100 protein-coding genes and 2 tRNA genes (2 of these 102 cut by a window edge) are annotated in these 115,343 nt (G+C 34.1%); 41 read left to right on the plus strand and 61 right to left on the minus strand.

Annotation, left to right across the window (positions count from 1 at the left end):
- Nucleotides 1-569 carry the 3' portion of an RNA polymerase factor sigma-54 gene (gene rpoN, locus C8C87_RS13590; protein ID WP_099714193.1) on the plus strand. It extends 898 nt beyond the left edge of the window, so the window shows 569 of its 1,467 coding nt (coding positions 899-1,467); the start codon falls outside the window, past its left edge; the stop codon is at nt 567-569.
- 193 nt (nt 570-762) lie between these two features.
- On the opposite strand, the gene C8C87_RS13595 is transcribed toward rpoN, so the two are convergent.
- Entirely contained in the window at nt 763-1,356 is a 594-nt protein-coding gene (locus tag C8C87_RS13595; RefSeq protein ID WP_099714192.1) for a thymidine kinase, read from the minus strand.
- A gap of 244 nt (nt 1,357-1,600) precedes the next feature.
- On the opposite strand from C8C87_RS13595, the gene C8C87_RS13600 reads away from it, so the two are divergent.
- The 6 genes from C8C87_RS13600 to C8C87_RS13625 all read left to right on the plus strand — a co-directional run bounded on the left by C8C87_RS13600 (nt 1,601) and on the right by C8C87_RS13625 (nt 7,316).
- A complete protein-coding gene (locus C8C87_RS13600; RefSeq protein ID WP_099714191.1) occupies nt 1,601-2,581 on the plus strand; it encodes a hypothetical protein in 981 nt (326 codons plus the stop codon).
- Nucleotides 2,582-2,657: 76 nt separating this feature from the next.
- Nucleotides 2,658-3,371 (plus strand): 16S rRNA (cytidine(1402)-2'-O)-methyltransferase, encoded by a 714-nt coding sequence (gene rsmI / locus C8C87_RS13605; RefSeq protein WP_099714190.1) that lies wholly within the window; start codon nt 2,658-2,660, stop codon nt 3,369-3,371.
- A gap of 14 nt (nt 3,372-3,385) precedes the next feature.
- Nucleotides 3,386-3,730, plus strand: coding sequence for a HopJ type III effector protein (locus C8C87_RS13610; RefSeq protein ID WP_099714189.1), 345 nt, complete (start codon nt 3,386-3,388; stop codon nt 3,728-3,730).
- 103 nt (nt 3,731-3,833) lie between these two features.
- Complete coding sequence (gene recJ, locus C8C87_RS13615; protein WP_121342955.1) at nt 3,834-5,534, plus strand: single-stranded-DNA-specific exonuclease RecJ; 1,701 nt, start codon at nt 3,834-3,836, stop codon at nt 5,532-5,534.
- 10 nt (nt 5,535-5,544) lie between these two features.
- Nucleotides 5,545-6,813 (plus strand): MFS transporter, encoded by a 1,269-nt coding sequence (locus C8C87_RS13620; RefSeq protein ID WP_099714187.1) that lies wholly within the window; start codon nt 5,545-5,547, stop codon nt 6,811-6,813.
- Nucleotides 6,814-6,959: 146 nt separating this feature from the next.
- Nucleotides 6,960-7,316 carry a hypothetical protein gene (locus C8C87_RS13625; protein ID WP_121342956.1) on the plus strand — a complete coding sequence of 119 codons (357 nt, stop codon included), beginning with the start codon at nt 6,960-6,962 and terminating at the stop codon, nt 7,314-7,316.
- A 3-nt stretch (nt 7,317-7,319) separates the two neighbouring features.
- On the opposite strand, the gene C8C87_RS13630 is transcribed toward C8C87_RS13625, so the two are convergent.
- From C8C87_RS13630 to C8C87_RS13640, 3 genes are all read right to left on the minus strand, one after another.
- A complete protein-coding gene (locus C8C87_RS13630; protein WP_121342957.1) occupies nt 7,320-8,072 on the minus strand; it encodes a UDP-2,3-diacylglucosamine diphosphatase in 753 nt (250 codons plus the stop codon).
- Between the two features lie 4 nt (nt 8,073-8,076).
- The gene (locus tag C8C87_RS13635; RefSeq protein WP_099714184.1) at nt 8,077-8,541 is read right to left on the minus strand and encodes a 6-carboxytetrahydropterin synthase; all 465 of its coding nucleotides are present in this window, start codon (nt 8,539-8,541) and stop codon (nt 8,077-8,079) included.
- 375 nt (nt 8,542-8,916) lie between these two features.
- Nucleotides 8,917-9,684 (minus strand): enoyl-CoA hydratase/isomerase family protein, encoded by a 768-nt coding sequence (locus C8C87_RS13640; RefSeq protein ID WP_121342958.1) that lies wholly within the window; start codon nt 9,682-9,684, stop codon nt 8,917-8,919.
- A gap of 125 nt (nt 9,685-9,809) precedes the next feature.
- On the opposite strand from C8C87_RS13640, the gene C8C87_RS13645 reads away from it, so the two are divergent.
- The 3 genes from C8C87_RS13645 (at nt 9,810) to C8C87_RS13655 (ending at nt 10,547) form a co-directional block, all read left to right on the plus strand.
- Nucleotides 9,810-9,886 (plus strand) — tRNA-Ala (locus tag C8C87_RS13645).
- 48 nt (nt 9,887-9,934) lie between these two features.
- Nucleotides 9,935-10,189, plus strand: a complete 255-nt coding sequence (locus tag C8C87_RS13650) for a GIY-YIG nuclease family protein (protein WP_099714182.1) — start codon at nt 9,935-9,937, stop codon at nt 10,187-10,189.
- A gap of 103 nt (nt 10,190-10,292) precedes the next feature.
- Nucleotides 10,293-10,547, plus strand: a complete 255-nt coding sequence (locus tag C8C87_RS13655; RefSeq protein WP_099714182.1) for a GIY-YIG nuclease family protein — start codon at nt 10,293-10,295, stop codon at nt 10,545-10,547.
- Nucleotides 10,548-10,687: 140 nt separating this feature from the next.
- Here C8C87_RS13655 and mtgA read toward each other — a convergent pair whose 3' ends face one another.
- Nucleotides 10,688-11,434: a monofunctional biosynthetic peptidoglycan transglycosylase gene (mtgA, locus tag C8C87_RS13660; RefSeq protein WP_121342959.1), complete on the minus strand. Its 747-nt coding sequence runs from the start codon at nt 11,432-11,434 to the stop codon at nt 10,688-10,690.
- Nucleotides 11,434-12,546 (minus strand): FAD-binding oxidoreductase, encoded by a 1,113-nt coding sequence (locus tag C8C87_RS13665; RefSeq protein ID WP_121342960.1) that lies wholly within the window; start codon nt 12,544-12,546, stop codon nt 11,434-11,436. Before C8C87_RS13665 ends, mtgA begins: the two co-directional genes overlap by 1 nt.
- Nucleotides 12,547-12,802: 256 nt before the next feature.
- Between C8C87_RS13665 and C8C87_RS13670 the strand changes: the two genes are divergently transcribed.
- Nucleotides 12,803-14,716, plus strand: coding sequence for a S9 family peptidase (locus tag C8C87_RS13670; protein ID WP_121342961.1), 1,914 nt, complete (start codon nt 12,803-12,805; stop codon nt 14,714-14,716).
- Between the two features lie 69 nt (nt 14,717-14,785).
- On the opposite strand, the gene accC is transcribed toward C8C87_RS13670, so the two are convergent.
- The 6 genes from accC to pdxA all read right to left on the minus strand — a co-directional run bounded on the left by accC (nt 14,786) and on the right by pdxA (nt 19,787).
- Nucleotides 14,786-16,132: an acetyl-CoA carboxylase biotin carboxylase subunit gene (gene accC, locus C8C87_RS13675; RefSeq protein WP_099714178.1), complete on the minus strand. Its 1,347-nt coding sequence runs from the start codon at nt 16,130-16,132 to the stop codon at nt 14,786-14,788.
- A 98-nt stretch (nt 16,133-16,230) separates the two neighbouring features.
- Nucleotides 16,231-16,710: an acetyl-CoA carboxylase biotin carboxyl carrier protein gene (accB, locus tag C8C87_RS13680; protein ID WP_099714177.1), complete on the minus strand. Its 480-nt coding sequence runs from the start codon at nt 16,708-16,710 to the stop codon at nt 16,231-16,233.
- Between the two features lie 23 nt (nt 16,711-16,733).
- Nucleotides 16,734-17,732, minus strand: coding sequence for a beta-ketoacyl-ACP synthase III (locus tag C8C87_RS13685; RefSeq protein WP_099714176.1), 999 nt, complete (start codon nt 17,730-17,732; stop codon nt 16,734-16,736).
- 173 nt (nt 17,733-17,905) lie between these two features.
- On the minus strand, nt 17,906-18,100 hold the full coding sequence (gene rpmF, locus C8C87_RS13690) for a 50S ribosomal protein L32 (RefSeq protein WP_007137315.1): 195 nt from the start codon (nt 18,098-18,100) through the stop codon (nt 17,906-17,908).
- Nucleotides 18,101-18,109: 9 nt separating this feature from the next.
- Nucleotides 18,110-18,652, minus strand: a complete 543-nt coding sequence (locus C8C87_RS13695) for a DUF177 domain-containing protein (RefSeq protein WP_099714175.1) — start codon at nt 18,650-18,652, stop codon at nt 18,110-18,112.
- An 85-nt stretch (nt 18,653-18,737) separates the two neighbouring features.
- Entirely contained in the window at nt 18,738-19,787 is a 1,050-nt protein-coding gene (pdxA, locus tag C8C87_RS13700) for a 4-hydroxythreonine-4-phosphate dehydrogenase PdxA (protein WP_099714174.1), read from the minus strand.
- Nucleotides 19,788-19,845: 58 nt separating this feature from the next.
- Here pdxA and C8C87_RS13705 point away from each other — a divergent pair, with 58 nt between their 5' ends.
- From C8C87_RS13705 to C8C87_RS13730, 6 genes are all read left to right on the plus strand, one after another.
- Nucleotides 19,846-20,433, plus strand: coding sequence for a riboflavin synthase (locus C8C87_RS13705; RefSeq protein WP_121342962.1), 588 nt, complete (start codon nt 19,846-19,848; stop codon nt 20,431-20,433).
- A 109-nt stretch (nt 20,434-20,542) separates the two neighbouring features.
- On the plus strand, nt 20,543-20,674 hold the full coding sequence (locus C8C87_RS15960) for a hypothetical protein (protein WP_255415485.1): 132 nt from the start codon (nt 20,543-20,545) through the stop codon (nt 20,672-20,674).
- A gap of 486 nt (nt 20,675-21,160) precedes the next feature.
- Entirely contained in the window at nt 21,161-22,264 is a 1,104-nt protein-coding gene (locus tag C8C87_RS13715; protein WP_121342964.1) for an AAA family ATPase, read from the plus strand.
- A 179-nt stretch (nt 22,265-22,443) separates the two neighbouring features.
- The gene (locus C8C87_RS13720) at nt 22,444-25,146 is read left to right on the plus strand and encodes a DEAD/DEAH box helicase family protein (protein WP_121342965.1); all 2,703 of its coding nucleotides are present in this window, start codon (nt 22,444-22,446) and stop codon (nt 25,144-25,146) included.
- A 51-nt stretch (nt 25,147-25,197) separates the two neighbouring features.
- Nucleotides 25,198-27,102: a site-specific DNA-methyltransferase gene (locus C8C87_RS13725; protein ID WP_121342966.1), complete on the plus strand. Its 1,905-nt coding sequence runs from the start codon at nt 25,198-25,200 to the stop codon at nt 27,100-27,102.
- 79 nt (nt 27,103-27,181) lie between these two features.
- The gene (locus tag C8C87_RS13730; RefSeq protein ID WP_121342967.1) at nt 27,182-30,241 is read left to right on the plus strand and encodes a metallophosphoesterase; all 3,060 of its coding nucleotides are present in this window, start codon (nt 27,182-27,184) and stop codon (nt 30,239-30,241) included.
- 112 nt (nt 30,242-30,353) lie between these two features.
- Here the strand turns inward: C8C87_RS13730 and C8C87_RS13735 are convergent, their stop codons facing one another.
- The 10 genes from C8C87_RS13735 to C8C87_RS13780 all read right to left on the minus strand — a co-directional run bounded on the left by C8C87_RS13735 (nt 30,354) and on the right by C8C87_RS13780 (nt 37,894).
- A complete protein-coding gene (locus C8C87_RS13735; protein ID WP_233550038.1) occupies nt 30,354-31,013 on the minus strand; it encodes a GIY-YIG nuclease family protein in 660 nt (219 codons plus the stop codon).
- A gap of 66 nt (nt 31,014-31,079) precedes the next feature.
- Entirely contained in the window at nt 31,080-32,600 is a 1,521-nt protein-coding gene (locus C8C87_RS13740) for a hypothetical protein (protein ID WP_121342968.1), read from the minus strand.
- Nucleotides 32,601-33,052: 452 nt separating this feature from the next.
- Nucleotides 33,053-33,301, minus strand: a complete 249-nt coding sequence (locus C8C87_RS13745; RefSeq protein WP_121342969.1) for a hypothetical protein — start codon at nt 33,299-33,301, stop codon at nt 33,053-33,055.
- Nucleotides 33,302-33,373: 72 nt separating this feature from the next.
- On the minus strand, nt 33,374-34,351 hold the full coding sequence (locus tag C8C87_RS13750) for a DUF3871 family protein (RefSeq protein WP_121342970.1): 978 nt from the start codon (nt 34,349-34,351) through the stop codon (nt 33,374-33,376).
- Nucleotides 34,332-35,225 carry an AAA family ATPase gene (locus C8C87_RS13755; protein WP_121342971.1) on the minus strand — a complete coding sequence of 298 codons (894 nt, stop codon included), beginning with the start codon at nt 35,223-35,225 and terminating at the stop codon, nt 34,332-34,334. The genes C8C87_RS13750 and C8C87_RS13755 overlap by 20 nt, the downstream gene beginning before the upstream one ends.
- A gap of 108 nt (nt 35,226-35,333) precedes the next feature.
- A complete protein-coding gene (locus C8C87_RS13760; RefSeq protein WP_121342972.1) occupies nt 35,334-35,678 on the minus strand; it encodes a hypothetical protein in 345 nt (114 codons plus the stop codon).
- Between the two features lie 267 nt (nt 35,679-35,945).
- Nucleotides 35,946-36,263, minus strand: coding sequence for a hypothetical protein (locus C8C87_RS13765; RefSeq protein ID WP_121342973.1), 318 nt, complete (start codon nt 36,261-36,263; stop codon nt 35,946-35,948).
- A gap of 12 nt (nt 36,264-36,275) precedes the next feature.
- A complete protein-coding gene (locus tag C8C87_RS13770) occupies nt 36,276-36,488 on the minus strand; it encodes a hypothetical protein (protein ID WP_121342974.1) in 213 nt (70 codons plus the stop codon).
- 6 nt (nt 36,489-36,494) lie between these two features.
- A complete protein-coding gene (locus C8C87_RS13775) occupies nt 36,495-37,094 on the minus strand; it encodes a hypothetical protein (protein ID WP_121342975.1) in 600 nt (199 codons plus the stop codon).
- An 89-nt stretch (nt 37,095-37,183) separates the two neighbouring features.
- On the minus strand, nt 37,184-37,894 hold the full coding sequence (locus C8C87_RS13780; protein ID WP_147402381.1) for a hypothetical protein: 711 nt from the start codon (nt 37,892-37,894) through the stop codon (nt 37,184-37,186).
- Between the two features lie 157 nt (nt 37,895-38,051).
- Here C8C87_RS13780 and C8C87_RS13785 point away from each other — a divergent pair, with 157 nt between their 5' ends.
- Together C8C87_RS13785 and C8C87_RS13790 are read left to right on the plus strand one after the other, a co-directional pair.
- The gene (locus C8C87_RS13785) at nt 38,052-38,285 is read left to right on the plus strand and encodes a helix-turn-helix domain-containing protein (RefSeq protein ID WP_158589748.1); all 234 of its coding nucleotides are present in this window, start codon (nt 38,052-38,054) and stop codon (nt 38,283-38,285) included.
- Nucleotides 38,286-38,526: 241 nt separating this feature from the next.
- Nucleotides 38,527-38,736: a helix-turn-helix domain-containing protein gene (locus C8C87_RS13790; protein WP_121342978.1), complete on the plus strand. Its 210-nt coding sequence runs from the start codon at nt 38,527-38,529 to the stop codon at nt 38,734-38,736.
- A gap of 66 nt (nt 38,737-38,802) precedes the next feature.
- On the opposite strand, the gene C8C87_RS13795 is transcribed toward C8C87_RS13790, so the two are convergent.
- The 3 genes from C8C87_RS13795 to mce all read right to left on the minus strand — a co-directional run bounded on the left by C8C87_RS13795 (nt 38,803) and on the right by mce (nt 40,840).
- Complete coding sequence (locus tag C8C87_RS13795; protein ID WP_121342979.1) at nt 38,803-40,008, minus strand: site-specific integrase; 1,206 nt, start codon at nt 40,006-40,008, stop codon at nt 38,803-38,805.
- A 214-nt stretch (nt 40,009-40,222) separates the two neighbouring features.
- Nucleotides 40,223-40,296 (minus strand) — tRNA-Ile (locus tag C8C87_RS13800).
- Nucleotides 40,297-40,438: 142 nt separating this feature from the next.
- On the minus strand, nt 40,439-40,840 hold the full coding sequence (gene mce / locus C8C87_RS13805; protein WP_121342980.1) for a methylmalonyl-CoA epimerase: 402 nt from the start codon (nt 40,838-40,840) through the stop codon (nt 40,439-40,441).
- 210 nt (nt 40,841-41,050) lie between these two features.
- Between mce and C8C87_RS13810 the strand changes: the two genes are divergently transcribed.
- Nucleotides 41,051-42,715, plus strand: coding sequence for an Ig-like domain-containing protein (locus C8C87_RS13810; RefSeq protein ID WP_121342981.1), 1,665 nt, complete (start codon nt 41,051-41,053; stop codon nt 42,713-42,715).
- 2 nt (nt 42,716-42,717) lie between these two features.
- Here the strand turns inward: C8C87_RS13810 and C8C87_RS13815 are convergent, their stop codons facing one another.
- Nucleotides 42,718-43,488 carry a nitrilase family protein gene (locus tag C8C87_RS13815; RefSeq protein ID WP_121342982.1) on the minus strand — a complete coding sequence of 257 codons (771 nt, stop codon included), beginning with the start codon at nt 43,486-43,488 and terminating at the stop codon, nt 42,718-42,720.
- 71 nt (nt 43,489-43,559) lie between these two features.
- Between C8C87_RS13815 and C8C87_RS13820 the strand changes: the two genes are divergently transcribed.
- Nucleotides 43,560-44,123, plus strand: coding sequence for a hypothetical protein (locus tag C8C87_RS13820; RefSeq protein WP_121342983.1), 564 nt, complete (start codon nt 43,560-43,562; stop codon nt 44,121-44,123).
- Nucleotides 44,124-44,215: 92 nt separating this feature from the next.
- Here the strand turns inward: C8C87_RS13820 and C8C87_RS13825 are convergent, their stop codons facing one another.
- The 3 genes from C8C87_RS13825 to C8C87_RS13835 all read right to left on the minus strand — a co-directional run bounded on the left by C8C87_RS13825 (nt 44,216) and on the right by C8C87_RS13835 (nt 47,727).
- Nucleotides 44,216-44,962 (minus strand): succinate dehydrogenase/fumarate reductase iron-sulfur subunit, encoded by a 747-nt coding sequence (locus C8C87_RS13825; RefSeq protein WP_099714167.1) that lies wholly within the window; start codon nt 44,960-44,962, stop codon nt 44,216-44,218.
- Between the two features lie 86 nt (nt 44,963-45,048).
- The gene (locus C8C87_RS13830) at nt 45,049-47,049 is read right to left on the minus strand and encodes a fumarate reductase/succinate dehydrogenase flavoprotein subunit (protein ID WP_099714166.1); all 2,001 of its coding nucleotides are present in this window, start codon (nt 47,047-47,049) and stop codon (nt 45,049-45,051) included.
- Between the two features lie 12 nt (nt 47,050-47,061).
- Nucleotides 47,062-47,727 carry a succinate dehydrogenase cytochrome b subunit gene (locus tag C8C87_RS13835; RefSeq protein WP_099714165.1) on the minus strand — a complete coding sequence of 222 codons (666 nt, stop codon included), beginning with the start codon at nt 47,725-47,727 and terminating at the stop codon, nt 47,062-47,064.
- A 369-nt stretch (nt 47,728-48,096) separates the two neighbouring features.
- Here C8C87_RS13835 and C8C87_RS13840 point away from each other — a divergent pair, with 369 nt between their 5' ends.
- Nucleotides 48,097-49,458 (plus strand): hydroxymethylglutaryl-CoA synthase family protein, encoded by a 1,362-nt coding sequence (locus C8C87_RS13840; RefSeq protein WP_121342984.1) that lies wholly within the window; start codon nt 48,097-48,099, stop codon nt 49,456-49,458.
- Between the two features lie 76 nt (nt 49,459-49,534).
- On the opposite strand, the gene C8C87_RS13845 is transcribed toward C8C87_RS13840, so the two are convergent.
- The gene (locus tag C8C87_RS13845; protein WP_121342985.1) at nt 49,535-51,016 is read right to left on the minus strand and encodes a helix-turn-helix domain-containing protein; all 1,482 of its coding nucleotides are present in this window, start codon (nt 51,014-51,016) and stop codon (nt 49,535-49,537) included.
- Between the two features lie 118 nt (nt 51,017-51,134).
- Here C8C87_RS13845 and aceB point away from each other — a divergent pair, with 118 nt between their 5' ends.
- Together aceB and aceA are read left to right on the plus strand one after the other, a co-directional pair.
- Nucleotides 51,135-52,736 (plus strand): malate synthase A, encoded by a 1,602-nt coding sequence (gene aceB / locus C8C87_RS13850; protein ID WP_121342986.1) that lies wholly within the window; start codon nt 51,135-51,137, stop codon nt 52,734-52,736.
- A gap of 47 nt (nt 52,737-52,783) precedes the next feature.
- Entirely contained in the window at nt 52,784-54,064 is a 1,281-nt protein-coding gene (aceA, locus tag C8C87_RS13855; RefSeq protein WP_121342987.1) for an isocitrate lyase, read from the plus strand.
- 72 nt (nt 54,065-54,136) lie between these two features.
- On the opposite strand, the gene C8C87_RS13860 is transcribed toward aceA, so the two are convergent.
- Nucleotides 54,137-56,974 (minus strand): sialidase family protein, encoded by a 2,838-nt coding sequence (locus C8C87_RS13860; protein WP_121342988.1) that lies wholly within the window; start codon nt 56,972-56,974, stop codon nt 54,137-54,139.
- A gap of 217 nt (nt 56,975-57,191) precedes the next feature.
- Here C8C87_RS13860 and C8C87_RS13865 point away from each other — a divergent pair, with 217 nt between their 5' ends.
- From C8C87_RS13865 to C8C87_RS13875, 3 genes are all read left to right on the plus strand, one after another.
- Nucleotides 57,192-58,484, plus strand: coding sequence for an aminopeptidase P family protein (locus C8C87_RS13865; RefSeq protein WP_121342989.1), 1,293 nt, complete (start codon nt 57,192-57,194; stop codon nt 58,482-58,484).
- 386 nt (nt 58,485-58,870) lie between these two features.
- Nucleotides 58,871-59,671 (plus strand): TIGR00266 family protein, encoded by an 801-nt coding sequence (locus C8C87_RS13870; protein WP_113664899.1) that lies wholly within the window; start codon nt 58,871-58,873, stop codon nt 59,669-59,671.
- 135 nt (nt 59,672-59,806) lie between these two features.
- Nucleotides 59,807-60,589: an alpha/beta fold hydrolase gene (locus tag C8C87_RS13875; protein ID WP_121342990.1), complete on the plus strand. Its 783-nt coding sequence runs from the start codon at nt 59,807-59,809 to the stop codon at nt 60,587-60,589.
- Here C8C87_RS13875 and C8C87_RS13880 read toward each other — a convergent pair.
- The 6 genes from C8C87_RS13880 to C8C87_RS13905 all read right to left on the minus strand — a co-directional run bounded on the left by C8C87_RS13880 (nt 60,586) and on the right by C8C87_RS13905 (nt 70,360).
- Nucleotides 60,586-61,257: an ATP-binding cassette domain-containing protein gene (locus C8C87_RS13880; RefSeq protein ID WP_121342991.1), complete on the minus strand. Its 672-nt coding sequence runs from the start codon at nt 61,255-61,257 to the stop codon at nt 60,586-60,588. The genes C8C87_RS13875 and C8C87_RS13880 overlap by 4 nt on opposite strands.
- Nucleotides 61,254-61,493: a hypothetical protein gene (locus C8C87_RS13885; RefSeq protein ID WP_121342992.1), complete on the minus strand. Its 240-nt coding sequence runs from the start codon at nt 61,491-61,493 to the stop codon at nt 61,254-61,256. Before C8C87_RS13885 ends, C8C87_RS13880 begins: the two co-directional genes overlap by 4 nt.
- A 66-nt stretch (nt 61,494-61,559) precedes the next feature.
- Nucleotides 61,560-64,337, minus strand: a complete 2,778-nt coding sequence (locus C8C87_RS13890; protein ID WP_121342993.1) for a PD-(D/E)XK nuclease family protein — start codon at nt 64,335-64,337, stop codon at nt 61,560-61,562.
- A gap of 64 nt (nt 64,338-64,401) precedes the next feature.
- Nucleotides 64,402-65,835 (minus strand): OmpA family protein, encoded by a 1,434-nt coding sequence (locus tag C8C87_RS13895; RefSeq protein ID WP_121342994.1) that lies wholly within the window; start codon nt 65,833-65,835, stop codon nt 64,402-64,404.
- 127 nt (nt 65,836-65,962) lie between these two features.
- Complete coding sequence (gene kbl, locus C8C87_RS13900; protein ID WP_121342995.1) at nt 65,963-67,162, minus strand: glycine C-acetyltransferase; 1,200 nt, start codon at nt 67,160-67,162, stop codon at nt 65,963-65,965.
- Nucleotides 67,163-67,207: 45 nt separating this feature from the next.
- The gene (locus C8C87_RS13905) at nt 67,208-70,360 is read right to left on the minus strand and encodes an exodeoxyribonuclease V subunit beta (protein ID WP_121342996.1); all 3,153 of its coding nucleotides are present in this window, start codon (nt 70,358-70,360) and stop codon (nt 67,208-67,210) included.
- 241 nt (nt 70,361-70,601) lie between these two features.
- Here C8C87_RS13905 and rbfA point away from each other — a divergent pair, with 241 nt between their 5' ends.
- From rbfA to C8C87_RS13920, 3 genes are all read left to right on the plus strand, one after another.
- Entirely contained in the window at nt 70,602-70,994 is a 393-nt protein-coding gene (rbfA, locus tag C8C87_RS13910) for a 30S ribosome-binding factor RbfA (RefSeq protein WP_099714149.1), read from the plus strand.
- 3 nt (nt 70,995-70,997) lie between these two features.
- Nucleotides 70,998-72,197, plus strand: a complete 1,200-nt coding sequence (locus C8C87_RS13915) for an FtsX-like permease family protein (RefSeq protein ID WP_121342997.1) — start codon at nt 70,998-71,000, stop codon at nt 72,195-72,197.
- Between the two features lie 166 nt (nt 72,198-72,363).
- Nucleotides 72,364-73,791, plus strand: a complete 1,428-nt coding sequence (locus C8C87_RS13920) for an MATE family efflux transporter (protein WP_121342998.1) — start codon at nt 72,364-72,366, stop codon at nt 73,789-73,791.
- A gap of 36 nt (nt 73,792-73,827) precedes the next feature.
- On the opposite strand, the gene dusB is transcribed toward C8C87_RS13920, so the two are convergent.
- Complete coding sequence (gene dusB / locus C8C87_RS13925) at nt 73,828-74,820, minus strand: tRNA dihydrouridine synthase DusB (RefSeq protein WP_121342999.1); 993 nt, start codon at nt 74,818-74,820, stop codon at nt 73,828-73,830.
- 296 nt (nt 74,821-75,116) lie between these two features.
- Here dusB and lepA point away from each other — a divergent pair, with 296 nt between their 5' ends.
- Complete coding sequence (lepA, locus tag C8C87_RS13930; protein ID WP_099714145.1) at nt 75,117-76,913, plus strand: translation elongation factor 4; 1,797 nt, start codon at nt 75,117-75,119, stop codon at nt 76,911-76,913.
- Nucleotides 76,914-76,991: 78 nt separating this feature from the next.
- Here the strand turns inward: lepA and C8C87_RS13935 are convergent, their stop codons facing one another.
- Nucleotides 76,992-77,924: a 1-phosphofructokinase family hexose kinase gene (locus tag C8C87_RS13935; protein ID WP_121343000.1), complete on the minus strand. Its 933-nt coding sequence runs from the start codon at nt 77,922-77,924 to the stop codon at nt 76,992-76,994.
- Between the two features lie 108 nt (nt 77,925-78,032).
- Here C8C87_RS13935 and thiL point away from each other — a divergent pair, with 108 nt between their 5' ends.
- On the plus strand, nt 78,033-79,079 hold the full coding sequence (thiL, locus tag C8C87_RS13940) for a thiamine-phosphate kinase (protein WP_099714143.1): 1,047 nt from the start codon (nt 78,033-78,035) through the stop codon (nt 79,077-79,079).
- A 60-nt stretch (nt 79,080-79,139) separates the two neighbouring features.
- Here the strand turns inward: thiL and C8C87_RS13945 are convergent, their stop codons facing one another.
- The 5 genes from C8C87_RS13945 to C8C87_RS13965 all read right to left on the minus strand — a co-directional run bounded on the left by C8C87_RS13945 (nt 79,140) and on the right by C8C87_RS13965 (nt 85,164).
- Complete coding sequence (locus tag C8C87_RS13945; protein ID WP_121343001.1) at nt 79,140-79,826, minus strand: response regulator; 687 nt, start codon at nt 79,824-79,826, stop codon at nt 79,140-79,142.
- Between the two features lie 19 nt (nt 79,827-79,845).
- A complete protein-coding gene (locus C8C87_RS13950) occupies nt 79,846-81,870 on the minus strand; it encodes an ATP-binding protein (protein WP_233550039.1) in 2,025 nt (674 codons plus the stop codon).
- A 116-nt stretch (nt 81,871-81,986) separates the two neighbouring features.
- A complete protein-coding gene (locus C8C87_RS13955; protein WP_121343386.1) occupies nt 81,987-82,271 on the minus strand; it encodes a 3-oxoacyl-ACP reductase in 285 nt (94 codons plus the stop codon).
- A gap of 176 nt (nt 82,272-82,447) precedes the next feature.
- Nucleotides 82,448-83,260 (minus strand): LytTR family DNA-binding domain-containing protein, encoded by an 813-nt coding sequence (locus C8C87_RS13960; protein WP_121343002.1) that lies wholly within the window; start codon nt 83,258-83,260, stop codon nt 82,448-82,450.
- Nucleotides 83,261-83,622: 362 nt separating this feature from the next.
- On the minus strand, nt 83,623-85,164 hold the full coding sequence (locus tag C8C87_RS13965) for a glycine--tRNA ligase (protein ID WP_121343003.1): 1,542 nt from the start codon (nt 85,162-85,164) through the stop codon (nt 83,623-83,625).
- Between the two features lie 97 nt (nt 85,165-85,261).
- Here C8C87_RS13965 and C8C87_RS13970 point away from each other — a divergent pair, with 97 nt between their 5' ends.
- Both C8C87_RS13970 and C8C87_RS13975 read left to right on the plus strand, forming a co-directional pair.
- Entirely contained in the window at nt 85,262-85,945 is a 684-nt protein-coding gene (locus C8C87_RS13970) for a ComF family protein (protein ID WP_121343004.1), read from the plus strand.
- Nucleotides 85,946-86,230: 285 nt separating this feature from the next.
- Nucleotides 86,231-86,839 (plus strand): superoxide dismutase, encoded by a 609-nt coding sequence (locus tag C8C87_RS13975; protein ID WP_099714136.1) that lies wholly within the window; start codon nt 86,231-86,233, stop codon nt 86,837-86,839.
- Nucleotides 86,840-87,141: 302 nt separating this feature from the next.
- On the opposite strand, the gene C8C87_RS13980 is transcribed toward C8C87_RS13975, so the two are convergent.
- From C8C87_RS13980 to C8C87_RS13995, 4 genes are all read right to left on the minus strand, one after another.
- The gene (locus C8C87_RS13980; protein WP_121343005.1) at nt 87,142-89,040 is read right to left on the minus strand and encodes an amidophosphoribosyltransferase; all 1,899 of its coding nucleotides are present in this window, start codon (nt 89,038-89,040) and stop codon (nt 87,142-87,144) included.
- A gap of 130 nt (nt 89,041-89,170) precedes the next feature.
- Nucleotides 89,171-90,094, minus strand: a complete 924-nt coding sequence (locus C8C87_RS13985) for a PfkB family carbohydrate kinase (RefSeq protein WP_099714134.1) — start codon at nt 90,092-90,094, stop codon at nt 89,171-89,173.
- 105 nt (nt 90,095-90,199) lie between these two features.
- Nucleotides 90,200-90,679 carry a ribonuclease HI gene (gene rnhA, locus C8C87_RS13990; protein WP_099714133.1) on the minus strand — a complete coding sequence of 160 codons (480 nt, stop codon included), beginning with the start codon at nt 90,677-90,679 and terminating at the stop codon, nt 90,200-90,202.
- A gap of 120 nt (nt 90,680-90,799) precedes the next feature.
- A complete protein-coding gene (locus C8C87_RS13995) occupies nt 90,800-91,372 on the minus strand; it encodes a phosphoribosylglycinamide formyltransferase (RefSeq protein ID WP_121343006.1) in 573 nt (190 codons plus the stop codon).
- A 176-nt stretch (nt 91,373-91,548) separates the two neighbouring features.
- On the opposite strand from C8C87_RS13995, the gene C8C87_RS14000 reads away from it, so the two are divergent.
- From C8C87_RS14000 to C8C87_RS14025, 6 genes are all read left to right on the plus strand, one after another.
- Nucleotides 91,549-91,785 carry an acyl carrier protein gene (locus C8C87_RS14000; protein WP_007137004.1) on the plus strand — a complete coding sequence of 79 codons (237 nt, stop codon included), beginning with the start codon at nt 91,549-91,551 and terminating at the stop codon, nt 91,783-91,785.
- 181 nt (nt 91,786-91,966) lie between these two features.
- Nucleotides 91,967-93,220 carry a beta-ketoacyl-ACP synthase II gene (gene fabF / locus C8C87_RS14005; protein ID WP_099714131.1) on the plus strand — a complete coding sequence of 418 codons (1,254 nt, stop codon included), beginning with the start codon at nt 91,967-91,969 and terminating at the stop codon, nt 93,218-93,220.
- Nucleotides 93,221-93,229: 9 nt separating this feature from the next.
- On the plus strand, nt 93,230-93,970 hold the full coding sequence (locus C8C87_RS14010; protein ID WP_099714130.1) for a ribonuclease III family protein: 741 nt from the start codon (nt 93,230-93,232) through the stop codon (nt 93,968-93,970).
- A gap of 114 nt (nt 93,971-94,084) precedes the next feature.
- Entirely contained in the window at nt 94,085-94,573 is a 489-nt protein-coding gene (locus tag C8C87_RS14015) for an IPExxxVDY family protein (protein ID WP_121343007.1), read from the plus strand.
- Nucleotides 94,574-94,578: 5 nt separating this feature from the next.
- Complete coding sequence (gene pyk / locus C8C87_RS14020) at nt 94,579-96,009, plus strand: pyruvate kinase (protein ID WP_121343008.1); 1,431 nt, start codon at nt 94,579-94,581, stop codon at nt 96,007-96,009.
- Nucleotides 96,010-96,184: 175 nt separating this feature from the next.
- Nucleotides 96,185-96,955 carry a Bax inhibitor-1/YccA family protein gene (locus C8C87_RS14025; RefSeq protein ID WP_121343009.1) on the plus strand — a complete coding sequence of 257 codons (771 nt, stop codon included), beginning with the start codon at nt 96,185-96,187 and terminating at the stop codon, nt 96,953-96,955.
- A gap of 58 nt (nt 96,956-97,013) precedes the next feature.
- Here C8C87_RS14025 and C8C87_RS14030 read toward each other — a convergent pair whose 3' ends face one another.
- From C8C87_RS14030 to C8C87_RS14040, 3 genes are all read right to left on the minus strand, one after another.
- Nucleotides 97,014-97,529 carry a PAS domain-containing protein gene (locus C8C87_RS14030; RefSeq protein WP_121343010.1) on the minus strand — a complete coding sequence of 172 codons (516 nt, stop codon included), beginning with the start codon at nt 97,527-97,529 and terminating at the stop codon, nt 97,014-97,016.
- A gap of 95 nt (nt 97,530-97,624) precedes the next feature.
- Nucleotides 97,625-98,707, minus strand: coding sequence for a DNA polymerase IV (gene dinB, locus C8C87_RS14035; RefSeq protein WP_099714125.1), 1,083 nt, complete (start codon nt 98,705-98,707; stop codon nt 97,625-97,627).
- A gap of 53 nt (nt 98,708-98,760) precedes the next feature.
- Nucleotides 98,761-100,851 carry a site-specific recombinase gene (locus C8C87_RS14040; RefSeq protein ID WP_233550040.1) on the minus strand — a complete coding sequence of 697 codons (2,091 nt, stop codon included), beginning with the start codon at nt 100,849-100,851 and terminating at the stop codon, nt 98,761-98,763.
- A gap of 389 nt (nt 100,852-101,240) precedes the next feature.
- Between C8C87_RS14040 and C8C87_RS14045 the strand changes: the two genes are divergently transcribed.
- Nucleotides 101,241-101,708, plus strand: a complete 468-nt coding sequence (locus C8C87_RS14045; RefSeq protein ID WP_121343011.1) for a CYTH domain-containing protein — start codon at nt 101,241-101,243, stop codon at nt 101,706-101,708.
- Nucleotide 101,709: 1 nt separating this feature from the next.
- On the opposite strand, the gene C8C87_RS14050 is transcribed toward C8C87_RS14045, so the two are convergent.
- The 10 genes from C8C87_RS14050 to C8C87_RS14095 all read right to left on the minus strand — a co-directional run.
- Nucleotides 101,710-102,192, minus strand: coding sequence for a septal ring lytic transglycosylase RlpA family protein (locus C8C87_RS14050; protein WP_121343012.1), 483 nt, complete (start codon nt 102,190-102,192; stop codon nt 101,710-101,712).
- An 81-nt stretch (nt 102,193-102,273) separates the two neighbouring features.
- A complete protein-coding gene (locus C8C87_RS14055; RefSeq protein ID WP_121343013.1) occupies nt 102,274-102,708 on the minus strand; it encodes a hypothetical protein in 435 nt (144 codons plus the stop codon).
- Between the two features lie 92 nt (nt 102,709-102,800).
- The gene (locus C8C87_RS14060; RefSeq protein WP_121343014.1) at nt 102,801-106,043 is read right to left on the minus strand and encodes a carboxypeptidase regulatory-like domain-containing protein; all 3,243 of its coding nucleotides are present in this window, start codon (nt 106,041-106,043) and stop codon (nt 102,801-102,803) included.
- A 375-nt stretch (nt 106,044-106,418) separates the two neighbouring features.
- Nucleotides 106,419-108,062, minus strand: coding sequence for a glucose-6-phosphate isomerase (gene pgi / locus C8C87_RS14065; RefSeq protein WP_121343015.1), 1,644 nt, complete (start codon nt 108,060-108,062; stop codon nt 106,419-106,421).
- Between the two features lie 183 nt (nt 108,063-108,245).
- Nucleotides 108,246-109,466: a peptidoglycan DD-metalloendopeptidase family protein gene (locus C8C87_RS14070; protein WP_121343016.1), complete on the minus strand. Its 1,221-nt coding sequence runs from the start codon at nt 109,464-109,466 to the stop codon at nt 108,246-108,248.
- Nucleotides 109,467-109,486: 20 nt separating this feature from the next.
- Nucleotides 109,487-110,422: a tryptophan 2,3-dioxygenase family protein gene (locus tag C8C87_RS14075; RefSeq protein ID WP_121343017.1), complete on the minus strand. Its 936-nt coding sequence runs from the start codon at nt 110,420-110,422 to the stop codon at nt 109,487-109,489.
- Nucleotides 110,422-111,192, minus strand: a complete 771-nt coding sequence (locus C8C87_RS14080) for a DUF3108 domain-containing protein (protein WP_099716243.1) — start codon at nt 111,190-111,192, stop codon at nt 110,422-110,424. Before C8C87_RS14080 ends, C8C87_RS14075 begins: the two co-directional genes overlap by 1 nt.
- A gap of 295 nt (nt 111,193-111,487) precedes the next feature.
- The gene (gene hppD, locus C8C87_RS14085; protein ID WP_099714116.1) at nt 111,488-112,648 is read right to left on the minus strand and encodes a 4-hydroxyphenylpyruvate dioxygenase; all 1,161 of its coding nucleotides are present in this window, start codon (nt 112,646-112,648) and stop codon (nt 111,488-111,490) included.
- A 204-nt stretch (nt 112,649-112,852) separates the two neighbouring features.
- Nucleotides 112,853-114,010: a homogentisate 1,2-dioxygenase gene (locus C8C87_RS14090; RefSeq protein ID WP_121343018.1), complete on the minus strand. Its 1,158-nt coding sequence runs from the start codon at nt 114,008-114,010 to the stop codon at nt 112,853-112,855.
- A gap of 188 nt (nt 114,011-114,198) precedes the next feature.
- Nucleotides 114,199-115,343 carry the 3' portion of a patatin-like phospholipase family protein gene (locus C8C87_RS14095; protein ID WP_121343019.1) on the minus strand. It continues 1,054 nt past the right edge of the window, so the window shows 1,145 of its 2,199 coding nt (coding positions 1,055-2,199); its start codon lies beyond the right edge, outside the window; its stop codon occupies nt 114,199-114,201.

Consider the following 115,343-nt stretch of genomic DNA (forward strand, 5'->3'; position numbering starts at 1 on the left):
TGCACGTTTCCAAAGATTATCAGGAAATGATGCAAACCTACAAGGATTCCAGAGATAAATCGGCGCAGCAAAAAGATGCAGTGCAGTTTATCAAACAAAAACTGGATTCGGCTAAATGGTTTATCGATGCAATACGCCAACGTCAAGAAACGCTTTATGTAACCATGAATGCGATTATGCATTATCAGGAAGAATATTTTCTGGACGGTGATGAAACCAAGTTGAAACCGATGATTCTGAAAGACATTGCCGATATGGTAGGTCTTGATATTTCGACGATTTCACGTGTGGCGAACAGCAAATATGTAGAAACGCCTTATGGCACGAAACTGATTAAAGAATTCTTCTCGGAAGCGATGAAAAATGATCAAGGTGAAGATGTTTCGACATTAGAAATCAAAAAAATTCTTCAGAATACCATTGAGGAAGAAGATAAGAAAAAACCACTTCCAGACGATCAATTAGCGGAAATTCTAAAAGAAAAAGGCTATCCAATCGCGAGAAGAACGATCGCAAAATATAGGGAACAACTCGACATTCCGGTAGCGAGAATGAGGAAGAAAATGTAAGAATGTTGATTTTAGAATGCTGATTAACGATTTAAGATTTAGTGTTGCTAAAAAATGATTTTATAAAAAGACAAACCCTTTCGGAGTTCTAAACTCTGAAAGGGTTTTTAATTTTCAAAACTTTAATATTTCAATCCTGTCTCAGCTCCCTTTCCTTCGGAGAGTCCCGAAGCGTCGGGAGAGGAGAGGATTTCTATTTTTTCTCCTGATCCTTCTTCATCGCATGATAATAAGCGGCACGGCTTAACGGCTCGTATTCTTCGGTTTCGCCTAACATGACCAGTTTATCATTGTCAGTTTTTCGGAAACTGTAATTCGCCAAATTTCCGGTGCGGGTACACACGGCATGTACTTTGGTAACATATTCGGCAGTTGCCATTAATGCGGGCATCGGACCAAAAGGATTTCCTTTGAAATCCATATCTAATCCGGCAACAATTACTCGTATTCCCTGATTGGCCAAATCATTACAAATTTTGACAATTTCGTCATCAAAAAATTGTGCTTCGTCAATTCCTACGACATCACAACCTTGCGCCAAAATAGCAATATTTGCGGCAGCAGGAACGGGCGTAGAACGGATTTCATTGGCATCGTGCGATACGACCATTTCATCATCATAGCGCGTATCGATTGCCGGTTTGAAAATTTCTACTTTTTGCTTGGCAAACTGCGCTCTTTTCAAACGACGGATCAATTCCTCGGTTTTACCCGAAAACATGGAGCCACAAATGACTTCGATCCAACCAAATTGTTCTTTATGATTTACTGTATTTTCGAGAAACATTTTGTATTTTTCTGACTTAAAAAATGAATAGTTTTTATTACTTTGTAATGGATAAAACCGACTTAAAAATTTTATACTTTTACGTCGTTTCAAAAGTATAACATTTTTATTGAATCGGAGATTCGCGAGCTCTTATTTAAAAAATAAAATCATGCGAGCAAAGGTTCCTTCTTCCTTATGCTAAATAAAAATAGGAAGATATTTATTAAAAAGACCCGCCTAACACACTATAATTTCAAAAGTTATGAAAAAAAAATTGGAAGCCGATTTAATCAGCATTGCACACAGAATATTACAATTAAAAAATAAATCTGACATCAATCAATTATATCTGGAAACGCAGAAATTATATGAAAAACTTTCTGTCTTACGATTTGTAGACGAGCACTTTAGTGAGGCGAAACCAACTATTGGCGCTGCTGAAATAGAGCAGAAAATTGAATCCATTTTTGATAAAACAGAATCGGTTCAACCGGAAGCTAAAGCAGTAATCGAAGAAACTGTTGTCGAAGAAATTGCTGAAACGCCTTTGGAACAAGCAACAACAACTGCTGATGAATCTGAATCTGAAACAAATATTGTGGAAGAAGAAACTGTTGAAGTTCCTTTGGAAGAGACAATTTCTAATGAAGAAGTAACTCCGGAAGAAGAAAAAGAAGAAGCCATTATTGAGGAAGAAATAGTTGTGGAGGAAAAAGAAACTTCAGCACCTGAAACGACAGCGTTCACTCCGGCTTTTGAATTATCTCAAGAGGAGGAAGTAGAAACGGAAGTGGAAGCTCCAAAGAAAATGGAACCGGTACAAATTTCTTTCGAAGATTTATTGGGCGGAAATTACCATGACACCCAGTTTGTAAAAGTGCAACAAATTGAAAATATTCCCACTGCAGTAGTAATCGAAACTCCAAAAGAAATCGTTGCGGAGGAAGAAAAAGTATTACCTGTCAAAGAAGAAGCTGTTGAACCAAAAACAGTTTCGCTGAACGAAAAATTAGCCAAAGGAATCAACATCGATTTGAATGATCGCATTGCTTTTATAAAACACCTTTTTGGAAACAGCAGCGAAGATTACAACCGCGTTTTAAATCAATTAATCACGTTTGATACGTTCTACGAAACCAGAGATTTTATTCAGGAAATGGTAAAACCGGACTACAATAACTGGGAAGGAAAACAAGAATATGAGGAACGTTTTATGGATATTATAGAGAAGAAATTCTTGTAAACTTCCTTAAACTTTCTGAATATACATTTGAACAAATACAGATTTTCTATAGAATTTGTATTTAATTATTTTATCTATGTCAAAATTATACATCGTTCCTACGCCTATCGGCAATCTCGAAGATATGACTTTTCGAGCGATTCGGATTCTTAAGGAAGTCGATTTGATTCTCGCCGAAGACACGCGTACGAGCGGAAAATTGTTGAAGCATTTCGAGATTGGCACACACATGTACAGCCATCACATGCACAACGAACACAAAACCATCGAGAATTTAATTTCGAGATTGAAAGCCGGAGAAAATATCGCCTTGATATCCGATGCGGGAACGCCTGCCATTTCGGATCCGGGTTTTTTATTGACTCGCGCTTGCGTTGAAAACGGAATTGACGTAGAATGTTTGCCTGGTGCAACAGCATTTGTTCCGGCATTAGTCAACAGCGGCTTACCTAATGACAAATTTGTTTTCGAAGGATTTTTGCCTGACAAAAAAGGACGTCAAACCCGATATTTAGCATTAGCGGAAGAAACAAGAACGATGATTTTATATGTTTCTCCCCATAAATTAGTGAAAACTTTAGCGGAATTCATCACCTATTTTGGCGAAGACCGTCAAATATCGGTTTCCAGAGAATTATCCAAACTGCACGAAGAAAATGTTCGCGGAACAGTTAAAGAAGTGGTCGCTCATTTTGATAAAATAGCGCCAAGAGGAGAAATTGTAGTCGTGGTCAGCGGAAAAACAATCACTAAAGAACCTAAAAAAAGTAAATTTTCGGAAGAAGAATAACCTATAAAAACACCATGAATTTAGAATCCTTTTTAGAAAAATTAAAGCAGACACCAGAATCCATCGCTTTTGCAGAAACCATTGCAACAATTGAAGAAAACTACGACTTTACTCCAACGGCATTTGAGAACGGTTTGCAACACAATGCAGCTGGAGAAAATTCAGGTTCCTGTAAATTATTTGCTTTCGCCGAAATTCAAAACCTATCAGAAGCAGAAACATTAGCTTGTTTTGGAGCATATTATTACGAAGATGTTTTAAAAAATCCAAACGGAACTGATCATCAAAACATTCGCAATTTCATGAAAACCGGTTGGGATGGAATCGCATTTTACGGTAGTGCTTTAGTATTGAAATAAAAAAGTTAAAACGTTAATTCGTAAATTAAATCGACAGACATAATTAACGGAATTAGCGGTAGTTACTTTTTCGAATTCCTAATTTTTATAATCCCAAACCAATATGCGTTGGACCCTTAAATCAAAACCTTCCGAAGATACCGTGAAAAATTTGGCGAAAGCTTTGAATGTGGAGGATTTTGTGGCCACTTTATTAGTGCAACGCGGCATCGAAACTTTTGAAGATGCCAAACGGTTTTTTCGCCCAAGTTTAGAGGATTTGCACGATCCCTATTTGATGAAAGATATGGAAAAAGCAGTCGCCCGAATCGAAAAAGCGATTGAAAACGAGGAAAATATCCTTGTTTTTGGCGATTATGATGTAGATGGAACCACCGCAGTTTCACTCGTTTCTTCCTATTTAAAAACCTATTATCCAAACGTGGCGACCTACATTCCCGATCGTTATGACGAGGGTTATGGAATATCTTTTAAGGGAATTGACTTTGCTGATGACAATCGATTTTCACTCATCATTGCTTTGGATTGCGGTATAAAATCCATCGATCATGTGGCTTACGCCAAAGCACGAAACATCGATTTTATCATTTGTGACCACCACAGACCGGGAGATTTTTTACCCGAAGCCATAGCGGTTCTCGACCCAAAACGAGACGATTGCACTTATCCTTATGATGAATTATGCGGTTGCGGAATAGGTTTCAAATTGATTCAGGCATTGGGAAAAAACAGAAACCAGACAATCGATGATTTGATTCCGTATCTGGATTTAGTTTCGGCTGCGATTGCTGCTGATATCGTCCCGATGACCGGAGAGAATCGAGTGTTGGCTTATTTTGGATTGCAAGTCATCAATTCTGACCCAAGACCAGGAATCAAAGCCATCATTCACCAAATAAAAAAACAAACCTTAGATATTACCGATGTTGTTTTCATCATCGCACCCAGAATCAACGCTGCCGGACGCATCAAACACGGCAACCATGCAGTGGAATTATTAACCGAATTTGATTTTGAGCAAGCCCAACAATTTGCTTCCGAAATTGAGGCCTATAATTCCGAGCGAAAGGATTTGGACAAATTAATCACCAAAGAAGCATTAAAACAAATTGAGGAAAACAATGAAAAAGAACGTTTTACCTCCGTAGTTTTTCAAGAAGATTGGCACAAAGGTGTGATTGGAATTGTCGCTTCCCGATTGATAGAAACCTATTATCGTCCTACGCTTGTTTTTACCAAAAGTGGCGATAAATATGCGGCTTCGGCACGTTCCGTAAAAGGATTTGACGTGTATAATGCACTCGAAGCGTGTACCGAACATTTGGAACAATTTGGCGGTCACATGTATGCTGCTGGAATGACTTTAAAGGAAGAAAACTACCAAATCTTCAAAGATGCTTTCGAAAAAGAAGTCGAAAGAACCATTCATCCGGATATGTTGACCCCTGAAATTGCAGTTGATGCCGAGATTGATTTTGCGGATATTACCCCAAAATTAATTAGAATCCTGAAACAATTTGAACCGTACGGCCCACAAAATATGACTCCAATTTTCCTGACCAAAAACATCAAAGATACCGGTTATGGAAAACCGCTTGGACAAGAAGACGAACATTTAAAACTTTTTGTGAAACAATCCCGAAGCCTCGGGACCGATGGCATCGCTGCAATTGGTTTTAATTTGGGAAACAAAATCGAACTGACTACCCATCAAAAACCTTTTCAAGCCGTGTATTGCATTGATGAAAACGAATGGAAAGGTAAATTAAGTTTGCAATTGCGATTGCGAGATATTAAACAATGATTCTGTTGCTATGAAAAAAAATGACCCATACTCAGCCCTGCGCTATAAAGAATTCAATATTTTTTTGTTATTGCGTTTTGCCATGGTTTTTGGTTGGTCGATGCAGTTTATCGTGATTGAATGGGAAGTATACAGTTTGACCAAAAATCCGTTATCGTTAGGAATCATTGGATTAATGGAAGTCATTCCAGCTATTTCGATGGCATTATTTGCCGGACACATTGTTGATCAAAAGGAGAAAAAAGGATTGCTTTTCAAATGCATTTTAGGGTTTTCAATCATTAGTTTGGGCTTGTTTTTATTTACGTGGCCACCGTTTATCAAAGATTTTTCTACCCAAACTATTTTATACTCCATTTACTTTTTCGTGTTTCTAGGAGGATTGGTCCGTGCTTTTCTTGGCCCGACGATATTTTCTCTTTTGGCATTGATTGTTCCTAAAAAAATATATCCCAATGCTGCCACATGGAGCAGTTCCGTATGGCAAATAAGTTCGGTTTTAGGACCTGCAGTAGCCGGTTTTTCCATCAATTGGATTGGCGTTCACTGGTCAATGTCGATCGTTTTGGGATGTTCACTTTTTGCTTTAATCGCTTTAACCCAAATTGCAACGAAGCCTATTTTGAATCCAAAAATTGGGGAACCCATTATGGAAAGTTTGAAAGAAGGCGTAAAATTTGTTTTCAACAATAAGACGATTTTAGGCGCTTTATCATTGGATATGATTGCCGTTCTTTTTGGTGGAGCCGTTGCTTTGTTACCCATTTTTGCACAAGATATTTTAAAAGTGGGACCGCAGGGATTTGGTGTTTTGAGAGCCGCTCCTGCTGTTGGCGCTTTTTTGATGCTGATAATCTCCGCTTATATTCCTTTTACTAAAAATGCGGGTATGAAACTGCTGTCGGCAATTTTTGCGTTTGGGATTTGTATTATCGTTTTTGGACTTTCGTCGATTTTTTGGTTATCAGTTATTGCTTTATTTTTAAGCGGTGTTTTCGACGGAATTTCGGTGGTGATACGCCAAACTATTTTGCAATTGAAAACTCCCGATCACATGCGAGGCCGAGTTGCAGCTGTGAATTCTATTTTTGTGGGTTCCTCTAATGAATTAGGTGCTTTTGAAAGCGGCTTAACTGCAAAGCTGATGGGAACTGTTAGCGCAGTGGTCTTTGGCGGAAGCATGACATTGATTACCGTATTTCTTACCGGAGCCGTATCGCCTACTTTTAGAAAACTGGACTTACAAAAAGATATTGAAGAACACGAAAAGAGCGAGTAATAAATAGTTTTTTAGAAAAAAAACTTCCTATAACTGGTCGGTAAAATAATCTCAAGATTACTTACCGACTTTTTTATGTCTTTTTTATGTTTTATTATTTAGAATAAATATAAATAATACTTATATTTGTTTCAAACTGATGACAGATGCAAGAAATAAAACAAATATATCATAACAATTTAGGTACTTCTTTTTACTGGAGAAAGGATAATGGCATTGTACTGGACAAAGTCCAACTGGTTTTTAGAGAAATGGGTTTTTATTTTACCCAACAGGAACTGCAACTATTTAAGCGCTGTATTGAGGACAGCTATTTCCAAAATAAATGCTGCGACGATTGTGAATTGAAAAACAAATGCCACAAATTTTTACTAAAAACGCCTTGTTCCCAAATTGACTTGGCCGTTTCCATGGAAGAATTAGATGCCGTAAAAGATTTGGTGGAAGGGACTTTGTTTAAAATAAATCTGGATGAATATTTGTATGGAGAGGGAATGAATTAGAGCTTAATACTTTTTAATCTCAAAATTCTCACCATCAAAAACGCCATAGGTAAAATACGTAATCCAGTCACCTAGATTGACGTATTCAGAATTTTCACCTACGGTTACTTTCATAGGCAAATGGCGGTGGCCAAAAATAAGGTAATTGTAGTGTTTGGTTTCCAGTTTCCTTTTGGAATAGAGAATCAGCCATTCGTTGTCTTCGCCAAGAAAAGTCACATCTTCATCACCAGAAATCAGTTTGTTTTTTACCGAAAGGTATTGCGCCAGTTTCACGCCAATATCCGGATGAAGCCATCTAAAAAGCCATTTGAAAAACGGATTTGTAAATATCTTTTTCATGCGTTTGTATCCTAAATCTCCAGGACCTTTTCCGTCACCGTGGCCAATAAGGAATGTTTTATCTCCAAAAATGTATTCTTGATTGTCATGAAACACGGGAATATTCAGTTCTTTCTGGAAATAATCTTCCATCCATAAATCATGGTTTCCCACGAAAAAATAAATAGGGATTCCACTGTCTCGGATTTCGGCGAGTTTGCCTAAAACACGAATAAATCCTTTTGGGACTACAGTTTTGTATTCGAACCAAAAATCAAATAAATCGCCCAATAGAAAAATAGCTTCGGCATCGCCTTTTACCTCATCGAGCCAAGCCACAAATTTTTGTTCTCTCGGAAAACTCAATTCAGGTGTTGGTGCGCCAAAATGCTGGTCGGAGGCGAAATATATTTTTTTGTTATTGGGTAATTGCATGAAGTTACAGTATGGATTTCATATTATCACTAGCAAACCATTCTGCAAAAGAAGATTCGGTTTCTTGTAATTTCAAAGAGAAAAGAGTGATTCCTTCCGGTAATCGGCTGATGATTCTTTGAGAAAAATCGACTACCATATTTTCGCTTGTTGGTTGGTAATCTACCAAAATAACATGGTGTCCTCGGCTCATTAATTCATTTGCCAATTCGATATGAGGAGTCGTTCCGTTGAAAACAGTTGCATGGTCAAATTGATCTACAATTTCTTCTTTTACAATTTTCTTTAAATCCGTAAAGTCAATCACCATTCCAAATTTCACATTGGAACGATCTGTAATTGGAGTTCCAATTACCGTTACTGACAATTTATAACTATGTCCGTGAACATTTTTACATTTCCCGTCATAACCGTATAAAGCGTGTCCGGTTTCGAAACTAAATTGTTTTGTAATTCTGATATTGCTCATCGGAGTTTAATTTTGATGCAAATTTAGCAAATTGATATGAGAAATGGGATGTAAATGTAGGGCAAACGATTTTAAGGAATTATTACACGAAGTTTTACAAAGAAGCATAAAAAATATAATAATTAAACCATTAAGAAATTAAGAAAAATTAAGTTAAGATCTTGATGAAACTTAATTTCTTAATGGTAAACAAAACGAAAATTAGTCAAAAAAATATTCGGATTCCACTGAGACCTAGCCCTGATAGGAGTGAAAATCCTTTTGTTACCCTGTCAGGGTTTCGAACCTGACAGGGTAATAAAAGATTGTAACGGATAGCAGGAAATAGCTCCTGAAATATCCCGAAGCGTCGGGACAGAATAAATCCTGAAAAAATTACTTTTTGAATTGGGACAACGCTTTTCTGGTAAAATCAGACAGCACCAATTTACCCGAAATCGCGGCGCGTTCCAGCAACAATGTATCCCAATGTTGCGTTCCTTCCCACAACACTTTTTTCATTTCCAGTAAAGCTTCGGGATTATAACTGGATAATTTAGCGCTGAAATCAGCTATTGCGGCATCCAATTCTTCGACGGTTTCAAAAGTATTGGCGTACAATCCTTTGGCTGCAGCCCATTCAGCAGTTTTCCATTCATGGGCTGCAAGAGTCATTTCGGCCATTGCCGTCTTTCCGATTTTCTTGGAAACTACAGGTTCTATTACAAAGGGACCAATTCCGATTGCCAATTCTGATAGTTTTATTGATGCATTTTTTGTGGCCAAAGTATAATCACAAGCTGACGCAATTCCTACGCCGCCACCAACTGCTTTTCCGTGAACGCGACCCACAATAAGCTTGGAACACGAACGCATCGCATTGATTAAATGCGCAAATCCAGAGAAAAATTGGGTTCCTGCTGCTTCATCAGAAACAGCCAAAAGTTCATCAAAAGAAGCGCCTGCACAAAAAGCTCCCGAGCCTTCACTTTCTATAACAATCACCGAAACGGCTGGATTTGTGCTTAAAATAGCGAACTCATTTGTTAAACGATTCAATAATTCTCTTGGAAAAGAATTGCTCGAAGGATGACCAAATGAAACGGTTGCGATTTTATTTTCGATTGTTGTGAAGAGCGAACCTGTTGGGTTTTCTGATACCATAGCGGGGATTTTGATGTAAAGTTAAAAAAAGTAAAGGAGGATTTGGCTTTTTTTCAAATAGAATGGATTTGTATTTTGAAATTTGCTTTTTGGAAAATTTATATGTTATATTTGCGAACACGTTTGGGGGATTAGCTCATTTGGCTAGAGTGCTTGCCTGGCAGGCAAGAGGTGACCGGTTCGAATCCGGTATTCTCCACCAGTAAAATCAAGCCTTACAGAGATGTGAGGCTTTTTTATTTTAAATCCTATGTTTTATACTTATATCATTTTCTCTAAAACTTTAGACAAATATTACACTGGTTCCTGTGAAAATATTGAAAATAGACTTAATGACCATTTAAATAGCAGAAGTACTTACACAAAAGTGGCTAAAGATTGGATAATGGTTTATTTTGAAAGTTTTGATTCACGCTCATTGGCTGTACAAAGAGAAATGGAAATCAAAAAGAAGAAAAGTAGAAAATATATTGAATTTTTAATATCAAAAGAATCATCTGAATAGAGTGTCCCGAAAGCATTCGGGAAGGTGACCGGTTCGAATCCGGTATTCTCCACCAGTAAAATCAAGCCTTACAGAGATGTGAGGCTTTTTTATTTTAAATCCTATGTTTTATACTTATATCATTTTCTCTAAAACTTTAGACAAATATTACACTGGTTCCTGTGAAAATATTGAAAATAGACTTAATGACCATTTAAATAGCAGAAGTACTTACACAAAAGTGGCTAAAGATTGGATAATGGTTTATTTTGAAAGTTTTGATTCACGCTCATTGGCTGTACAAAGAGAAATGGAAATCAAAAAGAAGAAAAGTAGAAAATATATTGAATTTTTAATATCAAAAGAATCATCTGAATAGAGTGTCCCGAAAGCATTCGGGAAGGTGATCGGTTCGAATCCGATATTCTCCACAAAATAAAACCGTAAAATCTTTTAATTAAGAGTTTACGGTTTTTTATTTTTAGAAATTGTTTGATTACTTTTTAAGACTGCTACAAACTATTTTGAATAATCTATTTTCCCCACTTGTCGCATCACACGAACGATTTTAGCTTTTCGTCTGTTGATATAAGAAGAAGAACTGGTTGCCGAATACTTTCTTGGATTGGGTAAAATTGCGGCTATTCCTGCTGCCTGCAACGGTGTAAGACTACTAGCTCCTTTTCTGTACCAATGTTCTGCAGCTGCTTGTGCTCCATAAACACCATTTCCCATTTCGATACTATTCAGATACACTTCCATAATGCGTTCTTTTCCCCAAATGATTTCGATTAAAACTGTGAAATACGCTTCAAGTCCTTTTCTCAAATAACTTCGCCCTTGCCAAAGAAATACATTTTTGGCGGTTTGTTGCGATATGGTGCTTCCTCCTTTTATTCTTCGACCTCTTTCATTGCTTTTATATGCTTTTTGCATCGCGACAAAATCAAAACCATTGTGTTTCAGGAACGTTCCATCTTCACTGGCGATTACGGCTTTTTGAAGATTCATGGAGATATTTTCAATTGGTTCCCAGTCGTGACTGAAAAAAACTTCTTTTCCAGCTGTTTTGTTTTCAATCGCGCGAATCACCATTAAAGGCGTAAACGGAACCGGAACAAATTTAAATAGTACCACAAAAAACAAAGAGAGTCCAAAGAACCATAGCAATGCTTTGAATAAAAAACGAGTTATTTTGCTCATAAGAGAGGTAGGTTCTTTTTTAACGGGTTGTCTTGATTTTCTTGGTGTTATTTTCGTTGCCATTATATTAAATCTGCTAATTCTGTTCCAATTAAACTTCCTATTGCTACTCCCATTCCGCCCAATCGTACACCACAATAGACATTATCGGACAATTGTGAAACAATGGGACTTTTGCTGTTACCAATACCCATGATGCCGCTCCAACGGTGTGCAATTTGGAAATCCTGATGAGGCAAAATTACTTCTTTTAATAATTGTTCCAATTTTTTTTGGACGATTTCTGTTTGTCCAAATTCGGTTGTGTTCTCCGTCTCAAAATCCAGGTTTCTTCCACCACCCAATAATATTCTGTCGCCAATATTCCTGAAATAATAATACCCTCTATCCAAGTGAAAAGTTCCTTTTATATCTAAGTTTTTAATAGGTTCAGTGATTAAAACTTGCGCTCTGGCGGGCTTAACAGCTCCAGTTGTCAATGTATTAGCAAAGCCATTCGTAGCAAACAATATTTTTTTAGTACTAAAACTGAAATCACCAAGTGCCACTTCCACTCCATTTCCCTTATCGAAATAAGAAGTAACGGTTTGTTGGTTTAGAATTAAAATATTTTTAGAAACTGCTTCTTTCAACAACGCCTGCATCATATTCCCGGTATCTATTTGTGCTTCAAAAGGATTGAAAACCAAATATTCCTGTATCCCGTTGAACCCAAAACGGTCTACTTCCTTGGCAAAAACATCCGCTTTAAAAAGTGGTCTTAAAATTTCATTGATGAAGGGCAATTTCCCAACACACTCACTGTAACAACTTTCGTCGTCTTTTAAAAACAACTCATAACCACCATATGGTTTGAAATCTATGGTGTCGTCACCGAGTCTTTTTCGCAGCAATTGCAAACCTTTCCAACGTTTTTGGATTAGATGAATCACTTCTTCCTCTGAATGGGATTTTAAATCATCTATAATTTCTGAAAGGCTTCCAAAACAGGCAAAGCCAGCATTTTTCGTACTCGCTCCCTGCGGTAACATTCCTTTTTCCAACACTAGAATTTTGCTTTCGGGGAATCTTTCGCGCAAGCGTAATGCAGCATGTAAACCTACAATACCGCTTCCTACGATGGTATAATCTACATCAGTAAACCAGTTTTTTAATTCCCAATAGCTCAAATCCATGTTCAATTTTTTTCATAAAAATAATAATTTTTTGGATTTATTCTGAATTTATTTCAGGAGCTAATCCCGCTATCCGTTGCAAATAAATTCACTGAACTCCAATTAAAATAAAAGTAGTGTGAAGTAATCTTTTATTTTTTTAAAGAAAAAAATAAAAGGATTTCCACTAGTATCAGGGCTAAAAAGCAAGTGTTAAAAACGAAAAAACATCAAATTAAATTGGCTAATTTTATAGCTTGAAAAATCAATTATTAAAATGAAAAAAATACTGCTTATACCCTTATTAATGATGAGTTTAAATGCTATAGCACAAAATGTAATGACTCCAGAACTACTTTGGAAACTAGGAAGAGTAACTCCTTTAGGTATTTCCAAAGATGGAAAAAATATAGTTTATAAAGTCGCAACTCCTTCTGTTCAAGAAAACAAATCGGAAACAAAATTCTACATTTTACCCGTAAATGGTGGAAATCCAACCGAAGTAAAAGAGACTAAAGATCTATTAAAAGACAAGAACATTTCTCCAGACGGGAAATATATCGTTTACAATGAAGAAGTAAAAATCGAAAAAGTCCACGGAAAAGATTTTTATCCTGAACTGGAAAAATCAGATGTTCAAATCTATGACGGCTTGAATTATCGCCATTGGGACACTTGGAACGAAGGCAAATACAACCATGTTTTTTACAAAGAAAACAAAGAAGGCGCAACGGGAATTGACATTCTGAAAGGCGAAAATTTCGACAGCCCACAAAAACCTTTTGGTGGAGATGAAGATTACATTTGGTCACCAGACAGCAAAAGCATTCTTTACGTAAGTAAGAAAAAAGCAGGAACGGATTATGCTGTTTCTACCAACACCAATATTTTCGAATACAATCTGGAAACTGGAAAAACTAGCAATAGAACCGAAGAAAATCTAGGATATGATACAGCTCCACAATTTTCTCCTACAGGAAATTTGACTTGGTTACAAATGAAACGAGACGGTTATGAAGCCGATAAAAACGACCTCATTGTTAGTTTCAAAGGAATGAAAATGAACTTAACGGCAAATTGGGACGGTACTGTCGATCATTTTATCTGGAGTAGTGACGGAAAAAAAGTCTTTTTTGTTGCGCCAATAGACGGAACAAAACAGTTATTTGAAGTTAATTTTCCGGCTCTGACCAATCCCGAAGCTTCGGGAGCAATCAACGTTCGTCAAATCACTACTGGAGAATTTGATGTCAATGATTTAGTTGGTTTTTCTGGTGACAACATTATTGTAACGAGAACTGATATGAATCATGCGGCGGAAATTTTTTCCTATAATTTAAAGAAAAGCACTTGGAAACAATTGTCCAATGTCAATACAGCAACGTATAATTCTTTGGCGTTAAGCAAAACAGAAAGAAGATATGTAACTACTACGGATGGCAAAAAAATGTTAGTTTGGGTGGTACTTCCGCCTAATTTTGACGCCACAAAAAAATATCCAACACTTTTGTATTGTCAAGGCGGACCACAATCTCCATTGACACAATTTTATTCTTACCGATGGAATTTACAGTTGATGGCTGCCAATGGGTATATTGTTGTTGCTCCAAACCGACGCGGTATGCAAGGTCATGGCGTAGAATGGAATGAGCAAATCAGTAAAGATTGGGGCGGACAAGTAATTGATGATTACCTATCTGCAATTGATGATGTGGCGAAGGAAAAATATGTTGATGCAACACGTTTAGGATGTGTTGGCGCTAGTTACGGCGGGTATTCTGTTTTCTATTTAGCCGGAATCCACAACAACCGATTCAAAACTTTTATTGCTCATGACGGTATTTTTAACACTCAAAGTATGTATGGAACTACCGAAGAAGTTTTCTTTACCAATTGGGATTTTGGCAGTGCTTATTGGGAAAAAGACAATGCTGTTGCACAAAAAGCTTACACAACATTCAATCCAATGACGCTGGTAGAAAAATGGAATACCCCTATTTTAATTATTCAAGGCGGAAAAGATTTTCGTGTACCAACTGGACAAGGACAAGAAGCTTTTCAAGCGGCACAACTACGAGGAGTAAAAAGTAGATTCTTGTATTTCCCAGAAGAAAATCATTGGGTATTAAAACCTCAGAATGCTCAGGTTTGGCAAAGTGAATTTTTCAAATGGTTGAAAGAAACTTTGTAGATTTATATATCGATGAAAAACAAAAAACCTCACTTTTCAGTGAGGTTTTTTTATATTTTGAATATTTTACTATTCTGGATCGTTCATTTTGAAAGTATCCATAAATGCAGTTGTGTACTCTCCTGCTATGTAACGAGGATCGTCCATCAATTGTCTATGAAACGGAATTGTCGTTTTTATTCCTTCGATTACAAATTCATCCAAGGCTCTTCTCATTTTACTAATAGCTTCCTCACGAGATTGAGCAGTAGTAATAAGTTTTGCAATCATTGAATCGTAATTTGGTGGAATAGTATAGCCTGAATACACGTGAGTATCTAAACGAACTCCATGCCCACCTGGCATATGTAATGTTGTGATTTTCCCCGGAGACGGACGGAAATCATTATAAGGATCTTCTGCATTAATTCTGCATTCGATCGCGTGTAATTGTGGCAAGTAATTTTTACCCGAAATAGGTATTCCAGCAGCAACCATAATTTGCTCACGAATCAAGTCATAATCAATAACCTGCTCCGTAATTGGGTGCTCTACTTGAATACGGGTATTCATTTCCATAAAGTAGAAATTACGGTGTTTATCTACCAAAAATTCTACTGTTCCAGCACCTTCGTATTTAATGTATTCAGCTGCTTTTACAGCTGCTTCACCCATTTTTGCACGCAACTCATCTGTCATAAATGGAGATGGAGTCTCTTCGGTTAATTTTTGATGACGTCTTTGAACGGAACAATCTCTTTCAGAAAGATGACAGGCTTTTCCGTAAGAATCACCTACTACTTGAATTTCAATGTGGCGTGGCTCTTCGATTAATTTCTCAAGATACATTCCGTCATTTCCAAAAGCTGCCGCAGATTCCTGACGTGCACCTTCCCAAGCTTTCAACAATTCATCTTCTTTCCAAACGGCTCTCATTCCTTTTCCACCACCACCAGCAGTTGCTTTAAGCATTACTGGGTAGCCAAAATCTCTTGATAATTGTAAGGCTTGCTCATACGATTCTAAAATTCCTACTGAACCTGGAACACAAGGAACACCTGCTTCAATCATCGTAGCTTTTGCGGAAGCTTTATCTCCCATTCTATCAATCATTTCTGGAGAAGCTCCAATGAATTTGATACCATGCTCTTGACAAATTTTAGAAAATTTAGAATTTTCAGAAAGGAATCCGTATCCTGGGTGTATTGCATCTGCATTTGTAATTTCGGCAGCGGCAATAATATTTGACATTTTTAAATAGGACAAGTTGCTTGGAGGCGGTCCAATACAAACCGCTTCATCAGCAAACTTTACATGTAGACTTTCGGCATCTGCAGTAGAATAAACGGCTACTGTTTTTATACCCATTTCCTTGCATGTTCTAATTACGCGTAACGCAATTTCCCCTCTATTGGCAATCAATATTTTTTTAAACATCTTTATTTGAAATTTTAAATGTTGAATTTTAAATTTTAAATTACTTCAAATAACGAAAACTCATCATTCAAAATTTATAATTTATAATTTATAATTTCTTATGATGGATCTACTAAGAATAACGGTTGGTCAAATTCTACTGGAGACATATCGTCAACCAATATTTTTACAATTTTACCAGAAACTTCAGATTCAATTTCATTAAATAATTTCATGGCTTCAATTACACAAAGTACGTCACCTTTAGAAATTGTTTTACCTACTTCAACAAACATTGGTTTATCTGGAGATGGTTTTCTGTAAAAAGTTCCAATAATTGGAGATTTTATGGTGATATAGTGCGCATTTTCTACTACTGGAACTTCTGGAGCTGCTGCAACCGGAGCAATTTGTTGCGGTGCTGCTGCTTGTGGAAGTGTAGCTTGAGCTGGCATTTGTTGAACATACGTGGTCTCAGTTACATTCCCTTCTAAAGTTGTTCTGATGGTAATTTTTACATCATCCATCTCTAATTTAACTTCTGCAACTCCTGAATTTGCTACAAACTTGATTAGATTTTGAATTTCTTTTAAATCCATAATTATTTGTTTTTAGTTTAAATTTATTTTTTATCGTATGCCCATTTTAGATATATAGATCCCCAAGTGAATCCACCTCCAAAAGCAGCCAAAATTATCGTATCTCCTTTTTTGAATAAATGTTCAAAATCATTAAGGACTAATGGTAAAGTCGCAGAAGTTGTGTTTCCGTATTTCTCAATATTCATCAGCACTTTAGAATCTTCTAAATTCATTCTATTTGCTGTTGCATCGATAATACGTTTATTGGCTTGATGAGGAACTAACCAATCAACATTTTCATTGGTTAAATTATTTCTTTTCAGAATTAATTCACTTGAATCAGCCATGTTAGTTACAGCATATTTAAATACTGTTTTTCCGTCTTGAATAATATTGTGTTTATTATCTCTTACCGTTTCGTAAGAGGCAGGAAGTAGAGAACCACCGGCATCAATTTTCAAAAAATCTCTTCCGATTCCATCACTGCGTAAGTATTCGTCTTGCAATCCTAATCCTTCATAATTAGGTTCAAACAATACTGCTCCAGCTCCGTCTCCAAAAATGATACAAGTTGATCTATCTGTATAATCTACGATAGAAGACATTTTATCAGCACCAATTAATAGCACTTTCTTGTATCTTCCGGACTGTATGTAGGCTGCTGCAGTTGACATCCCAAATAAGAAACTGGAACATGCAGCTTGCAAATCATATGCAAAAGCATTTAAAGCTCCTATTTCGGTTGCTACATATACACCTGTTGAAGCAACTGGCATATCTGGCGTTGCAGTTGCCATTATCAATAAGTCTATTTCTAGAGGGTCGATATTGGCTTTAGCTAATAAATCTTGTGCAGCTTTTATTGCTAAAAAAGAAGTTCCTTTACCCTCTTCTTTGAGGATTCTTCTTTCCTTTATTCCTGTACGAGAGGTTATCCACTCGTCATTGGTGTCAACCATGGTCTCAAGAGCTTTGTTAGTTAAAACAAAGTCTGGAACATAGGCTCCAACAGCGGTTATTGCGGCTGTAATTGTATTCATTGTATGCGATTATTTTTTGTCAAATGTTGCCATTTGAAAAATTTTTAAAAGACTTGAAAATTACAAAAAAAATTCCATTCTCATTTGATTTGGAACTTCTTATTTAATGAAAATTATAAACAACAAAAAAACTCTCACGATGTGAGAGTTCGAATATCATTTACAAAAATGTATTAAGCAACAGCTACAGATTTATCTATAACAACTTGCCCTCTGTAATACATTTTACCTTCGTGCCAGTAAGCTCTATGATATAAATGCGCTTCTCCTGTAATAGGACAAGTAGCAATCTGTGCTACAGTAGCTTTGTAATGTGTTCTTCTTTTATCTCTTCTTGTTTTGGAGATTTTTCTCTTAGGATGCGCCATTTTACTATATTATTTATCCGTTAATAGTTGCTTTAATTTGTCCCAACGCGGGTCAATATTTTCTTCTTGTTTATTCTCTTTTTTTTCTTCTTTTACTATCAGTTCATTAAGTTTAGTCAAAGCTTCGGTTTTTAAACTTCCATCTTTAACTCCTGGATGAACTCGTCTTAGAGGCACTGACAACACTATCATTTCATAGATATATTGTGCAATATCTACTTCAAACTCTCCATGAGGCAAAATCAACAATTCTTCATTGTCATTATTATATTCCTCGCCAAAACGAACTATTAATTTCATTTTGCCTTTAACCGGTAAGTCAAAATCTTCGCTTGTCAAATCACAAGGTACATTTACGACTCCTTTATGCTTAAAACTTAACTCTAACAGCGTACTTTTTTTCTCTAAAACTACATTTACTTTGATATTTGAATCTTGATATTCATTATAATCAAAGATTTCAAAGAACGAATTATTTATTTGATACTCAAAATGATGTTTTCCTAGCTTTAATCCTATAAAAGGTATTAAAAAATCTTTTGTCTTCTTCATTTCAACAACAATTTGACCCTAAACTTCGGGAGTGCAAAGATATAAAATTATTGCAAATCTAATAATGTTATTCACTTTTTTTTGTTCACAACTGTTTTTCTTTTGTTTTCAATGGCTTCACACTGATTTCGGCATATTGATTTCTCGAATGATAAATATCAATCGCAAGATATACGGCCTCTTTGAATGAGTTAAAATCAGCCACTCCTTTTCCAGCAATATCGTATGCAGTACCATGATCCGGCGAGGTTCTTATTTTATTCAAACCCGCAGTATAATTCACGCCATTACCAAAAGATAATGTTTTAAAAGGAATTAATCCTTGATCGTGATAGGCCGCTATAATAGCATCATACTTCTCATATTGACTACTTCCAAAAAAACCATCAGCAGCAAAAGGTCCAAAGACTAAGGTTCCTTTGTCAAATATTTTTTTCAATGTTGGCTTTATAACCAAATCATCTTCGGTACCAATAACACCTCCATCGCCACAATGCGGATTCAACCCTAAAACAGCTATCTTAGGCTTATTAATACTAAAATCCTGTATCAATGATTGCTTTACCGTTTCGATTTTTCTTTTAATCAATTCTTCCGTAAGATGAGAAGCCACTTCACTTAACGGAATATGATCCGTCAAGAGCCCTACTCTTAAATTATCCTGAACCATCAACATAAGCGCATTTCCTTCAAGCTCTTGGTCTAAATAATCCGTATGTCCAGGGAATTTAAAATCCTCTGACTGGATATTATATTTATTTATAGGTGCAGTAACCAATACATCTACAAGACCATCTTTCAAAGCTTTGGTAGCCGCAACAAATGATTTTATAGCATATTCACCTGCCTTAGGATCATTTACTCCAAGATTCAAATCAACTCCTTCTCTCCAAACATTTAAAACATTAATCTTTCCCGGAACAATTTGATCCAGTTTATCAATTCCATGCAATAAAGAAGCAGATTGAAAACTTTTCTTTACAAAAGACAACAACTTAACATTAGCAAAGATAACAGGAGTACACAACTCTAACATACGAGAATCCTCGAATGTTTTTAAAACAACTTCGCTTCCAATACCGTTTAAATCTCCTATAGAAATCCCAACGATTATATTTTCTGCTTTTTTCATCATGACCTAACGTTATTTATTGCTAATTTTGAAGTGCAAATTTAGTAAAATAAAACAAGAAATGTTTACAGGAATCATAGAAACCCTTGGCACCATCCAAGAAATAAAAAAAGAGAACAGTAATGTTCACATAACGATGAATTCATCAATTACCGGCGAACTACAAATTGACCAAAGCGTTGCTCATAACGGAATTTGCCTTACTGTTGTTGCTATCAATGATACTTTCTATACCGTGACTGCTATAGACGAAACGATAAAAAAAACAAATTTAGCGGATTGGAAAGTTGGAGACAGCGTTAACTTAGAAAGAGCAATGAAACTTGGCGACAGACTTGACGGACACATCGTTCAAGGACACGTAGACCAAACGGGAACCTGCATTACTGCAGAACAAACCGATGGAAGTTGGCTTTACACCTTTGAATACGACGAAAAATTAAACAACATTACCATCGAAAAAGGTTCAATTACCGTAAATGGTGTAAGCTTAACCGTGGTGAATTCTAAAAAAAATGAATTTAGCGTAGCCATAATCCCTTACACGTACGAGCACACTAATTTCAAAACCTTTGAAGTTGGCACAAAAATAAATCTTGAATTCGATGTAATTGGCAAATACGTTTCCAGACTATACGCTAACAAATAACTCGCAACCATACTAAAAACAAAAAACCCCAATTTAAATTGGGGTTTTTGTTTTTAATATATTGGTGTAAATGATATAAATTCCAAATAATAATGAAATTGCAACTATTATGACACTATTTTCATCAATAGACAATCCAGGTGGTGGTGGCGGTTTTTTAGCCGTCGGCGCAGGAGGACCAGAACCTCCAGGACCAGCAAAAACATCCATAATCCCAAAAAGGAAAATGATTAAAAAATAAAATTTATTTGACTCAATTTTCATCGGCTTCAAAAATAGTAAATTTACTGAAATAAAAAAATCTATAAAATCACAAATAAGAAAGTCTTATCCCTAACATCATAACAAAGATACGTGTTTTAGTCCAACTTGGTTTTTAGTAAAAAAAGAAAACCCTTTAAAACAAATGTTTTAAAGGGTTTTGTGGTCCCACCTGGGCTCGAACCAGTCCACTTATAAAGCTAAAATTCAAGTCCTTATGTATGCTATTATTTATTAGGCATCCGAATAGTATGCCTATTGTATTAATTTAATGTTTGTTTGTATACAAAGATAATAATGTTCTTCCTTGATAATTTATTATTCATTCATTATTTTTTATGTAGATTATAATTTAGTAGTCGATTACCCATTAATAATATATTTATTATAGTTGCAATTTGGAAAGAATGAATATTTTTGTCCTGTCCGTATATATATCTAATAAAATGGACAATATTTTTTTATTATGAGTGATGATTTAGATTTCAAAGAAACTGGTAGTGGTTTAAGTCAAGATGAAGTAACTGAGTTGTTTAATTTGCATGACGTGCATGACTTTAATGAGTATGATGATACATCAATTACAACAACTGAATACATATCACCTGAGCCTAAATTAGAACTAAAAAAAATAGATACAACTTTTTCAAACGCATTTGAATTATATGACCAGAAAGTTGAAGTTATCCCAAAGTTATTACATCCATTTTTGCAAAAAGTAGGATTAGCATCTTTAGTAGGAACTTCTGATTCAGGTAAATCAACATTTCTAAGACAATTAAGCTTGTCTATTGCTTTAAATCTTAAAACTTTTTTAGGGTTCAGTCTAGAGAGTAAAAGCAATAAAGTTATTTATGTGAGTACGGAAGATGATTCGAATGCAATAAGCTTTTCTATTAGAAAACAGGTGGATTATTTACTAAAAGAAAACAAATCAATCGATTTGAATTTATTGAATAATCTTCAATTTATTTTTGAAACTGACAACCTCTTAGAGAAGTTAAGTAAAGAATTAGAAAATGAATCTGTTGACTTGATAGTTATAGACGCATTTACGGACGTTTTTAGCAAAGAATTAAATGCTAATATACAAGTTAGGCAGTTTTTGAATGAATACGATAAGTTGGCAAAGAAACACGATTGTTTGATACTATTTCTTCACCACATAGGCAAAAATACTTTACGGTCAGCTCCAAGCAAAGATAGTATTATAGGAAGCCAAGCATTCGAAGCAAAGATGAGGGTCGTACTTGAGTTAAGACCCAATCGATTTAAACCTAATCATAAAGATTTATGGGTGTTAAAAGCTAATTTTTTAGATGCTACTCAAAAAACGAAAAGCCATGTTGTAGAAATGAATGAAAATCTTATTTTCAAAGCAACTGGACAAAGAAGTGAAAAGACTCAGACTTCTAAATCAGCTAACCCACTATTAAAAGATAAAGTATTAGAATTAAAAAGTCAAGGCTTATCTTATAGGAAAATTGAAGATGTTCTTAAAGAAACAGATCTTAAAATTGGGAAATCAGCTATTGCAGAAATTATAAATAAAGCCTCAAAAACTAAATAAAGGGGCCTCTGATAAAATATATCTTTAGATTTATTATGGGTTGTGATTTTTAATATATCCCCAAACCTTTTGGGCTGTTACTTTTTAGGAATCATAATTGAATTTAAGTTTTTTACAATTTAATATTTGGATAAACTGTATATTTGATTTAATTATAATAAAATAATATTTTTCTGTCAATGGAGTTACAATTAGAAAGCCTTAAATACCAAGACTTAGCCGTTCAATCCGTAGTAAAACTTTTTGAGGGAACAGAAAAAAACACATTTGATAATGCTTGTTTTGAAGGTATTCGTTCTAATTTTAGCAAACTTACTCGAGATGAAATTGAAACGAACATTAAAAACATATTGACTGAAAATGGTATAAATGAAGTTGTAGCCAAACTTTCAAATGATAAAGATATTTGTGTGGAAATGGAAACTGGAACAGGTAAAACGCTTGTTTACGTTAAAACCATTTATGAATTATTCAAACATCACGGCTTTACCAAGTTTATAATTTTAGTGCCGTCGGTAGCCATTCGTCAAAACATTATTGGAACCTTCAAATCATTTGATAAACAATTAGAGAGTATCTATGGTTTTAAGCCAAATGCTTTTGAATATGATAGTAAAAAACTTCAGAAAGTAACGCAATTTATAGAAGACCAGCATCCACAAGTGATGATAATGACTTTGGCTTCATTCAATTCAGAAGATAAAATCCTTAATCAAGCACAGAGAGAGGATTTATTCAACAATATTCCTTTTATAGAGGCAATCGGTAAATGCAATCCAATTATTATAATGGATGAGCCACAGGAAGGAATGGATACTGAAAATTCTATCAAACAGATTGCTAAGCTTAATCCCTTGTTTAAAATCAGGTATTCTGCAACTCACAAAGTAGTAAAGAACTTGCTGTATCGCTTAACACCATACGACAGCTATAAAGATGGTTTAGTAAAGAAAATAGAAGTATTGACTGTTACTGAAAAGAATGACGAAGCAACCCTTAAAATTGAGTTGTCAGACATTCAATTTGGTAAGGGAGATCCTAAAGTGAAATTGAAAGCGTGGCATTTAAATAATTCTACTAACAAAATTGAATTTAAAGTTACCGGTTGGTTGAATCAGAATGATAATTTAGGGATAAAAACAAACAATCCCAGTTATTTGAATTATACTATTTCCAACATTAACAAGAGTTTAAAAACGGGTAAGTGGACTGTGAAATTTTCAAATGGAACTGAAATACTTGAAAAACAAATTGCAGGAAGTTTAGAAAACATTTGGGCATTACAAATAGAATGGTTGATTCACAGGCATTTTACTAAATCTCAAAAATTAGAATCTAAAGGAATCAAATGTTTGTCTCTCGTTTTTATTGACCGAGTGTCTAATTATATGGGTGAAACTCCTATTATAAAAAACCTATTCGTTGACAAATACAAAGCCATTTATCCTGATTACAATGAAGGCAGATTACCCACTAATGAACATATTCAAAGTATTCAAGGATATTATTTTGCACAAAAAGCAAGTGGTGAATTTGCAGACAATGAGGGTGGTGTAAAGGAACAGAGCAAAATTTACGAATTGATATTAAAAGGAAAAGAAGAACTGCTTACGTTATCAAATCCAGTACAATTTGTATTCTCTCATTCCGCTCTAGGTGTAGGTTGGGATAATCCAAATGTGTTTAATATCGCCACTTTGAACAATTCCTATTCAGAGATTAAGAAGCGTCAGGAAATAGGTCGTGGTTTGCGTATATGCGTCAATCAAGAAGGGAAGAGGGTTTATGATGCTCTAGATGTTTCAGATGAAGAACGTATTAACCAGTTAACCGTTATTCCCAATGAAACTTATGAAACATTTGTGACACAATATCAGGAAGAAATAAAATCAGTTTATGGTACTGAGAATGCAGGTGCAGGAATGACTCATACTCATAAAGGTGTTCCGGCTGATGAAGTTAAATTTAAAAGAAACCCTTCAGTTGAAATGGACAAAGCTTTCCGTAAATATTGGATGGCATTAGCAAGGAAAACAGAATACACCATTTCTTTTAATGAAGATGATTTAATTACTCAAGCATCTGAATTAATTTCAAAAATTACAATCCCTGATTTTGTAATTGAAGCTTCTAGTTTCTTGATTAATGCGATAACAGAAGACGGAAAAGAAGATTCTTTTCAAGGCTCAGAAAATATAAAACAAAAATCCTTTTTTACCCCTTTGGATTTAATTGAAGAGTTAAGCGAGAATACAGGAGTGAGTTACACCACATTGTTTAAAATAATGCAACGTTTAACGAACCTGAATGAAATGGTGAAAAACCCACCTCGTTTTGTTCACGAAGCATCCGCTATAATTCGCAATGTGGAACTAGATGAAATGATTCGTGGTTTAGATTATCAAATTACGGGTGAAAGTTATCCATTCAATTTTGAAGATTTTGTAAAGAATGTTTCTAGTAAAGGATATGTTGAAACCCCAAACAAAGGAGTCTTTGACAAAATGCTTGTTGATAGTGATGTAGAACGTAATTTTTCTTTAGATGCTGATACAGATGCAGAAGTAGTTTGCTTTTTAAAACTGCCCAACTTCTATAAAATAAGTACTCCAATAGGAAATTACGAACCTGATTTTGGATTGATAATGAAACGCAAGAATCTGAGGGATGGAAATGAAAATGAATTCTATTTTGTGATAGAGACCAAAGGTACTAACGATATCAACGATAAAAAAGCATTAACGGAAAGTGAAGTTTACAAAATTCGTTGTGCTATGAAACATTTTGAAAAATTAGGATTAGAAGTACAATATAAAGCTCCTGTTAAAGAATACAAATATTTCAAAACGGAAGCTGACAAAACGATCAATACATTTATATAATAGGTCATCGTCATCCTGACATCAGGAGAACGATAAAACATAAGAATAAATATGGAAACCATCAATGATTATATGCCATTAAGCAACGACTGGAACGATGAACGTTTGCAGACTTTAAAACAATTTTACCCTGATTGGTTTACCAGTGAGGGAAGCCTTAATATTGATGAAGTAAAGAAAGCTGTAAGTCCAGATAGCGTTAATGAAACAGAACGCTATGAGTTCCGATGGTTTGGTAAAAGCCAAGCTAAACGTAATGCCTTTACACCAAGCAATGCTACACTAGTATATGACGAAGCTAGAAGCGTAAATCCTGATTCAAGCGACAACCTCATTATTGAAGGGGAAAACCTCGAAGTTTTAAAATTATTGAGTGGTAGTTATCGTGAAAAAATAAAATGTATTTATATAGATCCTCCATACAACAAGGATAAAGATTTTGTATATAAAGATACGTGGAAGCAAGAAACTAAAGCATATTGGGAAGATGCAGAAGTTTTAGAAAACGGTGTAAAAATAGATACTAATACTGAAACGGATGGGCGTTATCATAGCAACTGGCTTAATATGATGTACAGTCGATTATTAATTTCAAGGCAACTCTTACGTGAAGACGGTGTAATTTTCATATCTATTTCTGACGAAGAAGTTCATCATTTACGTAAATTATGTGATGAAGTCTTTGGACAAGAGAATTTTGTAAGTGAAATTATTTGGCACAGTAAATACACTACTGCAAATGATTCAAAATACGTATCTCGTCAACATGAATATATTCTTTTATACGCAAAAAATAAAGAAAACTTTAAAATTGGATTGCTTGATAGAACTTCTAAAATGGACGAAGCTTATACAAATCCTGATAATGACCCAAGAGGAGAATGGAAATCAACTCCACTTCATGCTAAAAGTGGTAGTACAACTTATAAAATTACATTTCCAAATGGTGTTATCTGGGAATCTCCCAAAGGCAGATACCCTTTATATTCAGAGAAAGATTTATTGAAACTCTACCATGATAATAGATTGTATTTTGGTAAAAGTGGCATTGGATTACCAAATCAAAAATCATTTTTAACAGAAGTTAAACAAGGGAAGACAGTAGGGTCTTTATGGTCATATTCTACAGTAGGTAGTTCGCATCAAGCAAATGAAGAAATTGCTTCAGTAGTCGGTAAAGGGATTTTTGACAATCCGAAAACTTCACAATTGATCAAAACTATTATTAAAACAGCTAACTGTAAAAATTCCATTATACTTGATTTTTTTGGTGGTTCTGGAACTACAGGTCATGCAGTAATGGAATTGAACAAAGAAGACGGTGGCAATAGAAAATTTATTTTAGTACAAATTCCAGAAGCTACTGATGAAAAAAGTGAAGCGAATAAAGCAGGCTATAAAAAGATAAGTGATATTACCATAGAACGTAACAAAAGAGTTGTTGCCAAAATAGAAAAAGAGATAGCTGAAAATGAGAAGAAAAAAGAAGGTGAATTGACATTAGAAAAAATTGTAGAACCATCTACTACCAATCTAGGTTTTAAAGTTTTCAAACTACAAAAATCTAATTTTCCTAGAGTTGATTTTTCACCAAACCCAGAATTTAACGAAACGGAAAATCTTGGATTACTTAAAAAATACATTGCTGATAAAGAAAGCCAGTTAGTAAATGCCTTCAACAAAGAAGAGCTGTTAACGGAGATTTTATTGAAAAACAACTTTACTCTCAGTTACACAACAATACCACAAGAGCAGTTTACAAAAAATGAAATTCTATTTGCTACAGATGGAGAAAAGGAAACATTAATTTGCCTTGATGTGAGCATTGCACCCGAGACTGTGAGTCATTTTAAAGCCCATACAGACACTAAGTTTATCTGTTTGGAAAGAGCGCTGAACACGACTATAAAATACAATTTGAAGCACTATTTGGGAGATAAATTTAATGCGTTTTAAGTACAAATAAGAAATTATTTTTTATAACATATTGTAAGAATATATGTTAATTTAGTCATGAATTTTAAAATAGGTACAAATGAAGATTTTACACATTACAGATTTACATTTTAAAGATAATACGAATAGCATATATAGCATTAATAAGATAATTGATAAAATATATGAGGAAAATAAAGATAAAGATATAAATTATATTTTTTTTACAGGGGATTTGGTGTTTTCTGGAAAATCGATTGATGATTTTAGAAAAGCAAATGAAATTCTTTTAAGAACTCTTGCCTCAAAACTTAAAATTGAAAAGAAAAATGTATTCATATGTGGTGGAAACCACGATGTACATAGAGATCAAGAAATGTCTGTAATTAAAGATAAGTTGCTCGAAATCAAAAGCGAAGAAGCACTTAATACTTTTTTAGAGGATCATAAACAGTATGAAGCAAGTTTGATGAATATTAGAAATTATTTGTTATTTCAAGATGAATTCTATAATGAAAATGTATTATTGAAAGATGAAACGGATGAGATTAAAGATTTATATACAGTTCATAAAAGAATTTCTGGGGAGAAAATAATCCACGTAATTACCATTAATACTTCATGGAGAGCTAATGATTCAAATACTGATGAAGGCAAATTATTATTTCCTTCTAAAATGCTAAAGGAAGTTATTTTAAAATTACCTAAAAATGATTTTAAGATTTTGCTTTTGCATCACCCGATAACAGATTTGAAACATTGGAACAGGGTTTTACTCGAAGATATTATTTATGACAATTTTCATGTTATGATGCATGGGCATATTCATAGAGCAATGAATTCATCAATCATTAAAAACTCGGATGGAATTGTAAATATTAGTACTGATGCATCATTATCTAAAATTAATGATTATGAACATATAGGATATACAATAGTTGAATTAGATATTAATGATATGAATGTTAAATTGAGTAAGTTTAGGATCGACAGCGATTATATGTCTTATCCTAATGGGACCCAATTAAATTTAAATATTCCAATTGATGAAAATAAAAGAGAGCTACTAGATTTTAGAAAAAAAGTTTCTAGACTTTATGAGAGTGAATTAGGTAAAGCTAGAGAAATCTTTGTTTCAAACTCAGATGCATCATCATCCTTAGGTGATTTATTTTCAGAACCAATATTAAAAACTAGTTCGTCAACATCAATCAATAGTATTGCCAAAAAAAATGATTCAAGTAAGATTATTAGTGTTGAACATATAGAAAACGATTTTACTAATAATTATTTTATTTACGGAAAAGATAAATTCGGAAAAACATCCATATTATATTATTTATATGTTAGTTATTTAAAAAACGTTTCAAAACATAAAGTTTTACCAATTTATATTGATTGCAACATTAAGTCAAACAACATTGGGATAGAAGATTTTTTTATTAAAACCTATCAAATTAATAAAACATTTTTTAGTCAATTATTGGGAGAATATCAAATTAGATTGTTGTTAGATAATTATAACAAGATTGATACATCATTAAAACAAAAGGTAGAAGAGTTTATAGAAAACAATAAAAATGTATCATATGTCACATCGCTTGATGAAAACATTTTGAGTGATTTTGTAGATATTAAAATAGATTCAACAACACATATAAAACTTTATATACACGACTTAACAACTACACAAGTAAGAAGCATTACAAAAAGAACTTTGAATTGCGATGCTGAAAAAACCGAAGATATTATTGTAAAAATAAAATCCATTTTTAAACAATTAAATCTTCCAATGAATTATTGGACAGTTTCATTGTTTTTATGGATTTTCAACAATTCTAGTGAGCAAAATTTTCATAATAACTTTGAACTAATAGAACTTTATATTGATAATTTATTAGATCGTAAAAATATTGTTGTAGACAGAGAAATCAAAATTGAATATGATGCTTTAAAAATATTTTTAAGTGAATTAGCGATTAATTTGGTTAAAAATTATCACGAAAATAATTACTCCATCAAGTATGCGGATTTAGTCCGTTTTACTGAAGAGTATAAAACCAAAAACAAGAGGTTTGTAATTTCAACAGAAACTGTTATTAAATTAATAACAGAGAAGGGTATTATTAAACAAATCAATGAAGATTATTATACATTTAGGCTTAAAGGAGTCTTTGAATATTTTATTGCATTTTATTTAAAAGACCATCCAGAAACTCGAGATGAAATTATCAATGACGACAAAGTATATTTGTCTTTTGGCAATGAACTTGAATTGGTGTCAGGATTCAATAAAAGAGATTCGGATTTCTTATCAAAGATTTTTAATAAATCATATGTACTTTTCCAACCTATTAACGATGGTTACAAAAGCATAGGAAACACAGATGAAGTACTAATTAATAGATCAACAAATTTAACGCTTAAATTAAATGATTATAAAAGTGGATTACAGTCTTTAATTAAAAAAGATGATGATATTTTAAACGAGGAATTTTTTCCTATTGCAAATGGCACAAGTAGTGGAGTTTCAGCCAAAAGGATTTACGAAAAAATAGCCTTAGTTTCTGAAAACTTAGAAAAAGTACTATTTATTTTATCAAGAGTTTATAGAAACTCATCCGTTGACAATGAAGAATTGAACAACAAAGTTTTAGATTTTATTTTAGAATCTGCCTGTAATTTATGTTTTTTAATTATTGATGAAAAAAATTCTAAAGATGAATTAGATGAAGGTTTCTCCAAAGTATTCACAAACTTTGTGCCTTTGGTTATTCAGAATTTTTTATTTGATGCACTTGCTCAAAACAATCTTGAAGTTATATTTTTAGACAAGATTAAAGAACTTAAAGAGACTCAGGGTAATGAATTAAAAATATTCATTCTTTATTATATGATTATAGATTTAGACTTGAAAAACAATAAAAAATATATTGAAGAGGTTCTAAATTATATAAAAATTAACGTACTGAGACACGCATCATTATTCAAATTGTTTTCTTTATTACTGTTTAAAAAATACAATTCGGAACACAATAAAAAATTCATTGAAGATGCTGCTGTTAAACAAGCAAAAACTATTGATAATTCAAGGGCAAATATTGAAAGCACTGAAAAAACGATTAGAAACATAGGTTTTCAAAGCCATTTAAAAAAATGATGAGCGGATATATCTTTTTAATCAACTTGAAAACCAAGTATTAATTCTTCGAGGATTTTAGTTCTTCTTTTTTAATTAACCAAAATAGGCGGTTTAAAATCCGCCTATAATTTTAGTAATATTTCCATATAAAACCACAACCATTTTTCCGTTCTTCTCTACAGCATCTAGAGATGCAAGTTTTAGAAACTCCAGTACTTCTTGATGCTTCTGCAACTGAAAGAAATTGAGATATAACAGTACCATTTAATAAAGATTGGATTACTTCCTTTTTTCTATTGTCATGTTCTGGAAAGAATGCTTCCTTGTTCTCGTAACTCCAAAGATATCCGCCTAATGTTTGATTTACGTTCCAACAGGCTCTAGATATATCTTGTTTTCTGACACCTATTGTTTCTGAAGCGAGGGTCAAGTTTTCAAATGTTGCATTGAATGAGCCATCTAAATTATATTTATAAACGGTTTTCTTGAACCCACCGCCTTTATCACTACAGTATCCATTTTCTAGAGCATCGTACTCTGAAATATACATTATCTCTTTAGATGCTAACTCGTCATTGCTTGAAGCCGTATCAATTTGTTCCCAAGTGAAAGCATCAGGACCATAAGTCCCGATTGCTTCTTGAAAATAACTGCCAACTTTTTTATTGGCTTTTTGTAGGTGGTCTGCTCTTCTCTCATCAAGAGATTTTGTAGTTGCGCCGATGTATGTTTCACTTGTAAAAGTGTTTTGCGCTTTGTATATAATGTAAGTATTTATAGTGTTTTCCATATTTGATAAATAATTAATTTTGAAATTGATAAAAGGCAGTTGTTTTAATAAAGTATAGGTCTATTTCTAGCCTATTTTTGCGGTTGTATAAACGTTAAACTCTAAAACAACTGTATTCATTATTTCTTCTACTAATTGTGCATCACTGTCTTTGCAAAACAAAGCGTCGTAGATATATCCCACGTAAATCCCTTTGTAATTAAGCTGTTTAATGCATTCTGTCATTATTTCAACTTCTTCAACAAACATCCTCATAGAGGTGATTCTATGCCCTTTTAAGCTCGTTTGTTTCTCCATAATGATTGCTTCATTCATCGCTGTTTCTGATTCACTATAGTAGCTATAAAGGGGGCTACGCTTCATGCCAGGTACTCTCTCATTGAAATAAGATAGGTGTTGAATTTTAACTTCATTTATGTTTAAATTACTTTCTTTTGCAACTTGAAGATGAGTCAAATATTTTCTTGAACCTCCGTAAAGTGACATTGCGATATTTGGATGCAAAGCACTGTAATCAACTTCAACAATAGACTTTCCATCAATTTTAACTAGCCTTCTAATCCAACTAGGCATTAGAGTAAAGCTGTCTACCACTCTTCCGCCAGATTTTTCTGTACCTATGATTGGAATCATAAATCCTCGCTTGGTTAAATAATCAAATAACTTTATGTTTTGTTCAACAAAACTTCTTGCACCGGCATCTTTATAATAGGACTTTGAATGTTTATTTAAAAAAGTTAGAACCTTACCCTTTTTATTTCTATGGTTTATTTTTGTTAATCTTTTCGCCTCTAATATGATCTCAGCATGACTTGGAAGTTCAATATTAGAATATAAACTTATTAAGTTATTTGCTATGGGATTCTCATGAGCCTTTTTTAACTGACTGTAAAAGAACTTATTTCTTTTTTGAAGAATTCCTTTGTCTTTAATGACATACTCGACTAAATCGCCCTTAAAATAGGCGTCAGTGAAGCCGTATTCTTTGCATACAACGCCTTCTTGGTAGGTTTCGTTTCCAAATTTATTTTTTTTAACCATAATTATTGCTTCTGTAGTATTCGTTGAATACGTAAGCGCTTTAATAATATGGTTATAGACAAATGTATTGTCTCTCCCTCTTTTACTTTGTTCGTCCAGGTGTGTTGAGGACAAACTCTTAAATCTATCATCAGCATAGTATGTCGAAGACAGGTTTGAAACAAAGGCGAGGCATTTTTCAATGGCAATATTTTTATCCCTGTCAATATTTTTCAAATACTGGTTTGGCACAAATCTTTCTAAATGAGTTTTGACCTTTTTAGGAATAAATATTGTAGCTATATTGCTTTGAAAAAATAGCGGAAAACCTGTATGATTTTCACCTGTTATTTCGATGTCATAGCATTCCTTAACCCTTGATTTTACTGGCTTTTCAAGAGGTTTATCCTCTGTTCTATCATCAGTAACATATATGAAGGGAGAGATAGATGAGGAGTAAGAAGGATAGGAAGTTGAAGTAGTTGATTGATTGATTAATTTGTCTTTGCAATTTACCATTGCCATTTGCCCAGTGTTGTTCTGGAACTCATTGTGTTTTAAAACCATTTCTTAAAAAATTTATTGAATATTAAATTTGAAATGCATTTACTCTAAATACTTTATTGCTTTTGACTGATTCTTTTCAGGTAAAAAGTGTACTTAAATATTATGCAAAATGGAATTAGCTTAATGATAGCTGAAGTGAAAAATTTATAATTTTTTTGTAGTTTTTTTTAATTTGCAGTGTGAAATCACGAACCTGTAGTAAGCCAATTACTATAAAAACAAAGATAAACAATATTAATGACAATTCCTAATTATTTAGCTATTATTATTCATTTATTAGTTAAATAATTGAATATATCATAAAATAAGAAGCAAAACTACACTTAAAAATGTATTAAATGTAGTTTGTGCAACTTATAAAAATAGCTATTTACGTTTTCAATTGCTTTTTGATATAGGAGAGGCAGTTTCAAAAGATTGGATAACAAAAAAGTATAACTCCTTTGCCTATTTTACATCATAATATGAAAATTATGGTAGTAGTAGGCGTCATTATCGATGATATACACCGTTTTTAACGTGTACGTGACTTTTATTTCTTGCACTAAAACAATTTGTCCTCTCTTTAGTCTTCCAATTTCTTGCAAAACAGTCACGCGGAAAGGACAAAAGACTCGTTTCAGTACATTATAATGCGAAATTACATAGATTTCTCGTGGAGAACTGTATTTCAATAGCTCTGCCAACTCTTTTTTTGTCATTTTTATAGAATATATTATTGTTTTTAGCGGGTAAACTTATCACCTATTTATCGATAAAAATGCTATATAATATTAATGGATGAAATAGTTTGATTCCTCCTTTTCAATGGCATTTAACAGGTAATTAACGTAAGCATACGCATTCACATTTTTTTCTAAGTTATTATCAATGTAAGTGCTCTTGTTTGCTTCAGTGAACAGGTTGTACAGGTTCCAAAAGCTAATCGTGTTATTCTCTGATTTAGAAAAGTGAGCGTCCGTATGATAATCCCTGACGACAATATTTAATTGCGTGTCATTCATAGCCAGAGGAAAAAGTATTTGTTTCTCTTCTTTGCTCAAATAGGGGAATAGTTTCATCTTTCCAATCAAGTGAGCAAACTGAATTTCAGTTAAGGAGTGCCTGAACATACGCTCCATATTGATCAAATGCTCTTTCTTTTTGTAGTTGTTGATTAACTCGTAAACCTTAGCTTTTAATTCTAAAACTGAGCTGATTCTCAAATCTTCTTGTAGTCCATCGGTTGAAATACACAGGTTAGTGCAAACAGTATTCTGAAACCCTACAAAAACCTTAAATTTCTCCATAGATTTTTTACTGAAAAGGTTTTCTTGGTTGTACGAGCGGACACCACCTATTGTTAAATTAAGCTTATTTCCATTAATAATTTCACTAATTTCAGGCACTTCAATAACGAATGCCATTCGCTCGTAATAAATAGTCTTTTCATGTTCTAGGAGCTCTTTTGCAGGCTTTCCAATAGCAGTTGGAACTCTGCCTTTGATTACGTGAGATACTCGAATATCAGGCTTTAAAACACCTTTGTAGTTTAATATATCTTCAACCACTTCTTTAGTGCTGTTGATAAATTCATAATGGCTAATCGTGCACTCATTATCTTTTGCAAAAACAGGAATTGTACATTCATTTTTTAAATGGTTTAATGACACTTCGGAGGTGTTTGCTTCAATAAAATTCCGTTTAGGAAATACAATTACTTCTGTTTCATCAATAATTTGATGTTCCTGATTATTTAATACTAAGTTCATTTTCTTGAGGATTTAAGTTTTGAATAATTTCTTCGTCGTGGATTAATTGTGCTGAAAGATTATCAAGCACTTCTTTTCTAGCCATCACTACAGGATATAGTTCGGTACTCAAATTTGGATATTTTCCATAAACTTGTTTAAGGGCATCAGGTGTTGAACAGGCATTGATTTCTTCAGTAATTTTATCAATCGATATACCTTGATTACACCAATTGATAAGTTTTTTACCAGTTGTTGAATTAATAATAAATTCAGGTATTCCAGTAAAGAGGCCTGTTCTGTCTTTAGAAGCATTAACTAGATGCTTATCATTTAAAAATTCGAAGCTTACGGTCAATTCATATTCAAAACCTTCTCTGGTAATTTCTTTTGTACCCAATTTCATTACTTTGGTTTTACCATTGGAATCTTTATCAAGGCTATAATCTACTTTTCTACGTGATGTTGTAATAATATGGCACTTTGATTTAATGATAGCATCTATAAAAGCATTGTGTCTTGGAGTTACTCGTGCCCAATCTTGAAATCTTCCTCCAAGCTGTTCGTGAATCTCCAAACAACCAGATTTTCCTTGCCATTCGTGGCTGATACTGTCAATAATAATAATTTCTATATCTGATTCCTCACATAACTTAATCGCTTTAATATAGCGTTCTGGACTGAATGGTTCTTCTAGTGATAGCACATTAAAATCTCCTAAGTGTGAGTACAAACTTGCTGATTTATTTTCAGTATCAATCAAAGCGATTTTGCTCCAATCGTTTGTTATACCGTAGGCTAATAATAATGCGGAATAGGTTTTCCCAAACCCACTAGGTCCTGAAAGTCCGATGCGTAATTTTACTTGATGGCGTTCTGCCTTTTGTAACTTCATAATTTTAAAATTTAAATGTTTTTAATAGGTAATCTTGTGAATCCAGATTGTGTTAAACAAAAAAAGTCTCCTTGTAGGGAGACCTTTATCTGTGTTTTTCAATAATGTTTAAGCGACAAACTCTTCTTCGATAACTTGATCTTTGATTATTTCGTCAGTATCTATTACGTATTCATAACGATAATCTAGTTTAACAATCTCGCCAGTTTCCTTAATCGTATATTGATAAGGTTCACTTTTAACTTTTCTAATAATTCCTTCAAATTGAGAACCAATTAAACTTTGACAAGTTATTTCATCAAATGTTGCTGGAACATTAGCAGTTCTAGCGGTAAAATAAATCTTTCCAGTTGCTTGGCTTTTAACAGGCTCAACTCCTCCTTGTAATACCAATACTAAGAAGCTTTCTCCGTCTTCTTTTTCAATAGACTTGTAATCTGAAATTGTAACCATAGTTTTAATAATTTATAAGATTAGACAATAACGGGAAACCCGCAAAGTTTGAACAAGGTGGAGTGATGAATCTAATTCCAACGTGTTTTAGGGCGCGTATATTCCCAAAGCATAATGGAAGTCGGGGTATGACTCTTACTTAAGCTACACATGCTTTGAAAAAAAATTTAAAAAAAAAATTTTGTGAAGATTTTGAGTTTACTAAAGCAAAAGAGCAACTGTTATAGTTGCTCTGAATTAATTTAATGGTAATTTAGTATTTACTGGCTAACAGAACATTCTAATTGCAAAGTCAAAAGAATACTGATTGCAATTTGGGCATAAATTATTGGTTTGATTTAGTTCTAAATTAAAATTTAGGTAGATACTATTGTTGCCATTATCACCCTTTAATTGCTTATCAGTATAAAATAGATAGAGTGGATTGTTTTTTTCTGTAATGTAGTTCACGGTTTCAAATTGCCCAGTTTCTTTGTTTATAGCCGGAACAGGGCAGTTTTCATGATAATTAAATCGTCCTCCACCGTAGTTAAAATCAATTTCGAAATTGCAAATTCTACAATTAGCATTTAATATTTGTCCCATAAATATGGATCATTAATTGTTGTTAAAGAATGCAGCTGCAATTCCAATTAAAATAAATTGAATAATTGTTGTTAATATTCCCCAAAGAATTAAGAAGGTTAGAAAACCAAAAAAACTTTCTGGTTCAATAATTCCCCAAGATTTATATCCAGCATAAATTGGCAGTCCAATTCTTAATATAATCACCCCAAAAAAGAGACACCCCTCGTTATTACTTTCTGCCATAATTTGTTAATTTAATAGTTTATTAATTGATTTTTCTGAAAACTTATAACTTAGAATTTCCTTAGTCATTTCTATATCTTTAATCATAAATTTCCAATTTTCCCCTCCATCGAAAGAGATTGCTACATACTCATCGCCATTTTTTCTCTCTTCTAATTTATGCTTAATAGTAATTGAACTTACTATTAAATATATCATTGCAATTCCATCGTCTGAATGTAACCGTTTAGTAATTTCACCTATCTCGTATTCAACTGAAGTTTCTTTGTCTTTTTCAAGCTCGCTTAATTTTTTCATTGGTTCTAAAAATACTTTCTTAAAATCCTCTTTATTTTTAACCATATCTGGATATTTATCCTCCGCCCACAAAATGATATCAGGGTAACAATAATCATAAACTAAGTCTAAATTTCTTCCAAGAATTGCTTTCATATAATCATCCACTTGGGATTTTAAAAATTTGTCTTTAGATAAGTCATTGCTTTCAGTTAAATTAATTTTTGAATCATTTTTTAAAACTTCTTCCTTTAATTCTACATTGCTTACTGTTGTCTGCTTACAGCCAATGTTGAGTATAATTAATAAAAGAATAATACTTTTTCTCATAATAGTAATATTTAATGTTAGTTGTGAATATTCATTATTTTAAAATGACTTTATATTTTATAATAGAATTATTTAAATCAGATGAATTTTTAATAAAAATATTGAGTAAGCTCATCTGAGCTTCTATCAACATCGGAACGTTTTTTCTCAGTTGGAAAGCCATTATCGTTGTATTTTAAGACATAATTAAATGTAGGAGACCCTCCGCCATCTTGAATCATGTTATTTGGAGAAAACATCTCTTCATCAGTTTCAAGTAACAAATTAAACCCTAAGACGTTTTTAAAAGGATTGTTTTTGGTGTCATATCCATAAGTATATGTATTTAGGAGGGTGCCGTTATTAAATACTTCGTTTTTAACTATATTCCCATTTGCAATAGTCAATACGCCTGTATTCGTTCCAGTAGGCTGAGTCCTTTTGTAAGAAACGGTGCCATTGGAATTGTATGAATATGCGTAAGAAGTTGTACCTCCATAATTTCGTTTCCAAACTTTTGTAGCAACCTTCCCATCAACATAAGTAAATTCTCGTGAGCTTTGAAACTGATTATTTACTCTTTCTTCAATTTTTGTAATCATATTCCCTGTATATGTATAGTTAGCGACAAAACCTCCATCATTACTTTCTAGTACTATTTTATTGCCGTTGTACACATAGGTAGACGTGACAATATCATTGGCGCTGTAAGTGCGTATTATTTTTTTTACGAAAACCGTAGTAACTGTTTCGGTACCATTTGTATCAGTAACTGGTTCTGAAACACTTTCATCTTTAGAGCAAGATGTTAGAGCTAGCAAAGTAGCACTAAGTAAATAAAGGAATTTTTTCATTTTTGATTTCATAATATTTTTTGTTATAATTGTTCTTTTTATTTAATGATTTTATCTTGTGAATTTTGTAAATGTAGGCAAATATGCCTACATTAAAATTAATTTATTCGTCGAATTTTATCTCGTGGATAATCAAGATAAGAAAAGCGTACTAGTCAACTTTGGCGGGAATCTTCGACAACTTCGTTTAGCAAAAGGATTCAGCCAAGAACAACTTGCAAATGAACTTGGTGTTGAAATTTCCCAAATTAGCAGAATTGAAAGAGGTATTATTAATACTTCTGTTACTACTTTATATGCTATTTCTAAGGCTCTAAAAATTGATGTTTCAGAACTGTTTGTTTTTGACACTCCTTAAGTTTTTAATTCAAAACAAACCTATACTACTTTTGCTAGTTTCTTTTACTACAAGGGAACATGTATTATTTTCTTTCCAAAATACCTACTTTTAGTGATATGTTAACAAAGTAATTTGTTTTCAAAATCATTCCATTACGGTTTTCCACATTCTGTAAAAATAAAATACAGTTATCTTTTAAGATAACCAGATTAAACAAATATAGAACAAATTTTGACTTATCATAAATGATAATTTAGATTTGGAAAATTCTTTACAAATAAAGGTTGGTAAACGTATTCAGGAAATCAGGATTGAGAAAAATTTATCTCAACAAGATTTGGCAGCAAAATGCAACTTTGAGAAGAGTAATATGTCAAGATTAGAAGCGGGAAGAGCTAATGCAACGCTTTCCACTTTAGAAACAGTTTCCAAAGCATTAGAAGTTGATGTAATAGAACTTTTTAAATAAGTGAGTTTGAATTTTAATAAAAGTATCCTGACCAACAAAAAATTCATGTTAAATCAGGATATAATTTTATTTTAATTTCACAGAAAGACTTATCATTGCTTCACTCACTTTCTTCTGTACAACCTTACCGTAACTTTCTTGGGTAATAACCATGTTTGAATGTCCTAGAAGTTCTGATACTATTTCCATTGGAACATCATTGTATAGGAGGACAGTTGAAGCGAATGTTTTCCTAGCAATGTGGTGCGTAAGACGTTTTTCAATTCCAGTTACATCTGCAATCTCTTTTAAATATGAATTGAATTTTTGATTGCTTATTGATGGGAATATGCGGTTACTATCAGTTGAGTATTTCTTAATAATTTCTTGAGCTTTAGGAAGTATTGGAATGGAGATTTGACGTTGTGTCTTCTCTCTCTTCATTTGAATCCAGTTAACATCGTCAAAACCTATTTGGATATTCTGTTTAGAAAGATGTGCCATCTCAACATACGCTAACCCTGTATAACAACAGAAAACAAATAAATCTTTTACTAAAGCAAGTCTTGGCTGTGATATTTGTGTTCTTTCGACCGTTTCTAATTCCTCATGAGTTAGAAATATAACTTCCTTTTTTACTTTCTTTGCTTTGTACAGTATAAAAGGATCTTTTTCTAAAAACCCTTCAGCTATTCCAATTGTAATAAGCCTTCTGAATCGTTGTATCGCCTTGTTAATAGTAGACTGGCATTGATTTTGTTCTGTTTTAAGATAGTATTCAAATTCTGTTAGAAACTGCAAATTGATTTTATCTAACGAGATGTCATTCTTTTTATATTTGAATTTAATGAAACCAACAATCTGAATACAGGCATAATTATATTTCTTCCATGTTGCTAATTTTAAGTCTTTGCCAATTAATTTAAAGATTTTGTCTAGATATTTTTGGAAGTATCTAACCACAAATTCACTTTCTTTTAAAGGTTTTCCAAGGTATTTATGGTAAATATCATCTGCTTCAAAATCATCTGTTTCCAATAGAATAGACAAATAGGCGTTTTTAATTTTCTGCCTTATTAATTCTAACTGAATATTAGTACTTATAGCATCTAATGCTTTTGAAGTCGTTAATTGACGTTTAGCATCCCAAAACTTTGGATCTACAAAGTAACCTGTTGCATTTTCTTTTCTGACACCTTGATAGGTAATCCTTACATTGACTGGACATAGCCCCTTACTGTTGAGTTTGTTGAGTTTGACAACAAACAAGATTGTGAAATTCTCTTTTTTCATAGCTAATTGATTTAGTGTTCATTAGCATACTTTTAGAACTTAAAAATGTATCCCTCATAAAATTGAATGGGTATCCGAATAGCACCCCTTTTTTTAGTTAAAAAGTTGACAAGTTGGCTATTTCAGAAATTCTATGAAATCATAGAACCCCTCGTTTTTACTGGGTTTATTGCATAAAAAAAGCCCTTCAATTGCTTGAAAGGCTTGTAATAAGTGGTCCCACCTGGGCTCGAACCAGGGACCACCTGATTATGAGTCAGGTGCTCTAACCAGCTGAGCTATAGGACCGGTTAAGAGTCTGCAATATTACTACTATTTTTCATTTGCTCCAAATATTTTTGACTTAGATTTTAATATAGTTCAATTATTAACTTATTTCAAACAGAAACCAACTGAATATTAGAATACTACTCATTTATATGTACTTAAATTATTTTATTTCCTGACACAATTCAATCAAAACACCATTAGTGCTTTTTGGGTGCAAAAATGCAACTAGCTTATTATCAGCTCCTTTTTTTGGAGTTTCATTCAAGACTACAAACCCTTCCTTTTTCAAACGCGCTATTTCTGTAACAATATCTTCAACATCAAAAGCAATATGATGAATCCCTTCTCCCCTTTTTTCTATAAACTTGGCAATGGGACTTTCTGGATTGGTTGCGGCAAGAAGTTCAATTTTGTTGGGTCCGTTCATAAAAAAAGAAGTTGTCACCCCTTCGGTTTCTACATCTTCAAATTTATAAGCCGGAGCACCAAAGAGTTTTTCGAAAACTAAATTTGATACTTCTAAATCTTTAACAGCAATCCCTATATGTTCTATTTTTCTCATTATTTATACTATCAATTCAACGTTGGTTTTAAATTTAAGCAGTAAGCCAGCCGTAACAAAACTTATTTGATGTAAAATTAAACATTAAAAACAAAAAAAGGGAAGCATTGTAAAAAGTAAGAGGAATTAAATCGCTCATAATAATTCTATAAAAAATTTCGATTGCATGAATTATAATTGTTATTTTGTAGATTCTAATTATGATTTGATATGTTGAAAAACAATTTAAAATACTCCTTCTTTCTATTGCTTTTAATTATTGTTGGATGCGCAAAAAGAGGCTCCATCACTGGCGGTTTGAAAGATACCATTGCCCCTGTTTTAAAAGTAAGTTTTCCTGAAAATTTCAACAAAAATTTCAAAGGAAACGAAATCAAACTAGTTTTTGACGAGAACATTAAACTCAAAAATCTTAACAAGCAATTGATTATTTCACCACCAATGAAATACGAACCGTCAATTCTGCCTACCACTCCAAGCAAAACGATTACTATAAAAATCAAAGATACATTACAGCCTAATACCACTTACAGCTTTAATTTCGGCCAAAGTATCGCTGACAATAACGAAGGAAATCCGTTAAATCAATTCAAATATGTGTTTTCAACTGGCGATTATATTGACTCTTTAAGCCTTGGCGGAACTGTAAAAAGCGCTTATGATAAAGAAGTAGAATCATTCGTTTCGGTTATGCTTTATGACGTGAATGATACTTTTAAAGATTCAGTAGTCTATAATGAGAACCCAAGATATGTGACCAATACTTTAGACAGCTTGAAGACCTTTCGTTTTGAGAATCTAAAAGCCGGAAAGTATCTTCTTGTGGCTATGAAAGACTACAACAGCAACAACAAATACAATCCAAAAACGGATAAAATTGGATTCAGCAAAGCGTTTATCACTATTCCAAACGACACCCTTTACGAGTTGGAATTATTCAAGGAAACATTGCCTTTCAAAACGTTCAAACCAACTCAAGCATCTGGAAACAGATTGTTTTTAGGATATGAAGGCGTTGTAAATTCTGCTGCTGCCCGACCAAAATTAATCTTGAAAAACAACACGGAAGTCCTTTCCAATATCATTACTAAATTACCAAAAAAGGATTCCCTTCAAGTTTGGTACAAACCCATCAAAGTAGATTCGCTAAATTTGGCTGTAGCCAAAGACAAATACGAAGCCAATTTCACCTTTAAAATAAAAGACCAGAAAAAAGACACTTTGAGTATTTCTGCCTTACAAATCGGGAACTTAAAATCCCGAGAGCGTTTTACTTTAGAAAGCTCAACTCCATTAATTCGCATTGAGAATTCTAAAATAAATTTAATCAACAATGCAAAAACCGCAGTGCCTTTTACCACTGAATATGACGAATTTAATCAAAAATTGTATTTTGACTTTAAAAAGGAACCCTCAGAAAATTACACTTTTGAAATTTTGCCTGGAGCGTTAACTGATTTTTTCGAAAAATCGAATGATACGTTGACCTATAAACTAAATACGAGAAACAACTCCGATTATGGAAATCTAACAGTGGTATTGGAAAATGTAAAACAATTTCCTGTCATTGTAGAACTGACGAATCTAAAAGGCGATGTTTTAGCGACTGAATACAGCGAAAAAAACACCACATTAGAATTTAATTTAATCGAACCTGCGCTTTATACATTACGTGCTATTTATGACACCAATAAAAATAAGGAATGGGATTCCGGTAATTTTTTAGAAAAACGCCAAGCCGAAGAAGTGATTTATTTTTCCAAGGAAATTGATGTTCGTGCTAATTGGGATGTAAATCAAGTTTTTGATTTGAGCATTCCTTACATTCCTGAACCTAAAAAGAAAACAGACAAGAAAACCGATAAGCGAAACTAAAATTATCTGTTTTTTATTTCAAAAGCATCTCTGTCGTTCAAAAAACCTAATTTTTGTCTGGTTTCCAGCATTTTTTCTTTGTCTAAAACCACTGAAAATAAACCTTCCGATTCTTCTGGTGCCAAGACATAGTTTCCAAGAAAATCGACTGCTTGCGAGTGACCAATATATTCATAATTATTCGCATCAGTTCCTATTCTATTCACACCAATCGCATAACTCATGTTCTCTATCGCTCGGGCTTTCAATAAAGCATCCCAAGCATTTGTTCTGATTTTTGGCCAACTTGCCACATAAATCAACACGTCATAATCCTCTGAATTTCTGGAAAAAGCAGGAAATCGTAAATCATAACAAATCAACGGACAGATTTTCCAACCCAAATAATCCACAACTGTTTTTTGGTCCCCACTTGTATAGACTTTGTCTTCGCCAGCCAAAGTAAACAAATGCCTTTTATCATAAAATTGCATTTCTCCGGAAGGAAATACAAACACTAATCGATTGTAGAAATTTCCGTTTTCCACTATAACTAAGCTTCCTGTAATGGCACAGTTTCTGGCTTTCGCCAATCCTTTAAGCCAAGTTATTGTTTCGCCTTGCATTGTTTCAGCAACATTTTCCGGACTCATTGTAAAACCGCTCGTAAACATTTCCGGCAATACAATTAAATCAACTGCCGAAACAATTTCATTTATTTTGGTCTCAAAATAATCGCGATTTAACTTTGGATTCTCCCAAATTAAAGGAGCTTGGATAAGGATGACTTGCATTGTTTTATTTTTTATAAAAATAAGAAATATCACAATACCATAAGTTCATTATATTAGCAAAAAACAACTTTATGAAAAAGATACTTCTAGTCTGCTCACTGTTATGTTCTATTCTGATTTTTGGACAAGAAAAATCAGGAGCTAAACAATTTTGGGAAAATTTACAAAAACAATGCGGCAAATCATTTGAAGGCGAAGTAAAAGAAGGCGCTGCCAATGACACTTTTCGAGATAAAAAACTAGTAATGCACATTCGAAATTGTGACGAAAACACGATTCGGATTCCGTTTTTTGTAGGAGAGGATAAATCCAGAACTTGGGTATTAACATACAAAAATGACCGTATTCAATTGAAACACGACCACCGCCACGAAGATGGTTCCGAGGACAAAGTGACACAATACGGCGGAACAACTTCTAATTCTGGTTCATCTACACTTCAGTTTTTTCCGGCAGATCAACAAACTTGTGATTTAATCCCAAATGCCGCTGCAAATGTCTGGTGGATTACTTTAGACGAAACTTCTTTTACTTATAATCTAAGACGCATTGGTTCAGACCGATTGTTTACCGTAAAATTTGACATTACAAAAGCAGTTCCAACACCTTCCGCACCTTGGGGATGGAAAGACTAAACAAATGCTGAAACCTAACATTTAGTCATAAAAAAAACGCATTCAACTTAATGAATGCGTTTTCTTTAACTTTATATTCTTAAAGAATACTATTATCCTTTCAAACTCGCTGACATATACTCTCTGTTCATACGAGCAATATTTTCAAGAGAAATTCCTTTTGGACATTCTACTTCACAAGCTCCAGTATTAGTACAGTTACCAAAACCTTCGGCATCCATTTGGCTCACCATGTTTAAAACCCTGTCAGTAGCTTCAATTCGTCCTTGTGGTAACAAAGCATATTGAGATACTTTAGCAGCAACAAATAACATTGCCGATGAGTTTTTACAACTCGCTACACAAGCTCCACAACCGATACAAGCAGCTGAATCAAAAGCAGTATCAGCATCTTTCTTGTTAATTGGAATTGTATTTGCGTCAATTGTATTTCCAGATGTATTTACAGATATAAATCCTCCAGCATGTTGAATTCTGTCAAAAGAACTTCTGTCAACAACTAAATCTTTAATTACAGGAAAAGCTTTAGCTCTGAATGGCTCGATAAAAATAGTATCACCATCCTTGAACATTCTCATGTGCAATTGACACGTTGTAACACCTCTGTCCGGTCCGTGAGCTTCACCATTGATGTACAAAGAACACATTCCGCAAATTCCTTCGCGACAATCGTGATCAAATGCAACTGGCTCATCCCCTTTCATGATTAGTTCGTCATTTAAAATGTCAAGCATTTCAAGAAACGACATGTCTGGTTCAATATGATCTATCGGATATTCAACTATTTTTCCTTCTGCAGCGGCATTTTTCTGACGCCATATTTTTAATGTAAGTTTCATATTTTTAGTTTGAAAATCATAAAGTCGAAAGTCGAAAGTCGATTGACATTGAGCCATTTGACTTTTAGACGTTAGACAATAGACTATTATTTATAACTTCTTTGAACTAATTTCACGTTATCAAATACCAACGGCTCTTTATGCAAAACAGCTTCACTTGGTTTTCCAGTGTATTCCCATGCTGCCACGTAAGCGAAATTTTCATCGTCACGTTGCGCTTCACCTTCTTCGGTTTGGTATTCTTCACGGAAATGTCCTCCACAAGATTCATTACGATGTAAGGCATCTTTAGCGAACAATTCACCCAATTCAAGGAAATCGGCAACACGAGTCGCTTTTTCTAATTCTTGATTGAAACCTTTATCCGTTCCAGGAACTTTAACATCTTTGTAAAACTCTTCACGTAAAGCAGCAATTTCTACAATTGCTTCATTAAGTCCTTTTTCATTACGAGCCATTCCTACTTTGTCCCACATAATTTTTCCTAATTTCTTATGAAAATAGTCAACTGAATGTGTTCCGTTATTGTTCATGAATTTATCAATCTGGTCTTTAACCGCTTTCTCAGCAGCTACGAACTCAGGTAAATCTGTAGAAATTGTTCCCATTTTAATATCTGGAGCTAAATAATCACCTATTGTATAAGGCAATACAAAATAGCCATCAGCTAAACCTTGCATCAAAGCCGAAGCTCCAAGTCTGTTAGCTCCGTGATCTGAGAAGTTTGATTCCCCAATAGAGAAACAACCCGGAATTGTAGTTTGTAAGTTATAATCAACCCAAGTACCACCCATTGTATAATGTACCGCAGGGTAAATCATCATTGGAGAAGTATAAGGATCCTCATCTACAATTTTATAATACATTTGGAACAAGTTCCCGTATTTACTTTTTACAAGTTCAGTACCTAATTTAGTAACTAATTTAGTGTCCTTAGTATCCAATCCTTTTACATAAGCTTGCTCATTTCCGTAACGTTGAATAGCTGCGGCAAAATCCAAATAAACTGCTTCTCCTGTTTTATTTACTCCAAAACCAGCATCACATCTTTCTTTGGCAGCACGAGAAGCTACATCACGAGGTACTAAGTTACCAAAAGCAGGATACCTTCTTTCTAAGAAATAATCTCTTTCCGCTTCTGATAAATCGGTTGCTTTTTTCTTTCCTTCACGAATAGCTTGCGCATCTTCTAATTTTGCAGGAACCCAGATACGCCCATCATTACGCAATGATTCTGACATTAATGTCAATTTCGATTGGTGTTCTCCAGAAACTGGAATACAAGTTGGGTGAATTTGTGTGTAGCAAGGATTTGCGAAGAAAGCCCCTTTTTTGTGAATTTTCCAAGCTGCAGTAGCATTAGATCCCATTGCATTGGTTGACAAGAAGAAAACGTTTCCGTATCCTCCAGAAGCAATAACAACAGCATGAGCAGAGTGTCTTTCTATTTCTCCGGTAACTAAGTTACGAGCGATAATTCCTCTTGCTTTTCCGTTTACGACTACTAAATCCAACATTTCGTGACGGTTGTACATTTTTACTTTTCCACGACCTATTTGACGGTTCATTGCTGAGTAAGCACCCAAAAGCAATTGTTGGCCTGTTTGTCCCTGTGCATAAAAAGTACGAGAAACCAAAGTTCCTCCAAAAGAACGATTGTCTAACAATCCTCCATATTCACGAGCCAATGGAACACCTTGTGCCACACATTGGTCAATAATATTAGACGAAACTTCAGCCAAACGGTGTACGTTAGCCTCACGAGCACGGTAATCTCCACCTTTTACAGTATCATAAAACAATCTGTGAACAGAGTCTCCGTCTCCTTTATAATTTTTTGCAGCGTTAATTCCCCCTTGTGCAGCAATTGAGTGTGCACGACGTGGTGAATCTTGAAAGCAAAAAGCTTTTACGTTATATCCTAATTCTGCTAAAGTTGCAGCAGCAGAACCTCCAGCAAGACCTGTACCAACTATAATTACATCTAAATTACGTTTGTTAGCAGGGTTTACTAAATTAATATGATCTTTATAATTTGTCCATTTGTCCGCAATTGGACCATTCGGAATTTTTGAATCTAATGCCATTATAATTGAATATTAATGATTGAAATGATGAAAAAGCGCAATAAAAATAAATCCGAAAGGAACCACATAAGCAAATCCTAATCCGAAATTTTTCAATCCTTTAGAATATTTATTATTAAATCCTACTGATTGAAAAGAAGAACTAAATCCATGGTTTAAGTGTACCGCTAACAATACAAAAGACAAGATATACAATCCTGTACGAACTGGACTTTCAAATTTCGCCACTAGCTCATGAAAATACCTAGTTTCATCCAATGGACTAACATCTACATATTTGTACACCATTTCAGGAACCCAAAAATCGTAAAAATGCAATGCCAAAAACGCTAAAATAACTGAACCGGAAATAATCATGTTTCTTGATGCCCAAGAAGAATTTGCCGCTCCGTTGTTCTTTGCATATGCAATTGGTCTGGCACTTCTGTTTTTGAAATCCAAAACAAAACCCATGATAAAGTGAAAAACCACTCCTACAATCAAAATAGGTTGTATTACGAATTGAACTAATGGATTATTTCCCATAAAATGAGAAATCGAATTAAAAGTATCGGAACTAAAAACCGATGTCATATTGATAAAAAAATGCTGTGCTAGAAACAACATCAAAAAAAGTCCTGAAAGTGCCATAGCTACTTTTTTTGCTATTGACGATTTCAATAATGCAGATTTTGCCATAAGATTTATATAATTTGTTTTAAAAAATTCTACAAAAATAAAGCAATTAGACAGTAACTACAACCTTTTCGCTGTTATTTATAATGATTTTAAAGTGTTTTACACAAAATATCAAGAAATCCTTAAATATCAAACATAAATCCAAAAACAGCCCGAAAAACAGTTAAACAAAAAAGAAAAAAATCTTAAATAATACGCCACGAAATTGACCGAAAACCAGTCCTCAAACATCCTGAAATTACTAATTCAATAATTTTTATTGTTCTTTATTTCCAAATCAATAAAAACACCCGGCGCGATGATTTTATGTCCCTAAAATAATTGTATCGAGACAATGCGTTTTTAACTTTACACGTTAAAAATTGAAGAATGAAAACAGGAATTGACGCCATCTCTTTTGATGTTGCAAAAATACATTTACCTATAAACACTTTGGCAAAAGCCAGAAATATCGAACCCGAAAAACTAGAAAAAGGACTGGGTTTAATCAAAATGACATTGCCGGACACACATCAAGATACAGTTGTTTTTGGCGCCAATGCATTAACAAAATTAATCTCAGACAACAACATCAACCTCAATGAAATCGCCCGAATTTATGTGGGAACCGAAAGCGCCATTGACAGCTCAAAACCAATAAGCTCATTTTTGATTGCATTGATGGAACAAAAATTTGGAGAAAATACTTTGTCAGAATGCGATGTGGTTGATTTTACATTTGCCTGTATTGGCGGAGTTGATGCCATGCAAAACTGTATTGATTTTGTAACATTGAATCCAACAAAAAAAGCAATTGTTGTCACAACTGATTTTGCAAAATACGATTTAAACTCTACCGGAGAATACACGCAAGGCGCCGGAGCTTTGGCAATGTTGATTACTGCAAATCCAAGAATCATTGCTTTCGAAAACAATTGGGCAACCAGCACAAAAGGAGTTTTTGACTTTTTCAAACCATACCGAACGATTTCGAAAACAGCAATTACAGGAAATTCAACTAACGAACCTTGGTTTGAAAATTTAGAAAGTGAAGTTGAAATTCACAAAGACCAACCTGTTTTTGACGGACAATATTCGAATCAATGTTACATGGACAGAACCAGAGATGCGTATTTTTCATTCAAAAAATTAAAAAACACCACCGAAACTGTTTACGATTCCTGGAAAAGCATCGTCATGCATTTGCCTTATGCTTTTCAGGGACGCCGAATGTTATCTGAAATATATGCTTTGGACGCTTCCAAAACAATTATTTCCGGTGATGAAGACGCATCAGAATACCAAAATAAACTAAAAGAAATCAGTAAATCAGAAGCCTACAAGGAATTTGTAAACGAAAAATTAATGCCCGCAGAAATTGCTTCTTCATTAATTGGAAATCTATACACAGGTTCTATTTTCATGGGATTACTATCAACTTTGGCTCATTTTTACGATACTGAAAAAGAAATAAGCGGCAGCACATTTGGTTTTCTGGCGTATGGAAGCGGTTCAAAATCGAAAGTTTTTGAAGGAACTATTCAACCGGACTGGAAATTAGCAATTGCTGGTGTCAATCTTTTTGAAACAATAGAAAAAAGCTTCGAAATTGATTTTGACACCTACAACAAACTACATAAAAAGGAGCAAAAAAACAGCATTCAAACGCCTAAAAACGAATGGACTTTGGACCGAATTGAAAATGAAATCCCAAATTTAATTGGCGCTCGTTATTACAAATGGGTGGATTAATTTTTACTTAAACAAAAAAGCACCGACAATTCATAGCTGAACTTTCGGTGCTTTTTCATTTAAATACAGAATATGTTTAACTGAATTTTGTCATGTATTGCTGCACAATTAAATCTGTGTTTTCATTGCGCATTTTTTGCTCTAAATGAATTGGAGGCGAAGCTCTTTCCAAACAATTTTTAACAGCACAAGTTTCGCAGGTAACCCCAACAACCTGTCTCTTGATCGAATCATTTTCGATAAACTTGATTTTTTTCTTCATTCCAGGTGTAATCAATATCCCTACCGAAATACTACGAATACAATCTACCTTAAACGGATCCGGCGTTGCCGATGAAAAAACAAGATATTCATTTTTACTATTTTCATAACTGGAAATTTGCGCATCAAAAAAGTGATTTTTCTTTTGCCTCAAAGATTCCTCAATCGTGCGTATAGAAACCCATCTTCGGCAGTAATGTTCATTCATTTCATTCGCATGCGGTTCCTGCTGATTGGTAATGTGTAATTCCTTTTTTATCTGATACGTGTCCGTTCCTATCTGATGAGACAATCGTAGGAAAAAGAGGTTTTTTAACTGAAAGTCTTTTGGCAAAATATTAGTCAGCCTTTGATAGAACGATTCTGGCGAAACATTAAATCCGCTCATCAAAGCAATCATTTCTTGAGGCTTCGGGTCAGTTTTTGACAAAAATAAATTCAGTTCATCTATCAATTTTTGCCTTGGAATAAGCAACGCTCCGGCAAAATAGGAAGCATAAAAATTATTCAGGACTTGGTCAAAATTATCAAATTTAATCCAGCTGAACGTATATAACCTTTCGGTGATTTCAAGGTAATTATACGCAATTTCTTTGGCTAGAATAAATGCCTTTTGAGGCTCGTCAATATCTAATGAAAGCAATAGCGTCTTGCTTTTTGGCACAAATATCGATCTCAAATCTCCCAATTGTTCTTGCTCAGAAAAAACGAGTTCTTTTATCGTATACCCGTATTCCTCAATTAATATTGCCGTTAATTCTTCAATCGAAATCTTGGTGTCAATATTTACATGAAACGCTTTGGAAAACTGCAACACTCTCTGCTCTAAATCTTCAAAATAGTTTGTATGCGCTTCTTGATACGAACGCAACGAAGCCAAAAAGAAACTCTCTCTTGTCAAATTATAATGTTGCGCAATCTCAATAATCGTACTGATAAACGCATTGACTTTTGCAGGAGCATTGGCAATAATATCGATAAGATCATTTTCCTGAATCCCGAAAATCTCCAGAGGAATCTCTTTTAGAATCCCAGATTTCAGGATTTCTCCAATAGGTGCCAAATTATTATCCAGTTTCAACGAAACCATATTGTCATAAGAAACATCCAGTTTTTCAGACAACAGAATGATTTTATCCGTTTTAGGATATTTTTTTCCTTTTTCAATTTCGTTCAAATACGATTTTGAAAGGTCCGTGATTTTTGCCAAACCAAATAATGACAGATTCTTATTGGTGCGAGCCTGCTTCAGTTTTAATCCAAAAATTAACTTGATATAATCCTTTTCTATGTTCATATCTCAAAGATATACTAAAAAAATATTTTCGCCAAAAAAAATATTTTTCATTTTTAGCGTACGTTCGCTTGTTTTGTAAAAAACTTTTTGTAACATTGTCGTGTAAAACATTTTAACCATGAAAGATATTATTGAAACAACCGAAAAATCGTTACAGTTTTCACCTGAAACGAAAGAGCATTATCCAGCAATTTTGACGGATGACGCTATTGATTTAATAACGGAATTGCATCACAGATTCAATGACAAAAGACTTTTGCTATTAGCCGAAAGAAAAAATCAACAGCATTTATTTGATGTAGGCGCGTTACCAACATTTCCTTCTGAAACAAAAAGCATCAGAGAAAGTAATTGGGAAGCTGCAAAAACTCCAGAGGATTTATTAGACCGAAGAGTCGAAATAACCGGACCGGTCGATAGAAAAATGGTCATCAATGCATTGAATTCAGGAGCAAAAACTTTCATGGCTGATTTTGAAGACAGCACTTCTCCTACTTGGAGCAACTTAATGACAGGACAGCAAAACCTGAAAGATGCGGTGAATAAAACCATCACTCTTGAGGACACTGTGAAAAATAAAAAATACAGTCTAAACAACGAAACTGCCGTACTGATTGTTCGACCAAGAGGTTTGCATTTACCTGAGAAAAATATTTTGATTGATGGAGAACAAACCTCAGGTTCCTTAATTGACTTTGGTTTGTATGCTTTTCACAATCACAAACAACTTATTGAGGATGGAACGGCACCGTATTTTTACATTCCAAAACTGGAACATTATCTGGAAGCAAGATGGTGGAATGAAGTTTTCGAATTCACGCAGGAATATTTAGGCGTGAAAAACGGAACATTCAAAGCCACGGTTTTAATCGAAACCATAACTGCCAGTTTTCAATTGGACGAAATCATTTTTGAATTGAAAGATCATATTGTTGGTCTTAATTGCGGACGATGGGATTACATCTTTTCATACATCAAGAAACTAAGAAAAAATCCGGCTTTCCTAGTTCCAAACAGAGATCAAGTGACGATGACTTCTCCATTTATGAGTGCGTATTCCCAATTGGTTATTCAAAGATGTCACAAACGAAATATTCATGCAATTGGGGGAATGGCAGCACAAATTCCGATAAAAAACAATGAAGAAGCTAACAAAATAGCTTTCGACAAAGTAATTGCCGATAAAGAACGGGAGGTTAAAAATGGTCATGACGGCACTTGGGTCGCACATCCGGATTTGGTTTCGCTCGCCATGACGGTATTCGATAAAAATATGTCTACCAAAAATCAGATTCATGTAAAAAGAGAAGACGTACACGTTACCGAAAGCGATTTACTGGAAACTCCAAAAGGGACCATTACCGAAGAAGGTGTTCGAAAAAACATCAGTATTTCCGTTTTATATATCGCTTCATGGCTCAACGGACAAGGTGCCGCAGCCTTACACAATTTAATGGAAGATGCCGCTACTGCTGAAATTTCGAGATCACAATTGTGGCAATGGCTACAAAACGAAGTGGTTTTAGACAATCAAAAAGTACTGAATGAAAAATATTATCACCGACTAGCGATGGAAGAATTTGAGAAAATCAGAAAGCTTGTTGGAAACGAAAATCATGAAAAACATAAATACAGACTGGCCGAACAATTATTAGACATTTTGGTCGTGAACGACAATTTTATCGAATTTTTGACAATTCCAGGATACAAATACATTTAAAAAATCAATTGCAATACCTATTAACAAACAACCAAAAAAAAAGAAAAATGAAAACTACAGAAACAAGAATTCAAGAATTAGTTACCGACTGGATTACGAACCCAAGATGGAATGGCATTGAGCGACCTTACACTGCTGAAGAAGTGGTGAAACTGCAAGGTTCTTATCAAATAGAGCACAGTGTAGCCAGAATTGGAGCCAATAATTTATGGAACAAACTAAATTCTCAGGATTTTGTAGCCGGACTTGGCGCACTTACCGGAAACCAAGCGATTCAAGAAGTAGAAGCAGGATTAGACGCTATTTATTTGAGCGGTTGGCAAGTTGCCGCTGACGCAAATGTAGCCGGCGAAATGTATCCTGATCAATCTTTATATCCTGCTAACAGTGTTCCATTGGTAGTAAAACGAATCAATAATGCGCTTTTGAGAGCAGACCAAATACAAGTAGTAAACGGAACAACCGATAAAAAACAATACTTAGTTCCTATTGTTGCTGATGCCGAAGCCGGTTTTGGAGGAAACCTTAATGCTTTCGAATTAATGAAATCGATGATTGAAGCGGGAGCTGCCGGAGTTCACTTTGAAGACCAATTGAGTTCTGCTAAAAAATGTGGACACTTAGGCGGGAAAGTTTTGGTTCCTACACAAGAAGCCATCAACAAATTGATTGCAGCACGTTTAGCAGCTGACGTAATGGGAACGCCAACGTTGATTGTTGCTCGTACAGATGCTGATGCGGCTAACTTATTAACTAGCGATATTGACCCTAGAGATGCTAAATTCATCACGGGTGAAAAAACTGGAGAAGGTTTTTTCTATGTAAATTGTGGTGTGGAGCAAGGAATTGACAGAGGATTGAGTTATGCGCCTTATGCTGATTTAATTTGGATGGAAACCAGCAATCCGGATCTTGATTACGCAAGAAAATTTGCTGAAGGAATTCACGCAAAATTCCCAGGAAAAATGTTGGCTTACAACTGTTCGCCATCTTTCAACTGGGCTGCAAAATTATCAGTTGCTGAAATGGAAACGTTCCGAGAAGATCTTGCCTCAATGGGATACAAATTCCAATTCATCACTTTAGCAGGATTCCATGCGTTGAACACTAGCATGTTCGAATTGTCTAAAGCATACAAAGAAAGAGGAATGGCAGGTTATTCTGAATTGCAGGAAAGAGAATTTGCTTTACAAAAACACGGTTTTAAAGCCGTAAAACACCAAGGTTTCGTAGGGACATCCTATTTTGATGCAGTACAAAATACCGTAACAATAGGAAAATCTTCTACTACTGCGATGAAAGATTCTACAGAAGTAGCACAGTTTTAGAAAAATAGCAACCATAAAAAAACACGATTTCAGATGAAATCGTGTTTTTTGTTTTTAAAATAAAAGGACCGTTTATTTTGATTCTATAATTTCAAGATCAGTAACCACTTTCTCTTTTCCTTTTTGAATACTTATTTTATTGATTGAAATTGGAAGGTAATATTTACCGCTTTTGGCTGCTTCTAATTTTAGTTTTTTGTCTTTATTTTTCCAATTATCTGCTGTCGTTTTAATCATTGAAAGATCATAAATGTGTTTATTCAATCCTTTTACAGCTTTTACCTTCTGAGAATAAACGACTTCTTTCAAGCTGTTTTCAATTTGCAAAAGCACTTCTGCATTTTCATTCGAATAAAACCAAACCTCTGCTTTTGGTTCTGAAGCCTTAGCCCAAGAACTCCAACTGTTGCCCCATTCTCTTGATTTTTTTATCTTTTTAAGCTCAAAAACATGAAGATTTTCAGCTATGACTTTATCATTCAATTGTTGCACTTGCTCTAAATTAACTTTATACACTGAACGACCGTGAGTTCCCACCACTAAATCTTTTGCTTTCTTTTGAATCACTACATCATGAACGGCAACGTTTGGAATTCCGCTAGAAAAATCATCCCAGCTTGTTCCCTTATTTAACGAAACATACAATCCGTTGTCCGTTCCCACGTACAAAACATTCTCGTTGACATTATCTTCCACAATTACATTCACTGGACTTGCAGGCAAATTATTGGCGATGTTTTTCCAGGTTTGCCCAAAATCATCCGACACATACACATAACTGGTGAAATCATCATTTCGATATCCGTTTAAAGTTGCATACACTCTTTCTTTCTTGTGTGCCGAAGCCACGACTCTGGAAACCCAACGATTTTGAGGTAAATTTCCCGAAATTTTGTTCCAAGTCGCACCGCCGTCTTTCGAAACATGAATCAATCCATCATCACTTCCCGTGTACAGCAAACCAAACTGCAATTGACTTTCGCTGATGGCGGCGATGGTCCCAAAAGCTACATTTCCTTCTTTAGCTCCTTGCGTCAAATCAGGCGAAATAGCAGTCCAAGTTTGTCCTTGATTCATCGAACGGTGCAAGAAATTAGATCCCATGTATAAAATATCTTGGTTGTGCGAAGACAATAAAATAGGTGTTTGCCAATTGAATCGAAATGGCTTTTCGTCCTTTTTTGGCTTTGGAGAAATATAATCACGCTTGTTTTTTGCACGATCAATTCTGTAATAATTTCCAAATTGGAAACCTGTGTAAACAATACTTGGATTTCTTTTGTCAATTTGAGTTTGCATTCCGTCTCCACCCATCAAATTTTCGTATGGATATTTTCCGGTTTGGTACCATTCTGATGAATATTTATAAGTACTTGGCCCAACCCAAACGCCATTATCCTGCATCCCACCATAGATATTATACGGTTCTTGCTCATCCACATTCACTGCATAAAACTGACTTACGGAATGTGAATTACTTTTCACCCAATGCGCTCCATCATCATACGAAATGTTCAAACCGCCGTCATTTCCATTAATTAAATGCCCTGATTTATTTGGGTTCACCCAAACTACGTGATGATCTGCGTGAACATTCTCTTCGCTTATGGAGGTGAATGTTTTCCCGCCATCATTTGATTTTATAATAGGCACACCCGACAAATAAATTTTATTCACATCGTTTGGATCAACAGAAATAACACTGAAATAATACCCGTACGAATAAAAGAAATCATCGATAAAATCTTGATGCGTCTTCGTCCAATTTTTCCCTCCGTTACTTGATTTGTATACTTCGGCTCCAATAACTTCTGTTTCGGCCAAACTATTTATCGCATCCAGAACTACTTTTGCAGCTTCATTAGGTTGCAAATACCCGTTTTCAACCCAATGCTTGATGTTTTCGGCTCTGTATTTTTCGGTTAAACCGTAATTCTTTAAAATAGAATTCAGACTTTTATTTGGCAATTTCAAGAATTCGTCTCCCGGCATTGAAAACGCAATCGGTAACGAATTGCTTTTTTTGGATTGCAACGGTCTTTTGAATTGGTTATCTAAAATGGCATATACATTTGCATCATCATACACCGCTAAACCAATACGGCCAACGCCTTCGCCAACAGGAAATCCACTTTCAGCATTCGTGAAAAGTTTCCAAGTCAATCCCGCATCCTCACTTTTATAAATTCCTGAAGTGGCGCCGCTTCCAATAAAATCCCACGCTTTTCTATCTTTGCTCCAAGAAGCCGCAAATTGAACTTTGAAGTTTTTTGGCGAAACAGCCACATCAATAATCCCGGTTTCATCGTCTATATAAAGGGTTTTACTCCACGTTTTTCCGCCATTTGTTGTTTTATAAATTCCTCTTTCTTCATTTTTAGAATACAAATGACCCACTGCGCCTAAAACAACTTCATCAGGATTTGATGGATTTATCAGGATTCTGCTGATGTGATGACTGTCTTGCAATCCCATATTTTGCCAAGTCTTTCCTTTATCTTCGGATTTCAAAACTCCAATTCCTGCATAAGATGATCGGGACGAATTTACTTCCCCAGTTCCTACCCAAATCGTTCCTCGTTTCCAATCTATCGCGATATCACCTACATTTTGCGTTGGTGCCGCATCCATAACCGGCGAAAAACTCATTCCGTTATTATTCGTGTACCAAAGTCCACCCGAAGCATATCCTACATAAAACTCGGTTGGATTTTCCGGATTTACATCCACATCCACCACTCTTCCGCTCATCACCGTTGGACCTACATTTTCGAAAGCAACATTCTGAAAAAGCGATTGATTTTCCATTATTTTTTTGGCTTCCAATGATTGCTGAATCGCTTCGGTAGAAACCTGTCCCCAAGAAACACTTTGTACGATAAGGGCTGAGAAGAGTACTATTTTTTTCATAAAAACTGATTTGAATTGGAAAATTAATCATAAAAATAGTTATCTGAAAATTTTATAGTGTAATTAACATCCGTTTCTCTCAAAGTTAGTATTTTTGAATATTCAATGTATAAAAACGAATTGTTATGAAATGAGCACAGAAAAAAATGGTATAAAAAACCAATTTTAGCTTTATGCGAATTCCATTTGACAAATAAAAAACAATAAAAATCAACAAATGAAATATCATCAAATTGACCGAGATTTATTTATAAAAAATAGAGAAAAATTCATGGCTCAGATGAAGCCAAAAAGCGTTGCCATCTTCAATTCTAATGATATTTATCCCGTTTCTGCCGATAGTACTTTGCCATTTGCACAACACCGCGATATCTTTTATTTAAGCGGAGTAGATCAAGAAGAAAGTATTTTATTGCTTTTCCCGGATGCGCCATACGAGCACCAAAGAGAAATGGTTTTCTTGAAAGAAACCAGCGAACACATTGCAATTTGGGAAGGTGAAAAACTGACTAAAGAGCGTGCTTTTGAAGTAACAGGAATCAGAACCGTACATTGGTTACAGGATTTCGAAAAAGTTTTATTCGAAATGATGACGCACGCTGAAACAATTTACATCAATACAAACGAGCATTACCGTGCCACTGTAGAAACTGAAACGCGTGAAGCCCGTTTTGTGAAATGGTGGAAAGAGAAATATCCGGCACATACTGTCGCAAAAAGTAATCCGATATTGCAACGTCTTCGCTCCGTAAAAGAAACCGAAGAATTGGACTTAATCCAAAAAGCCTGTAATATTACGGAGCTTGGTTTTAGAAGATTATTGCCTTTCGTGAAACCAAACGTGACCGAATACGAAATCGAAGCCGAGCTGATTCACGAATTCATTCGCAACCGTTCCAGAGGTTTTGCTTACACGCCAATTATCGCTTCCGGAAACAATGCCAATGTGTTGCACTACATCGAAAACAACCAACAATGCAAAGCCGGTGATTTGATTTTACTGGATGTTGCGGCTGAATATGCCAATTATTCCAGTGACATGACGCGTACCATTCCAGTTTCAGGAAAATATACCAAAAGACAAAAAGAAGTGTACAATGCCGTTTTAAATGTAAAAAACGAAGCGACCAAAATGCTGACAACAGGCACACTTTGGAAACAATACCATATCGAAGTTGGAAAATTAATGACTTCCGAATTGCTAGGTTTAGGTCTTATTGACAAAGCCGATGTGCAAAACGAAAACCCGGAATGGCCCGCTTATAAAAAATATTTCATGCACGGAACTTCCCACCACATGGGATTGGACACGCACGATTACGGAATCCTGACCGAACCCATGCAAGCCAATATGGTGTTCACCGTAGAACCTGGAATTTACATTCCTGCAGAAGGTTTCGGAATCCGTCTGGAGGATAACATCATCGTTCAGGAAAGCGGCGAACCTTTCAATATGATGCGCAACATCCCAATTGAAGTGGACGAAATCGAAGAATTAATGAACAGTTAATTCCTTAAAACATACAACCAAATCGGTTTACAGCAATGTGAACCGATTTTTTTTTGGGGCGCAACCCAGCTTCCGTAAACTCCAGCTGCGTCGGGCTATCCGCTATAAGTCCTCGCACCGCAAAAATGCGGCATTGTGGGCTTTCCGCTATTATCCCTTGCGCGCTACAACGAGAAAATCTATAATTCCAAAACACGAATTCCAAAATTCATGGTAAAACTGTAACTTTATAATCACCCTTCCGACTTATTTAAAACAATAACTATTTTTTAAAACATATTCAATATGTGATTTGAACCATTAAGAAAAATTAAGCTCTGATTCATAATGAAACTTAAATTCTTAATGGTAAAAACTTTTAAATAAAAACTTAAAACACAGAAATCATGCAAGCACACGAAATAGACTACCACATTTACGGCGAGGAAATGCAATATGTGGAAATAGAATTGGACCCACAGGAAATTGTAATTGCCGAAGCGGGAAGTTTTATGATGATGGACAATAATATCCAAATGGAAACCATTTTTGGAGACGGTTCCGGACAGGAAAACGGATTGTTCGGTAAACTTTTAAGCGCCGGAAAAAGAGTTTTAACAGGCGAAAGTCTTTTTATGACAGCATTTATCAATCAAAACAATACCAAAAGCAAAGTTTCATTTGCATCACCTTATCCTGGGAAAATAATCCCAATTGACTTGACACAATTTAACGGAAAATTCATTTGCCAGAAAGATGCTTTCCTTTGCGCTGCCAAAGGTGTTTCTGTTGGAATCGAATTCTCTAAAAAACTCGGTCGTGGATTGTTTGGTGGCGAAGGTTTCATCATGCAAAAAATAGAAGGCGACGGAATGGCGTTTGTACATACCGGCGGAACATTAGCCAAAAAAGAATTAGCCGCTGGCGAAATCTTAAAAGTAGATACTGGTTGTATCGTAGGTTTTACCAAAGATGTTGATTATGATATTGAGTTTATTGGTGGCATCAAGAATTCTATTTTTGGAGGCGAAGGTTTGTTTTACGCCACACTTCGCGGTCCGGGAACAGTTTACGTGCAATCCTTGCCTTTCAGCCGACTCGCTGACAGAATCATCGCATCTGCTCCGAGAGCTGGCGGAAACAGTCGTGACGAAGGAAGTTTATTAGGCGGATTAGGAAGTTTGCTCGATGGCGACAGACGATTTTAAATTTCATAAACGGCTTTCAGAAATGGGAGCCTTTTTTTTAACCATATAAGGCATTTAAGCAAATGAAAGTAATGCTTACATGAACTTAAATGGTTAAAAAAATAAAATGTTACTTTTGTAGACTAAATTTTCATTTTGAAACAAATTCTCTTTAAAAACACTAACATCTCCTATTCCGATACCGGGAAAGGAACCGCTATTGTCTTACTTCATGGTTTCTTGGAAAACAAAGGCATGTGGGATTTTTATATTCCGGAGTTTGCTAAAAAAAACCGCGTCATTACTATAGATTTATTGGGACATGGCGAAACGGAATGTTTGAGTTACGTGCAAACGATGGAAGATAATGCCGATGCGGTTCACGCTGTTTTATCGGAATTACGCATCCGGAAAGCCATTTTTGTCGGGCATTCCATGGGCGGTTATGTCGCCTTAGCTTTCGCCGAATTATATCCTGACACTATAAAAGGATTGGTTTTATTAAACTCGACCGCAAGAGCCGACAGTGAGGAACGAAAAACAAATCGGGATCGAGCTATTAAAGCGGTAAAACAATCTTTTATGAATTTTGTTTCACTTTCTATTGCAAACTTATTCAGCGAAGCCAACAGAGAACGACTTTCATCCGAAATTGAAAGCGTAAAAAAAGAAGCTTTAAAGACACCGCTTCAAGGAATCGTTGCGTCACTGGAAGGAATGAAAATACGACAAGATCGGGAAGTGTTATTACATCTTACACCTTATCCAAAATTATTAATTCTTGGCGAAAAAGATCCTGTTTTAAATTACGAAGAAACCAAAGAACAGATAGAAAACACTGCAGTAAAACTGGTGACTTTTCCGGACGGACACATGAGTCATATTGAGAATCAAGACGAGTTATTAAACGTATTGTTCGCTTTTTTCAAAAGCATCTAAATCATTCCTGATTTCAAATATCCTTTTTCCACCAATTCACTTTTGTCTTTCAAGTGGTGCATTTTTCCTTCTTTCATCAACGCTAGTTTTGTGGAAACCTTAATCACATTTTCATAATTATGATCCGTGATAATAATACCTTTTACACTGGACATTACAGTGATTAATTCATTTATTTTTTCAATCATTATGGGCGACAAACCATTGTAAGGCTCATCTAACAGAACAAATTTTGCCGCATTATTCAGGATTAATTTAATCTCTAAATACCGTAATTCTCCGCCGGATAAATGCTTTATTTTTTTGCTCAACATCGATTGAATCATTTCATCATCATAAAAATCCTGTAATTTCTCTTTGGCTATAGACAATTGAATGGTCTTTTTTATCGAGAATGAATTTGGAATAAAATTATCTTGAGGCAAATAACTAATTTCATTTAGCAACTCGCTGGTTTTTGATTTCACGATACCATCCACCCGAACAAATTTAAAATCGGCAGTTACAATTCCGAAAATGATTTTCAACAAGGTCGATTTTCCGGAACCATTTCTTCCTAAAACACCAATGATATCTGTGGTTTCACATTTCAAATACACATCGGAAACTATGATTTTTCCATCATATTGTTTTTGAACACTGTCTACTTCTAAAATATTTTTAGTCATACGAGTTTCAGTACTACATTAATGACTAAAATCAGCACCATCGAAAAAACAAAATTCATCAGAAAACCATACACAAACAAATGCATTTTTGAGATTCCGTTGTTGTAATAAAACAGGTATTCATTTTTGGCATTTACTTCTTTTATCAAAATACTGATGAAGAAACCAAAAATAATAAGCACGTATTTGAAGGTTTCAAACCCTCCAAAAACCCATGCCAAAACACTTATTGACATGTTTATCGTCAATGTACTTTTGTAAAACTCAAAGATGTTGGCTAATTTTCTAATTGTGAATTCTATTTAAATTATTTTCTCTTCAAAAGGAATACTCTCGTCTAAAATTTCGCTCAATAAAAGAACCATTTGTTCTAAATAATTACTCAAAATTTCTTCATTTATAATTGAATTTGTTTCTTTGTCTTCTTTAAAATTAAACGGAAGAAAACCTGCCTTTAAATTCTTAAAAGAAATAATTCCTGCTTCAATTGGCTTTCCTTTTGCCTCATGTTCATACATATAAGCATACGCGAGCACCTGAATGATTTTATCGCTTTTAATGTCTTCAGTTAATCCTTTCCAAGATTTCAAAGTGACGCTTGCTTTTTCTACTTTTCCGGTTTTATAATCGATGATTCGAATAATTCCGTTGCGCTCTTCAATTCGGTCCACATTTCCTTTTATCAATACCAGAAAAGGCAAATTAGGATGATGTAATGGTCGCTCGAAAGTTTGTTCTAACGCTAAAATTTTTATTGCGTCGCCGTTCTTAATACTTTCCAATTCCACTTTCAGGAAATTCGAAACATTTCGTTTAGCTACTTCAAACGCTAATAAATTTCTTCCTTTTTTGATTTCGCCTTCTTTGTAAACCAATTTGAACTGTTTCAAAACCTCAGCGTCAATTTGTTTGAAACAATTTAAAATATCACTTTCTGAAATAAATTTGCAAATGAAAGGTTCATATAAAACTTTCAAAGTTTCGTGGATAATGGTTCCCAACGTATTCAAGGCAATATTTTCCTCGACTTCTTCGACTTCGCTGATGCGTAAAATCTTCTGGAAATAAAACTGAATCGGATTTCGGATATAACTCGTCAATGCCGATGGAGAAAACCCTTTTTCTGCAATTTCTTTCAATCGCAACATCACACTTTCCGATTTTGGAATCACCATCGGTTGATATGCTGTTTCGGGTAAAACAGCATTATAAATTTCGTGTGTCAATGTATGATTTTTTTGCTTTTCGACTTCGAGTTGGGTTATGAATCGACTTTTTTCACCCGCATCTAAACCTTCACTTTCAGTATTATACAGTAAATAAATATTTTTGGCACGTTGCAACAAATGATAAAAATGATAGGTATAAATGGCATCTTTTTCTTTGAATGTAGGTAAACCCAATTCGCGTTTCACATCATACGGAATAAACGAATTTTGTGATTTCCCCGCAGGAAATTTTCCTTCATTCATCGAAGTGACAATAACGGTGTCAAAATCCAAAACACGACTTTCCAGTACTCCCATAATCTGTAAGCCGTTCAACGGTTCTCCTTCAAAAGAAACTTCAGCCAAATCAATTACTTGTTTGTAAATGGCATAAAGCGTTTCTATTTTATCGATATGTTCGTGCTTGGAATAGTAATTAATCAGTTTATTGATGACTTTGAAAATAGCAAAAACAAAAGCCTTAGTGATTTTTTCTTCTTCGTTGTCGTTACTTAAATTTTCTTTTATGGTTTGCAATAATTTAGAAATAGTCTCTAATACCGGAATCGAACCATTTTCCCATTTTTGGAATAACAAGAGAAACAACTCGCTTGGAATTACATTCAATTCCATCAATTTATGATGCGTAATAAAAGTATAATTATTTTGATTGATGGTATGGACAAGCGCACTGGTTTTCGCATACGGTTCCACCAATGGGTGTGTCAAAATACCCAATACATCTTTGTAATACAAGACATAGCTTTTAGCATTTCTGGACAACGCATTCGTGTGCATTTTGAATAATTTGGCTATCAAAATCTGGGCTGGATTGTTCTTGCTTGAATACCCCATCGTGATATTCAAAGCTCCAACGCTTGACGGTAACGAATATAAAAGCGGCACCAGAAGATTTTCCTCGCCTAAAACCACAGCCACTTTATCCAACTTCCCGTCAGTCCCGAGGCTTCGGGATTTATTAATGACATTCTCAATAATACTTCCGGCTATTTTGGCCTGACCAATTGTTTTTGGCGTTCCAATAACCTGAATATTTTTAGTCTGCGAAAAATCATTTACAATCCATTCAAACGGATGTAATTTATAATGTTTCCAACTTTCTTTGAAACGTCGCACAAACAGACCTGCATCGTGATACGGATCATTGAGAAATGTTTGGTCTACGTCCCAATATATTTTGGCCTGATCAGAAGCGATAAGGTGCTGGATTATTTTTTCTTCGGCTGCATTTAATGCATTAAAACCGGCAAACAGGAATTGTTTACTTTGTACAGAATTCGAAAAATGGTTTAAATTGTTTACCGCTTCACGATAAATTAATCCCTGATATCCGATTCCTTTATTCAGTAAATGAGTATAAAGGGATTGATAGTAATTGGGTAGTAATTTCCAAAAATCGATATATTTCTCTAATAATACCGTTTTATTTTCGACTTCAATTCCCCATTTTTTAATATCCTCGATATCTTTCAAATACGAAAGAACATGTGATGGTTCTAATAAATAGCGGTCAATTTCATTAAAATCTTGTAGCAGTGTTTTCGCCCAATTGGCAAACAATTCAAACGTTTGTTGGTTTGCTTTATCGGTAATGGATAAATAGACTTCGTAGAATTCAAATAATAGTTCAATGGGATCTATGGTGCGAATACCTGCAATATTTTGAACAAAATCTTCAATACTTATAATTTCAGGAGAAAGTATATTTGTGGTAACCTGATTTTTTAGCGCTTCAATCAGGAATATTTTAGCTCGTTTGTTTGGCAAAACAACAATCGTATTGGAAAGATTGCCTGAGTAATTTTCAATTAAAACTGCGGCTATTTTATCTAAAAAAGAAGTATTTGTCATTCTATAAAAATAAAAAAAACGCCTCGATAAATCGAGGCGTTTTCTATAAATATTTTAGAAGAAATTATTCTTTAATCAAAGATATTTCAACTCTTCTGTTCATTGCTTTTCCTTTTGCAGTTTTGTTAGTTGCAATTGGTTTAGTTTCTCCGAAACCTGTAGATCTAAGTCTATCAGCAGCAATTCCGTTTTCAATTAAATAATTTTTAACTGCAGCAGCTCTGTTCTCAGATAAAGTTTGGTTAAGTTCATTACTACCATCACTATCACAGTGACCTTCGATCATGAATCTTGAATAAGGATATTCTTTTAAGATTGAAGTGATTGATTGTAAAACTGTGTAAGTTCCTTTTTGGAAAGTAGCTTTACCAGAATCAAACAAGATAATTTTACCATAGTTATTTAAAGTTTTCATAACTTCTTCAGAAACTTCTGGACAACCTTGATTAGCAACAGTACCTCTTACGTCTGGACATTTATCATCTTTGTCTAAAACACCATCTCCATCAGTATCTGGCCAAGGACAACCTGCGTTTTCTTTTGGACCTGCAACAGTTGGACATTTGTCATCTTTATCAGCTACTCCGTCTCCGTCAGTATCAGGACAACCTTTCAATGCAGCTAAACCAGCAACTTCTGGACAAGCATCATCTTTATCAGCAATTCCATCTCCATCTGTATCAGGACATCCGTTCAATGCAGCTAAACCAGCAACTTCTGGACAAGCATCAGCACTATCTTGAATTCCATCTCCATCAGTATCAGGACATCCGTTGAATTCTTTTAAACCAGCAACTTCTGGACAAGCATCATCTTTGTCATAAATTCCATCACCATCTGTATCTTTACCTCCGAATTTGAAGATAAGTCCAGCTGAATGTTGAAAATGTGATGGAGCATCTGGAACACCAGCTGCATCTTGTCTATCTCCAAAAGATTTTTTATATTTTGTAGCAAGTTCTAAACCAACATTTTCAGTAAACCAAAAAGTTAAACCAGCACCTGGGTTTAAAGTTCCGAAACTACTATCACCAAAGAAAGTATAACCTCCACCAACAGATAGAGACGGATCAATAACTTTAGAACTAATCAAATTCATGAAACTATATTTAATAGTTGCATCAACACCATAGTACATTAAGTCTCCAGGATTAGTCACTACATATCCACGTGAATCATGACCAGCTGCAGTTGGAGCAAACGTCACATATTTATCAATTTTGTTCACAGAACCAGAAAGTCCAAATGAGAAATTATCTCCTACGTATCTAGACACACTTAAATAAGACACAGAAGGAAGAATATTCCAATTGTCTTTAATTGCGAATGGTTGAGAAAAATGTTGATCTAGCCAATTATGTCCTCCACCAGCACTAGCTTTAGTGTCAACGGCATTAACTCCAAAAGAGATTGCCCATGGATTGTTACTGTCTTGTGCTTGAGAACTTAATCCCATCACCATCATTACAGCAACTAAAAGTTTGTTAAGATGTTTCATACTTAATTTTTTTAATTACAATTTAGTTAATTATAAACAAAAGTAATGCGTAAATTTTTAACTACAAAACTAAATGTTAAAAAAAACCCATAAAAACTGTCAAAAGTGGAAATTATATAACTTCAAATCAAAATTCTATAACATTTAGCATTCTCCCAACTTCAACAAAAGCACTGATAGCCTTGTCTAAATGTTCTTTTGTATGTGCAGCAGATAACTGTACTCTAATTCTTGCTTTATCTTTAGGAACTACCGGAAAAAAGAAACCTATAACATAAATCCCTTTTTTCAAAAGCTCATCTGCCATTTTTTGTGACAATTTTGCGTCATATAACATAACCGGAACTATAGCAGAATCCCCATCAATGATATCAAAACCGGCTTTTTTCATTCCTTCTTTGAAATAATTAGTATTCCATTCCAACTTATCACGTAAAACCGTGTCTCTCTCTAATATTTCAAAAACTTTAATAGAAGCTCCAACTATTGCTGGTGCCAAAGAATTAGAAAACAAATAAGGTCTGGAACGTTGACGCAATATTTCGATAATTTCTTTTTTGGCAGTCGTATAACCACCCATAGCGCCACCAAGTGCTTTGCCTAATGTTCCGGTAATAATATCTACTCTACCCATTACACCTTTTGCCTCGAGCGTTCCTTTTCCGGTTGCACCAATGAATCCGGCAGCATGACATTCATCTACCATAACCATCGCATCGTATTTATCTGCTAAATCACAGATTTTATCCAAAGGAGCCACAACGCCATCCATAGAGAAAACACCATCTGTAACAATTAATTTGAAACGAGTTCCAGCCTCTGAAGCCTTTATTAATTGTTGCTCCAAATCTTCCATATTGCTATTTTCATAACGATAACGAGCTGCTTTACACAAACGAACACCATCTATGATAGAAGCATGATTCAAACTATCTGAAATTATCGCATCGTTTTCCCCTAATAAAGGTTCGAAAACTCCGCCGTTAGCATCAAAAGCTGCCGCGTAAAGAATAGTATCTTCAGTACCATAAAATTCAGAAATCTTTCTTTCCAATGTTTTGTGAATATCCTGAGTTCCGCATATAAAACGCACCGATGACATTCCGAAACCATGTGTATCCAAAGCATCTTTTGCAGCCTGAATCACTTCTGGATGCGATGACAATCCAAGATAATTATTGGCACAAAAATTCAGAACAGTTTCTCCTGTAGAAATAGTGATTTCTGCTCCTTGAGGCGAAGTGATAATTCTTTCTTTTTTGAAAATTCCATTATCTTCAATAGTCTGTAATTCTGCTTGAAGATGTTCTTTTATTTTTCCGTACATTAGTTAGTGTTTATTAATTCGTTTTATGTTTATAAATATCTCAAGCTACAAATTTACTACATCGATTTCTTTTCCTATATATATAAGTGCTTTTTTTATCACTTTATAACCCATTAACTCAATTGCCGTTTGATAATTTTCCAATTGCTGTTGGTATTTCACATTATGTGTTCCCGTTTTATAATCTATCAACAAAACTTCTTTGTTTTTAGTTAAAACCATTCGGTCTGGTTTAATGGTTTTACCTTCTTTTTGAATAATAGTTTGTTCATTCAAAACTTCATTTCCTTCGGCAAAACAAATTCCTAATTCACTGTGATTGACAATTTCTTGAATCGTATTAAAAACTATTTCTTTTTGATCAAAAGTTATCAATCCGTTTTCAATAGACTTTGTAATTGCCAAATCAACATCGTTTTTAGTTTTCACAAAAGACAGAATTTCATGAATTACATTTCCATATTCTATAGCTTCCTGCTGATGTGTTCCCCACATTAATGCTTCTCGCTGTGCAATTTTTATATTCTTCGGATTTAGAATTTCAGAAACCAAAGGAATCGTTTTTGAAGTGTCGATGTGTTGTTTTGCTGAAGATAATTTCGCTGGATTTCCAAATTCATATTCTAATTTATCTTCGGCAAATTCGCCTTTATTACCCAAATAATTAATGAAAAACGAACACATATTATTTTTTGGAAATTCGCCTTTACTGGATAAATTCATATTCGAAATCACATATAATTGCTCCTCAGCTCTTGTCAAAGCAACGTATAAAACATTGATGTTATCTAATAATTCTTCCTGCTTTTTTTGATTATAAACCTCCGCAGCTTCGACTCCAAACCCTTCTACCGCTTTACTATTGTCAATCAACACTTTTGGCAAACCAAAATCTTGTTCCTCCGCGTTGAGCCATAATTTATCTTTTGGCTTTAGACTATAATCTTCTTCTGCAAAAGGAAAAATCACAACCGGAAACTCCAATCCTTTCGATTTATGAATCGTCATAATACGAACTGCATTAGTCCCTTCCGGAGATGGAATACTAAATTTCTCCGCATTTTTATCCCAGAAATTTAAGAAGTCCGAAATCCCTGCTTGGTTGCGAATGTCTCGTTCCAGAACAATGTCCAAGAAATATTGAACGTAGGCATTACTAACTTTTGGGTTCAGGAACTTTGCTATTATTGTCTCCACCGCTTCATACAATGATTTTTTTCTAATGTTTTGAAACGAAAGCGAAACATCGAAACTCATCAACCAATTTTCAAAATCAGTTTCCTGAAACAACGCCATTCCTCGAGCAATAAAATCGTGAATCGGTAATTTATCCTGACTGTTTTGCGCTAAATATTGAAGAAAATTTGCTTTGGATTCTAAATCAGAACTGTTTTTCAAATATTTCAATAAATGAATAATTAATCGAACTTCGGTAGCATTTTGAATCATCAAAGTTTCCGAAGACAAAAGTGGAATCCGTTGCTCGGTCAAATAATTCGCAATCGCAATTCCTTGACTTCGTTTCCGAGTAAGAATCACAATATCTTTGTATTGAAAGCCTTGTTGCAGTACTTTTTGAATCGTATTTAATGTCGCTAAAACATACAAATCGGTTTTATCCAAAGTTTCTTCGTCATCTTCCGAAGTTTCTACTTTTGGAATAAAAGAAATATTTACGTAGCCACCGGTTTTATCATTCGTTTTTTGATGACTGTGATTTTCATACAAATCCTTATAATCCAAATGTTCGAATTCGTTCGAAATCAATTTGAAAAAATCATTGTTGAATTCGATTATTTGCGAATAAGAGCGGTAATTTTTATCTAAATGTTCGAGTCTTTTGTCTGGGTTATTGAACGGATTTTGGTCTTTACTCAACTCGATAAACTGCTCTGCTTTCCCGCCACGCCATCTGTAAATGGATTGTTTTGGGTCGCCCACAATCATCAAAGTCCCTTTTACTCCAAAATCATCCTGACCCGAAAGCGCATTATCTATTAGCGGAATCAGGTTTTGCCATTGCATTTCGGAAGTATCCTGAAATTCATCAATAAAAAAATGACGGTAGCGCTCGCCCAATCGTTCGTATATAAAAGGAGCCGGCTGATTTTGAATCTCACGATGAATAATCGCATTGAATTCCGAGATAGAAAGTACATTTTGTTCTTCCTGAATTTTGGCTAATTCATTACTCACTGTATTCAGCAATGACAAAGGCGTAATGTTTTTCAGGAACGCTTTATAGAAATTTATTTTTTCAAAAGCAGTATAAACTTTAGTAAGAATTAGCAAAAATTCAGGAATAAGGTTTTCAATAATCGCTCGATCTTTTGCCGTTTTATTGATTGCAATATCATCAAACTCATGAAAAGTTTTATTCTTGGGATTGAATTTCCCTTGTTGAATACTAGTAATATGATTTGGAAAAGTTCCTCTGGAAAAAGATTTTACATCAATTCCGTTTTTATCAATTAACGTTAGCGCTTCTTCTGCAAAAATAATAGTTTGCTTTTCTAAGTCTTTGCAGGCTTCGGAAAGTTTGTTTTTTATTTCGACAAATTCAGTGATGGATTTATCTTGAAAATGGGTGATTTCATTTCGGTTATTTTCGTTTAAAACCAACCGACCGGTTTCGAGAATTTCACGAGAAATATCCCAAGACTTATCATCATCGGTTTTTTCCATCGTGAAATCAATTAACAGCTTGGTTAATGTTTCATCTTCTCCAGCTTGAGCAATAATAGCATCGACGGCTTCTATTAATAAATTTTCAGTATCTAATGTGACTTCAAAAGTCATAGGCAAATTCAAATCATGCGCAAAAGCCCGAATCACTTTATGCGTAAACTTATCAATGGTCGAAATATCAAAAGCGGCATAATTATGAATAATATGCTTGATGATTTGCTGTGATTTGGTTTTGATTTGAATAATGGATAATTCTGTATCTATGGCCAAATCCTGCATTAAATCCTGCGCTTTCTCGCTGGGTTCGTCTTTGGCAAATTCAGAAAGACTGCCTACGATTCTACTTTTCATTTCGTGAACCGCTTTGTTGGTAAACGTAATGGCGAGAATGTTGCGATAAGCATCATTTTTTGGCGCAACAAGGATAATTTTTAGGTATTCTTTGACAAGCGCATAGGTTTTTCCGGAGCCTGCCGATGCGTCGTATATGGAGAATGAAGGTCTTTGCATTAAGATTTTAGATTTCTGATTAACGATTTTAGATTTCTGATTTAGAATTAGCGTCCTAATTTCTCATATCTCCTAGCCCTGATGGAAACGGCATCCTTTTTATAAGGTGATTTTTCTTCAACTTATAAAAAGATATAGTGAACAGCAGGAAATAGCTTCTAAAAACACACGTATTAATAGGTTACTTTTAAAATTTGTCCCGAAACTTCGGGATAAAACTTAAAAGTAGTATTTTTGCAGCATGGAAACAAATAGACAGAAAAAAATAGGTGGGGTTATCCAAAAAGATTTGGTTGATATTCTGCAAGGTGAAGTGAGAAAAAACGGATTGGCTAATTTAATCATTTCGGTATCCAAGGTTACTGTGACTACAGATTTATCAGTAGCGACAGTGCATTTAAGCGTTTTCCCTCAGGACAAAGCAAAAGAGATTTTAGAGGCGGTGAAGTCCAATGCTAAAAACATTAAGCATGATTTATCGCAACGCGTTCGTTTGCAATTAAGAAAAGTTCCAAATTTGGTTTTCTTTATTGATGACTCTTTAGATTATATAGAAAAAATTGACAATGCTTTAGCAAATAGAGATAATCCTATAGAAAACAGAGATCTTTTGGACAAACGCAGATTTCAATAAAATTTGAATTTTCCCCTTTACATAGCCAAACGCTACATTCGTAGCAATAGTAAAAATAATGCTATCAATATAATCAATCGCATTGCCAGCATGGGAATTATTGTTGGCGCAATGGCTTTGTTTGTGGTTTTATCTGTTTTTAGCGGGTTGAAAGTTTTTAGTCTTTCGTTTACGAATGAGATTGATCCCGACCTAAAAATAAGCAGCACTCTGGGAAAATCCTTTTTGATTTCTCCAAATCAAGAAAGCCAAATCAAGAAAATTGATGGCTTAGTTTCGTATACTAAAATTATTGAAGAGCGTGTTTTATTCACTTTTGACGGAAAACAGGAAGTTACCTACTTGAAAGGTGTTGATTCTAATTTCAGTAAAGTAAATGCCATAGAAACAAAACTTTTCAATGGACAATGGTTGAAACCAAATACGTATCAAGTGGTTGTGGGCTACGGAATTTCCCAAAAATTCTCCATGGGATTGCTTGATTTTAATCGTCAATTAGAAGTTTTGGTTCCAAAACCAGGAAAAGGCGCTATCGAAAATCCGGAAGAAGCTTTTAACAAAACGGATCTAATTCCGGTTGGGATTTATGCAATCAGTGAAGATTTGGATTCCAAATATGTTTTTGCTGATTTAGGTTTAGCGCAGGAATTATTGGAATACAAAACCAATCAGGTTTCCGGGATTGAAATCAAGACAAAAACCGATGCTGACGAAAGTGCAATTACAGAAAAACTTCAAACTATTTTTAACAATAAAATCACCGTAAAAAACAGGGCACAACTCAACGAATCGCTTTATAAAATGTTGAATACCGAGAATATAGCCGTGTATTTAATCTTTACTTTGGTGATTGTTGTGGCGCTTTTTAACTTGATTGGCGCGTTAATTATGATGATTTTAGACAAAAAAGGAAACCTAAAAACCCTTTTTAATCTTGGAACCGAAATCAAGGATTTACGAAAAATATTCCTGCTTCAAGGCACTTTATTGAGTGTTTTCGGCGGAATTATTGGTTTGGTTTTAGGAATTATTATTGTGTTGTTACAAGAATATTTTCAGTTGGTCATGATTACTCCTACACTGGCGTATCCTGTGATTTTTTCTCTCGAAAACGTACTAATCGTCATGGGAACTATCGTTGCACTAGGCTTTATTGCTTCCTTAATTGCGAGTAGTCGCGTGAGCAAGAAGTTATTGGATTAATTTTTTTAATTAAAAAGAATATTTACATTTACCTTTCTTAAAATCTAAACGCTATGATAGTTTCTGTCTAGTCCTTCTTTATTTCTAAAATAATTAGGGTCACTTTATTTACTTTTAAGTTCAGCTAATACGTCTGAACTATCCATCTTATTAATCCTAATTTATCATGACAGAAACAACAATAGAAAAAAACTTATTTTCTCGAATTTTTACAACATTAAAACAAGCTATCAAAGGAGATGAATCTTTTGATTACACGTCTGGAAGCATCAAAAAAGGAGTAATTCTCCTAGCGATTCCGATGGTATTGGAAATGCTTATGGAATCCGTTTTTGCTTTAGTCGATTTATATTTTGTCGGTCATTTAGAGCAAAGCAGTTATGCTATTCAAGCGGTTGGTTTAACCGAATCAGTAATCACGATTGTTTATTCTATTGCTATCGGAATTAGCATGGCCGCTACTGCGGTTGTTGCTCGGCGAATTGGCGAAAAAGATCCTGTTGCTGCTGCAAAAGCCGGAATGCAAGCCATCATTATTGCATTTGTTATCAACACAATAATCAGCATTTTTGGTTTTATTTATGCCAAAGATATTTTGTTATTTATGGGAGCCTCTATTGAAGCTGCTGAATATGGGCTAAACTTCACTCGAATTATGATGGGCGGAAGTTTATGCATCATGCTTTTATTTCTTATTAATGGAATATTCCGTGGTGCAGGAAATGCTGCCATTGCCATGAAAAGTCTTTGGTTGGCTAATATTTGCAACATTATTTTATGTCCCATATTAATCAATGGATTTGGACCTATTCCTGCTTTTGGATTAATGGGTGCCGCAATGGCAACAACTATAGGTAGAAGTATTGGTGTTTTGTACCAATTGTATCATTTATTTAATGGCAGGGGAATATTGAAAATTATACCTTCTTATTTCATTCCAGATTTGGAACAAATAAAAGCATTGGTAAAAATCGCTGCTCCTGGAGTATTACAATTTGTAATTGCTTCCTGCAGTTGGATATTTTTGGCTCAATTAGTCGCTACAACGGGTGGAGATCATGGTTCGGCGGGATATCAAACGGCATTACGCATCATGATGTTTTTTATTCTTCCTGCTTGGGGATTAAGTAATGCTGCTGCAACTTTGGTGGGTCAAAACTTAGGTGCCAAAAAAGTTGAACGTGCCGAAAAATCCGTTTTTACGACCGCAAAATACAATGTAATTTTTATGGCAATTATTACAGTTATCACATTGTTTTTTGCCAGTTCCCTGATTTCATTTTTTACAAATGATCTTATTATTCAAAAGATTGCCGTTGAAGCATTACAAACCATGTGTTTGGGATATGTTTTTTATGGAATAGGAATGGTGTTAATTAATACATTCAATGGAGCCGGTGATACCTGGACTCCAACAATGATTAATTTTTTCGGATTCTGGTTGTTCCAAATTCCATTGGCTTATTTATTATCCAAATATTATAAAATGGGGCCAACAGGTGTTTTTATAGCGATTCCTATTGCCGAAACCGCAATTACTTTGGCAAGTATCTTTCTCTACAAAAGAGGAAAGTGGAAACGCATCAAAGTATAATAAAAAAGGCTTAACAATTGTTAGGCCTTTTTTATTTTAAACAACTTCATATCCTGCATACGCTTCTTCAATCTCATCCAAAGCAGCAAATAATTCTTCAGGACGATCCAGCGTTACTAATTTTTGTTTGTAAGGTTTAAAAGAATGAATTCCTTTAAAATAATTGGTGTAATGAGGACGCGTTTCAACAATTCCTAGTCTTTCGCCTTTCCATTCCATTGCCCATGTGAGGTGATTTCTGACAGCTTCCACTCTATCAATAACTGTAGGTTTTGGCAAATGTTCTCCAGTTTTGAAGTAATGTTTGATTTCATTAAAAATCCAAGGATAACCAATAGCAGCACGACCAATCATGATTCCGTCGATGCCATATTCATTTTTGTATTGTAATGCTTTTTCCGGAGAATCAATATCGCCGTTTCCAAAAATTGGCATTGTGATTCTTGGGTTATTTTTTACTCGGGCAATGTGCGACCAGTCGGAATGACCTTTATACATTTGGGCACGAGTTCTGGCGTGGATGCTTAAAGCGGCTACGCCAATGTCTTGCAAACGCTCCGCAACCTCATCAATATTAATGGAATTATCGTCCCAACCCAAACGCGTTTTTACGGTTACCGGCAAGTGGGTACTATCTATAACAGCCTGAGTCAAGCGAATCATTAAATCTACATCTTTCAAAACACCGGCACCGGCACCTTTGCAAACGACTTTCTTAACGGGACAACCAAAATTAATATCTATTAAATCTGGGTTTACTGCGGAAACAATTTTGGAGGACATGGCCATTGCTTCTTCGTCACCACCAAAAATTTGGATTCCAACTGGTCGTTCGTAATCGAAGATGTCTAATTTCATTCGGCTTTTGATAGCGTCACGAATTAATCCTTCGGAAGAAATAAATTCCGAATACATCAAATCGGCACCATGAGCTTTACACAATCTGCGGAAAGGCGGATCGCTCACATCTTCCATAGGTGCGAGAAGTAAAGGGAATTCGGGTAATATTATGTTGCCAATCTTGACCATCTTCATTTATTTTGGTGCAAAATTACGTTTTTTAGATGAAAGGATAAAAGAAGAAAGAAGAAAGACTTAGTATTAAACCGATTAGTTTGCCAATTCGGGACTTTGAAACTGTTGAATTTAGCTTATATTTGCAGATTAATTGTCGCTGTTTGGCGATTGCGTGAGGGATAGCAGTGAAAATCCTTTTCCTTTTTTCTTTAAAAAGGAAAAGATTGTAGCGAAAAGCCCGACCCTTGTGGTCACGCCCTGAAATAAATTCAGGGTAAACCCAAATAAATTTGATATTATATTAGAACATGAAACATATTAGGAATTTTTGCATTATTGCACATATTGATCACGGAAAAAGTACGCTTGCTGACCGATTACTTGGCGCAACACAAACTGTTACCGCTCGTGAAGAAAAGGCGCAATTGCTTGACAACATGGACTTGGAACGTGAACGTGGGATTACGATTAAGAGTCACGCGATTCAGATGGAATACACATATAAAGGACAAGAATACATCCTGAATTTGATTGATACTCCGGGACACGTGGATTTTTCGTATGAAGTTTCTCGTTCGATTGCAGCTTGTGAAGGCGCACTTTTGATTGTAGATGCAGCGCAAAGTATCCAGGCACAAACGATCTCGAATTTATATTTGGCTCTTGAAAATGACTTGGAAATTATTCCAGTTTTGAATAAAGTAGATTTACCAAGTGCCAATCCTGAAGAAGTAAGCGATGATATAGTGGACTTATTGGGATGCAAATTAGAGGAAATTATTCATGCATCAGGTAAAACTGGTTTGGGTGTAGAAAATATTTTGGCAGCCATTATTGAAAGAATTCCTCCTCCATCAGGAAATGTTGATGAACCGTTACAAGCCTTAATTTTTGACTCGCATTACAATCCGTTTCGAGGAATCGAAGTTATTTTTCGTGTGAAAAATGGACAGATTAAAAAAGGTCAGAAGATAAAATTCATGGCTACCGGAAACGAATATTTTGCAGACGAAATTGGTACTTTGAAACTAAATCAAGTTCCGAAACAAGTAATTTCAGCTGGTGATGTTGGGTATTTAATTTCTGGAATTAAAGAAGCGAAAGAAGTAAAAGTAGGTGATACGCTAACAGACGCGAAAAACCCGACTACAAATATAATTACTGGTTTTGAAGATGTGAAACCGATGGTTTTTGCGGGAATTTATCCTGTGGATACTGAAGATTACGAAGAGTTGAGAAACTCTATGGAAAAACTGCAGTTGAATGATGCATCATTAGTGTTTTTACCGGAAAGTTCAGCAGCTTTGGGATTTGGTTTCCGTTGCGGATTTTTAGGAATGTTACACATGGAAATCATTCAGGAACGTCTTGAAAGAGAATTCAACATGACTGTAATCACTACAGTTCCAAACGTTTCTTATTTGGCTTACACCAAAAAAGATCCTACAACACCACTTATCGTAAACAATCCTTCGGACTTGCCGGAGCCATCTCGTTTAGACCATGTTGAAGAACCTTTTATTAAAGCAACTATTATTACAAAATCTGATTATGTTGGAAATGTAATGAGCTTGTGTATAGAAAAACGTGGGTTGATTACGAATCAAACATATTTGACTACGGAACGCGTAGAGTTGACTTTTGATATGCCGTTGGCAGAGATTGTATTTGATTTTTACGACCGTTTGAAAACAGTTTCTAAAGGATATGCTTCCTTTGACTACACGCCTATTGGGATGCGAACTTCTAATTTGGTTAAAGTTGATATCTTATTGAACGCAACGATTGTTGATGCTTTATCATCCTTGATGCATGCAGATAATGCGTATTCTATTGGTAAAAAAATGTGTGAGAAGCTGAAAGAATTAATTCCGCGCCAGCAATTTGACATTCCTGTTCAAGCAGCTATCGGAGTAAAAGTAATTTCACGTGAAACGATAAAAGCGTTACGTAAAGATGTTACCGCCAAATGTTATGGTGGAGATATTTCCCGTAAACGTAAATTATTGGAAAAACAGAAAAAAGGTAAAAAACGTATGAGACTGGTTGGAAATGTTGAAATTCCACAAGAAGCGTTTATGGCTGTTTTGAAGTTGAATGATTAATTTTTTTAGAGAATAGAAGAAAGAACAAAGAATAAAGAGAAAACCTGACGATGTAAAAATTGTCAGGTTTTTTTGTTTTTATTTATTCTTCAACCATTCGAACAATCGTTCTGCATCTTCGGACTTAAACAATTGGGTTCCCTCATTTATTGTTGCTGCCGATCCACAGGCAACGCCCCAACGAATAACTTCTTTCAGGCTTTTATTTTGCGAAAGCGCCCAAACCATCCCACCAACCATACTGTCACCGGCACCTACTGTGCTTTTTTTGGCAACGTTGGGAGCTGGTACAAAATCATAGGAATCTTTTGTAACCAATACTGCACCTTGCGGACCAAGTGAAACAACTACGATTTCGGCTCCGCCTTTTGCAATGATTTGTTTTGCAGCTTCGTTTACTTCTTCCAGTTCCAACCGCTCAACGCCTATTAATTTTGCAAGTTCTCCAACATTGGGTTTGATCATATAAACACCAATTTCTAATGCTTTTTTTAAGGATTCACCAGAGGTGTCCACAATTAACTTGGCATCTGATTTTTTTGCGATTTCAGCAATTTTTTGATAAAAATCTATTGACAAACCTTCATTCAAACTTCCACTGGCTACTAGAAATTTTAGATCAAAATTAGCTATGGTTTCTAATATTCTTTTGCTTTCTTCTTCTGAAATTTTTCCGCCTGTAAATCCAAATCGGTATTGTGAATTCGTATTATCATCTACCGCAACGAAACTTTCTCTTGTCCAAGTTTGGACTTCAATTGCTTTAAATTCAACAGATTCTTTACTAACCAATTCCTCAAGCATTTTACCCATTGGTCCACCTGAAGTAAATACCGCTAAAGATGACCCTCCTAGACGGGAGATTGCCTTAGAAACATTGATTCCTCCTCCTCCCGCATCATAACGTGGTTCATCACATCGTATTTTTTGTTCCGGGACTAAGCCTTTAAAATGCGTGCTTTTATCTAAAGCCGGATTAACTGTAAGCGTAACTATATCAAATGATTTCATCTTTCACAAATTTTACTACTCTAAAGGTCGGATAAAATTCATAAAAATTGGTACAAATCAAGGCGAATATTTCTTCGTATATTTGCAACCTCAAAAACAATTAAAATAATGATTGAAGATAAAAACCCACAACGAACAAGTATTGCTCAATTAGGAGAATTTGGATTGATAGACCATTTGACAAAAAACTTTGAAATCAACCAACCTTCTACTTTAAAGGGAATTGGAGATGATGCTGCCGTTTTGGATTTCAAAGATAAAAAAGTAGTCGTTTCAACTGATTTGTTGATTGAAGGCGTACATTTTGATTTGGCTTACATGCCCTTAAAACATTTAGGCTATAAAGCAGTCGTAGTCAATGTTTCTGACATTTGTGCCATGAATGCCAAACCAACGCAAATCACGGTTTCTGTTGCTGTATCAAATCGTTTTCCTTTGGAAGCATTAGATGAATTATTTGCAGGAATTACGCATGCAGCGCGTGAATATAATGTAGATGTTATAGGTGGCGATACTACCTCATCGCAAAAAGGATTAATAATCAGTATTACTGCTATTGGAGAAGCTGATGAAGAGGAAATCGTGTATAGAAATGGCGCTAAACAAACTGATTTATTAGTGGTTACTGGCGATATCGGAGCTGCTTATATGGGATTGCAAGTTTTAGAAAGAGAAAAGCAAGTTTTTCAGGTGAACCCAAATTCACAACCAGATTTAGACGCGTATACCTATTTAATTGAACGTCAATTGAAGCCGGAGGCACGCAAAGATGTCCGCACTTTATTACACGCTTTAGAAATAAAACCAACCTCTATGATTGATATTTCAGATGGATTGTCATCGGAAATTATGCATTTATGCAAGCAGTCTAAAGTGGGTTGTAATTTATATGAGGACAAATTACCAATCGATCCAACATTTATTAATGTTTGTGAAGAATTTAATATTGACAGTACAACGGTGGCAATAAATGGAGGAGAAGATTACGAATTGCTTTTTACCATTGCCATGGAAGATTTCGAAAAAATCAAAGCAAATCCAAATTTCACTATTATTGGTCACATGACACAAGAAAGTGAAGGCATTCATTTAGTAACTCGCGCCAATACAAAAATTGCCTTAAAAGCCCGTGGCTGGGATGCTTTGACACAATAAAATTTCTTTAAACAAAACAAAAAACGACACCAATTAAGTGTCGTTTTTTTGTTTAAGAAATTAAAAAAGTAATCCTTTACTTTTAGCTTCTCGGACTAAGTCGATATCGCTACCTTCTTCTATCTTTAATAGTTCTTTTAATTTTATTTTTCGTCTCTCAATTGCCCCTAATGAAATTGGAATATATTGCGGGATATCACTCAGCTTAGTTCCTTTAGAAATATGAAATAAAATTTCTTTATCAAATTGATCAATTTCTATACTATCTTCTTCCGATTGAGATAACATTTTTAGAACAGACTGACTATAATATTTTTCATTTTTTATAACTTTATCAAAAGCGAAAAGTAATTCATCAAATGTTAAATCATTTTTTATGACCAATCCATTAGGATTTATAGTTTTGATAATGGTTTTTATTTTTAATAATTCTGTATACATTGTAAGCAAAATTATTTTACAGTTTGGCATAAATTCCGATATTAATCTTGCCAAATCCTCCCCTGAATAAATATTTTTTTCTTCATAAGGCGGCATACTAATATCTAAAAAGGCAATGTCAAACAACAAAGCATCCGGATTTGTAATAATTCCATAAGCCGATTCACAGTCTTTAGCTTGTGTGATAAAAAACTCAAACTCATTAGGATTATATCTAGTAATTGCATTTTTGTATCCTTCTATAATAAAAGGGTGGTCATCAACGATTAATATATTATTTTTTTTTGTTGATTGGTCAATTATCATTTCTGTATAAGTTTTTTTATTATTCTATTGGGACTGTAATTGTTATAATTGTGCCTTCTCCTTTTTTTGATTTTATATCAACAACTCCATCACATTCATTGGTTCGAAAAAGTATATTTTGCAAGCCAATTCCTTTTTTAGCTGTCTTAACATTAAAGCCGACTCCATCATCACTCATCATTAAAATCAGATGATCTTCTTCTTTTTTAAGTTCAATTTTAATATTATCTGCTATAGCGTATTTATTAACATTTTGAAGTACTTCCTGAAGAATTCGATATAAATTAATTTTGACTGAATTACTTACTAATTCCCATTTTATACCTGAATCAATAATTGAAACTAATTTTGATTTAAATGTCTTTTTTTGATCCTCAAACAGATTGTCAACAATAGCAACGAAGTTATTAATTAATTCTGATTTTTCTCTATTTAAATCATGAGAAATTTCACGAATATCCTGCTCAATACTTTTCAACTCTGTTAAGTAGTTATTTCTTTTTTCAACAGCTGTTCCATCATCAATTTTATTTAAGCTGTCTAAGTTAATTCGAACACCAAACATCCTTCCTAAAACTCCATCGTGTAATTCACGAGCGACTCTTTTTTTCTCCTTAATTCTAATCCCTTCAATAGTATTCTGTTGTGAGATCATTAAATTATAGATTTCCTCATTTGCTTTTTGTTGCTGTTGTTTGAATAACAACTCTCTATTTTTTGCTTTTTGCGTTTTAATTACAAAAGTAAACAACCCTAACATTGCCAATCCACTGAAAATAAAAACTAAATTCCTATTTTGCTCAACTAAATCCGAGTTTTTATCTTTTATTTGATCCGTCTCATATGCTATTCGGGTGAATTTTTCCCCCATATTTCGTTCCGCTTTTTGGAGACTGTCGTTAATATGAATGTATTGTTTGGTATAGCTAGCTGCTTTTTTGGGTTCTATAACAGCTAATTGCTTAAGCGAAGCTAAGACATTTCGGGAATTTTTGGAACTCCGGGCTGCTGCAAGTGCTTCTTTGGAATATTTCACTGCTCTTATAGTATCCTTTTTAGACGCAAAATATTCAGACAAATGAATTTTATTTGTGATAATCCCAGCTGTCAATTGCAGACTATCTCTCAGCTTAAGGGATTGATAAAACAGTTTGGGTAGCTCCTCAGATTCTTTGATTTTAAATTTTGAATAAGCCAAATTATCCAATAACATCGCATATAATGATGGCTTATCAATTAATAAGTTTTCTTGATCCAGTCCTTGTTGAAAATAAGATATTGCCTGTTTGTGATTATTCATGTTTTGGTAAACATACCCAATATTATTCAAAGAAACAGCTTTAGATTGAAATACAGATGGTAACACTGTCTCATCAATATTGACCAAAGCTTTCATATGAAAATCTACTGCTCTATCGTATTCTTCTCGTTCATTATAAACTATTCCTAAAAGATTATAGGAATCATATAATATATCATTTGCCTTTTTTCCTTTTATAGCTCGTAAGGCATTAAATACAGCTATTTCACTACCCGAAAAATCACCTTCACTATATTGCAGCAATGCTTTATTTAATCGTGTTTTAGCCAAACTATGATTATCATTAAGATTATCATATATTTTATCAGCCAAAGAATAGTAAATAAAAGCACTGTCTGAAATGGCTTGAGCGCCATAATAATCTCCTAAATATGTATTGGCTTTTGCCATATTCACGGAGTCATTATTACTTTTCGAATTTTCTAAAACAAGGCGCACAGTTTCTTTGTACCCTTTCCAATCATTCATATTATAATATCGGTTAGCAACTCTGAACAGATTTACCTTATTCATCGAATCATTAGGCTGATTGCTGATAATAGCTAATGCTTTTTGATTGTACTGCTGTTTTTTGATAAGCGGTAGACTATCTTCGTTAGCCAGCGAAAGATAGGAAGATAAACTATCCCTTGAAGATACTTCGGCTGAATTTACTTTTGTTTTCTTGGTACAACCAAGAAACACAAACAGTACAATAAAAAATATGTAGTAAATCTTTTTCAATAGGTATTCTTGAATTTTACCAAAAATAGTGAAATAAACCTATTGACATAAAAAAAGGCTATCAAATTTTGATAGCCTAATAATTTTTATGAAATTATACTAAAATATTAATCTATTTAGTCAAGTTTTTTATTTCCTCCTGCTGATTGATTGCCAGTTAAATCTAATTTCTTATTTCCTCCTGCTGATTGATTGCCAGTTAAATCTAATTTCTTATTTCCTCCTGCTGATTGATTACCAGTTAAATCTAATTTCTTATTTCCTCCTGCTGATTGATTACCAGTCAATTCAACTGTTGCGTTATTCTCTATTTTAGACACATTAGAAGTCTCAGGTGTAGTAAACGATGTTAATATCATTACTAAAGAGAATAATCCGATTGTTAAGATTGCTTTTTTCATAATTTGGGTTTTTATGTTGTTGTTTTGTTTTGTCTTATTTTGGAACCACATTTACATAGGATTCTTTTGTAAAACTACAGAGACAACTTCAAAAATTCCTACAAAAAAAGGCGTTTATGGTAGAATGTAGCCGTTTGATAGTGAATGACTGTCAAATTAAAGTGAATGACTTTTTTTTAAATTTCCAGATAATTTCCATTGGAAAATTCAGAAATAATTAGGTCGATATTTACCTTATATGATTTAGAGAAAGGAAGTTTTACAGCACTGTTCTTAATATAACACACTGAATTCCCACTATGAATCCTAGAAATATAATTACGATTGACTATATAACTGTTATGAATTCTAATAAAAGGAAACGATAAGACGCCTTCAAAATGCTTCAATGTTTTGAAAGCAGTTATCATCTCACCATTATTTAGATATATATCCGTAGAATTATTATCGGCTTGGAAATAACAAATATCTTTAGCATCAATATATCTGTAATCACCATAGGATTTGATACACAGAATTAGAGGCTGATCTTGATTTTGGATTTCTTGTCTGACTAAAACTGTCGGTTCTTTATCAGCAACTGATGAGTGTTCTAAAAAAATTTCTTTCGGAACAATTGATTTATTTAATTTTAAAACTGATTTTACAACATCGATTCGTGTCAGTGGTTTTATTAAATAATCGAAAACCTCATATTTTATAGCATCAAAAGCTAAATCTTTCCTAGCCGTTGTGATGATAATTTTAGGAATTACGGTCAAATACCTGTATAACTCATTAATTAGAGTCAACGACAAATTACTAGCCGGATTAACTGGGTCTATTTCAAGAAAAACTATTTGTGGAGTATGTTCTAATATTAGATTTAAACCCTCTTCATAATTATTAGCCGATGCTACAAAATCAAGTTCTGAAAAACTATCAGCTATGGCTTTAGTTTTCAAAACACTTTCTTGATCGTCGTCAATAATAATGTACGAATAATTCATCAATAGTTTTTCGTGGAATTGTTAGGCATTACATTATACGTCCAAAGTAAAACATACTTCAAATTATTAAGTAACAATGGTAGTTTTGGGAAACTAATTAAACAAAAAATGCTTATTTAACATTCTAAAAATAAGCATTTAACCTTTTTTCCATATATGTTGTTAATATGTTCTTAACAAATGTTGACATGTTAAGATGAAGTGCAAATAAATCCGATAAAGAGCGTAAATCTATCGCGCAAAAGAAACTAATAACTCCGTTTATTCTAATTAATTGCGTATCAAAAAAAATCATTTGATACTATCCTAAAAACAAAAAGCCTTCCTATTCGGAAAGCTTTTCTTGTATAAAAAATTTTTAATTACATTTTCATCAACCAATTTTTCATCGAAACTTCATTCTCTATTATTGATTTCAAATCACTAATATTTACACGATCTTGTTTCATCGTATCTCTATGACGAATTGTTACCGTTTGATCTTCTATTGTTTGATGGTCGACTGTAATACAAAACGGAGTTCCTAGCGCATCTTGCCTTCTATAACGTCTTCCTACCGCATCTTTTTCGTCATAGGCAACATTGAAATCCCAACGCAAATCATCAATGATTTTATGTGCTATTTCTGGCAATCCATCTTTTTTTACCAATGGTAAAATTGCTGCTTTTGTTGGCGCTAAAACTGCTGGTAATTTCAGCACTGTTCTTGTAGATCCATCTTCTAAAGTTTCTTCTTTTAATGAAGTAGCTAAAACAGCTAAAAACATTCTATCCAATCCTACTGAAGTTTCCACTACATAAGGAACGTAATTCTGATTCAATTCGGCATCAAAATACTGTAATTTTCTACCTGAAAATTGTTCATGTGCTTTCAAATCAAAATCAGTTCTTGAGTGAATTCCTTCCAATTCTTTGAACCCAAAAGGGAAATTAAACTCAATATCAGCAGCTGCATTCGCATAATGTGCTAATTTTTCGTGATCGTGAAAACGGTAATTTTCTTTTCCTAAACCAAGTGACAAGTGCCAATTAAGTCTAGCTGTTTTCCAATGCTCGTACCATCTCATTTCATCGCCTGGACGTACAAAAAATTGCATTTCCATTTGTTCAAACTCACGCATACGGAAAATAAATTGTCTCGCAACAATCTCATTTCTGAAGGCTTTTCCAGTTTGCGCAATTCCAAAAGGAACTTTCATTCTTCCTGATTTTTGAACATTCAAGAAGTTAACAAAAATACCTTGAGCTGTTTCCGGACGCAAATATAAATCCATTGCAGAATCCGCTGAAGCTCCAAGTTTTGTTCCAAACATCAAGTTGAATTGACGTACTTCGGTCCAGTTTCTTGAACCTGATTCCGGGCAAGCAATTTCTAATTCTTCGATTAATGCTTTTACATCTTCTAAATCTTCGTTACCAAGAGAACGAGCCATTCTTTCGAGAATTTCTCTTTCTTTGGCTTTGTACTCCATCACACGGGAATTTGTTGTTACAAATTCCTGTTCGTTGAATGCATCTCCAAAACGAGCTTTGGCTTTTTCGATTTCTTTGATTGCTTTCTGATTTAGCTTTTCGGCATAATCTTCAATCAAAACATCCGCTCTATATCTTCTTTTTGAATCTTTGTTATCAATCAATGGATCATTGAAGGCATCTACGTGACCCGATGCTTTCCAAGTCGTTGGATGCATCAATATTGCCGCGTCAAGACCAACAATGTTATCGTTCATTTGAACCATTGCTTTCCACCAATATTCGCGTATGTTCTTTTTTAATTCTACTCCGTTTTGTGCATAATCATAGACTGCACTTAAACCATCGTATATTTCGCTTGACGGAAAAATAAATCCGTATTCTTTTGCGTGCGAAACTACATTCTTAAATAAATCTTCTTGTTTTGCCATAATGATGCAAAAATATAAAAAGTGAACTTAAAAAAAAGAAAATTGTTAAAGATTGAAGCATTGATTTGTCTATTTTTATAAATAAATCCCTGATTACATGTTTGAAAGCATTATTAATCTCTTTTTTCCAAAAGTCTGTTCCGGTTGCAGCTCGTTTTTATTGTCTAATGAAAATGTAATTTGTACGGTTTGCAGACACGATATTCCATTGACGAATCATCATTTGAATCCAGAGAATGATGCTTTCAAAAAGTTTTATGGGCGAATTCCCGTACTTCATACATCGGCATTATTTTATTTTCATAAAAAAGGAATTGTACAGGAGCTCATTCATAATTTAAAATACAAAGGGCATGAAGAAATAGGTGCAATTCTTGGCGAATGGTACGCAGAAGATTTAAAAACCATCGAATTATTACAATCTGCAGATGAAATTATTCCGGTTCCATTGCATCGAAGAAAACTAAAAGAAAGAGGATACAATCAAGTTACCGCTTTTGGAACAGCACTTTCATCGAGTTTGAATATCGATTATAATGATTCGCTTTTGATTCGGAATGTGTATTCAAAAACGCAATCCAAGAAAAACTTATTAGGAAGAACAGAAGGAATTGAAAGCACTTTTGATGTTTCCTTTACTGAAAAAGACCACAACAAACATTTCCTTTTAATAGATGATGTTATCACAACAGGATCAACACTGGAAGCTTGTTCCAGAGCTTTACTAAAAATTCCCGGTTCAAAAATTAGTATTGTTTGTATGGCAATGGCGCAATCATAATTTGGATATTTTGGCTACAAAACTGGTAATTAAAACAGAATGGTAATTTAAAGCACAGCCGTTTTTTAGCCCTGATTGAAGTGGAAATCCTTTTTATACGCCTTTTCGGCGTATAAAAAGATTATAACGGAAAGCAGGAAACAGCTCCTGAAAATAAGTCTGTTACAATGCCAAAGAGCGCACTATCAATTAATTTAATGAAATTATAACGAAATAGAATTTCCGTTTCCAAAGTTTAATGTTTAAATTTGAATAAATATTTATAAATCATTAAACAATCATATTATGGCTTTTGAATTACCACAATTACCTTATGCGTACGACGCATTAGAACCTTATATTGATGCGCGCACGATGGAAATTCATCACACGAAACATCACAACGCTTACATTACCAACGTTAATGCTGCTATTGCAGGGACGGATATGGAAGGTAAGACGATTGAAAATATTTTGATTAATCTTGATATGAAAAACATGCCAGTTCGTAACAACGGTGGTGGTTTTTACAATCATAACTTGTACTGGACTGTAATGACACCAAACGGTGGCGGACTTCCAACTGGAGATTTATTGGCTGCGATTGAAGCTGCTTTTGGAACTTTTGAAGAGTTTAAAGCTAGTTTCAGCAAAGCTGGAGCAACACAATTTGGTTCTGGATGGGCTTGGCTTTGTGTGCATAAAGGAGGAAAAGTAGATGTTTGTGGAACTCCAAACCAAGACAATCCATTAATGCCAGGTGTAGGTTGTGGCGGAACTCCAATTTTAGGAATGGATGTTTGGGAACATGCTTATTATTTAAATTATCAAAACAGAAGACCAGATTATATTGAAGCTTTTTTCAATGTAATTAACTGGACTGAAGTGGCAAGAAGATACGCTTTAGAGAAATAAAAAGAGAGTCAGATGAAAGAATAAAGACTTCAATAATTACTGTTGTCTTTATTCTTATTTCTTTTATCTTAAAACAAAAAGCGCCGATTTCTACATTTAGAAATCGGCGCTTTTTTTATGTCATTTTTTCACTTTATTCCAATAAAAAAGGTGGAATCTCTTCCACCCTTTTTGCCCCAAATCTACCATAAACTTAACCTACTAATGTTATGGTGATTCAAATTTATGCTAGTTCTTCGTTGCCACCAAATAAATTAGATGAACAACTTAGAAAACCGATTAAAAACCCATAGGCTCAATTATTAGTATGCCCTAGCATCTTTTCCTTCATAGAAATTCATGAATGCTCGGTTTACTACTCGGTTACCTCCAGGTGTTGGATAGTCTCCGGTAAAATACCAATCTCCTAGATTTTTAGGACAAGCAATATGCAAATCTTCTACCGTTTGAAAAATAATTTTCACTTCGGCTTTTATCTCCGGAGAACTCAACATTTGTGCTATTTTATCTGAAATCTCTTGTGGTTGAAAAGGTGCATATATTGCCGTTACGTAATTTACAACTTCGATGTCTTTGAAGTTTTCCTGTGCTTTACATTTCAGATATACTTCATCAACAATATGATATAAATTCCTTTCTTTAAGCAATTCTAATGCCGCTTTAAAAGCCACTAAACCTTCCAGTTTAGCCATGTCAATTCCGTAACAATCCGGGTAGCGTATTTGCGGTGCTGATGAAACAACAACTATTCGCTTTGGATTCAAACGATCCATCATTTTGATAATACTCATTTTCAAGGTAGTACCTCTAACAATACTATCATCTATAATAACTAAATTATCCGTTGGCTTTATAACACCATACGTCACATCGTATACGTGAGCCACTAAATCATCACGGCTACTATCTTCTGTAATAAAGGTTCTTAATTTAGCATCTTTGATAGCTACTTTTTCGGTACGTATTTTCACCGAAAGCAATTCTTGCAATGATTCCTTTGTTAAGGTATTTCTATTCTGAAGAATGTAATTATTCTTTCTTTGATTCAAGAAATCTTGTGCCGCTTCAACCAATCCGTAAAATGAAGTTTCAGCTGTATTTGGAATATAAGAGAAAACGGTATTGTCTGTATCTTCGTCTATTGACTCTAAAACGGCAGGCAAAATAAGTTTTCCTAAATTTTTTCTTTCTTGATATATTTCGGCATCACTTCCTCTGGAGAAATAAATTCGTTCAAAAGAACATGCTTTTTTAACCGTTGGCGGAAGAATTTCCTGCATAGAAACCGTTCCGTTTTTCTTGATGATTAATGCATTTCCAGGTTCAATTTCTTGAACTTTTTCGAAAGGAACATTAAAAACAGTTTGGATTACCGGTCTTTCTGAAGCCACTACCACTATTTCATCATCTTGATAAAAATAAGCGGGACGAATTCCTGCCGGATCTCTAAATACAAATGAATCACCATGACCAAGAAGTCCTGCCATAGCATAACCTCCATCTAAATTTTTAGACGCACGAGTCAAAATCTTAGCAACATCTAGCTTTTCAGCAATTACAGGCGAAGCTTCTCTTTTTGTCAATCCATTTACTTTACACTCTTGGTACAAATCAGTAACTGCACCATCCAGAAAATGACCAATTTTTTCCATTACGGTAACTGTATCCGCCATTTCTTTTGGATGCTGACCTAGTTCCACTAAACTTTGAAAAAGTTCTTTAACATTCGTCATGTTAAAGTTTCCTGCCAAAATCAAGTTTCTGTGCATCCAGTTATTCTGACGTAAAAAAGGATGAACACTTTCAATGCTGTTTTTACCAAAAGTTCCATAACGAACGTGTCCTAAAAACAATTCTCCTAAATAAGGAATCTTCTGTTTTTGTAAAGCAACATTGTCAGCATATTCTGGATGAGAAGCCATTTCCTCATTTATTCTGTCGTTTATTTGGGCAAAAACATCTTGAATGGGTTGTGCATGATTCGAACGCACTCTACTGATGTAACGTTCTCCTGGCTCTACATCTAATTTTATGCTTGCAAAACCTGCTCCGTCCTGCCCGCGATTGTGCTGCTTTTCCATAAGAAGATACATTTTTTGTATTCCGTAGAAAGCAGTTCCGTATTTCTCTTTATAAAATTCAAGCGGTTTGAGTAGTCTAATTAAGGCTATACCACACTCGTGTTTTAAAGCATCGCTCATTGTAAGGTTGTTTGTGTTGTTGTGTTATTCTAAAAATAAATTGAACTGATTTAAAAAAATCGATAAATCAGGTGTAATTCCCTGCTAATTTTATTTAACAAAAAAACCTCGTTTCCGAGGTTTCAGTGCATTATAATTCTATGTCGAATTGTGTCAGTGATTTGAATTGTTGTAATCTGGACACAACTTCCTCTTTATCTAAATTAACCATCCTTTCTGTTCCAAATTTCTCCACACTGAATGAAGCTAAATTAGAACCGTATATAACGGCATTTTTCATGTTCTCAAAAGAGATGTTTTCACTCTGGGTTATAAATCCGGCAAATCCGCCTGCAAAAGTATCTCCAGCTCCTGTTGGATCAAAAACTTCTTCTAATGGTAATGCTGGTGCAAAAAACACTTCTTTTTTATGAAACAAAAGTGCACCGTGCTCTCCTTTTTTTATCACTACATATTCTGGTCCCATTTCATGAATTTTAGCAGCTGCTTTTACTAAAGAATACTCTCCAGAAAGCTGTCTTGCTTCTTCATCATTAATCGTGATTACATCAATACGTTTCATTACATCAAGTAATTCCGGTAAAGCGCAATCCATCCAAAAATTCATAGTGTCTAAAACTACTAATTTTGGTTTGCTTTCCATTTGATCCAAAACACTGCTTTGTACCAATGGATGCAAGTTTCCTAACATCACTACATCAGCATTTTTAAAATTTTGAGGAACTTTTGGTTGAAAATCACCCAAAACATTAAGTTCTGTAGCCAATGTATCTCTTGAATTCAAATCATTATGGTAAAGACCGCTCCAGAAAAACGTTTTCCCACCTTTAACAACTTCAAGTCCTGAAATGTCTATATTTCTTGCTGTTAATAAATCTAAATATTCTTGTGGAAAATCATCGCCAACTACAGAAACTATGGCAGATTGTAAATTAAAAAAAGAAGCCGAAAGTCCTATATAAGGTGCAGCTCCACCTAAAATTTTATCAGTTTTGCCAAAAGGCGTTTCTATGGCATCAAAAGCAACGCTTCCAACAATCAATAATTTATTCATTTTCTGAGTTTCGAATTAAGGCGCAAAGATAGTTTATAACTTGTAAAGTTGCAAAGGGTCTTTATTGTAAAGTTTTGCCAATTTATTTCACTGAATTACATCGTTTTACAACAACTTTTCTTCTTCTTTTTCGTAAAAAGCATCAACTGAAAGTTGCTTTTGCATCGAAGCCATAACGGCTAATTCATCACATCTTTCATTTTGGACATGATTGTTATGTCCTTTTATCCATTTGAAATTAACTTTATGTTTTCTATACACCACTAAAAAACGTTTCCACAAGTCGGAATTTTTCCTATCAACAAATCCTTTTTTCTCCCAACCTAAAACCCATTTTTTCTCTACTGAATCTACCACATATTTGGAATCCGAAACAACCAGAACTCTAGTGTTTGGATTTTTTAATTTTTCGAGACCTACAATAACCGCCAACAGTTCCATTCTATTATTAGTCGTACGACGAAACCCCTCATAAAATTCTTTCTTATACGGTTTTCCTACCCATTCCATAACAACGCCATAACCACCGTTCCCAGGATTCCCCTTAGCAGCACCATCAGTATATATATGTACGTCGTGTTCCATTTTAGATTTCTTAGATTTTTGGATATTTTAGACTGGTTAGAGAGATAAACTATAATTGATTTAGGCTTTTCTAAAATTTTAAGTATTGAACATGTTTTATTTTATTTACAACAGAAAAATCTAACTCATCTTACCTTCTAATAATCTCTCAATTACTTCCGGGAAATATTTTTGTTCTAATTCATGTATTTTACCTGCAACTTCTTCTGGAGTTTCATCACCCGATAAGGCTACCTTTTTTTGAAAAATAATATTCCCTTCATCATAATTTTCATTAACGAAATGAATGGTAATTCCAGTTTCTACTTCTTTATTCCCAACAATTGCTCTATGAATATACATACCATACATTCCTTTTCCACCGTATTTTGGCAGTAATGCCGGATGAATATTTATGATCTTATGAGGGTAGACTGTAATGATATTTTCAGGAAATTTTAATAAAAATCCTGCCAAAACAATCATATCAGGTTGGATTTCATTTATTTTTTGTAATACAATTCCCTCAATTAATTCTTCTTTTGAGAAAATAACCGATGGAACTCCATAGTTTTTTGCTCTTTCAATCACTTGAGCACTTTGGTTATTTGTAAACACCGCTTCGACAGTTCCGATTTCTGTTTTTGTAAAATACTTTATGATATTTTCAGCATTAGTCCCCGATCCAGAAGCAAAAACCACAATTTTTTTCATAACCTATCCTATTTTAATTGCACAAAAAAAGGCATAAAAATTGAAAATAAATAACATTGCGACAGCTTTGTTAAAATAAATTTCATAAATTAGATGTCACATTTATTAACTTATTCGTTGTTTTAAAATAAAGTTTTTTATTTTTGCCAACAAATTAAATTCTAAAATTAAAGATTATGTCAGACATTGCATCAAGAGTAAAAGCGATTATCGTAGACAAATTAGGTGTTGACGAAAACGAAGTTGTAACAGAAGCAAGCTTCACTAATGATTTAGGAGCTGACTCATTAGACACTGTTGAGCTTATTATGGAATTCGAAAAAGAATTTGACATTCAAATTCCAGACGATCAAGCAGAAAACATCGCTACTGTAGGTCAAGCAATCTCTTACATCGAGGAAGCTAAAAAATAATAAATTACACACCCGTTTGCAATCTTGCTCACGGGTGTTATTATTTTTTTTAAAATTAAATTCGAGATTGAATTTCAATCAAAACTATATTTATTGTAATACCCATGGCTCTTTCGTAATAGTAATACAGTAAAGAAAGCATGGGTTTTATTTGTTTAAAGATAACAAAAATAAAGAATTTATGGTATTAAGACGAGTTGTTGTAACAGGTTTAGGCGCTCTTACACCCATTGGAAATAACATTGAAGAGTATTGGAACGGACTTATTAACGGCGTTAGTGGAGCTGCTCCAATCACTTATTTTGACGCTTCAAAATTTAAAACTCAATTTGCATGCGAATTGAAAAATTTTAATGCTGAAGATTTCTTAGACAGAAAAGAGGCTAGAAAAATGGACCGCTATGCACAATACGCAATGGTATCATCAGACGAAGCTGTAAATGATGCCGGTTTCAATTTTGAAAAACTAGATAAAGACAGAGTTGGTGTAATATGGGGATCTGGAATTGGAGGATTAGAAACTTTTCAAATAGAGGTTCTTAATTTTGCTGCTGGTGACGGTACCCCAAAATTTAATCCTTTCTTCATTCCTAAAATGATTGCCGATATAGCTGGTGGTCATATTTCAATAAAATATGGCTTTAGAGGACCAAATTTTACAACTGTTTCAGCTTGTGCTTCTTCTACAAATGCTATTATTGATGCTTTCAATTATATCCGATTAGGTCATGCAGATGCTATGGTAACTGGAGGATCTGAAGCCGCTGTAACTATAGCAGGCATGGGTGGATTTAATGCCATGCATGCTTTATCAACAAGAAATGACGACCCAAAAACAGCTTCCAGACCTATGGACAAAGACCGTGATGGATTTGTTTTAGGAGAAGGTGCTGGTGCTCTTGTTCTTGAAGAATACGAACATGCAATTGCTCGTGGCGCAAAAATATATTGCGAAATTGGTGGTGGTGGTATGTCAGCAGATGCTCATCATATAACCGCTCCACATCCTGATGGATTGGGTGCTAAAAACGTAATGTTGAACTGTTTAAGAGACGCTGGTTTAAAACCAACTGATGTAGACGGGGTAAATATGCACGGAACTTCAACACCACTTGGTGATATGGCAGAATCTAAAGCAATACTTCATGTTTTTGGCGAACATGCTTATACAATGAATCTAAATTCAACTAAATCAATGACGGGTCATTTACTTGGCGCAGCAGGTGCTGTTGAAACAATTTCTTCTATTCTTTCCATGAAACATGGAATTGTACCACCTACAATAAATCATTTTACAAATGATGAAAGCATTGATGCTAAATTAAATTTTACTTTCAACAAAGCTCAAAAAAGAGAAATGAATGTTGTTATGAGTAATACTTTTGGTTTTGGCGGTCACAATGCTTGTGTATTGGTAAAAAAATTAGAAATCTAATACTTATATATGCGTATAATCAGAAAAATATTTTCAAAATCCCGTTCTCCAGAAGACGGGATTTTTTTTGATTCTATTCAGAAAATATTGGGTTTTAACCCAATAAACTTAGATTATTACAAGAAAGCCTTCACACATCGCTCCTCAAATCGCTTGGATGTTTTAGGAAATCCAATTAATTACGAACGATTAGAGTTTTTAGGTGACGCCATGCTAAGCTCCGTAATTGCAGCACATTTATTTAGCAAAGCGCCCGCTGGAGACGAAGGTTATCTTACTAAAATGCGTTCAAAAATTGTAAGCAGAGAACATTTGAACGAATTAGGGAAAGACCTAAATTTAGTACAATATATTGAAAGCAAAGTGCCGATACAGCATTTTGGAGAAAACATACATGGTAATATCTTTGAATCACTCGTAGGAGCAATTTACCTGGATAGAGGCTATATCTATTGTGAAAAATTTATTCAAAAAAGAGTTATAGTTCCTTACGTAGATATCGCAAGACTCGAAGGAAAAGTAATAAGTTATAAAAGTTTGGTAATAGAATGGTGCCAAAAAGAAAAGAAAATATTTCATTATGATATTTTCGAAGACAACGCAATTGACGGGCAACGTTTGTTTGGCGTAAAACTAAGTATTGATGACAAAGTGATTGCAAGAGCAAGAGCAACCTCAAAGAAGAAGGCGGAAGAAAAAGCGTCCCAACGCGCTTATTTTGCATTTCAAGAAAAAATGGACCGAAAATAATATCAATTTTCATAAAACTATAACGTTTTCGTTCATAAATTAACAAAAACATCTTATTTTGAGAGGTCTACGCTTCAATAGAAATACTATATTTACATCTTATTTTTTCATGAAATGGCAATTCATAAATTGGATCTTGGCGAATTTGACGAAATAGATTACTATCTCATCGCAATTCATACTTCATTAGAAGACTATAGATTGGCTTATTTTATTAATCAAAAGCTGCCTATAAATTTGAGTAAAAGCAAAAATGAAATTCAAATTAATATAAAAGAAGGAGAAACAAATTTTTCGAGATTCTATTATAATGACGCCGAAAAAGAGATCTCTTGGAATTTGATTCAAAATAAAAATGAAGTAATTCAATATAAAAAAGGAAGTACTCAAAATTTATTTTCAAATGTAACGATGGAAGTTTCAACAAAAGTTTTTTTGCTTCCAGAATTTAAAAAAGTAGATTACTTTTTAAAAATAGAAAATAATGAGGATACTATGAATGTATCAAAAATACAGATACTATTAAATACCATAGATAACGTATCAACAGTTTATACAGTAGATACAAATCAAATAAAATCAAAAAACAATTTAATTTTTTAATACAAATGCTTACAAACAAAAAAACAAAAATTGTAGCCACACTTGGGCCCGCATGTAGTACAAGAGAAATCATAAAAGACATGATTGATGCCGGTGTAAATGTATTTAGAGTGAATTTTTCACATGCTGACTACAATGATGTAAAAGAAAAAATTAATATCATACGAGGTCTTAATGAAGAATTTGGCTATACAACTGCAATCCTAGGTGATTTACAAGGACCTAAACTTCGTGTAGGAGTTATGGAAGAAGGCGTAGTTGTACATGACGGTGATTTAATTACATTTACGACTGCCGAAGACATTCTTGGGACAGCAAAGAAAGTATTCATGAAATACCAAAACTTTCCAAATGATGTAAATCCTGGAGAAAGAATTTTGCTTGATGATGGAAAACTTATCTTTGAAATCGTTGAAACTGATAAAAAATCAGAAGTTATAGCAAGAGTAATTCAAGGTGGTGAATTGAAATCTAAAAAAGGAGTAAATTTACCTAATACAAAAATTTCTCTTCCTGCAATGACTGAGAAAGATATAGCAGATGCTATTTTTGCCATTGGACAAAACGTTGATTGGATTGCATTATCTTTTGTGAAAACACCAAGAGACTTACAAGATTTACAGGAATTAATTGCACAACATTCTGAATATAAAATTCCAATTGTTGCCAAAATAGAGATGCCGGAAGCATTAGAAAATATTGACAAAATTGTTGCGTATTGTGATGCGTTAATGGTTGCTCGTGGAGATTTAGGAGTTGAACTTCCTGCACACGAAGTACCTTTAGTTCAAAAAGAATTGATTCGTAGAGCTAAAACAGCTCGTATTCCTGTTATCGTTGCTACGCAAATGATGGAAACAATGATCACAAGCTTGACGCCAACTCGTGCAGAGGTAAATGATGTTGCGAACTCAGTTATGGATGGTGCAGATGCTGTAATGCTTTCTGGAGAAACTGCTACTGGAAATTATCCTGTTCAAGTTATCCAAAAAATGACTCAAATCATTGAAGCAGTAGAAGATTCTCCGCTAATTCAAGTACCCCAAAACACACCACAAATTAAAACAAAACGTTTTATCACTAAAACAATTTGTCACCATGCGGCAACTATGGCTAACGTTATCAAAGCAAAAGCTATCTGTACATTGACAAATAGTGGTTATACTGCTTTCCAAATTTCGGCTTGGAGACCTAATGCACATATTTTAGTTTTTACCTCTAATAAAAGAATCCTTACACAACTTAATTTATTATGGGGTGTAAAATCTTTCATGTACTCCAAAGATGTAAGCACGGATGATACCGTAACTGACATAAACGAAATTGTAAAACAAAAAGGTTTTGTACAAAAAGGAGATTTCCTTATCAATTTAGCAGCAATGCCTATTAAAGATAAAGGAATGGTTAACACCTTGAGAGTATCCGAAATAGAATAGTTTAAAACTACCTAAAATACTTATCCGTCTTGTCTCGTTTTAAAACGAAATAAGGCGGATTTTTTTATGCATCAATCAATGTAATAGGATTTTCCTTTGAAAAAATTTTAAGACTATTTAAACAATCATCTGCAAAATAAAATTTATATTTGAACAACAAATAACCCTACAAATTATGAGTTTCAATTCTAAAAATCCATTTTTAAACAACAAAACTTTTTCAACTGCAGTTTCAAAAAATGAAGAAGCACATCAAGCTACTATCATTGACTATAACGATGAAATGACTTTGTCTGGCACCATCAATAAAAGTTTAATCTTGTTTTTATTGCTTACCGCTTCTGCAACAGTAATCTGGTGGTTGGCTTTCAACGGAATGAATCCGATGGTTCCTGCAATTGGCGGTGCTATTGTTGGATTAGTTTTAGTGCTTATTTCTGCTTTCAAACCACAATACTCTCCATATTTAGCTCCGGGATATGCTTTGTTCGAAGGACTATTTATTGGTGGAATTTCAGCAATATTTGAAGCAATGTATCCTGGAATCGTAATTCAGGCAGTAGCTGCAACTTTTGTTACTTTTATGGTTTGCTTGGGATTGTATAAATATAAAATTGTAAAAGTAACAGAGCAATTCAAATCGGTTATTGTGGCAGCGACACTTGCTATAGCAACATATTATCTTATATCTTGGGTATTTTCTATGTTTACGAGCTTTGTTCCCGTGCATTATGGAAATTCAATGATGAGCATTGGAATCAGTATTTTTGTTATTGTGGTTGCCGCTTTAAATTTGTTTTTAGATTTTGACCGAATAGAAAAAGGAGCCGAACAGAAAATGCCAAAATACATGGAATGGTATGGCGCAATGGGATTAATGATTACACTAGTTTGGTTGTATATCGAGTTTTTAAGATTGCTGTCTAAATTGAACAGTAAAAATTAAAACCATCATAAGTTTTTATAAAAGAGAAAACCTTTCCAAATTGGAAAGGTTTTCTCTTTTATGCCGCTTTCTCAAAAGCTATGTAGTGGCTTAATTGCCCTTTTGTATTGAAGACTGGAAATCCTTTGATCAAACAGGCATAAACATCTCCATTTTTTTTATAATTCATCACCGTTTTTTCAAAAGGTTGTTGAAGCGATATAGCAGTACGTATTTCGCTCGAAACTGTTAAATCGGTTGCATCACCTTGAAAAATCTTTGGTTTTTTACCTAAAACTTCTGCTTCAACATAACCATTCATCTTTATCATATTATGCGATGCAAAAATAATATTCAATTTAGTATCTGTCAAAATTATTACCTCTTCCCTCAATCGAGTTTTTAAATCCCAATTATTTTGAATCCATTTATTTTGAGAAGATAACGCATGCAACTTGCTTAAATCCACAAAGATATTCTTCATCAATCCTAAAAAATCATTATGGAAATTCCAAGATGAAACGGGAACTGTCTTTACGCTTAAACCGTTGTGATACTTGGCAATAGCCTCTTCATATTGTCTAAAATTATTCATGCCCTTTTGTATTTAAAACCAAATATAATTTTATTTATAAAAAGAAAACAACATATTCTAGACTTTAACCATTGTTGAACGAGTGAATTAGCTCATCAAAAATCAAATTTTAACTGCACAACAACAAACTTTTTCTCTTCAGTATTTAAATTACTGAGTGAAATTCCAAGTAATCGCACAGAATCCTTCATGCGTTCTTGATACAACAACTCCTTTACAATTTCTACAATCAAACCTTTATCTGAAATAAAATAAGGCAACGTTTTACTTCGAGTTTGTTGTGTAAAATCACTGTATTTTATTTTTAAAGTAATTGTTTTACCGGCTACATTATATCTTTTTAATCTTTTTTCTAATGCAGCGGCAATAACCTCTAATTTCTCAATCATAAAAATTTCAGAAGACAGATTAACGTCAAAAGTATGTTCGGCGGCAACTGATTTTGTAATTCGGTTTGATTTCACTTCGCTGTTATGAATTCCTCTTACAACATTGTAATAAAAGTTTCCCGATTTCCCGAAATGCTTCTCCAGGAATTCCAATGTTTTGCTTTTCAATTCCACTCCCGTAAAAATCCCCAGTTGGTACATTTTTTCGGTGGTTACTTTTCCAACACCATGAAATTTCCGAATAGGCAATTCTTCCAAGAACGAAATAACTTCATCCGGATTCACGGTTTTCTGACCATTGGGTTTGTTGTAATCACTGGCAATTTTAGCCACAAACTTATTCACTGATATTCCTGCCGAAGCTGTCAAGCCCACTTCGTCAAAAATACGCTGTCTTATTTCCTGTGCCAATAACGTAGCACTAGGATTCCCTTTTTTATTATTGGTTACGTCTAAATACGCTTCGTCAAGCGACAATGGCTCAACTAAGTCCGTATATTCATAAAAAATCTTTTGAATTTTACTCGAAATTTCCTTGTATCTGTCAAAACGTGGTCGTACAAAAATAAGTTCCGGACAATTTTTTTTGGCCATAACACCACTAATAGCGCTTCGAACTCCAAATTTTCTGGCTTCATAACTTGCTGCAGCAACAACACCTCGATTTTCTGAGCCACCTACAGCAATAGGCTTCCCACGCAATAATGGATTATCCATTTGCTCTACTGAAGCATAGAAAGCGTCCATGTCTACATGTATGATTTTTCTATTTGGAATTAATTCCTGCATCTAAACTGGTTGAATAAGCACTATTTTTTTGAATGATTTAGTAACGCTAAAAATTATTTTTGATCTTCCACATGTAAATAGTTTTCTACAACTTCCGATTTATTTTTCTTTTCTGTTGGAAAAAAGAAACTAATGGGCCTCGACTTGAAATGATTCCAAATGGAAACTGTGACAAATCGCAATTCGAATAATGAGATAGCTCTAGAACGGAATGCAAGCCCTAGTGAAAGACTAAAACTTACTATAAAGTTAACCAATCCTATAATACCAATCCCAAAAATACCCCAGAATAACATGGAGTTACTTACCGCATAATTCGCACCATAAAGCGCCAAAGCCAAGTTTCCGCTTCCAAAAGTGATGTGTCGAATATCAAGATTCAATCCTAAAAACAAACCTATAGAGGCAGTACTTCCCATGAATATTCCAAACCAGAAATTTGAAATAATCCCAGCCCATCTTTTTCTATATAATTTAGCTAATTTAACCGTTCTTTCTTTTCCAAAACTCCTTTTCAGCAAAGGATGCTCTGTAATTCGGAAATATACTTGGTTGTGTTTGTCCCTGTTTGCAATACTTCCGGAGATGATTCCTGATAAAAATAAAAACACTCCGGCAATAGCTGCATGAAGTATGGCTAATGAGTGAATAGGGCTCAAATCAATAAGCAACCCTTCCCATTTAGTTGCAGCAATATTGTATTGTAATGTATAATCAATAGCCCAGATTCCAAGTAGCGAAACCGGAAAAGCCATGATTACATTCCCCACAAAAGCGATAAACTGAGAACGAAATACACGTGCAAAAAGAATAGCAAAAGCTTTATACTTTTCAGCATCTTTCCCTTTTTTTATAACACCTTCCTCCAATGCTTTTATTAAAGCTGAAGCTGTCATCGCCGGTTGTTTTGTCGCCAGCGTAAAACCTAAAAGATAAATAGCAATGAATCCAAAAGCATAATTCATGCTATAAAGAAAAGCATGCCCAAAAAAACTGGTGTCAGCTTTAGAAAGCAAAACTTTAATAATGCATAAAATCCCTACTATAAATCCTCCTCCTAAAGCAGTTCTAAACATTTTGAAATACTCCTTACGGCTTTCAGTAATATAATGTTCACCGGTTTTAGCTGTATGTTGCGTTATTTCATAGGAAATAAGCTGAGTGCTTTCGCCAATAAACTTCCTGACATTATTCTTATAGCAATTGTACTTAATTAAGTGTAGAGCCAATGCAATTCCATTGTTTTTTTTATCATTCCCTTTATCTATAATCAATAACGAAATTAAAAACTTAAGCCGAACTAATTGCTGTCTAATTTTTAATAAATTCTGATTTACACGAAGCGAAATGCCATATTTTGAACTGTTATGAAATGCTTTCTCCACAAAGTCTTCACATTGCTTATGCAAAACCAATACCTGAGCATAGGACAAATCATCTGACTTAATAAAATGGTTTTCGGAATTTCTAATTCTGTCTTCAATAAGGAATAATTCCTTTTCAAAAGCTGTAAAAGGACTTTCATAATCATCAAATTCCGGCACCATTTTGATAACATCCGTTTCCAAGGCTCGGCCACTAATGCGTTGCGTGATTAAATCCATTGCAACTAATACTTCCGACAAAACAGAATTAGGTTCAACACTTTCATAAATTGATTTAAATTTTAAAAGTCCGTATAATTCTTCCAATTGACTTGATGGAATTTTGTTAATCCAAATGGTATCATTGGCTAAATGGAAAACCTGATTCAGTATGTATTCTAAAGTATCTTTTTGAGGCTGGTAGGGTAAAAATTTAGCGAATATTCTTTTTTTGACTTCAAAAATAAAGTCTACATCCTGTAGAATAGCTGCGTCAGAAAGTATTTTATTGAATTTTTTGTCTTTTACTATTTCTTTCAGATAGATTGAAAATTGTTCTCTGCAAGAATCATTTTCGTTGAAAAAAGAAATGATTTCCTGTAAATCAACCGTTTCCAGATTTTTAATTTTCAAAGGTCTAATCAGCCTGATTAATTCGATTAAAGGTTCTAAGTTATCCTCTGTTTCACGCCAGGATTGGCTTTCTCCAAAAAACTTAATCAGTAGTGTTGCAGGTGTTGGCTTAGATTTTACTTTGAAAATTGGCATATTAAAATTCATTCGGTTTTTGTAAAAATACAAATCGACGCAATAACTTCCATTAACTTATTCATAAAATAACTGTTAAACTAGGTGCAAACTATCCTTTATACACAATTTAGGTACTAAAATATATTTGCTCGAAAACTAATTCATGGTATAATTAAGACTATTGTTTTTGATTATACAATCTTAACGGAAGATATTAAAGCCCGAAAAATAGAAATATTTGATACCTTTGAGTTTCTGGATTAGCCCAGATAGAAGTGGAAATCTTCGATTGAAAAAAACTATTTTTTCTTTTTAAAAAAGAGCGACCCAAGAAGCTCCTTTTTTAAAAATAGAAAAAAGTTTTATGATTGAGAAATTGAAACGAATAACTGGATAAAGCTCCAAAATATTTATAAAAAATGATTGAAATAGAAAGAAAATTTTTGGTTTTAAACGATTCATTCAAAGCTGAAGCTTTCGCACAAAATCATATTGCGCAAGGGTATTTGAGTTCTGCACCAGAACGCACGGTGCGTGTACGCATAAAAGGCGACAGAGGGTATTTGACCATAAAAGGGATTTCGAATGATTCCGGCATGTCCCGTTTTGAGTGGGAAAAAGAAATTCCTGTTGCTGAAGCAAAGGAATTACTATTGTTATGCGAGAAAGGTGTTATTGATAAGACCCGTTTTGAGATAAAACGAGGCGAACATATTTTTGAGGTTGATGAATTTTATGGCGAAAATGATGGCTTGATTATCGCTGAAATTGAGCTTGATTCTGAAACGGAAACTTTTGAAAAACCAAGTTGGCTAGGTGAAGAAGTGACTAATATCAATCGCTATTATAATGCTTATTTAAGCACTAATCCATACAAAAATTGGTGATTTAATTACTTAATACCGCTATTGTCACTTGCATTCCTCCACTACTTTTATTAGAGGCTATATCCATAAATGCTCGTTTTGAAAGATCAATTTCTCTAGATTTTACAAATGGTCCTCTATCGGTAATTTCCACAATTACGGATTTTCCATTTTTCTCATTAGTCACTTTTACTTTTGTGCCAAAAGGAAGTTTTTTGTGTGCTGCAGTATATTTATTATTATCAAATTTCCTACCGCTTGTAGTCCGTTTTCCATTAAATTTATCAGCATAATAAGACGCATGTGCTTCTTTTTTATAGATTTTAAATTTTCCTAATGAAGTTATTAAAGAATCTATTTTATTTTCTTGCAATTCAACAGTTGCTTTACCCTTCTTGAGCGTATCTTTTTGTGTTGCTGCTTTCTGTTTTTCTGTGATTGAACTTTGGCTGCTGACTAAGCTAATAATTGCAAGTAAAAAAAATAATGTTATTGCTTTTTTCATATATATCGTATTAGTTAAATCTATTTTACAAAAACCATACCTAGATAAAAAAAGCCCTATTTCTAGAGCTTTAATTGGTTTTTAAAACCAAATTTTCCATGGAATCCTACTTAAAATAAGCACTAATCCTAAACCATAAAAAATAGAGAAAGTTTTGAATTTTGATTCACTGGCTATTAATTTTTTATGTTTTGACCAACCTATAGTGATTAAAACAATTGCAATAATATTTATTAAAGGATGCTCTAGAGCCAGTAATCTGCTTTCAGTTGTTAACCCTCCCATTCCAACTGCTTTTATCATATTTAATCCATTAGGAGACACGAAATATAAAATCAACCCAACTAATAATTGAGTATGTATTGCTATTAATGCAAACAATGCAATTTTCCTGTCTTTTGAAGTAAAATCTTTTTTAGAAGACATTCCAATAAAGGAATTAACAACTGCAATCACTAATACTAAAAGTGCTAAATAAGCCCAACCTGAATGGAATTTTTGAATAAAATCGTACATAAATAATGTTTTTGTTTTAACAAATATAAGAAAAAAAGGCATAAAAAAACCCTCATTTCAATGAAATGAGGGTTCCAATATTTTAAACTAAACTAGTTGAACGTATAACGAACACCAGTTTGCATTTGCCATCTTGAAGAGTTAAGACCAACATCATCAACTTGGTTAATACTATTTCCTACAGTAGGATTGTAACTAAATGTAGGAGTGTTAGTACCTGTTAAGAAACCAACTTGTGTTAACAATTGTACTTGGTCATTACTTGTAAAATATCTTTTACCCCAATTTTTATTTAAAAGATTGGTGAAGTTAAAAATATCAGCAGTAAACTCTAATGTATGTTTCTTTTTACCGATGTTAAAAGTAAATTCTTGAGCGAATTTTAAATCTACAACATGGCTTGTTTTTAAACGGTCACCATTACGTTCAGCATAACCACCTTTTCTACCTCTTAAATACTCATTCCCTTCAATAAAAGCACTTAAAGCATCCCATTGTTGTTGTGGAGTTAAAGTATTTGCAGTAGTTGAAACAAGTCTAATTTCACTTTGAGCAGCTGGAATATAAATCAACGCTGAATTAGAGAAAGTATCTTGCAATAAACGACCAGAATCATTATAAACATAACTGATTGGAGTTCCTTGAGCACCTTCGTAGAATACACCTATTCTAGATTTAGTGAATTTACTCCATTTGAATGTTGCATTACCATTAGAGATAATTCTTCTTCCTTGATCGAAATCAGATCTTGAAAGTGCTAAAGAATTTGCACCATTAACCGTTTCAGTATTATTCCATTGTGAACTATTTTGAGAAGAAGTAGCATCAAGTAGAACAGTAGATTTACCGTAAGAATAAGTTCCAGAGATATTAGCATCAATGAAATCAGATCTGAAGTTTTTAGATAATGTGAAAGCAAGATTGTAAGCTGTACCTTCATCTGTATTTGAAGCAAGATATATTCCTAAATAAGAAGGGTCTACTCTGCTGTTTCCATTATAACGAGGTCTTGTATCTGCTCCTGTTAAAGCGCTTGAGGCAGCTTTAATGTTCAAGTTCTCATAAGTGATTGCACTAATATTATCATTGTAAGTGATTTCAGATGTCAAAACAAAACCTAATGGTAATTTTTGATCAACAGCAAAACTTGCTTTGAATACTTGAGGCAATTTGAAATCTTTTGCAAACAAATCAACATTTCCACCTCTACCTCCAGAACCTGGACGTGGATAAGATGCCGGAAGCGGTGCAATTTGACTAGCAACACTTGGATTTGGATTGAATGTAGGCATTCCTGTAGGACTTGTTATTGAAATGGCACCTTGAGAAACACCATTGTTATTGTAAGTACCACCTGGCCATACTAAAGGCAATCTAGAAGTAAATATACCAAATCCACCTCTAAACTGAGTAGATTTTTTTCCGTTAAGATCATAATTGAATCCAAAACGTGGTGCAAGGTGAGCAGTATTTCTGATTCCTTTTCCAACAGTCGCTCCTTGTAAATTTTTACCTGCAGCTTGTAACAAACCTATTGTTCTGTTATTAAAATCATCATTTCCTAATCCATCTTCCCAAACAGGAATATCTACTCTAATACCGTAAGAAACTCTAAGACTACTGTTCAGTTTCATGTCATTTTGAATATAGAATCCAAATTGTTTAGTTCCAAATTCAGCTGCTCCTTGTGAATCATCACCTTCTCCACCAATTAAAGAATAATTTAACTGGAATCTATTTGGTTTAGCATCGTTTAAAAAATCATTTAAAGTAGCATATCTGTATGAACCAAAATTGTTACCGAAGAAAACATTTCTAGAAGATGAAAATTCATTGTGAGTACCAATAGTTATTTTACTCATTCCAGCATTAATTTCAAAATTATCTGAAATAGTCAATGTTTTTTGATCTAAAAGGTTAGCTGTAGAAAATCCTTCAGCTCCAAAGAAAATACTTTGATTAGCACCATCAAATATTTGTACTGAAGGGAATGGATCTCCTGCTGCATCTCTATCATCTAGTACACTAGTGTAAGCAACAACTAAATTATTTGAAAATTTATTTCCAAATCTTGAGTTTAATTCTAAAGCAGTTGAATTAGTTGTAGAATTAAATAATTGACTACCATTTATAAAACTAATTGAAGTTGCTGATGAACGGCTTGGTGAAAAATTCTCCGCTTTTACATAACTGTGTTTTAAAGACAATTTGTGATTGTCATTAATATTCCAGTCTAATTTACCAATGATTTTATCACTTACTAATGTTCTTACATTATTTTCAAATGAACCTGGATCATATCCATAAGTAGCAAGTTTAGCTCTTAATTCTCCCAATCTATTTACTGACAAACCTGTGTAAGTTGATGGATCAAAAGGCTGTGGTGTTTCATTGTCTTGTTTTTCATAATTGATGAAATAAAACAATTTATCTTTTACTATTGCTCCACCTGCACGAACTCCATAAGTCTGTGCTGAGAAATCAGCTAATTTTTGTCTTCCATTTGCTCCCGCTAATGAAGGAGGTGTTTTTGCTGCTAAATTTTCGTCTCTGTTAAAAAAGTAAGCAGATCCTTCAAAATTATTAGTTCCTGAACGAGTGATTGCACTAATAGCTCCACCTGCAAATCCAGATAATTTTACATCATAAGGAGCAACACTTACTTGAAATTGCTCAATTGCATCAATAGAGATAGGACTTACTCCTGTTTGACCTCCATTAGTTCCATTTGCTGCTAATCCAAAAACGTCATTACTTACAGCCCCATCAATATAAATAGCATTGAATCTGTTGTTTTGACCTCCAATAGATAACACATCATCACCTCTTAATTGAGCTTGTGGTGTTAGTCTGGCAAAATCTGAAATATTTCTAGATAAAGAAGGCAATGCTTTAATCTTATCTGAATTAATTACTGTTTGAGCTCCTGTTCTTTGTGAATTAAAAGTATTATCTCTTGAAGTTCTAACTACAACTTCTTGTAATTCATTTGACTCTTCTTGCAAGACAACTTTAAAATCTTTTGTATCACCTAATTGAAGATAAACATCACTATCTTCAAAAGTTTTAAATCCAACAAAAGTAATTACAATTTTGTACGGACCTCCAACTCTCATGTTTGATATTCTGAAGTTACCTGTGCCATCTGTAGATGCAGTGTATCGAGTACCTGATGGAGTGTGGGTTGCAAGAATTGATGCTCCTGGTAAGGTTTGAGAGTCCTTATCATAAACATTACCACTAATAGAAGAGGTAGTGTTACCCTGAGCATAAGCTCCAGAGTTAGCAAACATTAGTACAACTAGAATTAAAAATAATTTTAATAATTTTTTCATATTGTTTAGTTTATTAATATTTGGCAAAAATATAACATTTTTGGTTTAAAAAGTTAACACAACGTTAAGAAAAGCATCTTTTCAAGTAGGATTTTTTACTTAAATTTATTTTGGGTTTTTTTTTATTAAAAAATGTAATTATCATTTATTTTATTAGTTTTTTGTTAATATTTTAACAAAAAAAGCAAAAATAAATTTGAGCAAAAAATAAGGCTGTTTTTTAAAAAATTACTAAAACAGAGTAACTTATAAACAAAAAGCCCTGATTTAGATAAAATCAGGGCTTTTGACTTCTTTTAAATATTAAAAAAAGCAATAAATTTTTAAATTATAAAAAATCTTATGAAATTGTAAAAACAAACAGCATAATTTACTCTATTTATTCATCAGAAAATGATTCAATAAATAAGTGGTTGAACTGTCATGATTTTTGACTGTTTTTGTATTAATTTCATCCAAAATAGAATTAGCTAATTGTTTTCCTAATTCCACTCCCCATTGATCAAAACTAAAAATATTCCAGATAATTCCTTGTACAAAAATCTTGTGTTCATACAAAGCAATCAAAGAACCCAACGTTTTTGGAGATAGTTTCTGGATTAAAATAGTATTCGTAGGCTTATTACCTGTAAAAACTTTAAACGGTAGAAGAAATTTGGCTTTCTCCTCTGAAATACCTTGTTTGTCAAATTCAGCTTGAACTTGTTCTCCAGATTTTCCATGCATCAACGCTTCCGTTTGTGCAAAAAAGTTAGACATTAGTTTATCGTGATGATCATTATCACCATATAAAGGAGTTATAAACCCAATAAAATCTGCAGGAATTAATTTTGTTCCTTGGTGAATTAACTGAAAAAAGGCATGTTGCGCATTAGTTCCCGGCTCTCCCCAAATGATAGTTCCTGTTTGATAGTTTACCGGCTTTCCATCACGACCCACACTTTTACCATTGCTCTCCATCGTTCCTTGCTGTAAATAAGGAGCTAATTTCTGCAAATATTGTGTGTAAGGAATTAGAGCTTCACTTTCGGCACCGAAAAAATTATTGTACCAAACGCTCAATAAAGCCAATGTTACCGGCATATTTTTGTCAAAATCAGCTGTTTTAAAATGTTCGTCCATTTCATTAGCTCCTTGCAACAATTCATCAAAATTATCGTATCCAACAGCTAAGCTTATTGTAAGTCCAACAGCGCTCCACAAAGAGAACCTTCCACCAACCCAATCCCACATAGGGAATACATTATCAGGATTTATCCCAAACTCTGTTACCTTTTGGATATTGGTTGAAACCGCAACAAAATGTTTAGCAATATCTTCTTGAGTAGCTGATTCCAAAAACCATTTTCTGATAGTTTCAGAATTAGTCAGTGTTTCTTGTGTTGTAAAGGTTTTAGAAACAATTACAAAGAGAGTCGTTTCTGGATTTAATTTTTTTATAATCTCATTTACGTGATCGCCATCCACATTTGAAACAAAATGAACGTTAAGATGATTTTTATAAAATTGCAAAGCCTCGACAGCCATAGCAGGACCTAAATCAGAACCTCCAATACCTATATTAACAACATCCGTGAACGGTTTTCCCGTGTAACCAGTTCTTTCACCCGAAGTAACTTCATTAGTAAATGCTTTTATTTTACTTTTTACTTCATAAACTTCAGAAACCACATTATCTCCATCAACATTAATAACTGCTGATTCTTTGGCTCGCAATGCGGTATGAAGCACCGCTCTATTTTCGGTTTGATTGATTATTGCACCATCAAAATAATTAGCAATAGCACTTTTTAGTCCCACCTCATCCGCTAATTCTAATAATAGTTGAAGCGTTTCTTGAGTGATAATATTTTTTGAATAGTCAATTAAAAAATCATTCCATTTCAAATTGAATTTTTCAGTTCTGGTTGCGTCCAATTGAAATAATTCTTGCATTGAAGCTTTTTGCATTTCGTTGTAATGCATTTCAAGTTTCTTCCAAGCGCTCGTTTCTGTTGGGTTTATTGTATTTAAAGCCATTTATTAGGTAGTTTGTAGTATTATTTGAATTTGGCAAAAATACTGAAATTAGTTTTAATGCTAAATGAGTTTACGATTATATAACAATTTAGCAGGAAAAACACTAAATAGTGACCATCCCACAATCACCTAAGTGTTTCTATTTTACTGTCAAATAAGTCTTTTTTATTTATAGTTGCAGAATTATAAATTAGCAACACTATCCAATTGAAATTTTAACGGAGTTATCGTTTTAATGTATCGCTCTTTATTTCTTCCGCTCATGGGTTCGCCGGTAGGCAATTTTAATCGCAAAGCATCAACCTGAACACCATTTTTCCAAAATCGATAACATACATGCGGGCCTGATGCCAAACCTGTGCTTCCCACCAAACCGATAACCTGTCCTTGACTCACACGTTGCCCTCGTCTCACTAATATTTTAGACATGTGCAAGTATTGTGTCGAATAGGTTCCGTTGTGTTTCACTTTTACAAAATTCCCGTTTCCGGCAGTAAAACCACTTTGTTCCACAACTCCGCCAGCCGTTGCAGAAATTGGCGTACCGCGTGGCGCTGCATAATCCGTTCCTTTATGTGCTTTCCACCTGTGCTGAACAGGATGAAATCTACTGGTTGAAAATCGAGAGGATATTCTACTGAATTTTATTGGAGACTTAAGAAAGAAATTTTTCAACGTTTTCCCTTGTTCATCGTAATACTCTATTTTATCTGAGTCTGGATTTTGGGCAAAAGGAAATGCATAAATAATTTTTCCCTTGTATTCAAAAAACGAAGCTTCCAGTTCTTCCACACCGTCATAAACAGTGTCATTTATGAATCGCTCTGTAAAAGTTATAGCAAAACGATCTCCTTTTTTGAGTTTCATAAAATCGATGGAATAGGCGTAAATTTTAGATATTTTACTTGCCAAAGCTCCTTCGATTTTGGCATTACCTAAGGTTTCTGATAATGATTCTTTCAAAACCCCACCAATGGTGCGTCGTTTAATCGTAATGGGTTTTGTTTTTTTATAAGCAACAACAGCCGTGTCGCGTAAATCAACTACATAATAGTTTAACGCATCCGGCTGATAGATAAACACCTGTAAATCATTCTTCTTGTTTTTTGACCGAAGCATTGTAAAAGGCTTATCTATTCTGATGGTTCTCACATCAAAAGTATCTTTTACTTTAGCGATAATATCATATACTTCTCGCTCTCCAATATTTTGTCCTTCTAGTAAAGTCCCAAAAGTGTCTCCCTTTTTTATAGTATCCTGAACAACATTAAAATCAGAATATTTAAACCCAAACTCTATCTTTTTAACTGCTGGTTTAATAATTTCTTTTTCTAGAATCTCATCAGATTTATTACAAGAAATCAAAGAAAATAATACTATAATTGCTAATAATACTTGTTTCAAACTATGTTTTTTTATTCAAATTATTTTTCTTCTCCCCAATGCGCCAGTTCTTCTGCCGACCATAATTCCGGAAAAAATATCCTGCGTTGGTATTTTGGATGCATGTACTTTTTCCAGTCACTTCCTCCTGTCGCTTCTCCATCACCTTTACCGCTCTGATCTATATATTTCTTTGCAGTATTCAAATGTTGCATTACCCAAGTAATATTTACCGTATGGTCATAATGACGCATCGCTAATATTAACTCTGGATTTTTTTGATCTAAATCTGGAAGTTGTTTGAATTTTTGCCAAATGTTTATGGTGTTATATTCTTCCATATGATTCAGGAACATCTTCTTATATTTTCTTTCGAATTCCTCCAGTAGAAAAGACTTTTTACCCGTATGATAATCTTTTCCGGCTGCTTGCCAATACAAATGCTCTAAGGCAAATTCATAAGGCGTATTCCTGTCTATTGACTCTCTATAACGGTGATCGATAAGATTTATTAGGTCTGTAGAGGAAAATTCTATTAAACGGTATTGCGCACTTTGAAAACCACTGGCAGGAGTTAGCGTATTTCTAAATTTCATATATTGATCTACTTCCATTCCGTCTCCCATAATGCTGAAAGAAGTCGTTAGCATATCAAAATATCGGCTGATTCTCATTAATCTTTCAGTGAAAAAATCAGTTTGAATATTTTCACAATAGGAAATTTGGCGCATTTCCCAAAGTATCATCTTAAATATAAGCTCATTCACCTGATGATACATAATAAAAACCATTTCATCAGGAAGCGTTGTTCTTTGAACTTGAAGACTTAACAATGCATCTGTCTGGATATAATCCCAATACGTAATTGGTTTTGACCATAATAATCCTTCCAGTTGCGTCTCTGTTTTTTGATTTATTGCTTGGTATTTTATTTCAATTTCCTTTAAAATCGCTTCTGAACTATCAATATTATTCATTATTTATTTGTTTTAAAAGGATACTTCAATCCTCTATATGCATCTATATCTGCTTTTATAGAACCTACTGCCAAGCTGGCTTTTATTCTGATTGGTAATTTATTATCGTCATCTGAAATCCAAACGGTAAGACTTTCTTGTTCTTTAAAAACACGTCCCGATTGTACCAAAGGTCTAAAAACCATCGTTGACACTACCCCAAATTTAGTGGTAATATTTTCACGGCCCATAAACTTTAGCTTGAATTTAGTAGTTTCATCATCAAAAAACATATCAATCGCAACTGACTCTCCTATTTTTAACTTATCAATTCCAGGATAATTCCTTAGATAATAGAAAGTAGACAAAATGTCTTGTGTGTTTTTAGGAACGTAAAGTGTTTTCTCTGTTTTATGCTTGTAATCTTTAACAAGGACTTTATTTGTAGACTGATTAAAAAAGCCTTCTTGGTTTTTAGTATACCCGCCTTCATTAATTTTTCGGACAAACTGGTATGGATTTCTGGTATCCTTATCAATATAGCTTTCGTATAAGTCATCTACTTTAAAGAAAAATCGAGACATTCCGGTAGTATATCCTCTACCTACGACATGAAACGTCTTTCTGTTATTTACTGTAGCGTCTTTTACTTCCAATGTGGCGTAGCCGGCATTTACTATTCCATAATGAATTCGAAATTTAAACCACTCCCCCACATCATAAGCATCCTCTTTTGGAGAATCAAAACTTACGGTCAATATCACTACAAAGAATAGTATTATTTTTTTCATCATTACTTTATTCGTCAATTTATTGACTCTAATAGCAAATTTTGTTCCAAATATATTAAAACAAAAAAACTCAGTCAAATAATGACTGAGTTTTTATGCTATTAACTAACCAAAAAACTATAAACTATGAAATTTATATGAAATCAGGAAGGAAACCACCCCTTCCCTTTTTGCGAGTGCAAAGGTAGCTAACAAATTCAGTTATTTTAGTGAAAAATAAAGTTTAACACAACATTTACAAAAAAACACGCTGTTCATCGGTTATTTTTTCACAATATGTAAAAATAATGCTTTTTTACAACGTTCCTCGTAATTGCTGTTCTCTCTCGATTGATTCAAATAGCGCTTTAAAGTTACCTGCACCAAATCCTTTGGCTCCCATTCTTTGAATAATTTCAAAAAACAAGGTTGGTCGGTCTTGTACCGGTTTTGTAAATATTTGCAGTAAATATCCTTCTTCATCGGCATCAACCATAATGGCCAGTTTTTCTATTTCGTTTAGATCCTCTTTCATCATTTTCATGTGGTCTCCCAATCGTTCCGGAATTGCTTCATAATAGGTATGCGGAGGAGCAGATAAGAATTCGATTCCTCTTGCTTTCAATTGCGATACGGTTTTGATAATATCATCCGTTGCAATAGCGATATGCTGAATTCCAGGTCCGCCATAAAAGTCCAAATATTCCTCTATTTGTGATTTTTTCTTTCCTTCAGCAGGTTCGTTGATTGGAAATTTGATTCTTCCGTTTCCATTAGACATCACTTTACTCATCAACGCCGAATATTCGGTATTGATTTGTTTGTCATCAAAAGAAAGGAAATTTACAAATCCCATGACATCTTCATAGAACTTAACCCAAGTATTCATTTCGTTCCAACCCACATTTCCTACCATGTGGTCTATGTATTTTAAACCTGTTGGTTCTGGATTGTAATCAGATTTCCACTCCTTATAACCAGGCAAGAAAACACCAGTATAGTTTTTGCGCTCTACAAAAATGTGAACTGTTTCTCCGTATGTATAAATCCCTGAACGTATTACTTCTCCAAATTCATCTTTCTCCACTGTAGGTTCCATGAAAGAACGGGCGCCACGTTTCATTGTTTCTTCGTACGCACTTGTGGCATCTTCTACCCAAAGTGCCGCTACTTTTACTCCATCACCATGTTTTCTCAAATGATCGTGTATAGGAGAATCTTGTGTTAATGGCGTGGTTAATACAATGCGAATCTTATCTTGTTTTAGCACATAAGATGTTCTGTCTTTTACTCCTGTTTCTAATCCGGCATACGCCAATGACTGGTAACCAAAAGCAGTTTTATAATAATGTGCCGATTGTTTTGCGTTTCCTACGTAGAATTCTACATAATCGGTTCCTAATAACGGAAGGAAATCTTGTGCTCCTTCAAATATTTTTTCTAGTCCGTATTCTACTGATTTTACTTCTTTTGACATGGTATTTATTTTTTGATTCGGTAACTCTAATTCTGTAACGCCGTTGGTGGTACTACATTAGATTTACACGGATTTATTAATTTAAAAAAAATGTTGTTATTTACTCTAAAGTCCTAGCCCTGATGGAAACGGCATCCTTTTTCTGGTCTCGTTTTTTAACGAGACCAGAAAAAGATAAAGCGTACAGCAGGAAATAGCTCCTAATTACTCTACCCAAGATTTGTAATACTGACCATCGTCTAATCCCATAGCTTCTTCGGTTACCATTAATGGGCGAAATGTATCCACCATTACGGCTAATTCATGAGTTATGGTTTGACCAATACTACGCTCCATTGCTCCTGGCGCGGGTCCGTGCGGAATTCCTTTTGGATGCAATGTAATGTGTCCTTGCTCGATATTGTTGCGGCTCATAAAATCGCCATCTACGTAATACAAAACCTCATCACTATCAATATTACTGTGATTATAAGGCGCCGGAATTGCTTTTGGGTGGTAATCATATAATCGTGGACAGAACGAACAAACTACAAATGTTGACGTTTCAAATGTCTGATGAACCGGCGGCGGCTGGTGCACGCGGCCTGTTATAGGCTCAAAATTGTGAATGCTGAATCCGTAAGGAAAATTATATCCGTCCCAACCTACTACATCAAAGGGATGCGTGGCGTAAACGAATTCATGAATCATTCCTTCTTTTTTGATTTTGATTAGAAAATCTCCTTTTTCATCGTGCGTTTCTAATTCTGTTGGCAAAATAAAGTCGCGCTCGCAAAATGGTGAATGCTCTAAATGTTGACCTGATTCATTCTTATAACGTTTTGGCGTATAAAATGGCGCAAATGATTCGACATAGAAAAGTCTATTTTCGGTTGTTTCAAAATCAATTTGATAAATCATTCCGCGAGGAATAATCAAGTAATCCCCATATTCGAAAGGAATGTTTCCCATCATGGTACGCAATTTTCCTTTTCCTTTGTGAATGAAAATCATTTCATCGGCATCGGCATTTTTATAGAAATAGTTGCGCAACGATTGTCTTGGCGCAGCCAATCCTATCGTACAATCTTTATTGACTAACATCGGTTTGCGACTGTCCAGAAAATCATCTTCGGGTTTTAACTCAAATCCTTTTAATAACAATGATTTTATGTTTTTCCCAATAGCAATTTTCGGCTCAACCGAATAGGATTTTAGAATTTCCTTTACCTGTGTTGGTCTCTGAACATGATACAATAATGAGGAATGGCCGTGAAAACCTTCTGTTCCAAAAAGCTGTTCGTAGTATAAACCGCCATTTGGTTTTTCAAATTGCGTATGTCTTTTTTGGGGGAAATTCCCCAATTTATGGTATAAAGGCATGATTTTTTTGCTTAAAAGTTAAAGTTTAAAAGTTTAAAGTTGTATTGAACTAAACTTATTTAATTAAATCAAAAAAATGCAATTTATTCAGGATTCCTCTTGATGAGAAATTGCAGATATCCTAATAAACCGCTCCAAGTTGTTTTCATGATAACAAATATCGGAATTATTATTGAATTAAATTACAATTAAAACATAAACCCGATACTAAACCAAGTATATCCTTTTGCATTTTCCGGAGACCAGGAATGTTTTACTTCTATAGGTCCAATTACCGTTTCCAGACCATAACCTACTGCATAACCTGAATATTTTGGGATTGAAATCCAATCTACCGTTTCGAAAATCCTGTCTCCAACATTAGCAAAGTTTGCCGAAAAATTGAAATGATTGTTCTTATAAAATTCATAATCAATAGTTCCTGTTGATTTTATGTAGCTGTTCGCCGCAATGCTCAAATAATCATACCCATAAAAATATTTGAAATTATTTATAGGATTGTATCCGTAACCTCCCAAAATAAAATTGAAAAAAGAAACGCTTTCATTCCCAAAGGAGAAACCAGCATCTGTACTAAATTTTACCGTTGCATTTTTAAAAAGTGTCGCAGCTACTCCAAAATCAGCTTTTGCAATGGAAAAAGGCTGAAAATCTCCTGTATAATTTGAAGACACCAAATACGATTGTATATCTCCTGAAAAATACCATCCTTTTTTGGGAAAATATTTATTATCAAAAGAGTCAAATTTCATATAACCAAAAAGACTTAAGTAATTACTGTTGTCAATTACCGGATCCGTATTGGCCAATGTCTCCGACTTTATTTTCAAATATTTTAATTCAATTCCTCCACCAATTAAAAATTTCTGAACAAATAGCGATTGAAAATATGCCTGATTTGTCAAATCGTGAAAATCTACATTAATTGCATTTATACCCAAAGCGCCTAAGTCTAAACTGCTTATTTCTTTGGCAACATTTCTATTAAATTGATTGAACTGTGATTTGAAACCAAAACTCAAATTAAATCCATTCTCTATATAATAATCTAAATTATACCTGATATTATCTCCCAAAACGATATCCAGCGAAGTTCTGTCATTCTTAAAAAACGTTTTTTTATGGGTTAGATTAATCAAAACGGCACTCTTGAATAAATTGTCATAATGCAATCCAAATTTCAAATATGTTTTTGAAGGGTTTTCTTTTAACGTTAAATTTAAATCATCCCCATTTTTATTTTCATCTAATGAATAAGATATAGCACTGAAGTTTTGAGTTGCGTTTATATTATTTATTCCCTTCAACAAATCATCGTAACAGGTTTTTACTC

The organism is Flavobacterium sp. 120, from assembly GCF_003633605.1.
Classification (GTDB): Bacteria; Bacteroidota; Bacteroidia; order Flavobacteriales; family Flavobacteriaceae; genus Flavobacterium; species Flavobacterium algoritolerans.

Bases quoted from the DNA above. Each gene is read 5' to 3' on its own strand.
- C8C87_RS13595 (WP_099714192.1), bottom strand. From the start codon at position 1,356: ATGTTTCTCGAAAATACAGTAAATCATAAAGAACAATTTGGTTGGATC.
- C8C87_RS13600 (WP_099714191.1), top strand. From the start codon at position 1,601: ATGAAAAAAAAATTGGAAGCCGATTTAATCAGCATTGCACACAGAATA.
- rsmI (WP_099714190.1), top strand. From the start codon at position 2,658: ATGTCAAAATTATACATCGTTCCTACGCCTATCGGCAATCTCGAAGAT.
- C8C87_RS13610 (WP_099714189.1), top strand. From the start codon at position 3,386: ATGAATTTAGAATCCTTTTTAGAAAAATTAAAGCAGACACCAGAATCC.
- recJ (WP_121342955.1), top strand. From the start codon at position 3,834: ATGCGTTGGACCCTTAAATCAAAACCTTCCGAAGATACCGTGAAAAAT.
- C8C87_RS13620 (WP_099714187.1), top strand. From the start codon at position 5,545: ATGAAAAAAAATGACCCATACTCAGCCCTGCGCTATAAAGAATTCAAT.
- C8C87_RS13625 (WP_121342956.1), top strand. From the start codon at position 6,960: ATGCAAGAAATAAAACAAATATATCATAACAATTTAGGTACTTCTTTT.
- C8C87_RS13630 (WP_121342957.1), bottom strand. From the start codon at position 8,072: ATGCAATTACCCAATAACAAAAAAATATATTTCGCCTCCGACCAGCAT.
- C8C87_RS13635 (WP_099714184.1), bottom strand. From the start codon at position 8,541: ATGAGCAATATCAGAATTACAAAACAATTTAGTTTCGAAACCGGACAC.
- C8C87_RS13640 (WP_121342958.1), bottom strand. From the start codon at position 9,684: ATGGTATCAGAAAACCCAACAGGTTCGCTCTTCACAACAATCGAAAAT.
- C8C87_RS13650 (WP_099714182.1), top strand. From the start codon at position 9,935: ATGTTTTATACTTATATCATTTTCTCTAAAACTTTAGACAAATATTAC.
- C8C87_RS13655 (WP_099714182.1), top strand. From the start codon at position 10,293: ATGTTTTATACTTATATCATTTTCTCTAAAACTTTAGACAAATATTAC.
- mtgA (WP_121342959.1), bottom strand. From the start codon at position 11,434: ATGGCAACGAAAATAACACCAAGAAAATCAAGACAACCCGTTAAAAAA.
- C8C87_RS13665 (WP_121342960.1), bottom strand. From the start codon at position 12,546: ATGGATTTGAGCTATTGGGAATTAAAAAACTGGTTTACTGATGTAGAT.
- C8C87_RS13670 (WP_121342961.1), top strand. From the start codon at position 12,803: ATGAAAAAAATACTGCTTATACCCTTATTAATGATGAGTTTAAATGCT.
- accC (WP_099714178.1), bottom strand. From the start codon at position 16,132: ATGTTTAAAAAAATATTGATTGCCAATAGAGGGGAAATTGCGTTACGC.
- accB (WP_099714177.1), bottom strand. From the start codon at position 16,710: ATGGATTTAAAAGAAATTCAAAATCTAATCAAGTTTGTAGCAAATTCA.
- C8C87_RS13685 (WP_099714176.1), bottom strand. From the start codon at position 17,732: ATGAATACAATTACAGCCGCAATAACCGCTGTTGGAGCCTATGTTCCA.
- rpmF (WP_007137315.1), bottom strand. From the start codon at position 18,100: ATGGCGCATCCTAAGAGAAAAATCTCCAAAACAAGAAGAGATAAAAGA.
- C8C87_RS13695 (WP_099714175.1), bottom strand. From the start codon at position 18,652: ATGAAGAAGACAAAAGATTTTTTAATACCTTTTATAGGATTAAAGCTA.
- pdxA (WP_099714174.1), bottom strand. From the start codon at position 19,787: ATGATGAAAAAAGCAGAAAATATAATCGTTGGGATTTCTATAGGAGAT.
- C8C87_RS13705 (WP_121342962.1), top strand. From the start codon at position 19,846: ATGTTTACAGGAATCATAGAAACCCTTGGCACCATCCAAGAAATAAAA.
- C8C87_RS15960 (WP_255415485.1), top strand. From the start codon at position 20,543: ATGACACTATTTTCATCAATAGACAATCCAGGTGGTGGTGGCGGTTTT.
- C8C87_RS13715 (WP_121342964.1), top strand. From the start codon at position 21,161: ATGAGTGATGATTTAGATTTCAAAGAAACTGGTAGTGGTTTAAGTCAA.
- C8C87_RS13720 (WP_121342965.1), top strand. From the start codon at position 22,444: ATGGAGTTACAATTAGAAAGCCTTAAATACCAAGACTTAGCCGTTCAA.
- C8C87_RS13725 (WP_121342966.1), top strand. From the start codon at position 25,198: ATGGAAACCATCAATGATTATATGCCATTAAGCAACGACTGGAACGAT.
- C8C87_RS13730 (WP_121342967.1), top strand. From the start codon at position 27,182: ATGAAGATTTTACACATTACAGATTTACATTTTAAAGATAATACGAAT.
- C8C87_RS13735 (WP_233550038.1), bottom strand. From the start codon at position 31,013: ATGGAAAACACTATAAATACTTACATTATATACAAAGCGCAAAACACT.
- C8C87_RS13740 (WP_121342968.1), bottom strand. From the start codon at position 32,600: ATGGTTTTAAAACACAATGAGTTCCAGAACAACACTGGGCAAATGGCA.
- C8C87_RS13745 (WP_121342969.1), bottom strand. From the start codon at position 33,301: ATGACAAAAAAAGAGTTGGCAGAGCTATTGAAATACAGTTCTCCACGA.
- C8C87_RS13750 (WP_121342970.1), bottom strand. From the start codon at position 34,351: ATGAACTTAGTATTAAATAATCAGGAACATCAAATTATTGATGAAACA.
- C8C87_RS13755 (WP_121342971.1), bottom strand. From the start codon at position 35,225: ATGAAGTTACAAAAGGCAGAACGCCATCAAGTAAAATTACGCATCGGA.
- C8C87_RS13760 (WP_121342972.1), bottom strand. From the start codon at position 35,678: ATGGTTACAATTTCAGATTACAAGTCTATTGAAAAAGAAGACGGAGAA.
- C8C87_RS13765 (WP_121342973.1), bottom strand. From the start codon at position 36,263: ATGGGACAAATATTAAATGCTAATTGTAGAATTTGCAATTTCGAAATT.
- C8C87_RS13770 (WP_121342974.1), bottom strand. From the start codon at position 36,488: ATGGCAGAAAGTAATAACGAGGGGTGTCTCTTTTTTGGGGTGATTATA.
- C8C87_RS13775 (WP_121342975.1), bottom strand. From the start codon at position 37,094: ATGAGAAAAAGTATTATTCTTTTATTAATTATACTCAACATTGGCTGT.
- C8C87_RS13795 (WP_121342979.1), bottom strand. From the start codon at position 40,008: ATGAAAAAAGAGAATTTCACAATCTTGTTTGTTGTCAAACTCAACAAA.
- mce (WP_121342980.1), bottom strand. From the start codon at position 40,840: ATGAGAAAAATAGAACATATAGGGATTGCTGTTAAAGATTTAGAAGTA.
- C8C87_RS13810 (WP_121342981.1), top strand. From the start codon at position 41,051: ATGTTGAAAAACAATTTAAAATACTCCTTCTTTCTATTGCTTTTAATT.
- C8C87_RS13815 (WP_121342982.1), bottom strand. From the start codon at position 43,488: ATGCAAGTCATCCTTATCCAAGCTCCTTTAATTTGGGAGAATCCAAAG.
- C8C87_RS13820 (WP_121342983.1), top strand. From the start codon at position 43,560: ATGAAAAAGATACTTCTAGTCTGCTCACTGTTATGTTCTATTCTGATT.
- C8C87_RS13825 (WP_099714167.1), bottom strand. From the start codon at position 44,962: ATGAAACTTACATTAAAAATATGGCGTCAGAAAAATGCCGCTGCAGAA.
- C8C87_RS13830 (WP_099714166.1), bottom strand. From the start codon at position 47,049: ATGGCATTAGATTCAAAAATTCCGAATGGTCCAATTGCGGACAAATGG.
- C8C87_RS13835 (WP_099714165.1), bottom strand. From the start codon at position 47,727: ATGGCAAAATCTGCATTATTGAAATCGTCAATAGCAAAAAAAGTAGCT.
- C8C87_RS13840 (WP_121342984.1), top strand. From the start codon at position 48,097: ATGAAAACAGGAATTGACGCCATCTCTTTTGATGTTGCAAAAATACAT.
- C8C87_RS13845 (WP_121342985.1), bottom strand. From the start codon at position 51,016: ATGAACATAGAAAAGGATTATATCAAGTTAATTTTTGGATTAAAACTG.
- aceB (WP_121342986.1), top strand. From the start codon at position 51,135: ATGAAAGATATTATTGAAACAACCGAAAAATCGTTACAGTTTTCACCT.
- aceA (WP_121342987.1), top strand. From the start codon at position 52,784: ATGAAAACTACAGAAACAAGAATTCAAGAATTAGTTACCGACTGGATT.
- C8C87_RS13860 (WP_121342988.1), bottom strand. From the start codon at position 56,974: ATGAAAAAAATAGTACTCTTCTCAGCCCTTATCGTACAAAGTGTTTCT.
- C8C87_RS13865 (WP_121342989.1), top strand. From the start codon at position 57,192: ATGAAATATCATCAAATTGACCGAGATTTATTTATAAAAAATAGAGAA.
- C8C87_RS13870 (WP_113664899.1), top strand. From the start codon at position 58,871: ATGCAAGCACACGAAATAGACTACCACATTTACGGCGAGGAAATGCAA.
- C8C87_RS13880 (WP_121342991.1), bottom strand. From the start codon at position 61,257: ATGACTAAAAATATTTTAGAAGTAGACAGTGTTCAAAAACAATATGAT.
- C8C87_RS13885 (WP_121342992.1), bottom strand. From the start codon at position 61,493: ATGTCAATAAGTGTTTTGGCATGGGTTTTTGGAGGGTTTGAAACCTTC.
- C8C87_RS13890 (WP_121342993.1), bottom strand. From the start codon at position 64,337: ATGACAAATACTTCTTTTTTAGATAAAATAGCCGCAGTTTTAATTGAA.
- C8C87_RS13895 (WP_121342994.1), bottom strand. From the start codon at position 65,835: ATGAAACATCTTAACAAACTTTTAGTTGCTGTAATGATGGTGATGGGA.
- kbl (WP_121342995.1), bottom strand. From the start codon at position 67,162: ATGTACGGAAAAATAAAAGAACATCTTCAAGCAGAATTACAGACTATT.
- C8C87_RS13905 (WP_121342996.1), bottom strand. From the start codon at position 70,360: ATGCAAAGACCTTCATTCTCCATATACGACGCATCGGCAGGCTCCGGA.
- rbfA (WP_099714149.1), top strand. From the start codon at position 70,602: ATGGAAACAAATAGACAGAAAAAAATAGGTGGGGTTATCCAAAAAGAT.
- C8C87_RS13920 (WP_121342998.1), top strand. From the start codon at position 72,364: ATGACAGAAACAACAATAGAAAAAAACTTATTTTCTCGAATTTTTACA.
- dusB (WP_121342999.1), bottom strand. From the start codon at position 74,820: ATGGTCAAGATTGGCAACATAATATTACCCGAATTCCCTTTACTTCTC.
- lepA (WP_099714145.1), top strand. From the start codon at position 75,117: ATGAAACATATTAGGAATTTTTGCATTATTGCACATATTGATCACGGA.
- C8C87_RS13935 (WP_121343000.1), bottom strand. From the start codon at position 77,924: ATGAAATCATTTGATATAGTTACGCTTACAGTTAATCCGGCTTTAGAT.
- thiL (WP_099714143.1), top strand. From the start codon at position 78,033: ATGATTGAAGATAAAAACCCACAACGAACAAGTATTGCTCAATTAGGA.
- C8C87_RS13945 (WP_121343001.1), bottom strand. From the start codon at position 79,826: ATGATAATTGACCAATCAACAAAAAAAAATAATATATTAATCGTTGAT.
- C8C87_RS13955 (WP_121343386.1), bottom strand. From the start codon at position 82,271: ATGAAAAAAGCAATCTTAACAATCGGATTATTCTCTTTAGTAATGATA.
- C8C87_RS13960 (WP_121343002.1), bottom strand. From the start codon at position 83,260: ATGAATTATTCGTACATTATTATTGACGACGATCAAGAAAGTGTTTTG.
- C8C87_RS13965 (WP_121343003.1), bottom strand. From the start codon at position 85,164: ATGGCAAAACAAGAAGATTTATTTAAGAATGTAGTTTCGCACGCAAAA.
- C8C87_RS13970 (WP_121343004.1), top strand. From the start codon at position 85,262: ATGTTTGAAAGCATTATTAATCTCTTTTTTCCAAAAGTCTGTTCCGGT.
- C8C87_RS13975 (WP_099714136.1), top strand. From the start codon at position 86,231: ATGGCTTTTGAATTACCACAATTACCTTATGCGTACGACGCATTAGAA.
- C8C87_RS13980 (WP_121343005.1), bottom strand. From the start codon at position 89,040: ATGAGCGATGCTTTAAAACACGAGTGTGGTATAGCCTTAATTAGACTA.
- C8C87_RS13985 (WP_099714134.1), bottom strand. From the start codon at position 90,094: ATGAATAAATTATTGATTGTTGGAAGCGTTGCTTTTGATGCCATAGAA.
- rnhA (WP_099714133.1), bottom strand. From the start codon at position 90,679: ATGGAACACGACGTACATATATATACTGATGGTGCTGCTAAGGGGAAT.
- C8C87_RS13995 (WP_121343006.1), bottom strand. From the start codon at position 91,372: ATGAAAAAAATTGTGGTTTTTGCTTCTGGATCGGGGACTAATGCTGAA.
- C8C87_RS14000 (WP_007137004.1), top strand. From the start codon at position 91,549: ATGTCAGACATTGCATCAAGAGTAAAAGCGATTATCGTAGACAAATTA.
- fabF (WP_099714131.1), top strand. From the start codon at position 91,967: ATGGTATTAAGACGAGTTGTTGTAACAGGTTTAGGCGCTCTTACACCC.
- C8C87_RS14010 (WP_099714130.1), top strand. From the start codon at position 93,230: ATGCGTATAATCAGAAAAATATTTTCAAAATCCCGTTCTCCAGAAGAC.
- C8C87_RS14015 (WP_121343007.1), top strand. From the start codon at position 94,085: ATGGCAATTCATAAATTGGATCTTGGCGAATTTGACGAAATAGATTAC.
- pyk (WP_121343008.1), top strand. From the start codon at position 94,579: ATGCTTACAAACAAAAAAACAAAAATTGTAGCCACACTTGGGCCCGCA.
- C8C87_RS14025 (WP_121343009.1), top strand. From the start codon at position 96,185: ATGAGTTTCAATTCTAAAAATCCATTTTTAAACAACAAAACTTTTTCA.
- C8C87_RS14030 (WP_121343010.1), bottom strand. From the start codon at position 97,529: ATGAATAATTTTAGACAATATGAAGAGGCTATTGCCAAGTATCACAAC.
- dinB (WP_099714125.1), bottom strand. From the start codon at position 98,707: ATGCAGGAATTAATTCCAAATAGAAAAATCATACATGTAGACATGGAC.
- C8C87_RS14040 (WP_233550040.1), bottom strand. From the start codon at position 100,851: ATGAATTTTAATATGCCAATTTTCAAAGTAAAATCTAAGCCAACACCT.
- C8C87_RS14045 (WP_121343011.1), top strand. From the start codon at position 101,241: ATGATTGAAATAGAAAGAAAATTTTTGGTTTTAAACGATTCATTCAAA.
- C8C87_RS14050 (WP_121343012.1), bottom strand. From the start codon at position 102,192: ATGAAAAAAGCAATAACATTATTTTTTTTACTTGCAATTATTAGCTTA.
- C8C87_RS14055 (WP_121343013.1), bottom strand. From the start codon at position 102,708: ATGTACGATTTTATTCAAAAATTCCATTCAGGTTGGGCTTATTTAGCA.
- C8C87_RS14060 (WP_121343014.1), bottom strand. From the start codon at position 106,043: ATGAAAAAATTATTAAAATTATTTTTAATTCTAGTTGTACTAATGTTT.
- pgi (WP_121343015.1), bottom strand. From the start codon at position 108,062: ATGGCTTTAAATACAATAAACCCAACAGAAACGAGCGCTTGGAAGAAA.
- C8C87_RS14075 (WP_121343017.1), bottom strand. From the start codon at position 110,422: ATGAATAATATTGATAGTTCAGAAGCGATTTTAAAGGAAATTGAAATA.
- C8C87_RS14080 (WP_099716243.1), bottom strand. From the start codon at position 111,192: ATGAAAAAAATAATACTATTCTTTGTAGTGATATTGACCGTAAGTTTT.
- hppD (WP_099714116.1), bottom strand. From the start codon at position 112,648: ATGTCAAAAGAAGTAAAATCAGTAGAATACGGACTAGAAAAAATATTT.
- C8C87_RS14090 (WP_121343018.1), bottom strand. From the start codon at position 114,010: ATGCCTTTATACCATAAATTGGGGAATTTCCCCCAAAAAAGACATACG.